At 73.2% G+C, this 112,342-nt stretch carries 106 protein-coding genes and 2 tRNA genes (1 of these 108 cut by a window edge); 47 read left to right on the forward strand and 61 right to left on the reverse strand.

Going from position 1 to position 112,342, the window contains the following annotated elements; translation table 11 throughout:
- Positions 1-198: 198 nt before the first annotated feature.
- Together AB0H37_RS11245 and AB0H37_RS11250 are read right to left on the reverse strand one after the other, a co-directional pair.
- Entirely contained in the window at positions 199-1,026 is an 828-nt protein-coding gene (locus AB0H37_RS11245) for an ABC transporter permease (protein ID WP_360612293.1), read from the reverse strand.
- Complete coding sequence (locus AB0H37_RS11250) at positions 1,023-2,030, reverse strand: ATP-binding cassette domain-containing protein (RefSeq protein ID WP_360612294.1); 1,008 nt, start codon at positions 2,028-2,030, stop codon at positions 1,023-1,025. The genes AB0H37_RS11245 and AB0H37_RS11250 overlap by 4 nt, the downstream gene beginning before the upstream one ends.
- Before the next feature lie 94 nt (positions 2,031-2,124).
- Between AB0H37_RS11250 and AB0H37_RS11255 the strand changes: the two genes are divergently transcribed.
- Positions 2,125-2,850, forward strand: coding sequence for a TetR/AcrR family transcriptional regulator (locus AB0H37_RS11255; RefSeq protein WP_329090412.1), 726 nt, complete (start codon positions 2,125-2,127; stop codon positions 2,848-2,850).
- A 181-nt stretch (positions 2,851-3,031) separates the two neighbouring features.
- Positions 3,032-3,490: a hypothetical protein gene (locus AB0H37_RS11260; RefSeq protein WP_329090410.1), complete on the forward strand. Its 459-nt coding sequence runs from the start codon at positions 3,032-3,034 to the stop codon at positions 3,488-3,490.
- Positions 3,491-3,539: 49 nt separating this feature from the next.
- On the opposite strand, the gene AB0H37_RS11265 is transcribed toward AB0H37_RS11260, so the two are convergent.
- Positions 3,540-3,612: transfer RNA gene (locus AB0H37_RS11265), tRNA-Arg, on the reverse strand.
- 41 nt (positions 3,613-3,653) lie between these two features.
- Positions 3,654-3,726: transfer RNA gene (locus AB0H37_RS11270), tRNA-Cys, on the reverse strand.
- A gap of 344 nt (positions 3,727-4,070) precedes the next feature.
- Here AB0H37_RS11270 and AB0H37_RS11275 point away from each other — a divergent pair.
- The 3 genes from AB0H37_RS11275 to AB0H37_RS11285 all read left to right on the forward strand — a co-directional run bounded on the left by AB0H37_RS11275 (position 4,071) and on the right by AB0H37_RS11285 (position 7,049).
- Complete coding sequence (locus AB0H37_RS11275; RefSeq protein WP_360612295.1) at positions 4,071-5,531, forward strand: benzaldehyde dehydrogenase; 1,461 nt, start codon at positions 4,071-4,073, stop codon at positions 5,529-5,531.
- An 18-nt stretch (positions 5,532-5,549) separates the two neighbouring features.
- Positions 5,550-6,464 (forward strand): alpha/beta hydrolase, encoded by a 915-nt coding sequence (locus AB0H37_RS11280; RefSeq protein WP_360612296.1) that lies wholly within the window; start codon positions 5,550-5,552, stop codon positions 6,462-6,464.
- 237 nt (positions 6,465-6,701) lie between these two features.
- Positions 6,702-7,049 carry a hypothetical protein gene (locus AB0H37_RS11285; RefSeq protein ID WP_360612297.1) on the forward strand — a complete coding sequence of 116 codons (348 nt, stop codon included), beginning with the start codon at positions 6,702-6,704 and terminating at the stop codon, positions 7,047-7,049.
- Between the two features lie 85 nt (positions 7,050-7,134).
- On the opposite strand, the gene AB0H37_RS11290 is transcribed toward AB0H37_RS11285, so the two are convergent.
- Positions 7,135-8,781 carry a DUF885 domain-containing protein gene (locus tag AB0H37_RS11290; protein ID WP_360612298.1) on the reverse strand — a complete coding sequence of 549 codons (1,647 nt, stop codon included), beginning with the start codon at positions 8,779-8,781 and terminating at the stop codon, positions 7,135-7,137.
- Between the two features lie 100 nt (positions 8,782-8,881).
- The gene (locus tag AB0H37_RS11295) at positions 8,882-9,532 is read right to left on the reverse strand and encodes a LysE family translocator (RefSeq protein WP_360612299.1); all 651 of its coding nucleotides are present in this window, start codon (positions 9,530-9,532) and stop codon (positions 8,882-8,884) included.
- Positions 9,533-10,586: 1,054 nt separating this feature from the next.
- Between AB0H37_RS11295 and AB0H37_RS11300 the strand changes: the two genes are divergently transcribed.
- The 6 genes from AB0H37_RS11300 (at position 10,587) to AB0H37_RS11325 (ending at position 16,983) form a co-directional block, all read left to right on the forward strand.
- Positions 10,587-11,603: an AAA family ATPase gene (locus AB0H37_RS11300; protein ID WP_329090397.1), complete on the forward strand. Its 1,017-nt coding sequence runs from the start codon at positions 10,587-10,589 to the stop codon at positions 11,601-11,603.
- Complete coding sequence (locus AB0H37_RS11305; RefSeq protein ID WP_360612300.1) at positions 11,600-12,613, forward strand: DUF58 domain-containing protein; 1,014 nt, start codon at positions 11,600-11,602, stop codon at positions 12,611-12,613. The genes AB0H37_RS11300 and AB0H37_RS11305 overlap by 4 nt, the downstream gene beginning before the upstream one ends.
- On the forward strand, positions 12,610-13,557 hold the full coding sequence (locus tag AB0H37_RS11310) for a VWA domain-containing protein (RefSeq protein ID WP_179835103.1): 948 nt from the start codon (positions 12,610-12,612) through the stop codon (positions 13,555-13,557). Before AB0H37_RS11305 ends, AB0H37_RS11310 begins: the two co-directional genes overlap by 4 nt.
- A gap of 49 nt (positions 13,558-13,606) precedes the next feature.
- Positions 13,607-14,221 carry a methyltransferase gene (locus tag AB0H37_RS11315; RefSeq protein WP_360612301.1) on the forward strand — a complete coding sequence of 205 codons (615 nt, stop codon included), beginning with the start codon at positions 13,607-13,609 and terminating at the stop codon, positions 14,219-14,221.
- Positions 14,218-14,769, forward strand: a complete 552-nt coding sequence (locus AB0H37_RS11320; RefSeq protein ID WP_179835105.1) for a TrmH family RNA methyltransferase — start codon at positions 14,218-14,220, stop codon at positions 14,767-14,769. Before AB0H37_RS11315 ends, AB0H37_RS11320 begins: the two co-directional genes overlap by 4 nt.
- 378 nt (positions 14,770-15,147) lie before the next feature.
- Positions 15,148-16,983: an MFS transporter gene (locus AB0H37_RS11325; protein ID WP_360612302.1), complete on the forward strand. Its 1,836-nt coding sequence runs from the start codon at positions 15,148-15,150 to the stop codon at positions 16,981-16,983.
- 18 nt (positions 16,984-17,001) lie between these two features.
- Here the strand turns inward: AB0H37_RS11325 and AB0H37_RS11330 are convergent, their stop codons facing one another.
- The gene (locus AB0H37_RS11330) at positions 17,002-17,220 is read right to left on the reverse strand and encodes an EF-hand domain-containing protein (RefSeq protein WP_179835106.1); all 219 of its coding nucleotides are present in this window, start codon (positions 17,218-17,220) and stop codon (positions 17,002-17,004) included.
- Between the two features lie 114 nt (positions 17,221-17,334).
- Here AB0H37_RS11330 and AB0H37_RS11335 point away from each other — a divergent pair, with 114 nt between their 5' ends.
- A complete protein-coding gene (locus tag AB0H37_RS11335; RefSeq protein ID WP_360612303.1) occupies positions 17,335-18,150 on the forward strand; it encodes a glycerophosphodiester phosphodiesterase in 816 nt (271 codons plus the stop codon).
- Positions 18,151-18,186: 36 nt separating this feature from the next.
- Here the strand turns inward: AB0H37_RS11335 and AB0H37_RS11340 are convergent, their stop codons facing one another.
- Positions 18,187-18,477 (reverse strand): type II toxin-antitoxin system Phd/YefM family antitoxin, encoded by a 291-nt coding sequence (locus tag AB0H37_RS11340; RefSeq protein WP_179835108.1) that lies wholly within the window; start codon positions 18,475-18,477, stop codon positions 18,187-18,189.
- A 186-nt stretch (positions 18,478-18,663) separates the two neighbouring features.
- On the opposite strand from AB0H37_RS11340, the gene AB0H37_RS11345 reads away from it, so the two are divergent.
- The 3 genes from AB0H37_RS11345 to AB0H37_RS11355 all read left to right on the forward strand — a co-directional run bounded on the left by AB0H37_RS11345 (position 18,664) and on the right by AB0H37_RS11355 (position 20,314).
- The gene (locus AB0H37_RS11345; RefSeq protein ID WP_179838732.1) at positions 18,664-19,227 is read left to right on the forward strand and encodes an ATP-dependent Clp protease proteolytic subunit; all 564 of its coding nucleotides are present in this window, start codon (positions 18,664-18,666) and stop codon (positions 19,225-19,227) included.
- On the forward strand, positions 19,224-19,829 hold the full coding sequence (locus AB0H37_RS11350; RefSeq protein ID WP_329090383.1) for an ATP-dependent Clp protease proteolytic subunit: 606 nt from the start codon (positions 19,224-19,226) through the stop codon (positions 19,827-19,829). Before AB0H37_RS11345 ends, AB0H37_RS11350 begins: the two co-directional genes overlap by 4 nt.
- A 140-nt stretch (positions 19,830-19,969) precedes the next feature.
- Positions 19,970-20,314 (forward strand): RNA polymerase-binding protein RbpA, encoded by a 345-nt coding sequence (locus tag AB0H37_RS11355; protein WP_179835110.1) that lies wholly within the window; start codon positions 19,970-19,972, stop codon positions 20,312-20,314.
- Between the two features lie 93 nt (positions 20,315-20,407).
- On the opposite strand, the gene AB0H37_RS11360 is transcribed toward AB0H37_RS11355, so the two are convergent.
- Positions 20,408-21,073, reverse strand: a complete 666-nt coding sequence (locus AB0H37_RS11360; protein ID WP_360612304.1) for a response regulator transcription factor — start codon at positions 21,071-21,073, stop codon at positions 20,408-20,410.
- On the reverse strand, positions 21,070-22,080 hold the full coding sequence (locus tag AB0H37_RS11365) for a sensor histidine kinase (RefSeq protein WP_360612305.1): 1,011 nt from the start codon (positions 22,078-22,080) through the stop codon (positions 21,070-21,072). Before AB0H37_RS11365 ends, AB0H37_RS11360 begins: the two co-directional genes overlap by 4 nt.
- A 136-nt stretch (positions 22,081-22,216) precedes the next feature.
- On the opposite strand from AB0H37_RS11365, the gene AB0H37_RS11370 reads away from it, so the two are divergent.
- The 3 genes from AB0H37_RS11370 to AB0H37_RS11380 are packed head-to-tail and all read left to right on the forward strand — an operon-like array spanning position 22,217 to position 25,403.
- Positions 22,217-23,146 (forward strand): ATP-binding cassette domain-containing protein, encoded by a 930-nt coding sequence (locus tag AB0H37_RS11370; RefSeq protein WP_179835112.1) that lies wholly within the window; start codon positions 22,217-22,219, stop codon positions 23,144-23,146.
- Complete coding sequence (locus AB0H37_RS11375) at positions 23,143-24,597, forward strand: ABC transporter permease subunit (RefSeq protein ID WP_360612306.1); 1,455 nt, start codon at positions 23,143-23,145, stop codon at positions 24,595-24,597. Before AB0H37_RS11370 ends, AB0H37_RS11375 begins: the two co-directional genes overlap by 4 nt.
- Positions 24,594-25,403 carry an ABC transporter permease subunit gene (locus tag AB0H37_RS11380; RefSeq protein WP_360612307.1) on the forward strand — a complete coding sequence of 270 codons (810 nt, stop codon included), beginning with the start codon at positions 24,594-24,596 and terminating at the stop codon, positions 25,401-25,403. Before AB0H37_RS11375 ends, AB0H37_RS11380 begins: the two co-directional genes overlap by 4 nt.
- 3 nt (positions 25,404-25,406) lie before the next feature.
- Here AB0H37_RS11380 and AB0H37_RS11385 read toward each other — a convergent pair whose 3' ends face one another.
- The 6 genes from AB0H37_RS11385 to AB0H37_RS11410 form a co-directional block, all read right to left on the reverse strand.
- The gene (locus AB0H37_RS11385; protein WP_229810325.1) at positions 25,407-25,949 is read right to left on the reverse strand and encodes an FxsA family protein; all 543 of its coding nucleotides are present in this window, start codon (positions 25,947-25,949) and stop codon (positions 25,407-25,409) included.
- Positions 25,950-26,039: 90 nt separating this feature from the next.
- A complete protein-coding gene (locus AB0H37_RS11390; protein ID WP_329090376.1) occupies positions 26,040-26,786 on the reverse strand; it encodes a polyprenol monophosphomannose synthase in 747 nt (248 codons plus the stop codon).
- A gap of 5 nt (positions 26,787-26,791) precedes the next feature.
- Positions 26,792-28,471: an apolipoprotein N-acyltransferase gene (lnt, locus tag AB0H37_RS11395; RefSeq protein ID WP_329090374.1), complete on the reverse strand. Its 1,680-nt coding sequence runs from the start codon at positions 28,469-28,471 to the stop codon at positions 26,792-26,794.
- 545 nt (positions 28,472-29,016) lie between these two features.
- Positions 29,017-29,412: a hotdog fold domain-containing protein gene (locus tag AB0H37_RS11400; protein ID WP_179835116.1), complete on the reverse strand. Its 396-nt coding sequence runs from the start codon at positions 29,410-29,412 to the stop codon at positions 29,017-29,019.
- Positions 29,409-30,248 carry an OAM dimerization domain-containing protein gene (locus AB0H37_RS11405; protein WP_179835117.1) on the reverse strand — a complete coding sequence of 280 codons (840 nt, stop codon included), beginning with the start codon at positions 30,246-30,248 and terminating at the stop codon, positions 29,409-29,411. The genes AB0H37_RS11400 and AB0H37_RS11405 overlap by 4 nt, the downstream gene beginning before the upstream one ends.
- Positions 30,245-31,867 (reverse strand): lysine 5,6-aminomutase subunit alpha, encoded by a 1,623-nt coding sequence (locus AB0H37_RS11410; RefSeq protein ID WP_329090373.1) that lies wholly within the window; start codon positions 31,865-31,867, stop codon positions 30,245-30,247. The genes AB0H37_RS11405 and AB0H37_RS11410 overlap by 4 nt, the downstream gene beginning before the upstream one ends.
- A 274-nt stretch (positions 31,868-32,141) precedes the next feature.
- Between AB0H37_RS11410 and AB0H37_RS11415 the strand changes: the two genes are divergently transcribed.
- The 3 genes from AB0H37_RS11415 (at position 32,142) to AB0H37_RS11425 (ending at position 34,009) form a co-directional block, all read left to right on the forward strand.
- Positions 32,142-32,909: a hypothetical protein gene (locus AB0H37_RS11415; protein WP_329090372.1), complete on the forward strand. Its 768-nt coding sequence runs from the start codon at positions 32,142-32,144 to the stop codon at positions 32,907-32,909.
- Positions 32,909-33,547, forward strand: a complete 639-nt coding sequence (locus AB0H37_RS11420; RefSeq protein WP_360612308.1) for a hypothetical protein — start codon at positions 32,909-32,911, stop codon at positions 33,545-33,547. The genes AB0H37_RS11415 and AB0H37_RS11420 overlap by 1 nt, the downstream gene beginning before the upstream one ends.
- A 93-nt stretch (positions 33,548-33,640) precedes the next feature.
- Positions 33,641-34,009 (forward strand): SpoIIE family protein phosphatase, encoded by a 369-nt coding sequence (locus tag AB0H37_RS11425; RefSeq protein WP_360612441.1) that lies wholly within the window; start codon positions 33,641-33,643, stop codon positions 34,007-34,009.
- Here the strand turns inward: AB0H37_RS11425 and AB0H37_RS11430 are convergent.
- Both AB0H37_RS11430 and AB0H37_RS11435 read right to left on the reverse strand, forming a co-directional pair.
- The gene (locus AB0H37_RS11430; RefSeq protein WP_360612309.1) at positions 33,964-35,295 is read right to left on the reverse strand and encodes a DUF2252 domain-containing protein; all 1,332 of its coding nucleotides are present in this window, start codon (positions 35,293-35,295) and stop codon (positions 33,964-33,966) included. The two genes, AB0H37_RS11425 and AB0H37_RS11430, sit on opposite strands and share 46 nt — an antisense overlap.
- 52 nt (positions 35,296-35,347) lie before the next feature.
- Positions 35,348-36,400: a zinc-binding dehydrogenase gene (locus tag AB0H37_RS11435; RefSeq protein ID WP_229810323.1), complete on the reverse strand. Its 1,053-nt coding sequence runs from the start codon at positions 36,398-36,400 to the stop codon at positions 35,348-35,350.
- A 136-nt stretch (positions 36,401-36,536) separates the two neighbouring features.
- On the opposite strand from AB0H37_RS11435, the gene AB0H37_RS11440 reads away from it, so the two are divergent.
- From AB0H37_RS11440 to AB0H37_RS11495, 12 genes are all read left to right on the forward strand, one after another.
- Positions 36,537-37,916 carry a lysine 2,3-aminomutase gene (locus tag AB0H37_RS11440; protein ID WP_360612310.1) on the forward strand — a complete coding sequence of 460 codons (1,380 nt, stop codon included), beginning with the start codon at positions 36,537-36,539 and terminating at the stop codon, positions 37,914-37,916.
- A gap of 60 nt (positions 37,917-37,976) precedes the next feature.
- A complete protein-coding gene (locus AB0H37_RS11445; protein WP_360612311.1) occupies positions 37,977-39,155 on the forward strand; it encodes a cytochrome P450 in 1,179 nt (392 codons plus the stop codon).
- Between the two features lie 61 nt (positions 39,156-39,216).
- On the forward strand, positions 39,217-40,284 hold the full coding sequence (locus AB0H37_RS11450) for a DUF3616 domain-containing protein (protein WP_360612312.1): 1,068 nt from the start codon (positions 39,217-39,219) through the stop codon (positions 40,282-40,284).
- Between the two features lie 82 nt (positions 40,285-40,366).
- The gene (locus AB0H37_RS11455) at positions 40,367-41,590 is read left to right on the forward strand and encodes an acyl-CoA dehydrogenase family protein (protein ID WP_360612313.1); all 1,224 of its coding nucleotides are present in this window, start codon (positions 40,367-40,369) and stop codon (positions 41,588-41,590) included.
- A gap of 152 nt (positions 41,591-41,742) precedes the next feature.
- Complete coding sequence (locus AB0H37_RS11460) at positions 41,743-42,282, forward strand: DUF1707 and FHA domain-containing protein (protein WP_179835126.1); 540 nt, start codon at positions 41,743-41,745, stop codon at positions 42,280-42,282.
- A gap of 90 nt (positions 42,283-42,372) precedes the next feature.
- A complete protein-coding gene (locus AB0H37_RS11465) occupies positions 42,373-43,584 on the forward strand; it encodes an ROK family transcriptional regulator (protein ID WP_179838737.1) in 1,212 nt (403 codons plus the stop codon).
- 57 nt (positions 43,585-43,641) lie between these two features.
- Entirely contained in the window at positions 43,642-44,967 is a 1,326-nt protein-coding gene (locus AB0H37_RS11470) for an ABC transporter substrate-binding protein (RefSeq protein WP_360612314.1), read from the forward strand.
- 2 nt (positions 44,968-44,969) lie between these two features.
- Positions 44,970-45,947, forward strand: coding sequence for a sugar ABC transporter permease (locus AB0H37_RS11475; RefSeq protein ID WP_360612315.1), 978 nt, complete (start codon positions 44,970-44,972; stop codon positions 45,945-45,947).
- Positions 45,944-46,774 (forward strand): carbohydrate ABC transporter permease, encoded by an 831-nt coding sequence (locus AB0H37_RS11480; protein ID WP_179835127.1) that lies wholly within the window; start codon positions 45,944-45,946, stop codon positions 46,772-46,774. Before AB0H37_RS11475 ends, AB0H37_RS11480 begins: the two co-directional genes overlap by 4 nt.
- Positions 46,771-48,027 (forward strand): 6-phospho-beta-glucosidase, encoded by a 1,257-nt coding sequence (locus AB0H37_RS11485; RefSeq protein ID WP_360612316.1) that lies wholly within the window; start codon positions 46,771-46,773, stop codon positions 48,025-48,027. The genes AB0H37_RS11480 and AB0H37_RS11485 overlap by 4 nt, the downstream gene beginning before the upstream one ends.
- Positions 48,027-49,004, forward strand: coding sequence for a BadF/BadG/BcrA/BcrD ATPase family protein (locus AB0H37_RS11490; RefSeq protein ID WP_360612317.1), 978 nt, complete (start codon positions 48,027-48,029; stop codon positions 49,002-49,004). Before AB0H37_RS11485 ends, AB0H37_RS11490 begins: the two co-directional genes overlap by 1 nt.
- Before the next feature lie 131 nt (positions 49,005-49,135).
- Positions 49,136-50,053: a TIGR03619 family F420-dependent LLM class oxidoreductase gene (locus AB0H37_RS11495; protein ID WP_329090360.1), complete on the forward strand. Its 918-nt coding sequence runs from the start codon at positions 49,136-49,138 to the stop codon at positions 50,051-50,053.
- Here the strand turns inward: AB0H37_RS11495 and AB0H37_RS11500 are convergent, their stop codons facing one another.
- Positions 50,054-50,494 (reverse strand): Lrp/AsnC family transcriptional regulator, encoded by a 441-nt coding sequence (locus AB0H37_RS11500; RefSeq protein ID WP_179835131.1) that lies wholly within the window; start codon positions 50,492-50,494, stop codon positions 50,054-50,056.
- A 101-nt stretch (positions 50,495-50,595) separates the two neighbouring features.
- Complete coding sequence (locus tag AB0H37_RS11505) at positions 50,596-51,618, reverse strand: LacI family DNA-binding transcriptional regulator (RefSeq protein ID WP_360612318.1); 1,023 nt, start codon at positions 51,616-51,618, stop codon at positions 50,596-50,598.
- A 147-nt stretch (positions 51,619-51,765) separates the two neighbouring features.
- Here AB0H37_RS11505 and ugpC (AB0H37_RS11510) point away from each other — a divergent pair, with 147 nt between their 5' ends.
- Complete coding sequence (gene ugpC / locus AB0H37_RS11510) at positions 51,766-53,013, forward strand: sn-glycerol-3-phosphate ABC transporter ATP-binding protein UgpC (protein WP_179835133.1); 1,248 nt, start codon at positions 51,766-51,768, stop codon at positions 53,011-53,013.
- Positions 53,014-53,131: 118 nt separating this feature from the next.
- Here the strand turns inward: ugpC (AB0H37_RS11510) and AB0H37_RS11515 are convergent, their stop codons facing one another.
- From AB0H37_RS11515 to AB0H37_RS11535, 5 genes are all read right to left on the reverse strand, one after another.
- Positions 53,132-54,064: a carbohydrate ABC transporter permease gene (locus tag AB0H37_RS11515; RefSeq protein WP_179835134.1), complete on the reverse strand. Its 933-nt coding sequence runs from the start codon at positions 54,062-54,064 to the stop codon at positions 53,132-53,134.
- Positions 54,061-55,446, reverse strand: coding sequence for an ABC transporter permease subunit (locus AB0H37_RS11520; RefSeq protein WP_360612319.1), 1,386 nt, complete (start codon positions 55,444-55,446; stop codon positions 54,061-54,063). Before AB0H37_RS11520 ends, AB0H37_RS11515 begins: the two co-directional genes overlap by 4 nt.
- Positions 55,447-55,468: 22 nt before the next feature.
- Positions 55,469-56,758, reverse strand: coding sequence for an ABC transporter substrate-binding protein (locus AB0H37_RS11525; protein WP_229810320.1), 1,290 nt, complete (start codon positions 56,756-56,758; stop codon positions 55,469-55,471).
- An 86-nt stretch (positions 56,759-56,844) separates the two neighbouring features.
- Entirely contained in the window at positions 56,845-58,074 is a 1,230-nt protein-coding gene (gene ugpC / locus AB0H37_RS11530; protein ID WP_329090356.1) for a sn-glycerol-3-phosphate ABC transporter ATP-binding protein UgpC, read from the reverse strand.
- Between the two features lie 253 nt (positions 58,075-58,327).
- On the reverse strand, positions 58,328-59,437 hold the full coding sequence (locus tag AB0H37_RS11535; RefSeq protein ID WP_229810319.1) for a Xaa-Pro peptidase family protein: 1,110 nt from the start codon (positions 59,435-59,437) through the stop codon (positions 58,328-58,330).
- Between the two features lie 97 nt (positions 59,438-59,534).
- On the opposite strand from AB0H37_RS11535, the gene AB0H37_RS11540 reads away from it, so the two are divergent.
- The 3 genes from AB0H37_RS11540 to AB0H37_RS11550 all read left to right on the forward strand — a co-directional run bounded on the left by AB0H37_RS11540 (position 59,535) and on the right by AB0H37_RS11550 (position 62,907).
- Entirely contained in the window at positions 59,535-60,455 is a 921-nt protein-coding gene (locus AB0H37_RS11540) for a 5'-3' exonuclease (RefSeq protein ID WP_179835139.1), read from the forward strand.
- Positions 60,456-60,660: 205 nt separating this feature from the next.
- A complete protein-coding gene (locus tag AB0H37_RS11545) occupies positions 60,661-61,386 on the forward strand; it encodes a Crp/Fnr family transcriptional regulator (RefSeq protein ID WP_179835140.1) in 726 nt (241 codons plus the stop codon).
- 102 nt (positions 61,387-61,488) lie between these two features.
- Positions 61,489-62,907: an RNB domain-containing ribonuclease gene (locus AB0H37_RS11550; protein WP_360612320.1), complete on the forward strand. Its 1,419-nt coding sequence runs from the start codon at positions 61,489-61,491 to the stop codon at positions 62,905-62,907.
- A 37-nt stretch (positions 62,908-62,944) separates the two neighbouring features.
- Here AB0H37_RS11550 and AB0H37_RS11555 read toward each other — a convergent pair whose 3' ends face one another.
- The 5 genes from AB0H37_RS11555 to nirB all read right to left on the reverse strand — a co-directional run bounded on the left by AB0H37_RS11555 (position 62,945) and on the right by nirB (position 69,150).
- Entirely contained in the window at positions 62,945-63,133 is a 189-nt protein-coding gene (locus tag AB0H37_RS11555) for a hypothetical protein (protein WP_089313228.1), read from the reverse strand.
- A 150-nt stretch (positions 63,134-63,283) separates the two neighbouring features.
- Positions 63,284-63,940, reverse strand: a complete 657-nt coding sequence (locus AB0H37_RS11560) for a biliverdin-producing heme oxygenase (protein WP_329090350.1) — start codon at positions 63,938-63,940, stop codon at positions 63,284-63,286.
- A gap of 14 nt (positions 63,941-63,954) precedes the next feature.
- Positions 63,955-65,154, reverse strand: coding sequence for an amidohydrolase family protein (locus tag AB0H37_RS11565; protein WP_360612321.1), 1,200 nt, complete (start codon positions 65,152-65,154; stop codon positions 63,955-63,957).
- Between the two features lie 25 nt (positions 65,155-65,179).
- Positions 65,180-66,652 carry an FAD-dependent oxidoreductase gene (locus tag AB0H37_RS11570; RefSeq protein WP_329090346.1) on the reverse strand — a complete coding sequence of 491 codons (1,473 nt, stop codon included), beginning with the start codon at positions 66,650-66,652 and terminating at the stop codon, positions 65,180-65,182.
- The gene (gene nirB, locus AB0H37_RS11575; RefSeq protein WP_360612322.1) at positions 66,649-69,150 is read right to left on the reverse strand and encodes a nitrite reductase large subunit NirB; all 2,502 of its coding nucleotides are present in this window, start codon (positions 69,148-69,150) and stop codon (positions 66,649-66,651) included. The genes AB0H37_RS11570 and nirB overlap by 4 nt, the downstream gene beginning before the upstream one ends.
- A 183-nt stretch (positions 69,151-69,333) precedes the next feature.
- Between nirB and AB0H37_RS11580 the strand changes: the two genes are divergently transcribed.
- On the forward strand, positions 69,334-70,140 hold the full coding sequence (locus tag AB0H37_RS11580) for an NAD-dependent protein deacetylase (protein ID WP_360612443.1): 807 nt from the start codon (positions 69,334-69,336) through the stop codon (positions 70,138-70,140).
- Between the two features lie 18 nt (positions 70,141-70,158).
- Here the strand turns inward: AB0H37_RS11580 and AB0H37_RS11585 are convergent, their stop codons facing one another.
- From AB0H37_RS11585 to AB0H37_RS11610, 6 genes are all read right to left on the reverse strand, one after another.
- Positions 70,159-70,866: a DUF4142 domain-containing protein gene (locus tag AB0H37_RS11585; RefSeq protein WP_360612323.1), complete on the reverse strand. Its 708-nt coding sequence runs from the start codon at positions 70,864-70,866 to the stop codon at positions 70,159-70,161.
- A gap of 98 nt (positions 70,867-70,964) precedes the next feature.
- Positions 70,965-71,444, reverse strand: coding sequence for a MarR family transcriptional regulator (locus AB0H37_RS11590; protein WP_179835145.1), 480 nt, complete (start codon positions 71,442-71,444; stop codon positions 70,965-70,967).
- A gap of 64 nt (positions 71,445-71,508) precedes the next feature.
- On the reverse strand, positions 71,509-71,661 hold the full coding sequence (locus tag AB0H37_RS11595) for a hypothetical protein (protein ID WP_360612324.1): 153 nt from the start codon (positions 71,659-71,661) through the stop codon (positions 71,509-71,511).
- Between the two features lie 132 nt (positions 71,662-71,793).
- Positions 71,794-72,627: an ABC transporter permease gene (locus AB0H37_RS11600; protein ID WP_329090337.1), complete on the reverse strand. Its 834-nt coding sequence runs from the start codon at positions 72,625-72,627 to the stop codon at positions 71,794-71,796.
- Positions 72,624-73,592, reverse strand: coding sequence for an ATP-binding cassette domain-containing protein (locus AB0H37_RS11605; RefSeq protein ID WP_179835148.1), 969 nt, complete (start codon positions 73,590-73,592; stop codon positions 72,624-72,626). The genes AB0H37_RS11600 and AB0H37_RS11605 overlap by 4 nt, the downstream gene beginning before the upstream one ends.
- A 178-nt stretch (positions 73,593-73,770) precedes the next feature.
- Positions 73,771-74,130, reverse strand: a complete 360-nt coding sequence (locus AB0H37_RS11610; RefSeq protein ID WP_179835149.1) for a hypothetical protein — start codon at positions 74,128-74,130, stop codon at positions 73,771-73,773.
- Between the two features lie 202 nt (positions 74,131-74,332).
- On the opposite strand from AB0H37_RS11610, the gene AB0H37_RS11615 reads away from it, so the two are divergent.
- The gene (locus AB0H37_RS11615; RefSeq protein WP_360612325.1) at positions 74,333-75,169 is read left to right on the forward strand and encodes an oxygenase MpaB family protein; all 837 of its coding nucleotides are present in this window, start codon (positions 74,333-74,335) and stop codon (positions 75,167-75,169) included.
- Here AB0H37_RS11615 and AB0H37_RS11620 read toward each other — a convergent pair.
- Genes AB0H37_RS11620 through AB0H37_RS11645 form a run of 6 tightly spaced genes read right to left on the reverse strand, consistent with a single transcriptional unit; the run spans position 75,166 to position 81,554 of the window.
- Positions 75,166-77,934, reverse strand: a complete 2,769-nt coding sequence (locus AB0H37_RS11620) for a DEAD/DEAH box helicase (protein ID WP_360612326.1) — start codon at positions 77,932-77,934, stop codon at positions 75,166-75,168. The two genes, AB0H37_RS11615 and AB0H37_RS11620, sit on opposite strands and share 4 nt — an antisense overlap.
- A 38-nt stretch (positions 77,935-77,972) precedes the next feature.
- On the reverse strand, positions 77,973-78,836 hold the full coding sequence (gene tatC, locus AB0H37_RS11625; protein ID WP_329090328.1) for a twin-arginine translocase subunit TatC: 864 nt from the start codon (positions 78,834-78,836) through the stop codon (positions 77,973-77,975).
- A gap of 54 nt (positions 78,837-78,890) precedes the next feature.
- Entirely contained in the window at positions 78,891-79,256 is a 366-nt protein-coding gene (gene tatA / locus AB0H37_RS11630; RefSeq protein WP_179835153.1) for a twin-arginine translocase TatA/TatE family subunit, read from the reverse strand.
- Positions 79,257-79,282: 26 nt separating this feature from the next.
- Positions 79,283-79,504, reverse strand: a complete 222-nt coding sequence (locus AB0H37_RS11635) for a hypothetical protein (RefSeq protein ID WP_229810316.1) — start codon at positions 79,502-79,504, stop codon at positions 79,283-79,285.
- Between the two features lie 23 nt (positions 79,505-79,527).
- Entirely contained in the window at positions 79,528-80,529 is a 1,002-nt protein-coding gene (locus AB0H37_RS11640; RefSeq protein ID WP_329090325.1) for a WYL domain-containing protein, read from the reverse strand.
- Entirely contained in the window at positions 80,526-81,554 is a 1,029-nt protein-coding gene (locus tag AB0H37_RS11645) for a WYL domain-containing protein (protein ID WP_360612327.1), read from the reverse strand. Before AB0H37_RS11645 ends, AB0H37_RS11640 begins: the two co-directional genes overlap by 4 nt.
- 96 nt (positions 81,555-81,650) lie before the next feature.
- Between AB0H37_RS11645 and AB0H37_RS11650 the strand changes: the two genes are divergently transcribed.
- Entirely contained in the window at positions 81,651-82,739 is a 1,089-nt protein-coding gene (locus AB0H37_RS11650) for a DUF3866 family protein (RefSeq protein ID WP_360612328.1), read from the forward strand.
- On the opposite strand, the gene AB0H37_RS11655 is transcribed toward AB0H37_RS11650, so the two are convergent.
- From AB0H37_RS11655 to AB0H37_RS11705, 11 genes are all read right to left on the reverse strand, one after another.
- Entirely contained in the window at positions 82,736-83,248 is a 513-nt protein-coding gene (locus AB0H37_RS11655) for a DUF3291 domain-containing protein (RefSeq protein ID WP_360612329.1), read from the reverse strand. The two genes, AB0H37_RS11650 and AB0H37_RS11655, sit on opposite strands and share 4 nt — an antisense overlap.
- Before the next feature lie 32 nt (positions 83,249-83,280).
- On the reverse strand, positions 83,281-83,937 hold the full coding sequence (locus tag AB0H37_RS11660; protein WP_360612330.1) for a helix-turn-helix domain-containing protein: 657 nt from the start codon (positions 83,935-83,937) through the stop codon (positions 83,281-83,283).
- 45 nt (positions 83,938-83,982) lie between these two features.
- Positions 83,983-84,915 carry an FKBP-type peptidyl-prolyl cis-trans isomerase gene (locus AB0H37_RS11665; protein ID WP_179835159.1) on the reverse strand — a complete coding sequence of 311 codons (933 nt, stop codon included), beginning with the start codon at positions 84,913-84,915 and terminating at the stop codon, positions 83,983-83,985.
- A gap of 134 nt (positions 84,916-85,049) precedes the next feature.
- The gene (pafA, locus tag AB0H37_RS11670; RefSeq protein WP_179835160.1) at positions 85,050-86,408 is read right to left on the reverse strand and encodes a Pup--protein ligase; all 1,359 of its coding nucleotides are present in this window, start codon (positions 86,406-86,408) and stop codon (positions 85,050-85,052) included.
- Positions 86,409-86,558: 150 nt separating this feature from the next.
- Positions 86,559-87,335: a proteasome subunit alpha gene (gene prcA / locus AB0H37_RS11675; protein WP_360612445.1), complete on the reverse strand. Its 777-nt coding sequence runs from the start codon at positions 87,333-87,335 to the stop codon at positions 86,559-86,561.
- A 21-nt stretch (positions 87,336-87,356) separates the two neighbouring features.
- Positions 87,357-88,202 carry a proteasome subunit beta gene (gene prcB, locus AB0H37_RS11680; protein WP_179835161.1) on the reverse strand — a complete coding sequence of 282 codons (846 nt, stop codon included), beginning with the start codon at positions 88,200-88,202 and terminating at the stop codon, positions 87,357-87,359.
- Between the two features lie 280 nt (positions 88,203-88,482).
- Positions 88,483-88,692 carry a ubiquitin-like protein Pup gene (locus tag AB0H37_RS11685; protein WP_021593619.1) on the reverse strand — a complete coding sequence of 70 codons (210 nt, stop codon included), beginning with the start codon at positions 88,690-88,692 and terminating at the stop codon, positions 88,483-88,485.
- 275 nt (positions 88,693-88,967) lie between these two features.
- Positions 88,968-90,485 carry a depupylase/deamidase Dop gene (gene dop / locus AB0H37_RS11690; RefSeq protein WP_218935179.1) on the reverse strand — a complete coding sequence of 506 codons (1,518 nt, stop codon included), beginning with the start codon at positions 90,483-90,485 and terminating at the stop codon, positions 88,968-88,970.
- Positions 90,486-90,615: 130 nt separating this feature from the next.
- The gene (arc, locus tag AB0H37_RS11695; protein ID WP_179835162.1) at positions 90,616-92,379 is read right to left on the reverse strand and encodes a proteasome ATPase; all 1,764 of its coding nucleotides are present in this window, start codon (positions 92,377-92,379) and stop codon (positions 90,616-90,618) included.
- 245 nt (positions 92,380-92,624) lie between these two features.
- Positions 92,625-93,563 carry a tRNA (adenine-N1)-methyltransferase gene (locus AB0H37_RS11700; protein ID WP_329090305.1) on the reverse strand — a complete coding sequence of 313 codons (939 nt, stop codon included), beginning with the start codon at positions 93,561-93,563 and terminating at the stop codon, positions 92,625-92,627.
- A gap of 63 nt (positions 93,564-93,626) precedes the next feature.
- Positions 93,627-94,808: a M50 family metallopeptidase gene (locus tag AB0H37_RS11705; RefSeq protein WP_329090303.1), complete on the reverse strand. Its 1,182-nt coding sequence runs from the start codon at positions 94,806-94,808 to the stop codon at positions 93,627-93,629.
- 101 nt (positions 94,809-94,909) lie between these two features.
- Here AB0H37_RS11705 and AB0H37_RS11710 point away from each other — a divergent pair, with 101 nt between their 5' ends.
- The 5 genes from AB0H37_RS11710 (at position 94,910) to AB0H37_RS11730 (ending at position 101,594) form a co-directional block, all read left to right on the forward strand.
- Positions 94,910-95,914 (forward strand): PD-(D/E)XK nuclease family protein, encoded by a 1,005-nt coding sequence (locus tag AB0H37_RS11710; RefSeq protein ID WP_360612331.1) that lies wholly within the window; start codon positions 94,910-94,912, stop codon positions 95,912-95,914.
- Between the two features lie 96 nt (positions 95,915-96,010).
- Positions 96,011-97,234, forward strand: a complete 1,224-nt coding sequence (locus AB0H37_RS11715; protein WP_329090299.1) for a sensor histidine kinase — start codon at positions 96,011-96,013, stop codon at positions 97,232-97,234.
- Between the two features lie 110 nt (positions 97,235-97,344).
- Positions 97,345-98,025 (forward strand): response regulator transcription factor, encoded by a 681-nt coding sequence (locus tag AB0H37_RS11720; RefSeq protein WP_179835166.1) that lies wholly within the window; start codon positions 97,345-97,347, stop codon positions 98,023-98,025.
- 240 nt (positions 98,026-98,265) lie between these two features.
- A complete protein-coding gene (locus AB0H37_RS11725) occupies positions 98,266-99,096 on the forward strand; it encodes an ABC transporter ATP-binding protein (protein ID WP_179835167.1) in 831 nt (276 codons plus the stop codon).
- A complete protein-coding gene (locus tag AB0H37_RS11730) occupies positions 99,093-101,594 on the forward strand; it encodes an ABC transporter permease (protein WP_360612332.1) in 2,502 nt (833 codons plus the stop codon). The genes AB0H37_RS11725 and AB0H37_RS11730 overlap by 4 nt, the downstream gene beginning before the upstream one ends.
- 85 nt (positions 101,595-101,679) lie before the next feature.
- Here the strand turns inward: AB0H37_RS11730 and AB0H37_RS11735 are convergent, their stop codons facing one another.
- The 7 genes from AB0H37_RS11735 to AB0H37_RS11765 all read right to left on the reverse strand — a co-directional run bounded on the left by AB0H37_RS11735 (position 101,680) and on the right by AB0H37_RS11765 (position 109,551).
- On the reverse strand, positions 101,680-102,735 hold the full coding sequence (locus AB0H37_RS11735) for an ABC transporter ATP-binding protein (protein ID WP_329098682.1): 1,056 nt from the start codon (positions 102,733-102,735) through the stop codon (positions 101,680-101,682).
- A gap of 98 nt (positions 102,736-102,833) precedes the next feature.
- The gene (locus tag AB0H37_RS11740; RefSeq protein WP_329090293.1) at positions 102,834-103,901 is read right to left on the reverse strand and encodes an ABC transporter ATP-binding protein; all 1,068 of its coding nucleotides are present in this window, start codon (positions 103,899-103,901) and stop codon (positions 102,834-102,836) included.
- Complete coding sequence (locus AB0H37_RS11745) at positions 103,901-104,914, reverse strand: ABC transporter permease (protein WP_179835170.1); 1,014 nt, start codon at positions 104,912-104,914, stop codon at positions 103,901-103,903. The genes AB0H37_RS11740 and AB0H37_RS11745 overlap by 1 nt, the downstream gene beginning before the upstream one ends.
- A 105-nt stretch (positions 104,915-105,019) precedes the next feature.
- Positions 105,020-106,783, reverse strand: coding sequence for an ABC transporter substrate-binding protein (locus AB0H37_RS11750; protein ID WP_360612333.1), 1,764 nt, complete (start codon positions 106,781-106,783; stop codon positions 105,020-105,022).
- Positions 106,784-106,827: 44 nt separating this feature from the next.
- Entirely contained in the window at positions 106,828-107,820 is a 993-nt protein-coding gene (locus AB0H37_RS11755) for an ABC transporter permease (RefSeq protein WP_179835172.1), read from the reverse strand.
- Positions 107,821-108,251: 431 nt separating this feature from the next.
- Positions 108,252-108,689 carry a hypothetical protein gene (locus tag AB0H37_RS11760; RefSeq protein WP_360612334.1) on the reverse strand — a complete coding sequence of 146 codons (438 nt, stop codon included), beginning with the start codon at positions 108,687-108,689 and terminating at the stop codon, positions 108,252-108,254.
- Positions 108,690-108,894: 205 nt separating this feature from the next.
- Positions 108,895-109,551, reverse strand: coding sequence for an HAD family phosphatase (locus AB0H37_RS11765; protein WP_329090286.1), 657 nt, complete (start codon positions 109,549-109,551; stop codon positions 108,895-108,897).
- Between the two features lie 180 nt (positions 109,552-109,731).
- Between AB0H37_RS11765 and AB0H37_RS11770 the strand changes: the two genes are divergently transcribed.
- Positions 109,732-110,193: a universal stress protein gene (locus AB0H37_RS11770; RefSeq protein ID WP_179835175.1), complete on the forward strand. Its 462-nt coding sequence runs from the start codon at positions 109,732-109,734 to the stop codon at positions 110,191-110,193.
- A 204-nt stretch (positions 110,194-110,397) separates the two neighbouring features.
- On the forward strand, positions 110,398-111,240 hold the full coding sequence (locus AB0H37_RS11775) for a PAC2 family protein (RefSeq protein WP_089313456.1): 843 nt from the start codon (positions 110,398-110,400) through the stop codon (positions 111,238-111,240).
- 211 nt (positions 111,241-111,451) lie between these two features.
- Here the strand turns inward: AB0H37_RS11775 and mshC are convergent, their stop codons facing one another.
- Positions 111,452-112,342, reverse strand: partial view of a cysteine--1-D-myo-inosityl 2-amino-2-deoxy-alpha-D-glucopyranoside ligase gene (gene mshC / locus AB0H37_RS11780; protein WP_360612335.1) — the 3' portion only. Its footprint extends 339 nt past the window's final position; 891 of the gene's 1,230 nt are visible here — the last part of the coding sequence; its start codon lies beyond the right edge, outside the window — the gene reads right to left on this strand; the stop codon is at positions 111,452-111,454.

A 112,342-nucleotide genomic window follows, 5' to 3' on the forward strand; every position in this document is an offset into this window, starting at 1 on the left:
GCGGCCTGAGTTCGAGGAAGCCGCCGCGCGCTGTTCCGGCGTCTTCTTCGGCGGTACCGGGTCGTGGCCGCCTGGGTGGAAAGGTTGGCACCGCGGCCGGCCGGGGGTTCGGTGTTCCGGTCCGCGGCGCCGTCGCCGGTCCGCGGCCCGGCGTCGGGGGTGGCCCGGCGTCGGGGGTGGCCTGGTGACCGTGGGGGGTCAGCGGCCGCGGACGCGGTAGGTCCGCACGGACAGGGGCGCGAACACCGCGAGCAGGAGCAGCGCCCAGCCGATCGTGGCGGGGACGGGGTGGGCGAGGGGCCAGGCGAGGTCTCGGGCGGGCGCGCCGGGGTTGCCGAACAGTTCGCGGCAGGCGGCGGTGAGGGCGCTGACGGGGTTCCATTCGGCGATGACCTGCAGGACCTTGGGCATGCCGCCGGTGGGGACGAAGGAGTTGGACAGCATGGTGATCGGGAAGACCAGGGGGATGAGCTGGTCGGCGGTCTGCTCGTTCTTGACCACCAGGCCGAGGTAGCAGCCGGCCCAGCTGAGCGCGTACCGCATCAGCGCCAGGAGCAGGAACGCCTCGGCGGTCTGCCAGACGCCGTTGTGGGCGCGCCAGCCGACGATCAGGCCGGCGACGGCCATGATGACCATGCCGAGGACGCCGTTGAGGATCTCGGCGCCGGTCTGCCCGAACGGGACGGCGGCGCGGGCCATGGGCATGGAGCGGAACCGGTCCATGACGCCGCGGGAGGCGTCGGTGGCGACGCGCATGGTGACGGCCATGGTGGAGGTGAAGGTGACCATGGCGAACAGGCCGGGCATCAGGTATTCGCGGTAGTTGCCGCCGCCGGGGACGGAGATGGCGCTGCCGAACACGTATCCGAACAGCACGACCATGACCGCGGGGAAGATCAGGGCGGCGATGAGCTCGCCGGGTTCCTGGCGGATGCGGCCGAGTTCGCGGCCGATGAGGGTGAGGCCGTCGGCGAGCGCCCAGCGCAGCCGTCCGGTGCGGGAGGCGGGGGCGGTGAAGGCGGTCATCGGACGGTCTCCTTGCGCGGCGCGGCGGTGTCGGCGGCGCGCCCGGCACCGGGGTCGGGGGTGCCGGGGTCGGGGGTGTTCCCGGTGAGGCGGAGGAACACCTCGTCGAGGGTGGGGCGGCGCAGCCCGACGTCGCCGACGGTGACGCCGGCGCGGTCGAGTTCGCGGACGACGTCGGCCAGCCGCACCGATCCGGCGGTGAGCGGCACCGAGAGGCGTTCGCCCTCCAGGGCCGGGTGGCTGCCGGTGAGGGTGTGCAGGAGCGCGGCGGCGCGGCCGGCCATGGCGGGGTCGTCCAGGACGACGTCGAGGCGGTCGCCGATGGAGGCCTTGAGCCGGTCGGGGGTGCCGGTGGCGATGACGCGGCCGTGGTCGATGACGGCGATGTCGTCGGCGAGCCGGTCGGCCTCGTCCAGGTACTGGGTGGTGAGCAGGACGGTGGTGCCGTCGGCGACCAGGCCGCGGACGGCGTCCCAGATCTCGCCGCGGCTGCGGGGGTCCAGGCCGGTGGTGGGCTCGTCCAGGAACAGCACCTGGGGCCGCAGGATCAGGCTGGTGATCAGGTCGAGGCGGCGGCGCATCCCGCCGGAGTAGCCGGCGACCTGCCGGTCGGCGGCGGCGGCGAGCCCGAACCGCTCCAGCAGCTCGTCGGCGCGGCGGTGGGCCTCGCGGCGGGTCAGGTGGTACAGGCGGCCGAACATGCGCAGGTTGCCGCGTCCGGTGAGCTTCTCGTCGACGGCGGCGTGCTGGCCGGCCAGGCCGATGCGGGCGCGGACCCGGTCGGGGTCGCGGGCGACGTCGTGGCCGGCGATGCGGGCGTGCCCGGCGTCGGCGTCGGCGAGCGTGGCCAGGATCCGCACGGCGGTGGTCTTGCCCGCGCCGTTGGGGCCGAGGACCCCGCAGACCGTGCCGGCGGGGACGGCCAGGTCGAGGCCGTCCAGGGCCTGGGTGTCCCCGAAGCGCTTGCGCAGCCCCTCGGCCACCACGATCGGTTCGTCGGTCACAACCCCTCCTCTGGGTACGTTGTACGCAGCTACGTTAGACAACTGGGTACGTCGTACGCAACTAGGATGCTCGGGAGAGTCACGAGGAGGTCCGTTGACAGGCGGCGAGCGGCACGTCAGCATCTGGTCGATTCCCGAGCGGCAGGGCCGGGGACCGCGCCCCGCATACAGCCGCACCCAGATCACCGAGGCGGCGATCCGCATCGCCGACGCCGAGGGGCTGGAGGCGGCCTCGATGCGCCGCATCGCGGCCGACCTGGGCACCGGCGCGATGTCGCTGTACCGCTACGTGCCCTCCCGCGAGGACCTGATCGAGCTGATGATCGACCACGTCCTGCTGGAGATGGACATCCCCGAGCGGCCGAGCGGCGACTGGCGCGCCGACCTGACGCTGATCGCCGAGAACACCCGCGCGGTGTGGCGCGGGCACGCCTGGCTGGCGGGCCTGGCCCGGCCGCGCGCCACGCTCGGCCCCAACCGGCTGCGGCTGCTGGAGTTCGCCTTCGGCGCGCTGGACGTCGGCATCCCGATCGACGACATGCTCACCCTGCTGGACATGCTGAACGGCTACGTCGAGCGCACGGTGCGCGGCGAGATCGAGTGGATGCGGGAGATGCGCCAGAGCGGGATGACGCCCGAGCGCTGGATGATGCAGAGCGCCCCCTACGTCCGCGAGCTGCTCGACTCCGGCAGGTACCCGATGTTCGAGCGCATCGTGAAGGACGCGCGCCTGCCCCACATGTCCAGTGAGGAGCAGTTCTGGTACGGGCTGGAGCGCGTCCTGGACTGCATCGCGAGCGCCATGCCCGACCCGTCCTGACCGGCTCCGCTCCCCCGGGGCGCGCGGGTCCGCGGGAACACGCCGGGGATCGGCGGTGCGGGGGGCGCTTGAGCGGGGGCGGGCCGGGCACGAATCCGGCGAGATGACGATTGCGTTCGGTCCGGCGCGGCCGGACCGGGGCCCGAAAGGGCCGCAGCTCGTTCGTGATCAGGAGAGGCCCATGACCGTCGTTCCCGCCCAGGATGTCCCGCGACCGACCCCCCACAGCGGCCGGTGGCCGCTGCCAGGCGGGCGGGCCGCGGTGAGCAGCGTCCGCGGGATCGTGCAGGGCGCCCTGCACGTGTGGGGGCTGGGGCCGGCGACGGCGAGCCTGACCGACCGGCTGGCGCCGCTGATCCAGGACGTGGTAGCGCGGGCCGACCCGCGCCGGCGCGGGTCACTGGTCCTGCGGCTGGAGCTGCACGAGCCCGTCCGGCTGCTGCTGGGCGAGGTCCTGCGGCCCGGCGGAGCGCCCGGCGGACTGCCCGGCGAGGAGGCCGGGCGGGGCTGCAACGTCGCCGCGATCGCCGCCACCTACGGCAGGCGGCCCCTGCGGGACGACGCGGGCGCCTGGTACGCCCACGTGTTCGTGTGGCCGCCCGCGCCGGAGGCGGTGCCGGGGACGCCCGGGGGCCGCTGACCTGCTCCCGGCCCGGCCGGTCCCCCGCCCGCGGCGGGATGTGCCGGTGCCTCCCCGGCAGGGATCGAACCTGCGGCTTCCGGCTTCGGAGGCCGGCGCTCTGTCCGCTGAGCTACGGGGAGGGGGCGTCCCGTCCCCAGGGTGACAGCGGGGACGGGACGGGAGACGCCGGTGGGATTCGAACCCACGTGTGACGGTTCTGCAGACCGCCGCCTGAACCGCTCGGCCACGGCGTCACGGGTCGGCCCTCGCGGGCCGGTGAGGAAACGGAGGCGCCCCTCGCGCGGGGCGGGCCGGCGACGCCGGTGGGTCAGCGGGGCGTCCGGCCGGTGGTTCGGGACCGGGGTGCGGTGCGTGCGCCGCGACAGCGGGTCATCCCGTCCCTCCCCTGCGGTGCCGTGGGCCCGCCTTCGCCGGGCCCGTGCGGGTGCTGCATGATCAGAGTGCCCTGCGCGGCGGGGGCGCCGCAACGGGTTTTCCGCCCGGCCGGTTTCCACTGAGCGGAACGATGATGTTCCGGCGTTCGCCGCGCGTGGTGAGGGTGGGAGTTCGGCGCGGCACCCCTTTGCGAGGAGGAACGATGACGTTGCTCGACCCTGGCGCGTGGACCGGGAAGATCTTCGACGGCGGCTGGGCGGCGGCCGGCGACGGCGGCGTGTTCGAGGTGAGCGAGCCCGCGACCGGCGGGACGCTCGGCACACTGGGCCGGGCGGGCGCCGCGGACGTGGCACGGGCGGCGCGGGCCGCGGCGGCGGCGCAGCGGGACTGGGCGGCCCGCACCTACGAGGAGCGCGCCGCGGTGCTGCGGGCGGCGGGCCGGCTGTTCGAGGAGCACGCCGCCGAGATCGGCGACTGGATCGTGCGGGAGGCGGGGTCGATCCCCCCGAAGGCGGAACTGGAGACGCATTTCGCGGCGAGCCTGTGCTACGAGTCGGCCGCGCTGTCCTCGCACCCCCAGGGGCTGGTGCTGCCGTCGGCGCAGCCGCGGTGGAGCCTGGCGCGGCGCCGCCCCGCCGGGGTGGTGAGCGTGATCTCGCCGTTCAACTTCCCGCTGATCCTGGCGATGCGGTCGGTGGCGCCGGCGCTGGCGCTCGGCAACGCCGTGCTGCTCAAGCCGGACCCGCGCACGGCGGTGTGCGGCGGGGTGAGCATCGCGCGGATCTTCCAGGAGGCGGGCCTGCCGGACGGGCTGCTGCACCTGCTGCCGGGCGGCCGCGAGGCCGGGGAGGCGGTCGTGGCGGCACCGGAGGTGCGGGTGGTGTCCTTCACCGGCTCCACCGCCGCCGGACGCAGGATCGGCGAGGTGTGCGGGCGGCTCCTCAAGCGCGCCCACCTGGAGCTCGGCGGCAACAACGCGCTGATCGTGCTGCCGGGCGCGCGGATCGCCGACGCGGTGTCGGCGGGCGCGTGGGGCGCCTTCCTGCACCAAGGGCAGATCTGCATGACCTCCGGGCGGCACCTGGTGCACGAGAGCCTGCACGCCGAGTACGTGGCGGCGCTGGCAGACAAGGCCGACAAGCTCCCGGTCGGCGACCCGGCCGCCGGGCCGGTCGCCCTCGGCCCCATCATCGACGCCGGACAGCTCGCGCACGTCGACGAGCTCGTCAAGGCGACCGTCGCGGCCGGCGCACGGCTGGCGGCGGGCGGCACCCACGAGGGCCTGTTCTACCGCCCGACCGTGCTGGACGAGGTGACGCCCGACATGCCCGCCTACGCGCAGGAGGTGTTCGGGCCGGTCGCGCCGGTGGTGCCGTTCTCCACGCCGCAGGAGGCGGTGGAGCTGGCTTCGGCGACCGAGTACGGGCTGTCGCTGGGAATCCTCGGCGACGTGGGCCAGGCGATGAAGATCGCCGACGCGGTCCCGACGGGACTGGTCCACATCAACGACCAGACGGTCAACGACGAGCCGGTCGTGCCGTTCGGCGGGGTGGCGGCGTCGGGCAACGGGTCGCGGTTCGGCGGCCCGGACGCCAACATCGAGGCGTTCACCGAGACACAGTGGGTCACGATCCGCGGCGAGATCGCCACCTACCCCTTCTGACCCCGGCGAGGAGGGGTGATGGGCCGCGATCCGGAGTACCTGGCGTTCCTGCGGGCCCGCCTCGCCGCGCCCGGCGGGACGGGCCGCACGGTCGGCGACGCCCGCCGCGAGCACGCCGCCGACCTCGCCCGCTCCCCGCGCCCGCCCGTCGACACCGTGACGGACCTGACGGTGGAGGGGCCCGCGGGCCCGATCCCCGCCCGGCTGTACCGGCCGGCCTGGGACGGCCCGGCGCCGGTGCTGGTGTACCTGCACGGCGGCGGGTGGGTGCTCGGCGACGTCGAGTCCTACGACCCGGTCGTGCGGGCGCTGGCGGTGGCCAGCGGTGTGGCGTGGATGTCGGCCGGATACCGGCGCCCGCCCGAGGACCCGTTCCCGGCCGCGCTGGACGACGCCGTCGCCGCCGTCCGCTGGGTCGCGGCCAACGCGGCCCGCCTCGGCCTGGACCCCGCCCGGGTCGGGGTCGCCGGAGACAGCGCGGGCGGCCAGCTCGCCGCGGCGGCCGCCGGGCTGCTGCGCGCCGCGGGGCCCGCCCGGCCCGTCCTGCAGGTCCTGCTGTACCCCGCGCTGGACCTGCGCGAGGTCCCGCCGCCGCTGCCCGACCCCGACGGGCTGCGGTTCCCGCCCTCGGGCGCCGGCCGCGCCCTGGACGCCTACCTGCGCGGCGCCGACCGCACCGGCCCGCGAGTGTCGCCGCTGCTGGACCCCGACCTGTCGGGCCTGCCCCCGGCGGTGATCGCGACCGCCGAGCACGACCGGCTGCGCCCGCAGGCCGAGGCGTACGCGGCGCGGCTGCGAGAGGCCGGCGTGCCCGTCGCGCTCGTGCCCGGGACGGGCCTGGACCACGGCTTCCTCGGATGGGGGGCGTTCGCGCGCCGCCCCGCCGAGGCCGTCGCGCGGATCGGCGCCGCCGTGCGCAGCGCCCTCACCTGATCCGGCCCCTTGCACCGGTCCCCTGATCCGGTCCCGGGGCCCGTGATCCGGTCCCGGGGCCCGGCCGGGTCCCCGCCGTCACCGTCACCGCCAGGCAGACCCGGGTTACGGACAGGCCGAACGCGCCGACTCCTCGACCATAAAGACGCTGGTCGCGTCGTTTAACCCGCTGGACGTGGGAAATCCTTAACGCACGAACCTTTGCCGAAACTCACCCGACGGTCGAGGAGAGGCACCTTGTACCGGACCCACGAGCTGCGCCGCCTCCGGACCGGCGACACCGGGCTGGAGGAATGGGCGTGTCCCACATGCGGACGCCGCCTGCTGCTGCGGTGGCCGCCCCGCTACCACAAGACCATCGTCGAAGCCGGCGACGAGCGAGCCGGCCACATTGGCAGATCCGACGAGATCACCGACTCCGTCGCCGGCGACGTGCACGACCCCGGGGGCGCCGACGCCCTCGGCACGGCCGAGACCCCCGAGGCCGACTGGCACCCCAACCAGCGGCGATGGCTCCGCGAAACCGGCATCGAGGCATGGGAAAGCCCCGGCCTCAACCGCCTCAACCCCACCGAACCCGTCTGACCCCGTACCCCCGGCGCCGACACCCGTCCAGCCCCTTGCACCGGACCCCTGCCTCGCCGTCAGGCCCGGCCGTCGGCACCACAGGTCACGACCGCGACAGTTCCTCGCGCAGCAGGTCCAGCCCCATCGGCCCCAGATCCAGCGCCCGCCGATGGAACTCCTTCAGATCGAAACCCGCACCCGCCCGGCGCCGCGCCGCCTCCCGCGCCTCCAGCCAGACCCGCTCCCCCAGCTTGTAGGCGATCGCCTGCCCCGGACGCCCCAGATACCGGTCGATCTCGAACGCCACCACCGAATCGGGATCTGGCCCCTTACGGGCCCGCAGGAACTCGAAACCCAGCTCGGGCGTCCACCGCTCCCCCTCGTGAAACCCCGACCCCGCCGGGATCGGCAGCTCCAGATGCAACCCGATGTCCAGCACCACCCGCGCCGCCCGGAACCGCTGCCCACCCGCCAGCATCCCCAGCCGGTGCGCCGGATCCCGGTAGTGGCCCAGCTCGTCCATCAGCCGCTCCGCGTACAGCCCCCACCCCTCGCAATGCCCCGGGTGCAGCTCGCTCGACAGGCGCTGGAACCGGTTCAGGCCCCGGTTCAGCGTCGTCACCCCCAACTGGAGGTGGTGGCCCGGCACCCCCTCATGGAACATCGTCGTCGGCACCGTCCAGGTCACGATGTCGGCGGACGGATCCTCCACCGTCCACCACACCGTCCCCGGACGGGACAGGTCCTCGGCCGGCGCCAGGTAGTAGATCCCCGCCTCCACCGGCGGGATCCGGCACTCGATCCGCCGCAACGGCCCCGGAATGTCGAAGTGCACCCCGTCCAGATCGGCGATCGCCCGATCCGCCAACTCCTGGATCCACCCCCGGAACGCCTCCGCGCCCCCGACCCGGTGCGCCGGGTCGGCGTCCAGCGCCGCCATCACCGCCGGCAGCGGCTCGCCCGGCAGAATCTCCTCCGCCGCGGCCTCCATCTCCGACTCGATCCGCGCCAGCTCCTCCCAGCCCCACGCGTACGTCTCGGCCAGGTCCAGATCCGTCCCGAGAAAGTCCCGCACCCCCAGCCGGTACCGGTCGGCGCCCAGCGCGTCCCGCTCCGGCGCGCGCGCCGCCAACTCGCCCGACAGGAACGACGCGAACTCCTCCAGCGCCGCCGACGCAGCCGACGCCGCCTCCCGCAGGGCGCCCCGCAACGGCCCGTCCCCGTACCGCGCCGCCAGACCCGCCAGATACGCCGGAGTGTCCGCGCACTCGCGGGCACTGCGCAGCACCTGCCGCCGCGCCGCCACCCGGCCCCGCCCGCACGCCCGCCGCAACGACGCCCGCAGCCCCGCCAGAGCCTCCGGCAGCGCCCCCACCCGCGCGCGGACGGCCTCCCAGTCGGTGTCCGGCCCCTGGTCCAGCAGCTCCACGGCCATCCGCAGCCGCTGCACGGGCCCGTCGGTGGTGTCCAGGAACTGCTCCCGCACCCCCGCCTCGTCCAGCGCCGCCTCGACCTCCAGACGCTCCCGCAGCACCGCCGCCGCGATCCGCCCCGCCTCGTCCCTCACCGGGACACGGCCCAGCTCCGCCAGCGTCCGCCGCGTCAGCTCCGCACGCGCCTCCAGCCCGTCCGGGCCGTAGTCGGTCAGCCGCGCGTCCTGCCCGGCGATCCCCATCAGCGCCGCCAGGCAGGGATCCAGCGCGGCGAACTCGTCCACATAGCGGTCGGCAAGGTCATCCAGAGCGGTCACCGCCCCAGGCTACGACCCCCGCCCCCAAAAGCGATCATGAGATTGTGCCAAACCGGCGGGCCCGGCCTGCGCCCCCCGACACCCGGCCCTCGACAAGGCCTCAGCGGGCCTCGGCCGCAAGCCGCACACCCAGCCCCACCAGCACCACGCCCGACACCTGGTCCAGCCGCCGCTGCACCCCCGGACGCCCCAGCACCTGCCGCGCCGCCCCCACCAGCCACACCACCGCGGTGTACCAGACCAGGTCGATCAGCGCCCACAGCACCGAGAACCCCACCAGCACCGCCGCGACCGGCCACCCCTCCGGCACGAACTGCGGCAGGAACGACACCGCGAACACCCCCGCCTTCGGATTGGCGAAATTCGTCACCAGCCCCAACCGGTAGGACCGCCACCCCGAACCCCCGGCCCCCGCATCCGACCCCGCGCCCAAATCCTCACCCGCACCCGCCGCGGCCGGACCGCCGCGACGCGCATGCCACAACGCCCGCACCCCGAACCACACCAGCACCACCGCACCGGCGACCCGCAAACCCTCGAACGCCAACCGCGACGCCGCCAGCAGAGCCGACAGCCCCACCGCCGCCGCCACCCCCCACAACAGCACGCCCGTCTCGTTGCCCAGCACCGTCGCCAGCCCGGCACGCCGCCCCGACCGCATCGACTGACGCATGATCACCACCGTGCTCGGGCCCGGCGCCATCGCGATCAGCACCGCCGCGCCCGCGAACGCGAGCAGACTCTCCAGCATCCCCCCATGCTGTCCGCCCACCGCACCACCACGCAACGCCTATTCCCCCACACAAAGCGTCCCTCTCCATGCGGGCGAACACACCACCACAAACCCCTACAAAGGAGCGCCGTCGCCCCCACCCGAACCCGACGACGGCGAAGGAGCAGGCGACGACGGACCCGGCGACCGCGGCGACACCGACGGCGACGGCGACGGAGCAGGCGTCGTGGGAACCGGCGACCGCTCCGGCACCCGAAACGACGGCGTCGGCTCCGGCGGAGGAGGCGGCGGCTCCTTCACCACCGGCTGACACGCGAACAACACCCCCATCAACAACGCCAACACCAGCAACGCCGCCGCCAACCCCACCACGGCCGCCACCAGATTCCGCTCCGGCGCACGCTCCCCCACCGGAACCGGACCCCCACCCGCCACCGGCCGCGGCCCCTCCAACGCCGGCTCACCCGACCCCAACCAATACGGCTGGAACTGCGGACCACGCCGCCCACCCCACCACCCACGCGCCGACCCCTGGAACGCCACCGGCTCCAAGAACCGCTCCGCCCCCGCACGATCCGCCTCATACGACGTCGCCACCCACGGCGCCGGCCCATCCGGCTGCGCCGCCACCACCGGCGCCCCCTCCGAACCCCCGACCCCCGCCGCACGCCCCGGCCCCGGCACCGCCGCATTGATCGCCGCACGGAACCGGTCCCGCGCCGCCGCATCACCCGCCGCACCCCGGTTCAACACCGCCACACTCGCGCGCCGCCCCTCACCGTCCACCCCCAAGAACACGATCCCGGCAGCGGACTCCGACAAACGCGCCGACAGACGGAACGGCCCCAACTGAGCGGGATCACCCGGCGGCAACGGCCTCGACATGGCCGCAACACTAACAACCACGCCCTACGATCAGCCCCGAGAACACCCCCTGACCCCACCCCGAACCGATCACTCTCCGCACGCACGTATCCCCGGCGAACGGGTACAAGTGATCGCGTAGGGTCGTAAGGCCCCCCATCCGACGCACGAGGACAGGGCACACGACGGACAAGTGAGGGACACCCACATGACCATCGCCGCCACCGACGTCGACGAGGCCGCAGTCCTCCTGCAGTACACCCTCGCCGAAGTCAAGAAGGTCATCGTCGGCCAGGAGCACATGGTCGAACGCATGATCGTCGCGCTCCTCGCCCGCGGCCACTGCCTCCTGGAAGGCGTCCCCGGCGTCGCCAAGACCCTCGCCGTCGGCACCCTCGCCCGCGTCGTCGGCGGCACCTTCGCCCGCCTCCAGTTCACCCCCGACCTCGTCCCCTCCGACATCGTCGGCACCCGCATCTACCACCCCTCCACCGAACAGTTCGACGTCGAACTCGGCCCCGTCTTCGTCAACTTCGTCCTCGCCGACGAGATCAACCGCGCCCCCGCCAAAGTCCAGTCGGCCCTCCTGGAGGTCATGGCCGAACGCCAGGTCTCCCTCGGCGGCAACACCTACCCCCTCCCCCGCCCCTTCCTCGTCCTCGCCACCCAGAACCCCATCGAGTCCGAAGGCGTCTACCCCCTCCCCGAAGCACAACGCGACCGCTTCCTCATGAGAGTCGACGTCCACCACCCCGCCGCCCACGAGGAACTCCAAATCCTCCAGCGCATGAGCGTCGACCCGCCCGAAGCCGCCCAGATCCTCGACACCGACCGCCTCGCCGGCCTCCAGCGCGCCGCCCAGGAGGTCTCCGTCCACGAACTCATCGCCGACTACATCGTCCGGCTCGTCATGGCCACCCGCGAACCCGACCAGTACCGCCTCCCCGACCTGCGCGGCGTCATCGACATCGGCGCCAGCCCCCGCGCCACCCTCGGCCTCGCCGCCGCGGCCCGCGCCCTCGCCCTGATCGCCGGACGCGACTACGTCCTGCCCGACGACGTCCGCGCCGTCGCCCGCGACGTCATGGCCCACCGCATCGTCCTCACCTTCGACGCCCTCGCCGACGGCATCGACACCGCCGAGGTCATCAACCAGATCCTCGCCGCCGTCCCCCCACCCCGCGTCGTCTGGAACCACGGCGCGGCGGCGGTGACCACCGCATGACCCCCCGGCGCCGGCGCAGCGGCAAACTCGCCCACCTCGCCCCCGAACGCACCCTGCGCCGCCTCGAACTCCAGGTCACCCGCCGCCTCGACGGCCTCCTCAACGGCGAGCACCTCGGCCTGCTCCCCGGCCCCGGCACCGAACTCGCCGAAGCCCGCCTCTACCAGCCCGGCGAGGACGACGTCCGCCACATGGACTGGGCCGTCACCGCCCGCACCACCATCCCGCACGTCCGCGACCTCATCGCCGACCACGAACTCGAAGCCTGGGCCCTGGTCGACCTCACCCCCAGCATGGACTTCGGCACCGGCACCATGATCAAACGCGACCTCGCCGTCGCCGCCCTCGCCGCCGTCGGCTTCCTCACCGTCCGCCTCGGCGACCGCGTCGGCGCCTACCTCCTCCACGACGACGGCATGCGCCGCTGGCCCGCCCGCACCGGCAAGGCCGCCATGTACGCCCTCCTCCAAGCCGTCCTCGACGCCCAGTCCGTCGACGACGGCGCCGGACCACGCGCCGGCACCACCGCCCCGCCCCGCGACCTCGCCGCCGCCGTCGCCTCCCTCGACCGCGGCCAGACCCGCCGCGGCCTGCGCGTCGTCATCTCCGACTTCCTCACCCCCGACGGCGCCGACACCGCCGACGACGGCCCCCACGGCCAACCCGCCTGGGAACGCCCCCTGCGCCGCCTCACCGCCCGCCACCAGGTCCTCGCCATCGAGATCATCGACCCCCGCGAACTCGACCTGCCCGACGTCGGCCTCGTCGAGATGACCGACCCCGAGACCGGCACCGTCCACGAGATCGTCCTCAGCCGCCGCGTCCGCGAACGCTACGCCGCCGCGGCCGCCGAACAGCGCGCCCGCACCCGCGCCGCCCTGCGCCGCAGCGGCGCCCACCACCTCGTCCTGCGCACCGACCGCGACTGGATCGCCGACGTCGCCCGCTTCTCCCTCCGCCAGCGCCGCGCCGCAGGCCGGCCCGTCACCAACGCGGGAGTGCGCCCATGACCTTCCTGTCACCCGAACGGCTCTGGCTCCTCGGCCTCCTGCCGCTCGTGGTCGCCGCCTACCTGCTCCTGCAACTGCGCCGCCGCCAGTACGCCGTCCGGTTCACCAACCTCGCACTGCTGTCCCAGATCGCCCCCCGCCGCCCCGGGTGGCGCCGGCACGTCTCGGCCGCCCTGTTCCTCATCATGATCGCCTTCATGATGTTCGGGTTCGCGCGCCCCGCCACCGCCGTCAAGGTCCCCCGCGACCGCGCCACCATCGTGGTCGCCGTCGACGTGTCGCTGTCCATGATGGCCAGGGACGTCTCCCCCAGCCGCCTCGACGCCGCCAAGGCCGCCGCCAAGCGGTTCATCGGCGACCTGCCCCGCCGCTTCAACGTCGGCGTCGTCGCCTTCGCCGGCAACGCCAACCTCATCGCCGCCCCGACCGCCGACCGCGACGCCGCCGTCGCCTCCCTCGACCAGCTCGTCCTGGCCAAGCGCACCGCCATCGGCGAGGCGGTGTTCACCTCCCTGCAGGCCGTCCGGTCCTTCGACGCCCAGGCCAGCCAGGACCCGCCGCCCGCCCACATCGTCCTGCTGTCCGACGGGGACAACACCACCGGACGCTCGGTGCAGGAGGCCGTCGACGCCAGCCGCCTCGCCCACGTCCCGGTCTCCACCATCGCCTTCGGCACCCCCTACGGCACCGTCGACATCGAAGGCGAGACCACCAGCGTCTCGGTCAACAAGGAGACCCTGAAGAGCCTCGCGGAGAGCACCGAGGGCAAGGCCTACGAGGCCGCCGACGCCGACCAGCTCCGCGAGGTCTACGCCAACATCGGCAGCTCCCTCGGCTTCAGGACCGAGCACCGCGACGTCGCCGCCCGCTACGTCGGCATCGCGCTGCTGTTCGCCTTCGCCGCCGGCGGCGTCTCACTCGCCTGGTTCTCCCGCCTCCCCTGACCGCGCGCACGGCACGGGCGGGCCCCGAACGCTGATACGGTCGGCGGACGTGGGGGAACACTACTTCGCGGAGCGGCCGGGCGCCGCCAGCCGCCGCCGCACCGTCGACCTCGTCCTGCCGGACCTGCACCTGCGGCTCGACACCGACAGCGGCATGTTCTCCCCCGACCGCATCGACCCCGGCACCCGCGTGCTGCTGGAGACCGTCCCCGCCCCACCGTCGACCGGTGACCTGCTCGATCTCGGCTGCGGATACGGCCCCATCGCCATCACCATGGGCAAGCGCTCGCCCCAGGCGAGGGTTCTGGGAGTTGATGTGAATCAGCGAGCCATAACCCTCGCTAAGAGCAACGCCAAGACCGCCGACCTTGACAATGTAAGGTTCAGTCTGGTGGACGAGGCCGACGCCGAGCTGCGGTTCGCGGCGATCTGGTCCAACCCCCCGATCCGCATCGGCAAGGCCGCCCTGCACGACCTCCTCCTCGCCTGGCTCCCCCGCCTGGCCCCGGGCGGCCTCGCCCACCTCGTCGTCCAGAAGCACCTCGGCTCCGACTCCCTCCAGAGGTGGCTCGCGGCCCAGGGCTTCCCCACCGAACGGATCGCCTCCCGATCCGCCTACCGCGTCCTGCGCGTCGCACCCCGCACGGAAGGCCACACCCGATGAGCACCCCCGACCCCGCGCAGGGACGCCGCCAGCTGCGCCCCACCGACGTCAAGCGCCTCAACCGCGACTGGCGCCGCCGCACCGGCGCCCGCCTCGACCTGCTCGTCGAATCGGTCACCCAGCCGTTCAACATGGGCTCGATCATCCGCAGCGCCGCCGTGTTCGGCGTCGAGCACCTCTGGCTCGCCGGCAACGCCACGCCCCCCACCCACCGCAACGTGGCCAAGACCGCCCTCGGCACCGACCGCCTCGTCTCCTGGGAGCACGCCGGCACCGCCGCCGAGGCCGCCGCCGCCGTCCGCAAGGAGGGCCTGCGCCTGGTCGCGGTGGAGCTGACCGCCGACGCCGTGCCCCTGCACGAGGCACCCCTCGACGGGGACGTCTGCCTCGCCATCGGCAGCGAGGACCACGGCTGCTCCCCCGCCCTCCTGACCGCCGCCGACGCCGTCACCTACATCCCCCAGATCGGACGCGTCGGCTCCCTCAACGTCGCCGTCGCCACCGCCATCGCCCTCGCCGAAGCCCGCCGCCGCGAGTGGAGCACATGACCCGGGCACGTTCGGAACACACGCCGCACCGCCCCTGATGCATCGCCGAAGCGTCCCGTCATCACGAACGAGCGATTGATCCGTCGGCGGAAGGGCCACGACGGGCGGACGGCGGCGCTGTTCCACTCGTCGGCCGATCGTGCGGCGGCCCGCGCGGGCCCAGGCACGGCTGGCGCACCTGCCCGCGAAGCGGCGACGGCGCGGTCCGCGGTGGCCGCGAGGTAGCGCACGGGGCAACCGGGCGGGGATTTCGCACCGGGCGAGGGTGCCCGTTACGATCAGGCCATGCAGTTCCTCCTCTACGGGTAGACGCCCCGCCGCCGCCGGTCCGGCGGCGGCCTCCGGCGTCCCTGCAACCCCCTTCCGAGGAACCGCTCAGTGTCATCCTCCTACGCAGCCGTGCTGCGCACGCCCCACGCCTCCCGCGCCTTCGCCTTCGCGTTCCTGGGACGCCTGTCCTACGGGACCGTCTTCCTGTCCCTGACACTGGCGCTCACGGCGTCCACGGGCTCCTACGCCCGCGCGGGCGGGCTGCTGGCCCTGCTCGGCCTCACCATCTCCGTCATGTCACCGGTCCGCGCCGCGCTCATCGACCGGCACGGGCCGCGCCGCGCCCTGGTCCCCATGGCCGCCGCCTACGCCCTCGTCCTCGCCGCCTTCGCCGTGCTGACCTCACGGCCGGGAGCGCCCGTCCCACTGCTCACCCTCCTGGCCGTCGCCGCCGGAGTCACCGCGCCCCCGGTCGGCGTGGTCATGCGGACGCTGTGGAGCGCCCTCCTGCCGGACGGCCCGCTCCTGAGGCGCGCCTACAGCCTCGACACCGTGTCGGAGGAGCTGGTCTTCGTCACCGGCCCGCTCCTGGCGGGACTGCTCGCCGCCGTCGCCGCGCCGTCCCTCGGGGTCGCCCTCGGGGCCGTCCTCATCGCCGCCGGAACCGCCGGGATGGCGGCCTCCCCCGTGGCGGCTCCGCGGCCGGAGCCGCACCCCCGCACGACCCGCGTGCGGTCGTTCCCGCTCGCACCGGCCATCGCGGCAGCGGCCACCGGTGCCGTCCTCGGGTCGACCGGCCTGCTGGCCGTCGCGTTCACCCAGCGGCACCACCAGCCCGCCGCCGTCGCCTGGGTGGAGGCCGCGCTCGCCGTCGGCAGTACCCTCGGCGGCCTCGCCTACGGCGCGCTGAGCCGCTCGGCACCCGGCCGGGCCCGGCTCGCCGTCCTCGCCTGCCCGCTCGGACTCGGCCTCGCCGCCGCGGGACTCGCCCCGTCCGTAGCGATCCTGGCCGCGGCGGTGTGCGCCGCCGGGCTGTTCGTCGGCCCGACGCTGACCACCGCCTACCTCCTCGCCGACGCCGACGCGCCGCCCGGCGCCCGGACCCGCGCCGTGGCCTGGGTCAACACCGCGCTGAACCTCGGCGCGTCCGGCGGCACCGCCGCCACGGGCGCGGCCCTGGACGCGCTGCCGCTCCCGGCGTGCTACGCCGTCGCCGCGGCCCCGGCCGTCCTGGTCCCGCTCGCCCTGCTCGTCTTGCCGAAACGGCAACGCAGTTCGCCTCCAGGCGGGGTCACCGCGCACGATCGAAGCATGGACGACACCACCGATCCCCTGCAGTACTGGGACTCCCGCTACTCCGAACACCACGCCATGTGGAGCGGCGAACCCAACGCCGTCCTCGTGCAGGAGGCCGCCGAACTCGAGCCCGGCACCGCCCTGGACCTCGGATGCGGCGAGGGCGCCGACGCCGTCTGGCTCGCGCGCCGCGGCTGGCGCGTCACCGCCGTCGACATCTCCGGCGTCGCGCTCGAGCGCGCCGCCGGCCACGCCGCTGAGGCCGGCGTCGCCGACCGCGTCGACTGGCAGCGCCGCGACCTGGCCGCCTCGTTCCCCGAGGGCTCCTACGACCTGGTCTCGGCGCAGTTCCTGCACTCCCCCGCCGACATGCCCCGCGAGGAGGTCCTGCGGGCCGCCGCCGGAGCCGTCGCGCCCGGCGGGGTCCTGCTCGTCGTCGGGCACGCCGGGCCCCCGCCCTGGGACCCCGACGCCCACCCGGGCGTGCACCTGCCCACGCCCGACGAGATCCTGGCGTCACTCGCCCTGCCAGACGGCGACTGGGAGGTCCTGCGCAGCGACGAGCACGAACGCGTCCAGAAGGCGCCCGACGGACGCACGACGACCCGCACCGACAACGCCCTCACGCTGCGCCGCCGGGCGCGGTGACCCGCGCGGCCGCCGCCGTCACCGGGAGGACTGCTCCATCAGCGCGGTGAACTCCTCCAGGGAGATCTTGCCGTCCCGGTTGGCGTCGGCGGCCACGACCACCTCCACGACGCGGGTCTCGGTGACGTCCTGCCCGAGCCGGGTCATCAGGTTCTTCAGCTCCGCCGTCGAGATGTAGCCGTCACCGTCCACGTCCACCAGCTCGAAGGTCGCCCTGTAGTCGTTCACGTCCGCCATGCTCGTGCTCCCTCGCTGATCGATTGCGGCGCCGACGTTAGCAGCGGCGCCCCGGCCCCCGCCCTTTACGCAGTAAGGTCAAAACGGGCGGTGCGGTCGGCCATAATCGGACGGGTGCGGCGCTCGTACGAATTCCTCGACCATCCCGGCCCGATCCCCTTCGCCCATCGCGGCGGCGCGGCCGGACGCCCGGAGAACTCGATGGCCGCTTTCCAGCGCGCCACCGACCTCGGCTACCGCTATCTGGAGACCGACGCCCACGCCACCGCCGACGGCGTCGTGGTCGCCTTCCACGACCGCACCCTCGACCGGGTCACCGACAGCGCCGGCGCCATCGCCCGGCTCCCCTACGCCGAGGTCGCCAAGGCCCGCATCGGCGGCACCGAGCCCATCCCCCGCCTGGAGGACGTCCTCGGCTCCTTCCCCGAGGCGCGCGTCAACATCGATCTGAAGGACGCGCCCGTCATCGGCCCGCTCGCCGAGACGCTGCGCCGCACCGGCGCGTGGAACCGCGTGTGCATCACGTCGTTCTCCACCCGCCGGCTGGCGCAGATGCGCGCCCGGCTCCCCGGGTTCACCGACCGCGAGGTGTGCATGGCGCTCGGCCCGCGCGGCCTGATGGCGCTGCGCGCCAAGTCCATCGGGGGCCCCACCGCCAAGCTCGTCCGCCTCGCCGCCACCGGCGTCGCCTGCGCCCAGGTGCCCTACGGCCTCGGCCCCGTCCCCTTCGTCACCGAGGCGTTCATCGACCACGCCCACCGGCTCGGACTGCAGGTCCACGCCTGGACGGTCAACGACGCCGCCACCATGAAGCGCCTCCTGGACCTCGGCATCGACGGCATCATGACCGACGAGCTGGTGACCCTCCGCGACGTGATGGACTCGCGCGGCCTGTGGCCGCGGGAGAACCCGCCCGCCGCCCCGGCCTGAGGCCGGCCCTGCGCGGGGCCGCCCGCGAACCGGGGATCAGGGCCGGAAGCCGGGCGGGCGGTACTCTGCCGCGATGCGCATCGGGGGCTGAGGCTGCTGCTGGGGCCGTTCCCCGGGACGGGACGGCTGCCCGGGCGGGACGGTCCCGCCGACCTGCAGGTCGGCGCGCTGGGAGCGGACCGTCTCCAGGAGCTCCAGGTCCTCCGGGGAGACCAGGGCGGCCATCACCCTGCCCCGCCGCGTGAGCTTGACCGGCTCGCCGGTGTAGGCGACCCGGTTCACCAGATCCGCGAACTGGGCGCGTGCTTCGGTTACCGGAACATCCACGTGATTCATCGTATAGCGAAACACCCCGTTCCCCTCTGGCCCTTCCCCGGGCACTGGAATAGTGTCCGTACGTAGTGTACGAACTGTACAGATGATCAAGGAGGGCACGTGGACGGCGAACCGTGGCGACAGGACGGACGGCAGGCGGAGACGTTCATTGGCAGGTCGCGGGCCCGCGTGGCCGAGATGCCGCAACTGGCGGACGCGCAGCTGTTCGAGCGGCTGCTGGCGCAGCGGATCGTCTTCCTCGGCAGCGAGATCGACGACGGGGTCGCCAACCGGACCAACGCGCAGCTGCTGCTGCTCGCGGCGCAGGACGCCCGGCGCGACATCACGATCTACATCAACTCCCCCGGCGGCGTCGTGGACGCCGGGATGGCGATCTACGACATGATGCAGTTCGTCCCGAACGACATATCCACGGTCGCGATGGGCATGGCGGCCTCCATGGGACAGACGCTGCTGTGCGCGGGGGCCCGGGGCAAGCGGTACGCCCTGCGGCACGCGCGCGTGATGATGCACCAGCCGCACGGCGGCATCGGCGGCACCGCGTCCGACATCAAGATCCAGGCGGAGCAGTCCCTGTACCTCAAGCGGACCCTGGCGGAGCGCACGGCGTTCCACACCGGGCAGCCGCTGGAGCGGATCGAGGCCGACGGCGATCGCGACGCGTGGTTCACAGCGGAGGAGGCCCGCGACTACGGTTTCGTCGACCACGTCATCGACAGCACCGACCGGGTGGGCACATGACACGCGCGGAACGGCGCTCCCTCGTCCCGCAGTTCGAGGAGCGCACCGGCCAGGGCCGCAAGGAGACCGACCCCTACAGCAAGCTGTTCGAGGAGCGCATCGTGTTCCTCGGCGCGCCGGTGGACGACATCAGCGCGGGCGACGTCACGGCGCAGATGCTGGCGCTGGAGGGCATGGACGCCGACCGGCCCATCGGCCTCTACATCAACTCGCCGGGCGGGTCGATCACCGCGATGCTGGCGATCTGCGACACGATGCGCTACGTGCGGCCCGAGATCGAGACCACCTGCGTCGGGCAGGCCGGGTCGGCCGCGGCGATCCTGCTGGCGGCCGGTTCGCCCGGGCGCCGGCAGGCGCTGCCGCGCGCCCGGATCCTGCTGCACGAGCCGGCGATCGAGGTGGCCCGCGGCCACGCCACCGACCTGGCGATCCAGGCGCAGGAGGTGCTGCGGCTGCGCGAGCAGACCGAGGCGATCCTCGCCGAGGCCACCGGGCGCGACCCCGCGACCGTCCGCCATGACCTGGACCGCGACCGCTTCTTCACCGCCGCCGAGGCCAAGGAGTACGGGCTGATCGACGAGGTGCTCACGTCCCGTCACTAGGGCGCCAGCCGCGTGTTCCCCGCCGGCGGCTGGGGACGGTCGCAAACAGCAGGGTTGGATCACCCCGGGTGGGGGAATCTTGTCACGGTGTTCAGCGTTGGTCAGGGCAAGACCGCAAGCCGTCTGGGAGGCACGTGACGATGGCCGAGCGCGCACTTCGCGGCACCCGACTCGGAGCGACGAGCTACGAGAACGATCGCAACACCGATCTGGCCCCTCGCCAAGAGGTGGACTATACCTGCACCAAGGGCCACCGGTTCACCGTGACGCTCGCAGCCGAGGCCGAGGTGCCGATCACCTGGGAATGCCGCAACTGCGGCGCCACGGCGCTGCGGGTCGACGGTGAGCTGCCCCAAACCAAGAAGGGAAAGCCGCCGCGGACCCACTGGGACATGCTCATGGAGCGCAGGACCCTGGAGGACCTGGAGGAGGTCCTGGCCGAACGCCTGGAGATCTTGCGAGCGGGGCGCAAGAAGTCCGCGTGAGCGGCTGACAGTGCTCGAGTCGAAGGCCCGTACCCAGCGGGGGTGCGGGCCTTCGCCATGCCCGCGGGCCGCTGCCGGGGCCCGGGCCGCCCCTCACCGGCCCGAGCGGGGCAGCACCAGGCCGCTCTCGTAGGCGGCGACGACCGCCTGGACGCGGTCGCGCAGCCCGAGCTTGCGCAGGATCCGGCTGACGTGGGTCTTGACCGTCTCCTCCCCGACGACCAGCCGGCCGGCGATCTCGGCGTTGGACAGGCCCGCGGCGACCAGGCGCAGCACGTCGGTCTCGCGCGGGGTCAGCGCGTCCAGGGCCGGTCCCGGCGACGGCGGGCGCGGCCGCAGCCGCGCGAACTCCGCGATGAGGCGGCGGGTGACGGCCGGGGCGATCAGCGCCTCCCCGGCGGCGACGACCCGGACGGCGTCGAACAGCCGCTCGGCCGTGACGTCCTTGAGCAGGAACCCGCTGGCGCCCGCGACCAGGGCGTCGTAGACGTGCTCGTCCAGGTCGAACGTGGTCAGCATCAGGACCCGCGGCGGGTCCGGCTCGGCGGTGACGCGGCGGGTGGCCTCGATGCCGTCCATGACCGGCATCCGCACGTCCATCAGCACGACGTCGGGACGGTGGTCGCGGCACACCCGGACCGCGGCGGCGCCGTCGGCCGCCGTCGCCACGACCTCCAGGTCCGGCTGGGTGCCCAGCAGGGCCCCGAACCCGGCGCGGACCACCTCCTGGTCGTCGGCCACCGCGACGCGGACGCTCACGGCTCCTCCCCCAGCGGCAACGTCGCCTCCACCAGGAACCCGCCGGCGGGCCCCGGGCCGGTGCGCAGGTCGCCGCCCACGGCGGCGGCCCGCTCGCGCATGCCGAGCAGCCCGTGCCCGGCCGGGCCGCCGCCCGTCCCGCCGCCGGGGCCGGGTCCGTTGTCGCGGACGCTCACGCGCAGCGCGTCCGGGGCGTAGTCGAGCTCCACGTCGACGGCGGCGCCGGGCGCGTGCCTGCGGGCGTTGGTCAGGGCCTCCTGGACGATCCGGTAGGCGGCCAGCTCCAGCCCGGGGTCCAGCACCGCGACGTGCCCGCCGACGATCAGGCGGACGCCCGCGGCACCCGTCTCGCGGGTCTCGTCGACCAGGTCGAGGAGCTGCTGCAGGCCCGGCTGGGGGCGGCGGGTCGGCTCGGCGCCGGCGTCCTCGCGCAGCACGCCGAGCAGCCTCCGCATCTCGGTGAGCGCGGTGCGGGCGGTGTCGCCGATGGCCAGCAGCCGCTTGGCCCCGTCCTCCGGCATGCCGGGGACCGCCAGCCGGGCCGTCTCGGCCTGCACGGAGATCATCGAGATGTGGTGCGCGACGACGTCGTGCAGCTCGCGGGCGATGCGGGCCCGCTCGCCGCGCGCGGTGTGCTCCAGCAGGGTGGTCTCGAACGCCCGCCGGGAGGCGTCGCGCGCGGCGGACTCGGCGCGGCGCCGCAGGACCCGGCGGCGCACCAGGACCGTCCAGACGGTGGCGAGGGCGGTGAGGGCGGCGACGGCGGCGCCGCCGTGCAGGACGCACGCCGCGGCGGCCGCGGCGGTGATCATGGCGGCGGCCGCCGGGCCCCGGTCGCGGACGACTGCCAGCGGGAGCGTCGCGCACACGTCCACCACCAGCGCCAGCGCCAGGACCACCCCCGAGCCGTGGGTGCGGTAGACGGCCTCCGCCGCGGCGGCCACGGCGAGACAGCCGCCGGCCGCCGGCCACCGCCCCCGCCCGGAGGTCCCGTCGCTGTCGCCCACGGACGCCATTGTGGCGCGGCCGGCGCCGCGGCGGCGTCCCTCCCGCGAGGGACGCCCGGTCCCCCGGCCCGGACCCGCCAAGACTCCTCCCCGGCGTGATGACCCGGGGCCGCGGCGCTCCGTAACCTCCCGGTCCATGGAGGCAACCATCGAAGTGCGGGGCCTGCGCAAGCGGTACGGGCCCACCCTCGCCGTGGACGACCTGTCGTTCACCGTCGGCCCCGGGCAGGTCACCGGGTTCGTCGGCCCGAACGGCGCCGGCAAGTCCACCACCATGCGGATGATCATCGGGCTGGACCGGCCGGACGGCGGGACGGCGCTGGTCGGCGGCCGGCCCTACCGGTCGCTGCGGGCGCCGCTGTGCCGGCTCGGGGCGATGCTGGACGCGTCCGCGCTCCACCCGGCCCGCCGCGCCCGCGACCATCTGCTGTGGCTCGCGCACGCCAACGGGCTGCCGGCCCGGCGGGTGGACGAGGTGATCGGGCTGACCGGGCTGGCGAGCGCGGCCCGCCGCCGGGCGGGCGGCTTCTCCCTCGGCATGCGGCAGCGCCTCGGGATCGCCGCGGCGCTGCTCGGGGACCCGCCGGTGCTCATGTTCGACGAACCGGTCAACGGCCTGGACCCCGAGGGCGTCACCTGGATCCGGGGGCTGCTGCGGTCGCTCGCCGCAGAGGGACGCGCCGTGCTGGTCTCCAGCCACCTGATGGGCGAACTGGAGGGCGGCGCCGACCACCTGGTGGTGATCGGGCGGGGCCGGCTGATCGCCGACACCAGGGTCAAGGACCTGCTGGAGGCCGCGTCCGGCGGCCGGGTCGAGGTGCGCACCGCCGAGCGCCGGGAGGCCATGACCGCCCTGGCCCGCGCGAGCGCCACGGTGACGGCGTCCGGCCCGGACGCCGTCATTGTCACGGGACTGGCCGCCGAGCGGGTCATCGCCGTCCTCACCGGGGCCGGGGTGGGGTTCAGCGGCGTCGGCGAGCACCGCGCGTCGCTGGAGGAGGCCTACATGGAGCTGACCCGGGACGCGGTGGAGTTCCAGGCCGCGCAGGGGCGGGAGTCCCGGTGAGCGCCCCGGGGCCCACCGCGGCGGCGCCGTACCGCAGCGCGGTCCACGACGGGGCCCGCGACGGATTCGGGCGGCTGCTGGTCGCCGAGTGGACCAAGCTGCGCACCGTCCGCCGCTGGATGCTGGCCCTGCTGGCGTCGGTGCTGCTGACCGTGCTGGTGGCGCTGCTGGCGGCGGCGGGCAGCCAGTCCACCGGCCACGGGGACGGGTCGTCCGACCCGGCGCGGCTGGAGGCCTTCGACCTGGGCCACTACACCTACCGGCCGCTGGCGGGGGACGGCTCGGTCGTCGCGCGGGTCACCTCCCAGCAGGGCGGCGGCGCGTGGGCCAAGGCCGGCCTCATGGTCAGGGGAAGCACGCGGAGCGGCACCCCGTACGCGGCGCTGGTGGTGACGCCGGGGCACGGGGTCCGCCTCCAGAGCGGCTACAAGGAGGGCGGCGCCGGCGGCGGGACGGGCACCGTGCCGCGCTGGCTCAGGCTGACCCGCGCCGGGACGTCCGTCACGGGCTACGCCTCGGCCGACGGCCGCGACTGGCGCCGCGTCGGGTCCCTCCGGCTGGAGGGGCTGCCGCGCACGGCCCTGGCGGGCGTGTTCGTGGCCGCCCCGGACAAGGTCGAGGTGCGGCGGATGTTCGGCGGTGAGAGCGTCTCCGGGCAGCCCTCCGCCACCCGGGCGACGTTCGACCAGGTGGCGGTGGCTCCGGCGCAGCCGGGCGCCGCGTGGCGGGACCGCGGCGCCCCGGGCGGTCCGGCGGCCGACCCCTCCCTGGACGGCCGCACCGGGTCCGGAGCGACGATGACGCTGAAGGGCACGGGCGATGTGGGACCCGACGCGTTCGCCCACGACGTCACCAAGACGACCCTCACCGGCGCGCTGATCGGGCAGGTGGCGATCGTGACGCTGGCGGTGCTGTTCGTGACGGCCGAGTACCGGCGCGGGATGCTGCGCACGACGTTCGCGGCCGCCCCCCGGCGCGGCCGGGTGCTGGCGGCCAAGGCCGTCGTGGCGGGCCTGGCGTCGCTGGCGGCGGGGCTGGCGGCGGCGTTCGGGGCGGTGCTGCTCGCCGGGCCGGTGATGCGCTCGCACGGGCTGGCGACGCCGTCCCTGACCAACGGTGCGGTGCTGCGCGCGGTCGCCGGCACGGGGGCGCTGTTCGCCGTGATCGCCGTGTTCTCGCTGGCGGTCGCGGTGATCGTGCGGCGCGGCGCGCCCGCGATCACGATCGTGCTGCTGCTCCTGCTCGTCCCGCAGATCGTGGCGACCGGGCTGCCGCTGTCGGCGGCGCGGTGGCTGGAGCGCCTCACCCCGGCGGCCGGATTCGCGATCCAGCAGACCGTCGACCGGTTCGACCGGGCGATCGACCCGTGGGCGGGGCTCGGGGTGCTGTGCGCGTACACGGCGGTCGCCCTGGCCGCGGCCGCCTGGCTGGTCGAGAGGCGGGACGCATGACCGGCCCGGCGTGGACGGGCCTGCACGCGCTGCACGCCGAGTGGACGAAGCTGCGCACGGTGCCGAGCACGGCGTGGCTCGCACCGGCGCTGGCGGTCCTGGTCGCCGCGGTGGGCGCGGCGGTGACCGGGACGGTGGACACCTCGCACTGCACGACGCCCGCCGGGTGCGTGGAGGACACGCCGAAGCTGGCGCTGTCGGGCGTGCAACTGGGGCAGGTGGCCGCGGTGGTCCTCGGCGTCCTGGCGGTCGGGGGCGAGTACACCGCGGGAACGATCGCCGCGACCCTGGCGGCGGTACCGGGACGGATCACCGTGCTGGCCGCCAAGGCCGCCGTGGTGGCGGGGCTCGTCGCCGCGGGCGGGACGGCCGGGGTGCTGGCGTCGCTGGCGGCGGGGCGGGGCGTCCTGCCCGGCAACGGCTTCACGGAGGCGAACGGCTACCCGCCGCTGTCCCTCGCCGACGGCCCCACCGCCCGCGCGGCCGCCGGGACCGTCCTCTACCTCGTGCTGGTGGCACTGCTGGCCCTGGGCGTGGGGACCTTGCTGCGCGAGCCCGCGGCGGCGATCAGCGCGGTCCTGGCGCTGCTGTGGATCGTGCCGGTCGTCACCCGGCTGGTCGGCGACGAGGCGTGGCGGGAGCGCCTGGAGAAGGCCGCGCCGATGACGGCGGGGCTCGCCGTCCAGGCGACGCGGGGCGTGGACAGGCTTCCGATCGGGCCGTGGGAGGGCCTCGGCGTGCTGGCCGCCTACACGGCCGCGGCGCTGCTGGCGGGCGGCGCCGCGCTCGCCGCGCGCGACGCCTGACGGTCAGGCGCGCGACGTCCTGTCGCCGTTCTCGTCGACGGCCTTGTCGTCGTGGATGACCTCGCCGCGGACCACCGGTCCCGGCGGGGTCTCGACGCGGTCGGGCCCGGGCCCCCGTCCGAACGGGTCGAACCCTGCGGCGCCGGGCGGGAACATGGTGGCGGCGCGTTCCTCGGCGGCCCGCATCCGGCGCGCCGCGAACGCCGACAGGACGCGGCGGACGAGCGGGCGGGTGAAGGGCAGCACGAACGCGAGCCCGACCACGTCGGTGACGAAGCCGGGGACCAGCAGCAGCACGCCGCCGGCCATGACCAGCGCCGCGTCCGCGACCTCCCGGTCGGGCAGCACCCCGCGCCGCGCCGTCTCCTGCAGGGCCCGCCACGCGCGGCGGCCCTCCCGGCGGACGATCCACGCGCCGAGGGCGGTCTCGGCGATCAGCAGGCCGACCGTGGGCCAGGCGCCGATCACCCCGCCGACCTGGATCAGCACGAAGATCTCCAGGACCGGCACCAGCAGGAACGCCAGGACGATCAGCAGCGGCAGCATGGCTCCATCTTCGGGGTCGTCGAAAGCCTCTCCCCTGGTTCAACGCCGGGACGGCCCCGTTCGTTTCCCCGCGCGTCCCCCGGGCGCGCCTCAGCCCGGATCGCGGAGCCTGCCGATGCGGTCGCTCATCCCCCACTGGGTGATGCGCAGCGCCGCCTCGGCCATCACGTCCCGGCTCATCTTGCTGGTCCCGTGGACGCGCTCGACGAACGTGATCGGCACCTCGACCACGCGCAGCCCCTGCCGCAGGGCCCGCAACGCCAGGTCGATCTGGAAGCAGTAGCCGCGCGAGTCGACCCCCTCCAGCCCGATCTTCTCCAGGGTCGCGGCGCGGAACGCGCGGTAGCCGCCGGTGGAGTCGTGCAGCGGGATGCCGAGCATCACCCGGGCGTAGGTGTTGGCGCCGCGCGACAGCGCCTCGCGCCGCTTCGGCCAGTTGCGGACCCGGCCGCCGGGCACCCAGCGGGCGCCGATGACCAGGTCGGCGTCCTCCAGCGCCGACAGCAGCCGCGGCAGCTCCTCGGGCTGGTGGGAGCCGTCTGCGTCCATCTCGACCATGACGTCGTAGCCGTGCTCGGCGGCCCACCGGAACCCGGCGATGTAGGCGGGGCCGAGGCCCTCCTTGCCCTGCCGGTGCAGCACCCTGATCTGCTCGTCCGCGGCCGCCATCGCGTCGGCGGCCTCGCCGGTGCCGTCGGGGCTCGCGTCGTCCACGACCAGGACGTCCACCGACGGGACGGCCTCGCGCACCCGCCCGGCGATGCGCTCGATGTTGTCCCGCTCGTTGTACGTCGGGATGATCACGAGCACCCGGCCGAGGCCGGCTGGGATCTCCATCGGCGTCAATTCCCCTCGTTCTTCCTGGCTGTCCATGCCGCCGCGCAGACCGCGCCGAGCCCGAGCAGCGCCAGTGCCCACTCCGGCGCCTCCCCCAGCCGGTCCGACGCCGTCCGCGCCGTGCGCGCCGGGACGGCCGCGACCTGGACGGCGGGGACGAACTCCCGGGACCGGTCGACCATCCGGCCGTCGGGGGCGACGATGGCGCTGATCCCGCTCGTCGCGGCTACCAAGATCGTACGGCCATGTTCGACCGCCCGCAGCCGCGACATGGCGATCTGCTGGGGCGGCAGGCTGGTCTTGCCGTAGGTGGCGTTGTTGGTCTGCACGACCAGCAGGTTCCCGCGCGCGACGTCGCGGACCTCCTTGTCGTAGGCCACCTCGAAGCAGATCACGTCGCCGATGTCCACCGGCCCGAGCCTCATCACGCCCGAGCGGTCGCCCTTGGCGAAGTCGCGGGGGATCCGCTCGAACCGGGTGATCAGCTTGGTGAGGACGTCGCGGAACGGAAGGTACTCCCCGAACGGGACGGGGTGCCGCTTGACGTAGTAGTCGCCCGGGCCGGTCCGGGGGTCCCAGACGATGCCGCGGTTCTCGACCTTCTCCCCGTCGGGCGTGTCGGTGAGGGCGCCGACGAGGACGGGGACGCCGATGTCCTTCACCGCGCCGTCGATGGCGTTGTAGGCGTCGGGTTCGGCGTAGGGGTCCAGGTCGCTGGCGTTCTCCGGCCACACCACCAGCTGCGGCCTGGCGAGCCGCCCCGCACGGACCCGCGCGGCCAGCTCGTGGGTGGCCTTGACGTGGTTGTCCAGCACGGCCTTGCGCTGGCCGAGGAAGTCCAGCCCGAGGCGCGGCACGTTGCCCTGGACGACCGCGACGGTGACCGGGCGGCCGTCGGCGGGAGTGGGGATCAGCAGCCCGCCGCCGACGACGGCGCCGACCGCGGCCAGGCAGACCGCGGCCGGCACCAGCGCCCGGCCGCGGGTCCGGGGCGGCTCGTCGGCGTCCGCTCCCTGGGACCGGGCACTCTGGGACCGGGCGCGGTGGACGGCCACGGCGGCGCAGGCGAGGAGCCCGCCGATCAGGGCCGTCAGGAACGTGACCAGGGGCGCGCCGCCGACGGACGCGTACGGGGTGAGGGGGGTGGCGGTCTGGCTGAAGGCCAGCCGCGCCCAGGGGAACCCCCCGAAGGGGACGCGGCCGCGGATCAGCTCCTCGCCGACCCACAGCGCGGCCGTCCACACCGGCCAGCCGGGCAGCCGGGTGACCATCGCGATCCCCGCGCCGAGCGGCAGGAAGTAGGCGGCCTGGACGAGGCTGAGGATGATCCAGCCGTCCGGGCCGATCCGGGAGATGCCCTCCAGGGCGGGAACGAAGAACGCGGCGCCGCCGACGAAGGCGAGCCAGGCGGCGGTGCGGGCGGACCGGCCGAGCAGCGCGAGGGTCAGCAGCGCGACGCCCACCGGTGCGAGGGGCGTGAGGTCGAACGGGGGGAAGGCCGGCCACATCACCAGCCCGGCGGCCGCGGCCAGCAGCGTGCGGGGCCAGCCCGCGCGGCCGCCGGAGCGCAGGCCGCGGCGCAGGCGGCCGAGCCGCCCGCGCGGTGCCCCGGTGCCGGGCTCGCCGCCCGGGCCGTCGCCCGGCCCCGTCGCCGGCGACCGGTCCGGGAGGGTCTCCTGGGCCACGTCCCACCTCGTTCATTCGGGTCTCTGCCGGAACGCTACCGGCCCGGGGCGCCTGCGGCGACCAGGGGCCCAGGTCGTGGCGGGAAGCGGCCGGTCCACCAGGTGCGGGACGCGGGCCGGGCACGGAGGCCGGACACGGAGGAGGGCCCGCGACATCCATCGGTCCGGAGTCGTCCCACAGGCGGTGGGAACGAGGCTCCGTTTTCTACTGGATGTCCGGGCCCTTCCCGGGTCCAACCCCCCGCGCGATCGGACGGCTCCGCCCGGACACGGCCCCGGATCACCGCGCTGGCTCGGGCGGGCACGATGCCGACCACTGGCGTGATCCCCGTCCCCGTCGCGGCGCGGCGCCCGGCGGCCCCTCGGGCGGCCGATCGGTGAGTCCCGTGCTGGACTGCAGCAAAACTACCGGCTTCCGCCACCTTGTCAACCGCCGCATGTTCTGCGGCTACTCCATGTTGTCCCAGCTCAACACCATGATCAGGGCGTTCGGCGATTTCGCCGGCGCCTGATCGATCATGGCTTCGATGGTGCGGAGCCGCCGGTCAGCCTCCCTGGGCCGAGACCACGACGGTCCCGGTCGCGGTGACCGCGACGATCGGCTCGGCCAGCGCCTCGGCCGCCGACTCGCCCTTGTCCGGCCGGCCCCGGCACACCACGCGGGCCTCGAAGTCCATCACGCGGCTGCGGGTGCCGGCGCGGGCCAGCACGGCGGTGGTCTCCAGGACGTCCCCGGCCCGGACCGGCGCGCGGAACTGCACGTCGGAGTAGGAGGCGAACAGGCCCTCGTCGCCGTCGGTGCGGACGCACAGCTCCGTGGCCACGTCCCCGAACAGGCCCAGCACGTAGGCGCCGTCGACCAGGTCGCCGGCGTAGTGGGCGTGCGAGTAGGGGATGTAGCGGCGGTGGGTGACGGTCAGTCCCTCGCGGGGGTCGCTCACTCTTCCTCCATCGTCGTGGGCCGGTGCTCGCCGGGGAGCAGGGCGTGCACGAGGTAGCTGGCGACCTCGGCGGGCGTGGTGCCCTTGCCGAAGATGCGGTCGACGCCGAGGTCGGCCTCGGTGACCGTGTCGAAGCGGGGGCCGCCGACGACCAGCAGGGGCCGCCCCATGCCCCCGGCCACTGCGGTCGGGTACTCGGCGTGGAACGCCGCGGCCATCTGCTTGGTGTTGTGCAGGTGGGCGTTGCGCTGGGTGACGACCTGGGACACCAGGACGGCGTCGGCGTCCTCGGCCTTCGCGCGCTCCACCAGTTCCTCGACCGTGACCTGGGCGCCCATGTTGACGACCTGGATCTCCCGGTAGTACTCCAGCCCCTTCTCCCCCGCGAACCCCTTGACGTTGAGGATCGCGTCGATCCCGACGGTGTGGGCGTCGGTGCCGATGCAGGCCCCGACCACCACCAGCCGCCGGTTCAGCGTCTCGCGGATCGCCAGGTTCACCTCCTGGGAGGACAGCAGCGGGTAGGCGCGCTCCTCCGGGACGGGGATGGAGGCGTAGTCGATGAGGTGCCGCACCTTGCCGTACACGATGAAGAAGGTGAAGTCGGGGCCCATCGGCTTGGCGTGGACGACGCTGGCCGGGTCCAGGCCCATCTTCCCGGCGAGCTGCAGCGCGGCCGCCTCGGCGCGCTTCCCGGCGGGGACGGGAAGGGTGAACGACATCTGCACCATGCCGTCGCCGGTGGTGTCGCCGTAGGGGCGGATCACCTGCCGGGTGTCGGCGGGCTCGGCGGGGGCCTGGGTCCCGGTACCGGTTCCGGGGCTCTCGACCGTCATGCGGGCACCTCCTGGTCGGCGGCGGTGGAGCGGGCGGCGTGGGGGTCCTCGGTGTCGAGGATCTCGATGGCGGGGTTGAAGTACCCGTCGGCGCGCGGGACGACGCCCTCCAGGCCCTTGCCCCCGTCGGGCGGGCGGCGGGTGATGCCGAACGTGCCCTCGGCGATGGCTTCGAGCAGCCCGTCGTCGGCGATGCGCTCCAGCAGCTCCACCGACTCCGACAGCACCTGCTTGGCGCGCTGGACGAGCATCCCGTCCGGGCGGGGCATGAAGTCCTCGGCGAGGTTCCCGCAGGCGTCGCGGACGTAGCGGACGTTCTCCAGCGCCAGGTCGCGGTCCGACAGCCAGGGGGTGTGGATGCCCTCGGTCATCATCCCGATCAGGATGATCGACTGCCCGGTCATCACGCCGGCGAGGTTGAAGAACGCGTCCAGCAGGTAGCCGGCGAAGATGTTGCCGGTCATGTGCTTGGTCGGCGGCATGTACTTCAGCGGCGCGCCGGGGAACAGCTCCCGGACGAGCTGGGCGTGCGCCAGCTCCATCCGGAACGACTCGGGGATCGCCGGGTTGATCTCGAAGGCGTGGCCGAGGCCGAGCTGGTCGTCGGCGAGGCCGGCCTCGTGCCCGAACCGCTCGTTCAGCAGCTGGCTGACGACCACGGTGTGCGCGGCGTCGACGGCGTCGGCGGTGGTGAGGTAGTTGTCCTCGCCGGTGTTGATGACGATGCCGGCGCGGGCGTGGATCTGCCGGGAGAACCGCTGGTCGATGAACGTGCGGCGCGGGTTGATGTCGCGGAAGATGATGCCGTACATGCAGTCGTTCAGCATCATGTCCAGGCGCTCGAGCCCGGCGAGCGTCGCGATCTCCGGCATGCACAGCCCGGAGGCGTAGTTCGTCAGCCGCACGTACCGGCCGAGCTCGCGGGAGACGTCGTCCAGGGCCGCGCGCATCAGCCGGAAGTTCTCCCGGGTGGCGTAGGTGCCGGCGTAGCCCTCCCGGGTGGCGCCCTCGGGCACGAAGTCCAGCAGCGACTGCCCGGTGGAGCGGATCACCGCGACGACGTCGGCGCCCTCGCGGGCGGCGGCCTGCGCCTGCGGGATGTCCTCGTAGATGTCGCCGGTCGCCACGATCAGGTAGACCAGCGGCCTGGCCGGGTCGGCCCGGTCGGGGGTGGGCAGCTCGGCCAGCAGCCGGTCGCGCTCGGCGCGGCGCCGGTCGATGCGCGCCATGCCGCCGCGGGCCGCCTCGCCCGCGGCCTTGCGGGCGTGCTCGGCGTCGGTGCCCGCCGGGAGCCGGAACGACACCCGCCCCCGGGCGGCGGCCCGGGCCAGGTCGTCCAGGGAGCCGTGCGGGCCGGCCAGCAGCGCGTCCCAGACCGGCAGGGCGAGCCCGTGCTCCAGGCCGACCTGGTCGCGGACGGCGTCGGCGAGATGGTTGGCCCAGGGGCGCCCCTCATCGTCGGCGCCGGTCAGGCCCGCCAGCCGCAGCAGCGCCCGCTCGACCGAGACGGTGGTGTGGGAGCGGGCCATGTCGATGATGGGTTCGGCGGCCCTGGCGGCCAGGCGCCGGGCGGTGCGCACCGCCTCCGGATCGAGGTCCAGCTTTCCCTGCGGCGCCATTGCCGTCTCCCCTCACGCAGCCGCCCCTCTCAGGCCGGTCCGAACAATCATCCTTCATACCGAGTTCACTACGGGAGATCTTCCGGTATGGACACCGTATTCCACAAGAACTGGCACCACATCTCCCGCGACCTTCCGTCGGCAGCCAGCCCCATCTTCCCCCTCCGAGCGGTCATCTCACCCCCAGGTGACGGTCCACGACAACCCACCCGTAACGACGCTGGGTAAAGCTATGCTCACCCTTGGTCAAGGACGGACCGATTCCGGGAGGGGCATGATCGTTTATTTCGTGGCCGCGGCCTGCGCCGTCGGCGTGGTCATCGTGGCGAGCCGGCTGGTACGACGAGCGAGCGGGAGCGCGGAGGACGCCGCCCCCGACGGCCCCACCTCCTCCCACACCGGCGCGATGCTCTCCGCACTGTTCCTGCTGGCGTTCGCGATCGCCATCGTCGTGCCGTGGACGACGTCGGACTCCGCCCGCTCCAACACCTACACCGAGAGCCAGGCGATCGCCGAGGCGTACTGGGCCGCCCAGCGCCTCCCCGCGGCCGACGCCCGGCGCGTCCAGGACGGGCTCATCGCCTACGTCGAACTCGTGCGCGGCCCCGAGTGGCGGCTGATGAAGAACGGCCGGCTCAGCGCCCGCGGCTGGGCCGACCTCGACGGGCTGCGCCGCGAGGTCATCGCCGTCCAGGCCGGCACCGACGAGGCCAAGGACGCCCGCAGCGCCGTCCTGGACCACCTCGGCGAGGTCTCCGCGGCGCGGCGGCAGCGCGCCATGGACGCCCGGACGACGCCGCCCGCCGGCCTGCTCGGCGTCACCCTCGTCACCGGCGTCGTGGTCCTGCTGCTGCCGTTCCTCGCGGGCGCCCGCCCGCGCGGCATGGCGCTGGTGCCGCTGTCGCTGATGGCGGCGCTGCTCGCCGCGGGGGCCTACCTCACCGTCGACATCTCCCACGTGTTCACCGGCGCCCTCGCCGTCGGGCCCGAGGCGTTCACCGGCCTGCACGCCGACCTGCAGCGCATCGCGGGAGGCGGCTGATGCGCGCCCGCCCCGCCCCGCCCGCCGCCGTCCCGGCCAGGGCGCGGCCGATCCGCGCACGGCCGCTCCGCAGGCCGCCGAGCCGGACGCTGCCGGGCCTCGCTCTGCCCGCCCTGACGCTGCCCGCCGTCATGCTCGGGTTCCCCGCCTCCGCGCAGGCCCACCCGACGCCGACGCCGGGGATCAGCGTGTGCGTCGACATCGAGATCGTCATCGGCATCGGCTCCACCAACGGCTGCGACCCCTCGGAGATCTCCCCGCCGCCCCCGCCCCCGCCGGAACCGCCCCCCGAGAGCTCGGAACCTCCCGAGCCCCCGTCGCCTCCACCGCCTTCGGAGTCTCCGCCGGAGCCGCCCGAGCCCCCTCCCCCCGCGCCCGAGCCGCCGGTGGCCGTGCCGAAACCCCGGCCGGCGGCCCCGCCTCCACGCGCGCCGGGCCCGCCCCCGCTCACGCGGCCCGAAGCGGCTGCGCCCGCACCGCCCAAGAAGGCCAAGAAGCCCGCAGCGGTGCGGGCGCACACCGCGCCCCGCCCGAAGAAGGCGCCGCCGCAGCGCCCCAACCCGCTGCGCTCCTCGCTCGTGCTGGTCGTCATCGCCGTCGTCATCAGCGCCGGCACCGCGATCGCCTTCGCGCACTGAGCCCGGCGCACAACCTGACCCGGCGCTCACCGCCACGCCCGCCGCGGGGGGCGGGCGCGGCGGCATGGTCGGGTTCGGCGGCGACTGCCACCGCTGCCGGCCCTCCCCGGCGGCACCGCACGGCACTTCGCCGTCTCCCACGGGCTGCCGCTCGGGGTGCCCGGCCACGAGCACCCGGCCGAGTACCCGCAGGTGTCGGCGGCGATCCCGCCGGGCGCGACGCTCGCCTTCTACACCGACGGCCTGGTGGAGAGCCGGATGCGCACCCTCGACGATGGCATCGCCCGGCTCGCCTCCGCGCTGGCCGCCTCCCAGGGCGGGACGCTGGAGGAGACCGCCGACGGCGTCGTGGCCCTGATGTCGGGCCACGACGACATCGCGCTGCTCCTGATCCGCCCCGACGGCCCTGACCCGTCTTACAGGCCGGGGATCTCGTGGTTGCGGAACGCGTCCACGAAGTAGGTGTGGTCCTCCCGGACGATCTCGGCGTACTCGGTGCCGAACGCCACCATCGCCTCCACGAACGCCGTCTCGTCCCGGCCGATCACCGCGTCGATGGCGTCCTCGACCTGGAACCCGACCAGGGTGTGGTCGGAGTCGGTGTCGGACACGCAGTGCACCTTGGCGGTGGCGCGGCCCAGGTCGTCGAGCACCGACAGCATGTCCTCGGGCTCGGTGAGGCCGCTCCAGTCCAGGTCCTCCTCGTAGGGGGACAGCTCCTGCACGACGTAGCCGACGCCGTCGATCCGGGTGTGGCCGAGCCACGGGTCGCTGTTGGCCTGCAGCGCGCGCCGCGACACGGCGGTGCGATGCCCGTGGTGCTGGAAGTACTCGCGGATGCGGGGATCGTCGACGACCCGGCTGGCCGCGGCGACGTTGCCCTGCTTCATCGACAGGATGACGTCGTTCTCCAGCGCCTGGGTGTTGCCCTCCACGAGGATGTTGTAGGCCGACAGCCCGGCCGAGCCGATGCCGAACCCGGACGCGCCGACGATGTCCTTGATCACGTAGGTGAGGCTGCCGAAGCGCTTCTCCTTCGGGATGGTCTTCAGGTACTCCGCGTAGGCGGCCTCGACCTCGGCGCGCTCGGCGTCGTCGAGGCGGCGGACGCCGGGGCGGTCGCGGAACCGTCGCTCGGCACCGGAGACGACGGTCATGCCCTTCAGCAGCCCGGTCCGGGTGCCGCCCATCGCGGCGACCAGCACGTCGCGGACGTAGCCGTCGGTGGTGTCGAGCGTCAGCGCGAACTTCTCGTCGCCCGCGTGCGCGGCGAACTTGCGGACCTGGTCGACGTAGGCGCGCACGTAGGTCTCGATGAGCCGGCGGATGTCGGCGTCGGAGATCGCCTTCTGCCACGCCAGCAGCGCCAGGCTGGCCACCAGCCGCTTGACGTCCCAGGTGAAGTGGCCGACGTAGGCCTCGTCGTAGTCGTTGACGTCGAAGACGAAGACGCCGTCGTCGTTCATGTAGGTGCCGAAGTTCTGCGCGTGCAGGTCGCCCTGGATCCACACGCGGGACGTGCGCTCGTCGGCCCACGGGTCGTCGTCGTGCTCGATGTCGGCGTAGAACAGGCAGGCGCTGCCCCGGTAGAACGCGAACGGGTCGGACGCCATCTTGCGGAAGCGGCGGCGGAACTCGGCGGGGCTGCGCTCCATCAGGTCCGAGAACGCGTCGACCAGGACGTCGACGATCTGCGCCTGGCGCTCCTTCGGGTCCCGCCCGCGCAGCTCCTCGGTGATGCTCGCCATGCTCTCTCCCTCGATGATCGGACGGTCCCCGCCGCGGCCGGGATGTTCCCGGTCATTCTGCCGAATCCGCGCCGGTCCGGGAGGTGAACAACGCACGCACCGCGGGTTCCGACCGCACGAGCTCCAGGGCGGTCTCGGCGTGCCCGGGGACGTAGCCGTTCCCGATGAGCATCGTGACGTCGGCGGCCAGCCCCTCGGCGCCGAGCGCCGCGGCCGGGAACGAGGTCGCCATCGAGAAGAACACGACGGTGCCGCCGGGCGCGGTCGCGAGGATCGCGCCGTGCTCGCAGCCCGGCACGTCCACGCAGACGACGGTGACGTCGGCCGGCTCGCCGACGGCCGCCGCGACCGCCACCGGGTCGCGGGCGTCGGCGAGCACGACGTCGTCGGCCAGGCCCGAGGCCGCCAGCCGCTCCCGCTCCTCGGCGGTGGGGACCAGCCCGATCACCCGGGACGCACCGGCGCGGCGCGCGGCGGCCAGCGACAGGCACCCGCTCTTGCCCGCGGCGCCCAGGACCACCACCACGGGGCCGTCCTCGCGCGCCGAGACGACGCGGTGGGTGAGGGCAGGGGCGCCACACACGTCCATCACGGCGAGGGCCAGCGGCACCGGCAGGTCGTCGGGCAGGACGGCGGCGATGGAGCGGGCGAACAGGATCGCGTGGCCGCGCGCCGGCACCTGCTCGGACCGCCCGTCCCACTCCGCGAGCCCGTCGGTGACGGCCAGCGGAGTGAGGGTGAGGGACACCAGGGTGGCGACGCGGTCGCCGGGCTTCAGGCCGAGCGGCGAGTCCGGCCCGGCCTCCTCGACCACGCCGACGAGCATGCCCCCCGACCCGGTCACCGGGTTGTGCATCTTGCCGCGCTCCCCGATGATCCGCAGCACCTCGGCGCGGATCGCGTCCGGGTCGCCGCCGTGCGCGGTGTGCAGCTGGCGGTAGGACGCGGCGTCCAGGTTGAGGCGCTCGACGCCGATCCGCACCTCGTCCGGCCGGATCCGCGGGTCGGCGTCCAGCCGGAGCGCGGCCTGCGGGAGGACGCCCGCGGGCTCCAGCACCCGGTGCAGCCCGACCGCCGTCCCCGTCCCGCCTCCGGTCATCGCCATGCCGCCTTTCTCCCAACATCAGGTGGAGTTACGTAAGATATGCAGGGCACCACTGGTTTCATCGAAAGTCTTCCCGTAACGTCGGCGGCACACAAGACTTTTATGCGATCAATGTGAGGCGAGGAGGCGGTCACCGATGACCACTGCCCTGCACCCGGACGCCCTCCAGTCCGAGGAGGCCGCGCGCCAGCCGTACGCCTACCGGCGCCGGCCGCTGACAGAGCCCGACTGGCGGCGCCTGCCGGGGTGGCGGGACGTCACGGAGGCCGAGTGGGAGTCGGCTCAGTGGCAGCGCGCCCACTGCGTCAAGAACGTGAGGCAGCTGCGCCGGGTCATGGGCGACCTGCTCGACGAGCGCTTCTACGCCGACCTGGAACGCGACCAGGCCGAGCGCGCCACCATGTCGATGCTGCTGCCCCCGCAGATGCTGAACACGATGGACGTCTCCTCCACCGAGGCGTTCTACGCCGATCCCGTGCGCCGCTACATGATCCCGGTGATCAGCGACCGGCGCACCGACTGGCCGTCCCACCCGCACGCCTCCCGCGACTCGCTGCACGAGGCCGAGATGTGGGCCGTCGAGGGCCTCACCCACCGCTACCCCACCAAGGTCCTGGCCGAGCTCCTGCCGACGTGCCCGCAGTACTGCGGGCACTGCACCCGCATGGACCTGGTCGGCAACTCCACGCCGAACGTCGACAAGCACAAGTTCACCATCAAGCCGCCGGACCGGCTCGGCGCCATGCTGGACTACCTGCGCCGCTCCCCCGGCGTCCGCGACGTGGTCGTCTCCGGCGGCGACGTCGCCAACATGCCGTGGGCGCGGCTGGAGTCGTTCGTCGACTCGCTGCTGGACATCGACAACATCCGCGACGTCCGCCTGGCCAGCAAGGCGCTCATGGGGCTGCCGCAGCACTGGCTCCAGGACGACGTCCGCGCCGGGATGGAGCGCCTGGCCACCAAGGCGAACGCGCGCGGCGTGCAGATCGCGATCCACACCCACGTCAACGCCGCCCAGTCGGTGACGCCGCTGGTCGCCAAGGCGGCCCGCGCGATGCTCGACACCGGCATCCGCGACGTGCGCAACCAGGGCGTCCTGCTGCGCGGCGTGAACGACACGCCCGAGGCGCTGCTCGACCTGTCGTTCGCGCTGCTCGACGAGGCCGGGATCCTGCCGTACTACCTGTACATGTGCGACATGATCCCGAGCAGCGAGCACTGGCGGCTCGCGGTCTGGGAGGCGCAGGGGCTGCAGCACGCGATCATGGGCTACCTGCCCGGCTTCGCCACCCCGCGGATCGTCTGCGACGTCCCCTACGTCGGCAAGCGGTGGGTGCACCAGCTCGCCGACTACGACCGCGAGCGCGGCATCTCCTACTGGACGAAGAACTACCGCACCGGCCTGGAGCTGTCCGACCCCGACGCGCTGACCCGGCGCTACGAGTACCACGACCCGATCTACACGCTGCCGGAGGAGGGTCAGAACTGGTGGCGGGAGCGGTCGCAGACGGCCTGAGCCACCGGCCCGGCGCCTTTACGTTGTAGATCCGAAACGTGGCGGAATAGACTGGCGCGGGTGACCCTCGACCTGACCTCCCGTTTCCCCCTCGGCGCGTCGGTGACGGCAGCCGCCCTGGAGGACGACCCGCACCCGCACCTGGCCCGCCTCCGCGAGCACGAGCCCGTCTCCTGGCTGCCCGCGCTGGGCGGCTGGCTGGTGACCGCCCGCGGCCCGGCGCTGGAGGTCATGCGCGACGCGGCCGCCTACACCGTGGACGACCCGCGCTTCTCCACCGCGCAGGTCGTCGGGCCGAGCATGCTGTCGCTGGACGGCCCCGTCCACACGCGGCACCGCGACGCGTTCGCCCGGCCGTTCCGACCGGCGCGGACGCGGGAGCGGTTCACCGCGTTCGTCCAGGCCGAGACCGACCGGCTCGTCGGCGCCCTGGCGCCGGCGGGCCACGCCGAGCTGCGCGGTGAGCTGGCCGGGCCGCTCGCCGTCGCGGTCGTCACCGAGGCCCTCGGGCTGCACGGGGTGGACGCCGCGACCGTCCGCTCCTGGTACGGCGCGTTCGTGGAGGCCGTGTCCGCCATCACCGCGGGCGGCGCGGCGCCCGCGCGCGCGGACGAGGCGTACCGGCTGCTGCGCGCGGCGGTCGAGGAGGCGATCGCCGCGGCCCGCCCCGGGTCGCTGCTGGCCGAGGCCGCCCGCGCCGACCTGGGCACCGCCGAGGTCGTCGCCAACGCCGCGATCCTGATGTTCGGCGGCATCGACACCACCGAAGGGATGATCGCCAACGCCGCGCTGCACCTGCTCGGGCACCCGGACCAGCTCCGGCTCGTCCTGGACGACCCGGAGCTGCTGCCCGCCGCCATCGAGGAGTCGCTGCGGCTGGAGCCCGCGGCCTCGGTCGTCGACCGGTACGCCGCCCGCGACGCCGAGCTCGGCGGGGCGGCGGTCCGGGCGGGCGACCTCGTGCGGGTGTCGATCGCCGGCGCCAACCGCGACCCCTCGGTGTTCCCCGCCCCCGACCGCTACGACGTGCGGCGCCGCAACGCCGCCGAGCACCTGGCGTTCGCGCACGGGCCCCACTTCTGCTTCGGCGCGCACCTGGCCCGGATGGAGGCCCGCACCGCGCTCACCGCGCTGCTGGACCGCCTGCCCGGGCTGCGGCTCGATCCCTCCCGGCCAGCCCGGCCGCACGGGCTGGTGTTCCGCAAGCCCGCGCGGCTGGACGTCCTCTGGGACGTCTGAGGGCCGGTTCTGGACCGTTCCGCGCACGCCCCGGTTCGCGCGGCTGTGGGAGCATGCCCTAATGATCGTGGAACGCCGGGTCGAGCTGCGCTTTCGCCAGGAGAGCCGTGAGGCCGAGACGCACGTCAACCTGTCCGCCGTGCGCCAGGACGGCCGCTGCCTGTGGGTGGCGGGCGACGAGACCGCCACCATCGAGCGGCTCACCGCCGTCACCGGCGAGGACGGGCTCGTCACCGGCTACGGCGGGCAGGTCACGGTCGCCCTCGCCGACCTCGTCCCGCTCCCGGCCGGGCCCGACGAGGAGGCCGACATCGAGGGCCTCGCCCGCGCCGACGGGTGGCTGTGGGCGATCGGCTCGCACAGCCTCAAGCGCAAGAAGATCAAGCCGGGGAACGGCGACGCCAAGGCGCGCAAGCGCCTCGCCACCGTCGTGCGGGAGGACAACCGCTTCATCCTGGCCCGCATCCCCCTGGTGACCGGCGACGACGGGCTGCCCCGCGCCGTCCCCGAGGACGGCGACCGCACCGCGGCCGTCCTCGGCCTGGACAAGGACTCCATCGCCGACCTGCTGGCCGACGACCCGCACCTAGCGCCGTTCCTGCCCATCCCGAGCAAGGACAACGGCCTGGACATCGAGGGCGTCGCCGTGCACGGCGACCGCCTCTACATCGGGCTGCGCGGGCCCGTGCTGCGCGGCTGGGCGGTACTGGTGGAGATCCGCCCCGCCCCGCACCCGAGGGACCCGCGGCGCCTGCGGGCGCTGCCCGTCGGCGACGACGGCGAGCCCTACCGCACCCACTTCCTGGACCTCGGCGGCCTCGGGATCCGCGACCTGTGCCCGCACGGCGACGATCTGCTGCTGCTCACCGGGCCGAGCATGGACCTGGACGGCCCGGTGCGCCTCGTGCGCTGGGCGGGCGCGGCCCGCGCCGACGCCGGTGAGATCGTCACGGCCGACGAACTGGTGGAACTGGGCGAACTGCCCCATGGCGACGGCGACGACCACGCCGAGGGCATCGCCGTGCTGGACGAGCCCGGCACCCGTCTTCTCGTCGTCTACGACAGCCCCGCGCCCGACCGGCTCACGGCGGACGGCGGCGTCCTCGCCGACGTCGTCCATCTCGGCTAGCGGCCCCCGAATAAGTGCTCGCTTTCAATCTCTGCTTGGATGGGCCCGGTACGCGGCGGGTGTCGAGAGGGCGGGACAGAGCATGATCGAGTGGTCCGAGGAAGACCTGATGATCCGGGACGCGGTGCGCGGCTGGATCGACGCGGAGGTCCGCCCGAACCTGGACGCGCTGGAGTCGGGCGAGCTGCCGCCCTACGACCTGCTCCGCAGCCTCTACAAGACGTTCGGGATGGACGAGATGGCCCGCTCGTCCTTCCACGCCCGGCTGGCCAGGGAACGCGGGGGCCCGGGTGAGGCCGCCGGCGCCGAGGAGTCCGGCGACGACCGGCCCGGCGGCGGCAACGCGGCGATGTCGATGCTGCCGGTCATCGAGCTGTGCAGGGTCGCGCCCGGCCTGGTCTCGGCGATGGGCGTCGGGCTCGGCCTCGCCGCCGGGACGATCATGAAGCGCGGCACGCCCGAGCAGAAGGAGCGCTGGGCGCTCCCGCTGCTCACCATGGAGAAGGTCGGCGCCTGGGCGATCACCGAGCCGAACTCCGGGTCCGACGCGTTCGGCGGGATGCAGGCCACCGCGCGCAAGGACGGCGACGAGTACGTCATCAACGGCGGCAAGACCTTCATCACCAACGGCCCCTACGCCGACACGATCGTCTTCTACTGCAAACTCGACAACGGGGCCGCCCCGCGGGACCGGGAGATCCTCACCTTCGTCCTCGACCGGGGCATGCCCGGCCTGGAGCAGAGCAAGCCCCTGCGCAAGATGGGGCTGCACTCCTCCCCCACCGGCGAAATGTTCCTCGACGACGTGCGCGCGGGCGCCGACCGGCTCCTGGCCTCCGGCTCGCAGGGCGGCAAGGAGTCGGCCCGCCAGAACTTCGTCACCGAGCGCGCCGGCGTCGCCGCGATGGCCCTCGGCGTCATCGAGGAGTGCCTGAAGCTGTCGGTCGAGTACGCCAAGACCCGGGAGCTGTGGGGGCAGCGCATCGGCGACTTCCAGCTCATCCAGCTCAAGCTGGCGAAGATGGAGGTCGCGCGCCTCAACGTGCAGAACCTGGTGTTCCGGCACATCGAGATGCAGCGCGCCGGGCGCACCCCGACCCTGGCCGAGGCGTCGGCGATGAAGCTGTACGCCGCGCAGGCCGCCAGCGAGGTCGCGCAGGAGGCCGTGCAGCTGTTCGGCGGCAACGGCTACATGAGCGAGTACCGCGTGGAGCAGCTCGCCCGCGACGCCAAGTCCTTCCAGATCTACGCCGGCACCGACGAGATCCAGGTCACCCACATCGCCCGCGACCTGCTGTCGCGCTGAGCGCCCCGCGGCGTCCGTTCGGCGCCGTTCCTCCCCGAACTTCCGGGGATGGGACGGCGTCGAAAGGTGGAGGGCGGGTGAGGGCGATCGCCCGCCCTCGGCCCGACGGGCCTTTCTGGACAGCCGACGACGGGGACTGGATACTCACAGCTATGGACGGTCAGCCCTCATTCCCGGTGAGAGCGTCCGACACGGAACGGGACCGGGTGCTGCGCGTCCTCAGCGACCGCGTGGCCGAGGGCCGGATGTCGAACGAGACGTTCGAGCGCCGTGTCGACCAGGTGCTGCAGGCGCGCAGCAAGGCCGAGCTGGCCGACATCGTGCACGACCTGCCGACCGGCAACCGCGTCGTGAACCGGCTGACCGGCCTCATCTCCTCGGTCTCGCAGGCGACCGCGCGGATCGAGGCGGCGTGGCGGGCGCCGCGGCTGCCCCGGTTCATGCTCCCGCCGCGCGAGCTCGGCCGCATCGTCGTCGGCCGCGCCCCCGCCTGCCAGTTCATCCTCACCGACCTCACCGTCTCCCGGTTCCACGCCGAGATCTACCGCGCGGACGAGGGCTGGATGATCTCCGATCTCGGGTCGATGAACGGCACCCGCGTGAACGGGTACCGGCTGACCGGCCCGGCCCGCGTCCGGCCCGGCGACGAGGTCGGCTTCGGCAACTCCGCCTTCATCGTCACCGCGCCCTGACCCGTCCCGGGTCTTGACGCCATCGGCGGGAGTCTTTACCTTCACCTCCAAGTTAGGAAACCTTCTTAACTCGGAGGAGCCGCCGTGTCCATGCCCGTCCCCGGAACGCCCAGCCTGCTGCGGGCGATCAACGACCGCGCCGCGCTGGAGGCGCTGCTGGCCCGGGGGCCGCTGACCCGGCCGCAGATCTCCGACCTCACCGGCCTCTCCAAGCCGACCGCCTCCCAGCTGCTCGCGCGGCTGGAGCAGGCCGGGCTCGTCGTCCGCGACGGCGTCCGCGAGGGCCTGCCCGGACGCACCGCCGAGCTGTACCGGATCAACGGCGCCGCCGCCCACGTCGCGGGCGCCGACGTCACCCCCGCGCGGATCCGCGCCAGCGTCGCCGACCTCGCCGGGACGGTCGTCGGCGAGCACACCCTGCCCACGCCCGGCCGCACCGGCGTGGACGTCGTGGCCCGGATGGCCGCCGCGCTCGACGGCGCCGCCGCTGCGGCCGGCCTCACCCGGGACCGCCTCGACCGGGCCGTCGTCGGCATCCAGGGCGCCGTCGACCCCGCCACCGGCCGCCTCGGCTACGCCTCGCACATCCCCGGCTGGCACATCCCCGACCTGGTGGACACCCTGAGCGGCGGGCTCGGCGTGCGCGTCGCGATCGAGAACGACGTCAACCTCGCCGCGCTCGCCGAGCGGGCCCGCGGGCGGGCCGAGGGCGCGGCGGACTTCGTCCTGCTGTGGGTCGCCGACGGCGTCGGCATGGCCGTCGTGCTGAACGGGGCGCTGCACCGGGGCGCGACCGGCGGCGCCGGGGAGATCGGCTACATGCCCGCGGTGGGCGCCCCGCTCATGCGGGACGTGCGCCGCACCCACACCGGCGGCGTGCACAGCCTCACCGGCGGCGCGGCCGTACTGAGGCTGATGCGCGAGCACGGCTTCCGCGGACGGGACGCCGCCACCGCGCTCAGCCGCGCCGCGGCCGACGTGGAGACCGCGGGCAGGCGCACGGCCACGGACGCGGGCGCCCGCGCGGAACGCGCCCTCACCGAGCTCGCCACCAGGCTCGGCGCCACGCTCGCCACGGTCGTGGCCGTCATCGACCCCGCGCTCGTCGTCCTCACCGGCGACGTCCTGCGCGCCGGCGGCGAACCGCTCCGCGCGCGCGTCGAACAGCACCTGCACAGCCTGACGATCCCGCGCCCCGAGGTGCGGCTGAGCACCGTCCAGGGCAACCCCGTCCTGGCCGGGGCCCTCCAGCAGGCGCTCCAGGAGACCCGCGACGAGGTCTTCACCACCACCGTCCCCTGACCCTCCCCGCATGCCGTCCTCCACCACGCCGTTCCCCACCCCCGAAGGAGAACCGGAGTGCCCACCACCACAACGCGCCGGCTCGCGGCGGTCATGGCCGCCGCCGGGCTCGCTCTCGCGGCCGCGTGCACGGCCGGCGGCGACCAGTCCGGCAAGGGCCCGGCGTCCGGCGAGAAGCAGACCATCGAGGTCTGGCACGGCTGGAGCGCCCCGCACGAGGTGAAGGCCTTCCAGGACGCCGTCGCCGGCTTCAACAAGGCCCACCCCACCATCACCGTCAAGCTCGTCAACGGCCAGACCGACGACCGCATCACCAACGCCATCCGCGGCGGGAACCCGCCGGACGTGGTGTCGTCCTTCACCACCGACAGCGTCGGGCAGTGGTGCCAGAGCGGCGCGTGGCAGAACCTCTCGCCCTACATCAACAAGTCCGGGCTGGACCTGAACCAGTTCCCGCGGGCGGTGCGGAGCTACACCGAGTACAAGGGCACCCGCTGCGCGATGCCGCTGCTGGCCGACGCCTACGGCCTCTACTACAACAAGAAGCTGATGAAGGGCGAGCAGCCGCCGAAGACGATGGGCGAGCTGACCGCGCTCGCCAAGAAGCTCACCGTCCGGTCCCCCGACGGGACCATCAAGGTCGCCGGCTTCATGCCGTCCGTCCAGTACTACGAGCACCAGGTCCAGCACCTGGCCCCGCAGTTCGGCGTCACGTGGCTGACCGGCGACGGCAAGGCCAACTTCGCCGGCGACCCCGCCTTCCAGGCCTACCTGAGGTGGAACAAGAGCCTCATCGACTGGTACGGCTACGACAACGTCAAGAAGTTCCTGCGCTCGATGGGCCAGGAGTTCGAGTCGTCCAACCCCTTCGAGAAGGGGAGGACGGCGATGGCCGTGGACGGCGAGTGGCGCACCAGGTTCATCCAGGAGGAGGCGCCCGGGCTCGACTACGGCACGGCGCCCGTCCCCGTCTCCGACGATCGCGCGAGCGCCTACGGCGGCGGGTTCATCACCGGCACCGTCGTCGGGATCCCGCGCGGCGCCGAGCACGCCCCGGCGGCCTGGGAGTTCGTCCGGTACCTCACCACGGACACCGGCGCGCTGGTCACCTTCGCCAACGCGCTCGCCAACGTTCCCTCCACGATCCCGGCGCTGTCGTCGCCGAAGCTGACACTGCCGCCGCAGTTCCGGACGTTCCTGGACGTCTTCAAGAACCCCAACAGCTCTACCACGCCGCCGACGCCGAACGGCAACGACTACATCGTCCGGTTCGAGAAGTTCACCCAGGAGGAGTGGGAGCCCGGCAGGGTGAGCGACCTCGGCCGGGCGCTGAGGAAGCTCGACGGCGAGGTCGACGACTCCCTCAAGCTCGCCGGAGGCTGACCGTGGCATCCGGCTCACTGCGCCTCCCGCTCCCCCGGGCGCGGGGCGGGACGTCGGCGGCGCGGGCGCGCCGCCGACAGCGGCTCCGGGTCCTGGCGTTCCTGTCCCCCTGGCTCGCCGGGTTCGGCCTGTTCTTCGTCTACCCCCTCGCCGCCACCGTCTACTTCTCCTTCACCCGCTACAACCTGTTCACGCTGGAGTACGTCGGCCTCGACAACTACACCTACCTGCTGCACGACCGCGACGCCTGGACGGCGATGCGCAACACGCTGTGGCTGGTCGCCGTGCTCGTCCCGCTGCGGGTGCTGTTCGGCCTCGGCGTCGCCCAGCTGCTCACCAGGATCAAGCGGGGCGCGGGCGTGCTGCGCTCGATCCTCTACCTGCCGTACCTGGTCCCGCCCGTCTCGGCCACGGTCGCGTTCGTGTTCCTGCTGAACCCCGGCACCGGCCCCTTCCCGGCCCTCTCCGCGCGCCTCGGGATCCCGCTGCCCGACTTCTTCAACGACGCCGCCTGGGCCAAGCCCGGCCTGACGCTGCTCGGTCTGTGGGCGGTCGGCGACGTCATGATCATCATGCTGGCGGCGCTGCTGAACGTGCCCGCGTCGCTGTACGAGGCGGCCGCGATCGACGGCGCCGGCGCCTGGGCCCGGTTCCGGCACATCACGCTGCCGACCGTGTCCCCCGTCCTGGCGTTCTCCGCCGTCACCGGCGTCATCGAGACGCTGCAGTACTTCACGCAGCCGATGGTGGCGGGCAAGGTCGCCTCCGGGCGCGCCGACCTGCCCGGCGTCCAGTACTCCCCCGGCTACCCCGACGGCTCGACGCTGACGTTCCCGCAGTGGCTCTACGACCAGGGGTTCCGCCAGTTCAACATGGGCTACGCGTGCGTGCTGGCGCTCGTCATGTTCGCCACCGCGATGGCGTTCACCGTGTTCCTGCTCCGCCGGTTCCGCGCGTTCGCCGGAGAGGAGGCGCAATGATCCCGGGAGGGCGCGCCCGCCGGGCGCTGCTGTGGCTCGCCGTGCACGCCACCGCCGTCGCGATCGGCGTGATGTTCCTGGCGCCCCTGGCGTTCATGCTGCTGACCGCCGTGATGACCGACCGGCAGGCACTGAGCGGCGACCTGTGGCCGCGCGGCCCGCACCTCGCCAACTTCGCCGAGGTGTTCAGCGGCGACATGATCCGCTGGACCGTCAACAGCACCGTGTACGCGGGCCTGTCCACGCTGTTCATGCTGGTCTCCAGCGTCCCGGTGGCGTACGCGCTGGCCCGGTTCCGGTTCCGCGGCCGCAACCTGGCGCTCGTCGTGGTGATCTCGGCGATGATGCTGCCGCCGCAGGTCACCATGGTGCCGCTGTACATCGTCTGGGCCCGGTTCGGGCTGACCGGCACGCTGTGGCCCCTGATCATCCCGCAGCTGTTCGGGGACGCGTTCTCGATCTTCCTGCTGCGCCAGTTCCTGGTGACGATCCCCCGCGAGTACGCCGACGCCGCCCGCGTGGACGGCTGCGGCGAGCTGCGCACGATGCTGCGGGTCGTCCTGCCGATGGCGAAGCCCGCCCTGGCCGCGGTGGCGCTGTTCCAGTTCTTCTACTGCTGGAACGACTACTTCAGGCCGCTGGTGTACGCAGACCCCGACCACTGGACGCTCGCCATCGGCGTCGCCACGTTCCGCGCCGCCCACCACGTCGAGTGGAACCTCACCATGGCCGCGACGCTGCTGACGATCCTGCCGGTGCTGGTGGTGTTCTTCCTCGCCCAGCGCGTGTTCATCCAGGGCGTGACCTTGACGGGAGTGAAGGGTTGAAGCTGACGGTCATCGGGGGCGGGTCCACCTACACCCCCGAACTGGTCGACGGGCTCGCGCGGGCGCACGCGGCCCTGCCGGTGTCGGAGCTGGTGCTCGCCGACCCCGACGCCCGGCGGCTGGAGCTCGTCGGCGGGCTCGCCGCGCGGATGCTCGCCCGCGCCGGCCATCCCGCCCGCGTCGTCACCACCGGCGACCTGGACGCGGCGGTCACGGACGCGACGATCGTCCTGCTCCAGCTGCGCGTCGGCGGGCAGGCGGCCCGGCACGTCGACGAGACGCTGCCGCTCGCCTGCGGCTGCGTCGGGCAGGAGACGACCGGCGCCGGCGGCCTCGCCAAGGCGCTGCGCACCGTCCCGGTCGTGCTGGACATCGCCGGGCGCGTCGCCGCCCGCGCCCCGCACGCCTGGATCATCGACTTCACCAACCCGGTCGGCATCGTCACCCGCGCCCTGCTGGACGCCGGGCACCGCGCGGTCGGCCTGTGCAACGTCGCGATCGGCTTCCAGCGGCGCGCGGCGGCGCTGCTGGACGTCCCCCCCGCCCGGGTCGGCCTCGGCCACGCCGGGCTCAACCACCTCACCTGGGTGCGGTCGGTCCAGCTGGACGGGCACGACGTCCTGCCGGACCTGCTCGACCGGCACCCCGGCGACCTCGCCGCGATCTCCGGCCTTCCCGCCCCGTTCCTCCAGGCGCTCGGCGCCGTCCCGTCCTACTACCTGCGCTACTTCTACGAGCACGACCGCGTCGTCGGGGAGCAGCGCGGCGCGCCGTCGCGGGCCGAGGAGGTCGCCGCGCTCGAACGCGACCTGCTGGAGGCCTACGCCGACCCCGCCCTGGACACCAGGCCCGCCCGGCTCGGCGAGCGCGGCGGCGCGTTCTACTCCGAGGCGGCCGTGCAGCTGGCCGCGTCCCTGATCGGCGGTCGCGGCGACGTGCAGGTCGTCAACGTGCGCAACCACCGCACCCTGCCGTTCCTGGACGACCGCGCGGTCATCGAGGTGCCGGCGCGGATCACCGGGTCCGGGCCGGTGCCGCTGCCCGTCCCGCCCCTGGAGCCACTGCTCGCCGGGCTGGTCGCCCATGTGTCGGCGTACGAGGAGCTGGCCCTGGAGGCGGCGCTGCGCGGCGGCGTGGACCGGGTCGCCGCGGCGCTGCTCGCGCATCCGCTCGTGGGCCAGCTGGACACGGCCGAGCGCCTGGCCCGCGACCTGGTCGCCGCCAACCGCGCCCACCTCCCGTGGGCCGCCTGATGGCCGCAGGCGTGCTGCTCGCCATCGACGGCGGGAACAGCAAGACCGACGCGGCCGTCGCCACCACCGCCGGCGAGCTGCTCGCCACCGTGCGCGGCGACGGGTTCCGCCCGCAGGCCGCCGGGCTCGACGCCGCGCTCGACGCGCTGACGGCCGACATCGGCAGGGCGCTGCGGGCCGCCGGCGTCCGGACCGGCGACGTCGTCCACCTGGCCGCCTACCTGGCCAACGTCGACCTGCCGGGCGAGGAGGAGCGGCTGGAGAAGCTCCTGCTCGCCCGGGGCGCCGCGCCGAGCGTGACGGTCGGCAACGACACGTTCGCGCTGCTGCGCAGCGCCGGCACCGAGGGCTGGGGCGTCGCGGTGGTCTGCGGCGCCGGCATCAACTGCGCGGGCGTCGCCCCCGACGGGCGCACCGCGCGGTTCCCGTCCCTCGGCCCCCACACCGGCGACTGGGGCGGCGGCGGGGAGCTGGGCCGCTCGGCCCTGTGGCACGCCATCCGCGGCGAGGACGGCCGGGGACCGGAGACGGCGCTGACCGCCGCGGTCGCCGCCCACTTCGGCGTGGCCCGCGCCATCGACGTGGGCCTCGCCCTCCACCTCGGCGAGATCGGCCAGGACCGTCTCACCGCCCTGGCGCCCGTCCTGCTCGACATCGCCGAGGCCGCCGACGAGGTGGCCCGCGGCGTGGTGCTCCGGCTCGCCGAGGAGGTGGCGATCCTCGGCTCGGTCGCGCTGCGCCGCCTGGACCTGCTCGACGCCCCCGCCGACGTCGTCCTCGGCGGCGGCGTCCTCGCGGCCCGCCGGCCGCTGCTGATGGACGCGGTCGCGGACCGCTACGCCGCCCTCGCGCCGCGTGCCCGCCTGCTCGTCCCCGATGACCCCCCGCTCCTCGGCGCCGCGCTCCTCGCCCTCGACCACGTCGCCGCCCCGCCGTCCGCCCACGCGGCCCTGCGCACCGCGTTCCGCCGCCGCTGACCCGCGGTCGGGCCGCCGCCGCCCGGGTACCTACCATGGCGATGGACGGGCGGTCTGCAGGGCTCTCGGCCCGCTGAACCGGCGCCGCCCTTGACGTTGTAAGGTTCCGCCGGTGCGGGGAGGGGGCCGCCATGGAGATCGGGTTCGCGGTACCGGGGTCGGGAGCGTGGGCGACCCCGCGCCACCAGGTGACGGTGGCGCGGCGGGCAGAGGAGCTCGGCTACCGCTCGCTGTGGACGCTGCAGCGGGTCCTCAACCCCGCCGGGTCTCCGGACCGCACCTACCGCAACGTCCCCGACCCGCTGATCACCCTGGCCTACCTCGCCGCCCACACCACCCGGGCGCGGCTCGGCGTCGCGGTCGTGAACCTGCCGTTCTACGCGCCGCCGATCCTCGCCAAGCAGGCCGCCACCCTCGACCACGTCAGCGGCGGGCGCCTGGACCTCGGGCTCGGGATCGGCTGGATGCGGGAGGAGTTCGCCGCGGTCGGCGCCCCGATGGCGCGGCGCGGGGCCCGCGCCGAGGAGTTCATCGCCGCCCTGCGCGCCCTGTGGGCCGGCGGGCCCGGGGACGCCGCGCGGTTCCAGGGCGAGTTCTACGACATCCCGCCCGTGACCATGGACCCGCGCCCGCTCCAGCCGTCCGGGCCCCCGATCCTGCTGGGCGGCGGGGCCGAGCCCGCACTGCGGCGCGCCGGGCGGCTGGCCGAGGGCTGGGTCAGCTCCAGCCGCGCCGACCCCGCCGCGATCGGCCGCTCCGTCGAGGTGGTGCGGGCGGCGGCCGAGGAGGCCGGGCGGGACGCGTCCGCGCTGCGGTTCGTGTGCCGGGGCGCGGTCCGGGTCCGCCCCGCGGGACGGGAGGAGCGGCGCCCGCTCACCGGCGCCTTCGAGGAGATCCGCGGCGACTTCGGGGCGCTGGCGCGGCAGGGCGTCACCGAGCTGTTCGTCGACCTGAACTTCGACCCCGAGATCACCGGGCCGGACGCCGATCCGGAGGCGTCGCTGGACCGCGCCCTGGAGGCGCTGGAGGCGTTCGCGCCCGGGGCCTGACTACAGGGGCGGCCGCCGCGCCTCCCAGGGCGTGCTGAGCACGACCGTGGTGCGGGTCGCGACGTTCGCGGCGGCGCGGATCTTCTGCAGCAGGTCCTCCAGCTCGTTCGGGGAGGCGACCCGGACCTTGAGGATGTAGCTCTCCTCCCCCGCCACCGAGTGGCACGCCTCGATCGCCTGCAGGTGGGCCAGCCGGTCGGGGGCGTCGTCGGGGGCGGCCGGGTCGATCGGCTTGATCGACACGAAGGCGGTCAGCGGCAGGCCGATCTGCCCGTTGTCCAGCTGGGCGGCGAAGCCCTTGATGACGCCGCGCTTCTGCAGCCGCCGGACGCGCTGGTGCACCGCCGACACCGACAGCCCCGTCTCCTTGGCCAGGTCGGTGAAACTCATCCGCCCGTCGTCGGCGAGCAGGGCCATGATCTGACGATCGATCTCCTCCACGCGGGAAATCTAGCGCGCCGAGGCCGGTGCATGGGCCCCCCTTCGATCACGGATCGGCCTTCCCGCGGAGGCCGGGCGCCGCTCCGGACCCGGCGGCGGCGCTATCGGCGCGCGGAGCGCAGCGGACCGCAGCTGCCGCGCACCACCAGCTCCGTCGGCAGCAGGACGGGCCCTCCCCTGCCGCGCCGGGCGGGCTCGCGCAGCAGCAGCTCGCAGGCGCGGTAGCCGATGTCGTGGCCGGGCCTGGCCACCGCGGTGAGCGGCGGGTCGCACAGCTCCGCCCAGGCGACGTCGTCCACCATCGCGATGGACACGTCCGCCGGCACGCGCAGGTCCAGCTCGCGGGCGACCAGGACGGCGGCCTCGCCGAGCAGGTGGCCCGCGGCCAGGACGGCGGTGACGTCCGCGCGCCGCTGCAGCAGCCCGGCGGCGGCCGCGTAGGCGGCGTCGCGGGCGGGGCGGGCGGCCACGACCAGGTCCTCCTCCACGGGCACGCCCAGCTGCGCCAGGGTGTCGCGGAACGCGCGCTCGCGCACGCCCGCGGGGCGGCCCGGCACGCCGCCGAGGAACCCGATGCGGCGGTGACCGAGCCCCGCGAGGTACTCGGCGAGGGACCGCACGCCGCCCGCGTCGTCGGCCAGGACGGACGGGATGTCGGGCAGCCCGGGCAGGACGCGGTCGGCGAACACGACGCTGGAGCAGATCCGGGCCGCGGCGCGCCAGTCGGCCTCGTCCCCGGCGGGCAGCGCGATGATCCCGTCGACCCGCTGCTCGACGAGCCGGTCGACGATCTCGGCCTCGCGGGAGGGATCGCCGTGCGCGGCGTCCACGATGACGTGCTCGCCGAGGGTCCGGGCGCAGGCCAGCACACCCGCGACCACCTCGGCGCAGAACGGGTCGGTGACGTCGGGGACGACCAGGCCGATGCCGCCGCTGCGGCGCAGCTTCAGGCCCCGCCCGAGGGCGCTCGGCCGGTAGTCCAGCTCGCGGGCCGCGGCCAGCACCCGCTCGCGGGCCGCGGCGCTGGCCGAGCCCGTCCCGGAGAACACCCGCGACACCGTGGCGATGCCGACGCCCGCCGCCGCGGCCACGTCCTTGATCGTCGCCGACCGCCGTTCCGCCATCCGCGCGCCGCCCCTTTCCGCCCGTTTCGATCATCTTCTCACGATGACGTCTCCCCTGGAAACGATTCCATGATGTTTACTCCAGCCAATACGACATATCCCCTGCTCGGCGGGGGAACGGCGGAAACGTTTCCATAAGGGGTACGGATGGCCAAGATCGTGCTGGACCGGGTCGACAAGGTGTACGGCGGTGGAGTCAAGGCCGTCGACGGGCTCGACCTGGAGATCCGCGACGGTGAGTTCATGGTGCTGGTCGGGCCGTCCGGCTGCGGCAAGTCCACCGCGCTGCGGATGATCGCGGGGCTGGAGGAGATCTCCGGCGGGAAGATCTCCATCGGCGACCAGGTCGTCAACGACCTCGCGCCGAAGGACCGCGACATCGCGATGGTGTTCCAGAACTACGCCCTCTACCCGCACATGACGGTCGAGCAGAACCTCGCGTTCGGCCTCAAGCTGCGCGGCACGCCGAAGGCGGAGATCAAGCAGAAGGTCCGCGACGCCGCCAAGATGCTCGGGCTGGAGCAGTACCTGTCCCGCAAGCCGGCCGCGCTGTCGGGCGGCCAGCGGCAGCGCGTCGCGATGGGCCGCGCGATCGTGCGCCAGCCGCAGGCGTTCCTGATGGACGAGCCGCTGTCCAACCTCGACGCCAAGCTCCGCGTGTCCATGCGCGCCTCCCTCAGCCAGCTGCACGAGCGGCTCGGCGTCACCACCGTGTACGTCACCCACGACCAGGTCGAGGCGATGACCCTGGGGTCGCGGGTGTGCGTGCTGCGCGAGGGCAAGCTGCAGCAGGTCGACACCCCGCAGCGGCTGTTCGACAACCCCGTCAACCTGTTCGTGGCCGGGTTCATCGGCTCGCCGGCGATGAACTTCGTGCTCGCCGACCTCGACACCGGCGACGGCGGGGCACAGGTCTCCTTCGCCGGCTACACGCTCCCGGTCCCGGCCTCGGTCGTGGACGGCAAGCCGGGTCTGAGCGACTACCTCGGCCAGAAGATCATCCTCGGCATCCGCCCGTCGGACTTCGAGGACTCCGCGCACGCCCAGCCCGGCTGGGCGCCGATGGCGGTGCGCAGCAGCGTCACCGAGGAGCTCGGCAGCGAGATCAACGTGATCTTCACGATCGACGCGCCGCCGGTCGAGCACAAGGACACCGCGGACCTGGCCGAGGACGCCGCGGAGGGCGAGGCCGACATGACGATCCCGCTGATCGACAACAAGGCGCTGTGGACGGCCCGCGTCAACTCCCGGTCGCACGTGCGCCCGGGGCAGGACGTGGACCTCGCCGTCGACACGCGCCGCCTGCACTTCTTCGACCCGTCCAGCGGCCTGGCCATCGGGCACTCCGACGCCGCCGAACGGCACGGCGCCGCGGACCTGCGCAAGTCCGGCTGAGCTGAGCGCGGCGGACCAGGGGGCGTGAGGAATCGTCCCCCGCAAGGACCGGTCCGCTGGAACGGAGCGGTGCCCACGGCCTGAGCAAGGCCGTGGGCACCGCCCCGTTCGAGCACCGTCACTTCACCGAGCCGGCGAGGACCCCCTGGACGAAGTAGCGCTGGAAGGCGAAGAACACCACCAGCGGGACGACCAGCGACAGGAACGCGCCGGGCGCGAGGATGTCGATGTTGCCGGTGAACTGCCGCATCTGCGACTGCAGCCACTTGGTCATCGGCTGCGACCCGGTGTCGGCGAACACCAGCGCGACCAGCAGGTCGTTCCACACCCACAGGAACTGGAAGATGCCGAGCGAGGCGATCGCCGGGCCGCCCAGCGGGAAGATCACCCGGCGGAAGATCGTCCACTCCGAGCCGCCGTCCATCCGCGCCGCCTCCAGCAGGTCCCGGGGGATCGCCGCGAAGAAGTTGCGGAGCAGGAAGACGGCGAACGGCAGCCCGAAGGCGACGTGGAACAGCACCACGCCGGTGACCGAGCCGAACATGTGGAAGCCGCCGAACTCGATGTGGCCGTACAGCTTGGCGACCGGGATCAGCGCGACCTGGACCGGGACCACCAGCAGCGCCACGACGCCGAGGAAGAGCCAGTCCCGGCCGGGGAACTCCATCCAGGCGAACGCGTAGGCGGCCAGCGAGGCGATCGCGACCACCAGCAACGTCGCCGGGACGGTGATCAGCACCGTGTTCCAGAACGAGTCGACGAAGTCGCCCTTGTCCAGCAGCGCGCTGTAGGACTCGGTGGTCAGCTGCGCCGGCTTGGCGAACACGTTCCACCAGCCGTCGGCGTTGTTGTCCTCGTTCGAGCGCAGCGAGGCGACCAGCAGGCCGAGGGTCGGCACCAGCCAGAACAGCGCGATCAGGACCAGCAGCGCCTGCGCGGCGCCGCCGCCGGCCCGGCCGACGGCCCGCGCGGCCAGGCCGCGGCGCGGCGCCCCCGCCGCACCGCCCTCCGCCCCGGAGGGCGCCTGCGCGGCCTTCTCCGCGGTGCTCATTTGCGCTCCTGCCGCAGTCGCCGGATGTTGAACAGCATGGCGGGCAGCACGAGCACGAACAGCAGCACGGCGATGGCGCTGCCGGAGCCCTGGTCGTTGCCGCCGCCGAACGACTCGGTCCACATCTGCAGCGCCAGCACGCTGGCGTTCGGATCGCCGCCGCCGATGATGTAGACGAGGTCGAAGACCTTCAGGACGTTGATGACCAGCGTCACCAGGACCACCATCAGGACGGGCGCGAGCAGCGGGATCGTCACCCGCCGGAACACCTGCCACTCGGTGGCGCCGTCCACCCGCGCCGCCTCCAGGGCGTCGCGCGGGATGGCGGCGAGCCCCGCGGCGATGAGCACCATCGCGAAGCCCGACCACACCCACAGGTACGACCCGATGATCGCCGGGGTGATCAGCGTGTCGCCGAGCCATTCGGCGCCCTGGTAGGCCGTGGTGAAGTTGTCCTTGGGCAGCCGGATCGTGTACGTCCCGGCGGGCACCTTCCTCATGGTGAAGGTTCCGTCGGCCTCCGTGGTGGCCTTTGCGACGACCTTGCCGCCCTGGACCGCCTCCACCCTGATGCCCGGCAGGCCGGATTCACCCGAGTTCGGGGCGTTCTGCTGCCCGCCGCCGCCCCGGGTGAAGTCGAACCAGACCGTGCCGGTCAGCTGGCCCGGCGCGGCGGCCGGGGGCGGCGCGGCGGGCTCGGCGCCCTTCGGCAGGTACTCCGGCTTGATCTTCAGCAGCGGGACGAGCGCGCTCTGCCCCGCCGAGTACGGCCGCACCGAGACCACGGCGCCGGCGTCCTGGCGGACCGGCGCGTTCCCGCCGTTGCGGGGCCCGGCGCCCGGATAGCTGGTGTCCCGCCGGAACATGTCGTGGACCGCGACCATGGCCGCGTTCGCCACGCCCTTGTCCGGGTCCTGCTGGTACACCAGCCGGAAGATCACGCCGGAGGCGAGGAACGAGATCGCCATGGGCATGAACACCACGAGCTTGAACACCGTCGCCCACCGGATCCGCTCGGTGAGCACGGCGAACACCAGGCCGATGACGGTCACCACCGTCGGCGCCACGACGACCCAGATGGCGGTGTTGCGCACCGCCACGAGGTTGTCGTGCCCCTTGAAGACGCCGGTGTAGTTGTCGACGCCGACGAAGGAGCCGCCCGAGGCGTCGAAGAAGCTGCGGATCACCGAGTAGACGATCGGGTACACGACGAGGAAGCCGAGCAGCAGCAGCGCCGGCAGCAGGAACATCAGTGCCAGCCACGACGGCGGGGTCAGCCGCTCGCGCGCGCCGCGGGCGCCCGGACGGCCGGGCGTGGCGTCGATGGCGGCGGCGCCGCCGGCCGTCGCGGCCGGCGGCACCTCCTCATTCGGAGCCTTCATCGAGGGATTCCCTACCTAGGCCCTACTTGTACGCCTTGGCCGCCTCGGCCTCCAGCTTGGCCTGCGTGCCCTTGACGTCGGTCGGGTTCTGCACGAACTGGCGCAGCGCCTCCCACTCCCCCTTGCCGGGCGTGGCGCCGAACGCGGCGGGCGCCAGGTCGGACATGTCGTAGCGGGCGGCGTCGCCGGCCTGCTGGAGCTGGGTGATCAGCTGCTTGGCGATCGGGTCGGAGTAGGCGTCGGGCTTGACGTTCTTGTTCGGCGTCAGGTAGCCGCCGAGCCCGGCCCACACCGTGCCCGCCTCGGGCGAGGCGAGGTACTTCATCAGCTCCTGCGCGCCCTTGCCGTCCTTGAGCGCGACCGCGACGTCGCCGCCGAGGATCGCCGGGGCGGTGTCGCCGGCCTTCGGGAACGCGAACACCTTGGCGTCCGTGCCGACCTTGGCCTTGGTGGTGCCGATGTTGGCGGCGGCGAAGTCTCCGCCGTAGACCATGGCGGCCTTCTGCTGGCCGAACACCTGGGTGACCGACTCGTCGAACTTGGTCTTGGTCGCGGTCGCGACGCCGCCGTTCAGGTAGTCGGGCTTGCCCCAGATCTCGGCGAGCGTCTGCAGCGCCTTGCCCACGCTCGGGTCGGTCCACTTGATCTCGTGCTTGGCGAGCTTGTCGTAGTTGTCCGGCCCCGCCTGCGACAGGTAGACGTTCTCGAACCAGTCGGTCAGCGTCCAGGAGTCCTGCGGCCCCGCGGCGAGGGTGAACGGGGTGGTGCCCGCGTCCTGCAGCGTGCCCGCCGCCTTGGTCAGGTCGGCCCACGCCGCCGGCGGCTGGACGCCGGCCTCGTCGAGCGCCTGCGGCCGGTACCACAGGATCGACTTGTAGGCGGCCTTGACGATCACGCCGTAGGTCTTGCCGTCGGAGGAGCCGAGCTCCTTCCAGTACGGCGCGAAGTTCTGGCCGACCTGCGAGACCACGTCGTCGCCCAGGGGCTTGAGCGCCCCCTTGCCGGCGTACTGCTGCATCAGGCCCGGCTGCGGCAGGATCGCCACGTCCGGCGGGTTCTTGGCCTCGATGCGCGGGCCGAGGTAGGCGTCGGTGTTCTCACCGGTGGAGGCGTAGTTGACCTTCGCCCCGGTCTTCTTCTCGAACGCCTGCAGGACCTTGCGGAAGTTCGTCTCCTCCGGGCCGGTCCACTTGGCCGCGACCTCGATGGTGGTGCCCTTCAGCTCACCCCCGCCGGAGGGCGACGACCCGTCCCCGTCCTTGTCGTCGCCGCCGCACGCGGCCGCCGCGGACAGGAGCAGTCCCGCCGCCACGGCGGCTCCCGTCGCGCGCCTGCCGAAGCCGGCGGAGCGGTGTCGGGGGGTGCGGGGGGAGGTCCCCCCACCGGCAAAGCTGACCCTCATTCTTCATCCTCCCTGGCCGGAGCGGCGTCGCCTGTTCCCCAGATCGACGCGCCGGACTCGATATCGAAGAAGTGCAGGCGGCCGGTGTCGACGCGGATCGTCACCGGGTCGCCCACCTTCACGCGGGTGCGCGGGCTGAACCGCGCGACCAGGTCCGTGCGGGGGCTCTCCAGGTTCCCCAGCACGTCGGTCCCCGCGTCGCGCGCGAGCTCCTTGGTGTCCTCGGTGACGACCTGGGACGCCTCGATCGCGAAGTGCACCAGCACGTCCGAGCCCATCGCCTCCACGAGGTCGGCGGTGGAGGCCAGCCCGGACCCCTCGGGCGCCTCCACGAGCTCGGAGTCCTCCATGTCCTCGGGGCGGATGCCGACGACGACGTCGCCCCCGAGGTGGGACGCCAGGGCCGGGCGCGCGGTCAGCACCTCGGCCGGGAGCGTCAGGGTCTGGCCGCCGATCTCCAGGCGCGGGTTCTCCGCGTCGCCGGACAGCGTGCCCTGGATCAGGTTCATGGCCGGTGAGCCGATGAATCCGGCGACGAACAGGTTCGCCGGCCGGTCGTAGAGCTCCTGCGGCGCCGCGACCTGCTGCAGCCGCCCCTTCTTCATCACCGCGACCCGGTCGCCGAGCGTCATCGCCTCGGTCTGGTCGTGGGTGACATAGACGGTGGTGACGCCGAGGTCCCGCTGGAGGCGGGCGATCTCGGCGCGCATCTGCACGCGCAGCTTGGCGTCGAGGTTGGACAGCGGCTCGTCCATCAGGAACGCCTGCGGCTCCCGGACGATCGCGCGGCCCATGGCGACGCGCTGCCGCTGCCCGCCCGACAGGTTGCGGGGCTTCTTGTCCAGGTAGTCGGTCAGGCCCAGGGTCCGCGCGGCCTTGTCGACCTTCTCGCGGATCTCGGCCTTCGGCAGCTTGCGCAGCGACAGCCCGAAGCCGATGTTGTCGCGCACCGACAGGTGCGGGTAGAGGGCGTAGCTCTGGAACACCATCGCGACGTCGCGGTCCCGGGACGGCACCCGGTTGACGACCCGCCCGCCGATCGTGACCTCGCCCTCGGAGATGTCCTCCAGCCCGGCGACCATCCGCAGCGCGGTGGTCTTGCCGCAGCCCGACGGGCCCACCAGGACGAGGAACTCCCCGTCGGCGATGTGGAGGTTCAGGTCGGTCACGGCCCGCGTGCCGTCGGGATAGACCTTCCCGACGCTGGTCAGGTCGACCTCTGCCACGGCGTCTCCTCTTCGTCACGGCACGTCGATGCGGAAGAACATGACTTACTCCCGCGTAACAGTGCAACAAGGAGGTACAGGCCCGGACACCCCGATCGCAACCGGCGGGGGCACGGTCTGACCCATTTGATACAGAGATCGTTACCGAGCCGTTTCCGTCTCAATTTGCGCTGCCCGAAAACAGCACGTGGGCATGGACGCGAACCGTCCATGCCCACGTGCGACCGGGCGGCCCCGGCGCTGCGGACCTGCGTCAGTCCACGATCACCAGCCCGCGCTCGGTGACGTTCATCGGCGTGTGGCCGTCCTCGGTGCACACGACGATGTCCTCGATGCGGGCGCCGTGCGGACCGGGGTAGATGCCGGGCTCGATCGAGAACGCCATCCCGGGCTCCAGCGGCTCGCGGTTGCCGGCGACGATGTAGGGGTCCTCGTGCGACTCCAGCCCGATGCCGTGGCCGGTGCGGTGGAAGAAGTGCTCGCCGTGCCCGGCGGCGGCGATGATGTCGCGGCCCGCCGCGTCCACCGCCTCCGGCGTCACGCCCGGCCGCACGGCCGCGCAGGACGCCCGCTGCGCCTCCTCCAGAACCGCGAAGTACGCGCGGTAGTCGGCGGGCGGCTCGCCCACGCAGTAGTTGCGGGTCGAGTCCGAGCAGTAGCCGCTCGGCATCGTCCCGCCGATGTCGACCACCACGGGCTCACCGGGACGGATGACCCGGTCCGACAGCTCGGCGTGCGGGTTGGCGCCGTTCGGGCCGGAGCCGACGATGACGAAGTCGACCTGCGCGTGCCCCTCGGCGATGATCGCGTCGGCGATGTCGCGGCCGACCTCGCGCTCGGTGCGCCCGGCCTTCAGCAGGCCCGGGACCCGGCGGTGCACCCGGTCGATCGCCTCCCCCGCCTCGCGCAGCGCCGCCACCTCCGCGGCGCTCTTGCGGATCCGCAGCTCCCGCAGCACGCCCCCGGCCGCGACCTGCTCGGCGCCGGGCATCGCGCCGCGGAACCGCAGCGCCATCACCGCCCACATCCGGTCGGCGACGCCGACGCTCCCCACGTCCCGCGGGAGGCGGCGAGCCACCAGCGCGTACGGGTCGTCGGTCTCGTCCCACGGCACCAGCTCGACGCCGAGCGACCCCGCCGGCGACTCCTGCGCGGCGGGCAGCTCCAGCCTGGGGACGACCAGGAACGGCTCGCCGCCGGCCGGGACCACCAGGCAGGTGAGCCGCTCCAGCTGCTTGGCGTCGTACCCGGTGACATACCGCAGGTCGGGGCCGGGCGTCAGCAGCACCGCCCCGAGGCCCGCCTTCGCCGTCGCCTCGCGCACCAGTCCGACACGCTCACGCGGATACAACTCCGTTGTCACATCCGTCTCCATATCCTCGATCCTCTCAGTGGCCGGTACCAGGATCCCAGGAGCGTCCGGGCGCCGCCGACCCGGCCCGCGTGGCAGCATGTGCCCCATGAGCGGGCTGATGCTGCTGGACACGCCGTCGTTGTACTTCCGCGCCTTCTTCGGGGTGCCCGAATCGGTGACGGCCCCCGACGGGACGCCGGTGAACGCGGTGCGCGGGCTCGTCGACATGATCGCCCGGCTCGTCCAGGACCGGCGGCCGGAGCGGATCGTGTGCTGCATGGACGCCGACTGGCGGCCGGCGTTCCGGGTGGAGGCGCTGCCCTCCTACAAGGCGCACCGGGTGGCCGAGGACGGCGGCGACCAGACGCCCGACGCGCTGGAGGCCCAGCTCCCGGTCATCGAGCAGGTGCTGGACGCCTTCGGGCTGGCGCGCGCGGGCGTCCCCGGCTACGAGGCCGACGACGTCATCGGGACGCTCGCCGTTCGCGGCGCGGCCGACGGGCCGGTCGACATCGTGACCGGGGACCGCGACCTGTTCCAGCTCGTCGACGACGGCGGCCCCGTCTGCGTCCTGTACACCGCGCGGGGGATCCGGAACCTGCAGGTGATGGGCGAGAAGGAGGTCGCGGCCAAGTACGGCATCCCTGGCCGGGGCTACGGCGACTACGCCACGCTGCGCGGCGACCCGAGCGACGGGCTGCCCGGCGTGCCCGGGGTCGGCGACAAGACCGCCGCCGCACTCGTCACCCGGTTCGGATCGGTCGAGGGAATCCTCGCGGCGCTGGACGCCGGCACCGACGAGGGGTTCCCGGCGGGCGCGCGCCGCCGGATGGAGGCGGCCCGCGAGTACCTGGCCGCCGCCGAGACGGTCGTGCGGGTCGTCACCGACATCGACGCCCCCGAGCTGTCGGGCCTGGAGGACCGGCTGCCCGCCGAGCCGCGGGACGCCGAGGCCCTCGTCCGGCTCGCCGACACGTGGAACCTGTCCGGCCCGGTCAACCGCCTCCTGAACGCGCTCCCCCGCTGACCGCCGATTTCACTGCAATTTGCGCCGAGAGTGTCAGATGACACAGACAGCGCGGTCCCCGGCGTGCAGCATGCGGAGCGGTGAGGGGTTCTCATAGGCACATGCAGGCGACCGGTACCCGCGGCACTCGGGCCTCAACGCCCCACTCCCCCCGATTGCCGTGGGTACCGGTTCATCCGAGCCCCGGACCGGAGACGGACGTGCCGTGAGCGAGCGGACCAGACCCCGCGGCGGCCTCGCCGCGGGCCCCGGCGGCGGATTCTGGGCCGCGCTGGACGGATCGGAGCGCGCGGCGCTCCGGGCCGCCGGGCGGGCCCGGAGCTACCAGCCGAGGACGCCCCTGTGCTACCAGGGCGACGATTCCGACCACATCATCGTCATCGAGTCGGGCTGGGCGAAGGTCACCTGCGCCGGCGAGGACGGCCGGGCGGTCGTGCTCGCCGTGCGCGGGCCCGGCGACCTGGTCTGCGAGAGCGCGGTGCTCGGCGGCCGCGAGCGGTCGGCGACCGTGCAGGCGCTCGACCACGTCCGGGCGCTGATCGTCCCGGCGGCCCGGTTCACCGCCTTCCTGGACGCCCACCCGCGCGTGTGGCGGCTGGTCAGCGGCACGTTCGTGCGGCGGCTGGACGACGCCGACCGCAGGCTGCGGGCGCACGTGTCGGCGCAGGGCGCCCGGCGGCTGGCGATCCTGCTGGCGGGCCTGGCCGACCTGTCGGCCCGGCACGCCCCGCCCGCCGCCGGCGGGGCGATCGCGATCGGGCCGCCGCTGTCCCAGGAGGAGCTCGGCAGCTGGATGGACGCCTCACGGGAGACCGTCGCGCGGGCGCTGTCCACGCTGCGGCGCGAGGGGCTGGTCAGCACCGGCTGGCGCAAGATCACCGTGGAGGACCCGCCGGGGCTGCGCGCGTTCGCGGACTTCCTGGACGAATGAGGCCGGCCCGGCCGGCGGGACCCGTCCCGGGTGCCGGGCCCGGCACCTTTACATTGTAGATTCACAGCAGGATCGCCGGTTTCGTCCCGTACGCTCGGTGGTGTGCCGCGCCGACCGCTGCGACTGCATACCGCCGAGGCCGACGCCAAGGTCCGCGCGGGGCTCGACCGGATCCGCGCCGAGTTCTCGGTGCCCGGCGCGTTCCCGCCCGCCGCCCTCGCCGAGGCCGCCGCGTCCGCGCCGCCCTCCAACGGCCGTGTGGACCTGCGCGACGTCCCGTTCTTCACCCTGGACCCGCCCGGCTCGCTCGACCTCGACCAGGCGATGCACCTGGAGCGGCGCGGGTCCGGGCACCGGGTGCGGTACGCGATCGCCGACGTGGCCGGGTTCGTCCGGCCGGGCGGCGCGCTCGACGCCGAGGCTCGCTCCCGCGGCGTGACGCTCTACCTGCCGGACGCGAACGCGCCGCTGCATCCGCGCCCCCTGTCGGAGGGGAGCGCGAGCCTGCTGCCCGGCCGGGAGCGCCCCGCCGTGGCGTGGACGATCGACATCGACGACGCCGGGCGGATCACCGGCGTGGACGTGCGGCGCGCCCTCGTGCGCAGCCGCGACCGGCTCGACTACGCCACCGCCCGCCGCGGCGACGGCGACCCGCGGATCGCGCTGCTCGGCGAGATCGGCGAGCGGCTGATCGCGGCGGAGGCCGCGCGGGGCGGTGTGAGCCTGCCGCTGCCCGAGCAGGAGGTCGTGCACGCGGGCGGCGGCTGGGCGCTGAAACTGCGCGGCGACCTGGTGACCGAGGCGTGGAACGCGCAGATCTCGCTGCTGACCGGGCGGGCCGCGGCCCGGCTGATGCTGGACGGCGGCGTCGGGCTGCTGCGCACCATGGCGCCCGCGCCCGCCGAGGCGGTCGAGCGGCTGCGGCTGGCGGCCCGGGCGCTCAAGGTCTCCTGGCCCGGTGACGCCCCCTACGGGGACATCGTCCGCGCCCTGGACCCGGCGCTCCCCCGGCACGCGGCGTTCCTGCACGACGCGGCGGGGCTGATGCGCGGCGCCGGCTACACCGCCTTCGACGGGGCGCCGCCGGAGCAGGCCGCGCACGCCGCCGTCGCCGCCCCGTACGCGCACGTCACCGCGCCGATCCGGCGGCTGGCCGACCGGTACGCCACGGAGGTGTGCCTGGCGCTGGCGGCGGACCGCCCCGTCCCGGGATGGGCGCGGGAGGCGCTGCCCCGCCTGCCCGAGGCGATGCAGCGGGCGCTGCGCCGCGGCGCGGACATCGACCACGCGTGCGTCGACCTGGTCGAGGCGCTGCTCCTGCGCGACCACGTCGGGGACGTGTTCGACGCGGTGGTGGTGGACGTGAACGGCGACCGCACCGGCGGGCGCGTCCAACTGGTGGCGCCGCCGGTGTTCGGTCGCTGCGAGGGGGAGGATCTGCCGCTGGGCGAGCAGGTCAGAGTTCGGCTGGAGGAGGCGGACCCGGCGCGGCGCCGGGTCCGCTTCTCCCGTGCGTCGTGAGCCCCGCCCACCGCGGCCCGGCGGGCGGGGCGGGCGGTCACCGGCGGCCGCGGCGGCGCGGCCGCCAGTTCGTGGAGGCGCCGGTGCCGACGCCGCCGAGGTGCAGGGCGATCAGCAGCAGGCCGAGGACGGTCAGGGTGCTGTTGTTGATGGCGTCCGAGGAGATGTCGGCCAGGTCGAACAGCAGGGCAAGTGCGAAGACGATCGCGGCGACGATCGCGAGCATGTCGGCCTCCGTGGGGGTCGGGGGCCCACAGCGGGCCCCTCGGCTGCCTACCGGATCTCCTCCAGCCCGCCCCCGAAACCGCGCACCCTTTTCGGCCGACCGATATTCGAATTGCGACCTTTTTGGGCGTTCGCGCCGGTCAGCGGCCGGTCACGCGGCGTCGCGGCGCAGGTGCTCGTCCAGTTCCGCGGTGAGGGCGGCGTTGAGCCGGTAGGCGGCCTTGACCTCGCCGATGACGCGGGCCTGCTCCGCGGCGTCCCACGGGGCGGCGTCCAGCATCCGGCGGTAGCGGTCCTTGTAGGCCTTGGGCTTGCCGGGGAAGCGGTAGAAGCGGACGCCGTCGTCCCCGGCGGACAGCTCCAGCGTCTTGCGGACCTGGAGCCCGATGTACTGGCCGCCGGACAGATCACCCAGGTAGCGCGTGTAGTGGTGGGCCACGAACCCGCCCGGCCAGTCGAAGCACACCTCGCGCAGCCGGTCGCAGTAGCGCGCCGTCGAGGCGTTCGGCTCGACGCGCGAACGCCAGCCGGGCCCGTAGAAGTAGGCCAGGTCGGCCTCCAGCGCCTCGCGGCGGCGCAGGCCGGGAAGGTCGAAGGCGCCGGCGACGGGGTCGGAGGCCATCCGGTCGGCCGCCCGCTCCAGCAGGTCGTAGACCGGATGGAGCTGCGCCACCAGCACGGCGTACTCGTCCCGCGCGAGCCGGCCCTCGACGAGCGCGCTCATGTAGTCCGAGGTCTCGTTGTCGCCGTGGTCGCTCCAGGTCGCGGCGCGCAACCGCGCGGAGAACGGCTCTTTTTCCGACGCCATGTCGGCTACCTTACCTACGGCCCGTCGGGAACGTCCAGCCCGCCGGCGAGCGCGGCGCGGGCGCGCTCGGTCATGCGGACGACCTCGCGGCGCACCTGCGGGCGCTCGGTGAGCCGCTCGCCGAACGGGATCCGGACCGGGTGCTCGACGCCGCCGTCGGCGACGGCGAACTCGATGCCCTCGGCGTCCAGGCCCGTCATCCGGGCCGCGGTCGCGCCGGGGCGCCCGCCGAGCGCGCGGCAGATCGTCAGGCAGTCGGCGGCGTGGTCCTCGTTCATGTGCCGCGTGATCTGCCGCACGACGTCGTCGGTGAAGGGGCCCGCGTCGGGCATGCGATGGTCCTCTCGGGTGGACGGCGGGACGGTCAGGCCCTTGTAGACCTGGAGGGCGTTGCCGGCCAGGACGAGCGCGAGGGTCTCCTCGTCCAGGCCGAGGGCGGCGATGGCACGGGCGTTGCGGGCGATGCCGGGCACGCCGGGCCAGTCGGTGCCGAAGACGAACTTGCGTGCCAGGCGCCGCAGGTCGTGCCGGGCGTAGTACTCGGGGAGCCGGCGGGGCGGCAGCCCGGACAGCTCGATCCACACCCTTTCGCGGGAGAGCGCCAGGAACGCGGCGGCGTCGTACCACCATCCGCGCCCGCCGTGGGCGAGGACGAACGTCAGACCCGGGAACAGCCGCAGCACGTCGTCGACCGCGGTGGGGTCGGCGTACCGGTTGGCCGAGCCGGGGAACGAGCTCGTCCCGCAGTGCACGACGACCGGGACGCCGGCGTCGCGGCACACCTCGTAGGCGGGGTAGAGCTCGGGATCGGCGAGGCCGAACCCGCCGTGCACCGGGTGCAGCTTGAGCGCGACGGCGCCGAACCCGAGCTGCCGCTCGACCTCGGCGCCGATCGGATAGTGCAGGTGCGGGTTGACGTTGGCGATCGGCCTGAAGCGCCGCGGGTTGTACTCCAGGAGGGGCCGCAGGTCCTCGATGGGCTGCGTGCCGGTGGTCCGCGGGCTGTACTCGCACAGCAGCAGGGCGACGTCGACGCCCTCGTCCTCGAAGTAGGCGTCGACCCGCTCGGGCACGAGCGCGCCGCCCTCGTCGTAGAGGTCCTGCCAGGGATGGGACGAACCGAACTCCTCGGCCCAGCTCCGCCAGGCCGGGCGGAGCGTGGGCAGCCGGGCGGCGTGCACATGCGCGTCGATCAGCGGGCGTCCGTCGAGCATGCGGCGGAGCCTACCCGCCGCACCCTCAAGCGACGTCCACGGTGTCCTGCTCCTCCAGCCAGGCGACGATGCCCTCGACGGCGGACCGGCAGCTGCCGCAGCCGGTGCTCGCCCGGGTGCCCCGCGCGACGGCGTCGGCCGTGCGGGCGCCGCTCTGCCAGCAGGCGCGGATCTGGCCCTTGCTGACGTTGTTGCACTGGCAGACGGTCGCCGCGTCCGGCATCCGCACCGGCGACTCGGCCTCGGGCGCCGCGCCGACGCCGGGGAACAGCAGGCCGAGGCGCTCGGCGGGCAGCGGCGAGGCCCGGTCGTAGAGCTGGGTGAGCGTCCCGGCGGTGGAGGTCTCGCCGAGCAGGATCGCGCCGATCAGCCGCCCGTCCCGGATCACGGCCTTCTTGTAGGTGCCGCGCGCCGCGTCGGTGAACCGGACGACCTCCACGTCCTCGTCGTCGTCGCCGAAGTGGGTCTCCCCCATGGACGCCAGCTCGATCCCGGCGGCCTTGAGCCGGGTGATCTGGCGGGCGCCGGTGAACCGCGCCGCGGGGTCGGTGCCGGCGAGCAGGCCGGCGAGCACGCCCGCCTGCTCCCACGCGGGCGCCACCAGCCCGTACACCTCGTCGCGGTGCTCGGAGCACTCGCCGATGGCGCGGACGGCCGGATCGGTGACCGACCGCAGCTCGTCGTCGACGATCACGGCCCGGCCGACGGCCAGGCCCGCGTCCCGGGCCAGGCCCACCTCCGGCCGGACGCCGCAGGACAGGACGACCAGGTCGGCGTCGACGACCTCCGTCCCGCCGCCGGGCAGGGCCAGCTCGACGCCGGTCACCGCGCCGCCGGCGGTGCGCAGCCCCGTGACGGCGGCCTGCAGCCGGGTGCCGATGCCGAGGGCCGCCAGCGTGCGGGCCAGGACCCGCCCCGCGGCCGGGTCGAGCTGGCGCTCCATGAGGTGCCCGGCCAGGTGCAGGACGGTCACCTCCAGGCCGCGGCCCGTGAGCCCGCGCGCGGCCTCGATGCCGAGCAGGCCGCCGCCGACGACCACCGCGCGGCGCGCCGACTCGGCCAGGGCGGAGATGCGGCGGCAGTCCTCCAGGGTGCGGAACACCTCCGCGCCGCGCGGCAGGCCGTCCTCCAGGCCCGGCATCGGCGGGACGAACGCGGTGCTGCCGGTCGCGAGGACGAGCGTGCCGTAGGGGGTGACCGTCCCGTCCGAGGCGTGCACCGTCCGCGCCGCGCGGTCGATGCGGGTGACCTCGACGCCGAGACGGGCGTCCACGCCGTGGGAGGCGTACCAGGCGGCGTCGACCAGGCTGATGTGGTCGGGCCGCGTCTTCCCTGCGAGGACGTTCGAGAGCAGGATCCGGTTGTAGGGGCGCTGCGCCTCCGCGCCGAACACCGTCACGGGCGTCGCGGCGTCCCGGGACCGCAGTTCGTCCACGAGCCGGGAACCGGCCATGCCGTTGCCGATGACGACCACGCGCGCCGCGTCCACGGGGTTCACCGCTTCACCTCCAGCGGGAGGGGCTTGATCTGGTCGCGCTCGACCTCGAAGGCGATGCTCGGGTCGGGGGTCTGCGGGGCGTTGACGAACGAGACGAACCGGCGGAGCCGCTCGGGATCGTCCAGGGTGTCGCGCCACTCGTCGGAGTAGGACGCGACGTGGCGGTCCATGGCCGCGTCGAGGTCGGCGCAGATGCCGAGCCGGTCGTCCACGATGACCTCGCGCAGATAGTCCAGGCCGCCGTCCAGGGACTCCAGCCACCCGGCGGTGCGCTGCAGCCGGTCGGCGGTGCGGATGTAGAACATCAGGAACCGGTCGATGCAGGTGAGCAACTCCTCGTCGGTGAGGTCGGTGGCGAACAGGTCCGCGTGCCGGGGCCGCATGCCGCCGTTCCCGCCGAGGTAGAGGTTCCAGCCGTTCTCGGTGGCGATGACGCCGAAGTCCTTGCTCTGCGCCTCGGCGCACTCGCGGGCGCAGCCGGACACGGCCGACTTCAGCTTGTGGGGTGCGCGCAGCCCCCGGTAGCGCATCTCCAGCCGGATCGCCATCGCGGCCGAGTCCTGGACGCCGTAGCGGCACCAGGTGGAGCCCACGCACGACTTCACCGTGCGCAGTGCCTTGCCATAGGCGTGGCCGGACTCGAACCCGGCCTCGACGAGCCGCCGCCAGATCTCGGGCAGCTGCTCGACGCGGGCGCCGAACAGGTCGATCCGCTGGCCTCCGGTGATCTTGGTGTAGAGGCCGAAGTCGCGCGCCACCTCCCCGATCACGATGAGCCTCTCGGGGGTGATCTCCCCGCCGGGGACCCGCGGGACGACCGAGTAGGTGCCGTTCTTCTGCAGGTTGGCCAGGAAGTGGTCGTTGGTGTCCTGCAGCGCCGCCTGCTCGCCCTCCAGGATGTGGCCGTTGCCGAGGCTGGCGAGGATGGAGGCGACGGCGGGCTTGCAGATGTCGCAGCCGCGGCCCGTCCCGTGCTCCTGGACGAGCTGGGTGAAGCTCGCGACGCGCCCGGCCCGGACGATGTCGAACAGCTCGGCGCGGCTGTAGTCGAAGTGCTCGCAGATCGCCTTGCTGACCTCGATGCCCGCGGCGGTCAGCTCGGCGTCCAGGATCCGCTTCACCAGCGGGACGCAGCTGCCGCAGCTCGTCCCGGCCCGGGTGCGGTCCTTCACGCCGGCCACGTCGGTCAGGGAGCACTCGGCGACCGCGCAGCGGATCCCCTCGGCGGTGACGTTGTTGCAGGAGCAGATGACCGTCGCGCCGGGAAGGTCGCCGCCCGCCGCCTCGGTACCGCCGAAGAGCATCTGCTCGGGCGCGCCGGGCAGGCTGCCGCCGACGTGGGCGCGGAGCGTGCCGTAGGACTCGGCGTCGCCGACGAGGACGCCGCCGAGCAGCGTCCGCGCGTCGTCGCTGACGAGGAGCCGCTTGTAGACCCCGGCGACGGGGTCGGTGTAGGTGACGCCGAGCGCGCCCTGCTCGGGGCCGGCGAACGGGTCGCCGAAGCTGGCGACGTCGACGCCCATCAGCTTGAGCTTCGTCGACATGTCCGCGCCCTCGAACACCGCCGTGCTCGCGGGGGACAGCAGCCGGTCGGCGACCACCTCGGCCATCGAGAAGCAGGGCCCGACCAGCCCGTACACCATGCCGCCGACCAGGGCGCACTCGCCGATCGCGAAGACGGCGGGGTCCTCGGTGCGGCAGGAGGCGTCCACCACGATCCCGCCGCGCTCCCCCACCGGCAGGCCGCAGCCGCGGGCCAGTTCGTCGCGCGGGCGGATCCCGGCGGAGAACACCACGACCTCGGCGTCGAGCACCGTGCCGTCCTCCAGGACGACGCGCCGGACCGAGCCGTTCTCCCCCGCCTCCAGGGCGCGCATGGGGGTGCCCGCGTGCACGGCCATGCCGAGCGCCTCGATGTGGCGGCGCAGCATCGCGCCGCCGCCCTCGTCCAGCTGGCGCGGCATCAGCCACGGCGCCACCTCCACGACGCCGCTGCGCAGGCCGAGGCCCTGGATCGCGCGGGCCGCCTCCAGGCCGAGCAGGCCGCCGCCGACGACGGCGCCGGTGGTCCTGCCCCGCGCGTACGCGCGGATCGCGTCCAGGTCGTCGATCGTGCGGTAGACGAAGACACCCGGCAGGTCCCCGCCCTCGACCGGCGGGACGAACGGGGAGGACCCCGTGGCCAGGACGAGCGCGTCGTAGGGGACGGCGCGCCCCGCCGAGGTGGCGACCGTCCGGGCGGCGCGGTCGATCCCGGTGACCCGCTCCCCGGTCCGCACGGCGACTGCGCCGTCGTGCGCCGGGTAGGCCAGGTCGGCGCCCTCCAGATGCGTCGTCAGCGCCACCCGGTCGTAGGCGGCGCGGGGCTCCTCGCCGATCACGGTGATCGTCCACGTGCCGGCGGCGTCGCGCTCGCGCACCGCCTCCACCAGTCGGTGCGCGGCCGGCCCGTGGCCGGCGACGACCAGGCGCTTGTCCGGTCTGCTGTCGGCTCCCATGGGCCCGATCCTCGGCGGCCCGTATTACTTGGAGGGATCTTCGCTGTCACCCCCGCGTTAAGTGGCCCTCACAGCCGGCCCGCCCGCGAGGCCGGACGGGCCGGGCGCACCGGACCCGCCACGGTCGTGCACCATGGAAGGGTGACGGAGGTTGTGGGGAACGGGACGCGTGCCGGCCTGCCGATGCTGGCCGACCTCGTCTCGGACGGCGACGTGGTGGTGCTGAGCGGCGCGGGGCTGTCGACCGAGTCGGGCATCCCCGACTACCGCGGCGAGACGGGCCGCCGGCGGCGCGCGGCGCCGATGACCTACCAGGCGTTCATCGGGAGCGAGGCGGCGCGGCGCCGCTACTGGGCGCGCAGCCACCTCGGCTGGCGGCACATCGCGCGGGCCCGTCCGAACGCCGGGCACGGCGCGGTCGCCGAGCTCCAGCGGCGCGGCCTGCTGGCGGGGATCATCACCCAGAACGTCGACGGGCTCCAGCAGGCCGCGGGCGCGCGCGAGGTGATCGAGCTGCACGGCGCGCTGGACCGCGTCGTCTGCCTGTCCTGCGGCGAGCGGTCGGCGCGCGAGCGGCTGGACGAGCGGCTGCGCGAGGCCAACCCCGGCTGGACGGCCCGCGCCGAGACGATCAACCCCGACGGCGACGCCGTCCTGCGCGACGAGGCCGTCGAGACGTTCCGGACCGTGGGCTGCGAGCGGTGCGGCGGCGCGCTCAAGCCCGACGTGATCTTCTTCGGGGAGAACGTGCCGCCCGCCCGCGTCGGGGACTGCTACGTGCTGACGGAGCGGGCGGGGGCGCTGCTGGTGCTGGGGTCGTCGCTGACGGTGCTGTCGGGCTACCGGTTCGTCCGGCACGCGGCGCGGCACGGCGTCCCGGTGGCGATCGTCAACCGCGGCGCCACCCGGGGCGATCCGCACGCGCTCGTCACGCTGGACGCCCCGCTCGGCGCGGCCCTGGGCGAACTGATCGCCGAGCTGCCCGCCTGACCGCGGATCGCCCCCGGCCTACTGCCCGCCCAGCAGTGAGGTCGCCGCCGGCGCCGGGCTGTGGGAGTGGCCGGGGTCCCCGGGCGGGGGCGCGCCGGTGGCCTGGGGCGGGTCGGGCAGCATGTCGCCGGTGACGAATCCGGTGCCCTCCAGAAGCCTCATATGGGTGCGGACGAACGTCTCGCACTGCTCGGAGAAGCTCCGCACGAGCGTGTTGCGGGTGCTGCCGCGGACGGCGGCGATCGCCGGGTAGATCTGCCCGTGCGCCATCCGCAGCCGGGCGACGGCCGTCCGGTCGTAGTCGTTGCCCGACTTTCCAGTGATCTCCGACATCCAGCTCTGCTGGTCCGGGGTGGGCTGGTTCGGCAGCGGGACGTTCAGCTTCGCGGCGATGGCGCGGTCCAGCTCGTCCAGCCGGGCGTGCTGGCGGGCGATCTCGCCGAGGTTGCGGCGGGTCGCGGCCCGCGCGGCGCGGCGCTCGGCCTCCCGGCCGACGGGGATCTCCCAGAGCCCCGCCTGCCGGACCCGTACGACGAGGTCCCGGTCGGCGGGGCCGAGCGGCCCCCACGGGGTGTCGACGGTGGACTGGCCCGCGTTCTGGGCGTTCGCCTGCGGCGCCACGGCGCCGCCGTCGGCGGCCTGGCGGCCGATCGGCGTGCAGGCGCCGAGGAGCAGCGCCGCGGCGAGGCCGCACGCCGCCGCGACGACCGGTCGGGGTTCTCGCATCCGCCGCCGCCTTTCGGTCGAGGGGAGGGGCGTCGATGCGCAGTACGCACGTCCGGGCGGGCGGGTTCGACCGGGAGCGGACCGGTTCGGGCCGGGCCTCAGGTCCAGCCGAGCAGGGCCAGGGAGGTGACCGGCGGTTCGCCGCCGGCCTCGGTGAAGGCGCGCAGGGCGTCCACGAGGGCGCGCCGCTGCCCGGCCGGCATCCGGGACACCACCGCGGCGATGTCGGCGCGGCGGCGGGCGGTCACGTCGTCGACGATGCCGCGCCCGGCCGGAGTGAGCTGGATGCGGACCTCACGGCCGCTGTCCGGGCTGGCCTGCCGGTCCACCAGACCGGCGGCGGCCAGCCGGTCCACCATCCGCATCGCGGTCGAGGGGTTGACCTCCAGGAGCCCGGCGAGCGTCACGAGTTTGGCCGGCCCCTGCGAGGACAGCACCACCAGGAGCCGGAACTGCGGCAGCGTGACGGCGCCCTCCGCCGCGGCCAGGGAGCGCACCGAGACCGCCACCAGCAGGCGGGACGCGGTCAGCAGCGCCGAGGTCACCGCATCGACGCCGTCGTCGTGCCGCTCGTTCATGACGACTTTCTACAGGGACCGGTCCCGCGTCCGCCAACGCGGTCCGGGACCGGTCCGCAGCCGGTCACCGGCCCTCCTCGTCCGGGAGGAGGTCGGCGAGATGGCGCAGGCGGCCGGCGGTGCCCGCCTCGATCCGCGTCCCGCAGGAGAACCCGTCGGCGAGCGGTCCTGTGAAGGGCCTTCGGGCGGGAGTCCTGGGCACGGGGGCGACCTGCATGCCCTCCCACTACCCGGGGACCCGCCGTTACTCGGAGCCCGCTGGGGGAATCGTTACGGTCTTGACCTCTTTACGCCTGACCCGTCCGGGCCGCCCCGCAGGCGGCCCGGACGGGCCGGACGGCTCCGGCGGCTAGGCGTCGCGGCGCTTGAGCAGGACCGCGCCGATGGCGAGCAGCAGGCCCGTCCAGAGCGCGAAGACCCCGAACCCCTGCCAGGGGGTCAGCAGGTCGTCGGTGCCCTGGCGGGACTTGGCGATCAGCTGGCCGGCCTCGGACGGCAGGTAGGCGTGGATGTGGTCGCCGATGCTGCCGGGCAGGAGCGTGGCGAGGGGCGCCAGCACCAGCACGAACCCGATGACGCCGGTGATGCCTCCGGCGGGGTGCCGCACGATGGCGCCGATCGCGAGAGCGAACAGCCCGAGCATCGCCAGGTACAGGCCGCCGCCGATGACGGCGCGCAGCACGCCCTCGTCGGCCAGCGACACCTGCACCTTGTCCCCGATCAGCGCCGAGCCGATGAAGAACGAGACGAACGACACCGCGACGCCGAGGACGAACACGACCGCCCCGAACACCAGGGCCTTGGCCCACAGCACAGGCAGCCGCCGCGGCACCGCGAGCAGGCTCGCGCGGATCATGCCGGTGGAGTACTCCGAGGCGATCACCAGCACGCCGAGCACGCAGATGGTCAGCTGGCCGAGGAAGAACCCGCTGCCGAGGATGAAGCCGGTCGGGTCCGCGACGACCGAGGCACGGTCGGCGGGGTTGGTGTTGTCCCACTGGGCGACGGTGAGGCCCACCAGCAGCGCGGTGAAGCCGAGGTCCACGACGACGAGCAGGATGAGCGTCCACAGCGTGGACCGCACGGTGCGGATCTTCGTCCACTCCGAGAGGAGCAGCCGCCCGAAGCCGGGGCGCGGGTGGGCCGCGGGGTCCGCGGCGGGCGTGGTGGTGGCCGTGGTCATCGGGTCTCCCCCTCCTCGACGGGGACCGCGCTCGGGGGAGGGACCGTGTCCGGGACGGGCGCGCCGCCTCCGCCGTACTCGACGCTCTCGCGGGTCAGTTCCATGAACGCCGTCTCCAGCGAGCCGCGGGTCGGGGTGAGCTCGTGCAGGACGATGCCCCCGGCCGCGGCGAGCTCCCCGACGCGGGGCGCCTCCATGTGGGTCACGTTGAGCAGCCCCTCGCCGTCCGGGAAGGCCTTGCCCCCCTCGGCGGTGACGAGGTCGGCGAGGCGGGCCGCGTCCGGGCTGCGGACGATCACCGCCTTCTCGGTGCTGCGCTCGATGAACTCCTCGGTGGAGCAGTCCGCGATCAGCCGGCCGCGGCCGATGACGATGAGGTGCTCGGCGGTGACGGCCATCTCGTTCATCAGGTGGCTGGAGACGAACACCGTGCGCCCTTCGGCGGCGAGCCGCTGCATGAGCGTGCGGATCCAGACGATGCCCTCGGGGTCGAGGCCGTTGACGGGTTCGTCGAGCACGAGCACGGACGGGTCGCCGAGCAGCGCCGCGGCGATGCCGAGCCGCTGCCCCATGCCGAGCGAGAAGCCGCCGGCGCGCTTGCGGGCCACGCCGGCGAGGCCGACGAGCTCGACCACCTCGTCGACGCGCTTCTTGCCGATGCCCTGCGTCTGGGCGAGGCACAGCAGGTGGTTGTAGGCGCTGCGCCCGGTGTGCACGGCCCGCGCCTCCAGCAGCGCCCCGACGACGCGCAGCGGCGCGTTCAGGTCGCGGTAGTGGCGGCCGTGGATCCGGGCGTCCCCGCGGTCGGGCCGGTCCAGGCCGAGCAGCAGCCGCATGGTGGTCGACTTCCCGGCGCCGTTGGGGCCGAGGAACCCGGTGACCCGCCCGGGGACCACCGTGAATGACAGGTCGTCCACGGCCGTCCTGTCGCCGTAGCGCTTGGTGAGGTTCTCCGCCTCGATCATGCCTCTCCCGGCGTCTCTCGGTGAGTGATCCGTGACCGGAATCACACTAGCGCCCCGCCGCTCCGGACGGATCCTCCTTGGAGCCGATCCGTCACCCACCGGCTGGGCGCGCCGCGCCGGGGGCGCAGACGGCGAGGCGCCCTCCCCGAGCCGGGAGGGCGCCTCGCCAGGGGGAACGTCAGGCGGCGACCCCGTCGGCGGCGTTGATGTCCTTGTGGAACCGCTTGTGCACGTACAGCTTCTCGCCGAGAGTCTCGCAGCGCCACCACAGCCCGCTCGGCGGGCCGATCCGGGTGCCCCGGGGCAGCTCCCGCAGGACCTCGTTGACCGGCGTCATGCGCAGCCGCCCGGACCGGCAGACGAGGATGCGCCGGTCCGTCACCACGACGACCCGGTAGGCGTTGCTGAAGATGATGATCCAGTACGAGAGCAGGGCGAAGTACTGGCTCGTGGTCTGAGCGCCGAACACCGCCTGGATGTTCTCACCCGGCTGCAGGGCGTGGGCCGCGTTGGCGCCCATCTTGTCGCGGATGGCCACGGTCGGGGCCTTTCTCGTGATCCGATGAAACGCCTGATTGTGCCATCGACAGCCGTCACATACGACATTTCTCTCAGGTTTGGTAACCGATGCTCTCTTCATCCTCCGCGCCGGGCCACCGGACCGGAATCCGGCACGTTATTGACCATCTGCCAATAGGTGCGCGAGGATGACCGGGCACGATCCGACCCCGGGAGGCGCCGTGACCGCCCCGTCCCAGATCACGCCCGACCGCCTCGCCGACCGCGACGTGCTGCGGGCCCTGGCCGCCGAGCCCCTGGTCGGCCTCGCGGCCGGCCGGGCCCTGCTCATGCAGCTCGCCCACCCGGCCGTGGCGCGCGGCGTCGCCGAGCACAGCGACTTCGCCGAGCGCCCCCTGGCGCGGCTGTTCGGCACCCTCGACTTCCTGCTGATCGTCACCTTCGGCACGCCGGAGCAGGTGGCGCGCATCGCGGCGAAGGTGCGCGGCATCCACACGACCGTCCGCGGCGAGGACTACTCCGGCAACGACCCGGACCTGCAGCTCTGGGTCAACGCGACCCTCATCGACTCGGCCCTGCACGTCTACGAGCACGTCATGCGGGGCGGCGAACCCGGCCTGGCCGAGGCCTACTACCGGCAGGCGCGGGTCGTCGCCGAGGTCCTCGGCTGCTCCCTGGAGACGCAGCCGCCCGACCTGGCCGCGTTCCGCGCCTACATGGCCGACACGCTCGCCGCCCTGGAGGTCACCGGCACCGCCCGAGAGGTCGCCGACGCGGTCCTGTGGCCCCGCCGCCTGCGCGTCCTGGCCCCCGCGCTCGCGGTCTTCCGCCTCCTGACGGCCGCGCTCCTGCCCGACGAGCTGCGGGGCCAGTTCGGCCTGCCGTGGACCCCCGCCCGCCGCCGGACGGCCGGCGCGCTCCTGCGGACGGCCCGCCTCGGCCACCGCCTGACCCCCGCCTGGCTGAGGCGCCCGCCGGAGCCCCTGCTGGTGCGGCTGGCCACCTTCCGCGTGGACCGGACGCTCTCGGCCCGGCGGGCGCGGCGCCGCGCCGCCTAGGCGACGGAGGAGTAGGCGACGACGCCGCGGCGCATGGCGTCCATGGCGCGGCGGGCGGTCTTGCGGATGTGGCTGTTGGGCGGCGCGGCGTCGGCGACCTGGCCGAGAAGGTCGAGCAGCTGCTTGACGGCCCGCACGAAGTCGCCCGCGGTGAGGTCGCTCTCCATCAGCACCTCGTCGAGGTCGTCGCCCTTGGCCCACCGGTAGGCGGTCCACGCGAAGCCGAGGTCGGGCTCGCGCAGGAAGGAGACGCGGTTGTCGCGCTCGACGCCCTCCAGCACGCCCCAGAGCCGCACCATGGCGGCCAGCGCGTCCTGCGCCGGGCCGGGGGGCGTGCGGGGCGGAGTGGCGTCGTCGGGCTGCCGCGACTCGTAGACGAGGGCCGACACGCACGCGGCCAGCTCGGCCGGGCCGAGCTTCTCCCACACGCCCTCGCGCAGGCTCTCGGCGGTGAGCAGGTCCAGCTCGTTGTAGATGCGGCCGAGGCGGCGGCCCTCGGCGGTGACGGAGTCGCCGTCGAGGTAGCCGAGCTGCTGCAGGACGGCGCAGACGCGGTCGAACGTGCGGGCGATCACCTGGGAGCGGCCCTCGACGCGGCGCCGGAGCTGCTCGGTCTCGCGTTCCAGGCGGTGGTAGCGCTCGGCCCAGCGGGCGTGGTCCTCGCGCTTGTCGCAGCCGTGCACCGGGTGCCGCCGCAGCTCGGCGCGCAGCCGGGTGATCTCGGCGTCGTCGACGGCGGGCGAGTCGGCGCGCGAGCGCTTGCGCTCGCGCACGTCGTCGGGGACCTTGTTGCGCAGCGTGGACGCCAGGTCGCGGCGGTCCTGCGGGTTGCGGGGGCTGAAGGACTTCGGGATGCGGATCCGCTCGACGGGCTCGACGGCGCGCGGGAAGTCCTGGATCGACAGCCGCTGCACCGACCGGTTCACGGTCAGCACGAGCGGCGCGGGGCCGTCGGAGCGGCGGCCGACGCCCGGGTCGAGGACGACGGCCAGGCCCGAGCGCCGCCCGGACGGGACGAGGATGACGTCGCCCGGACGCAGCCGCTCCAGGGAGCGGGCGGCCTCGGCCCGGCGGGCCCCGGCGCGCTCGCGCGAGAGCTCGGACTCGCGGTCCGACAGCCGCCGCCGCATCGCGGCGTACTCCATGAAGTCGCCGAGATGGCACTCGGCGGCCTTGGCGTAGCCCTGCAGGGCCTCCTCGTTCTTGTGCACCTGCCGGGCCAGGCCGACGACGGCGCGGTCGGCCTGGAACTGCGCGAACGACTCCTCCAGGAGCGTGCGGGCCCTTTCGTTGCCGACGGCGCCGACCAGGTTGACGGCCATGTTGTAGGACGGCCGGAAGCTGGAGTTCAGCGGGTAGGTGCGGGTGCCGGCCAGCCCGGCCACGGACGCGGGCTCGACGTTCGGGCCCCACACCACGACGGCGTGGCCCTCGACGTCGATGCCGCGCCGTCCGGCGCGCCCGGTGAGCTGGGTGTACTCGCCCGGGGTGAGGTCGACGTGGGCCTCGCCGTTCCACTTGTCCAGCTTCTCGATCACCACGGTGCGGGCGGGCATGTTGATGCCGAGCGCGAGCGTCTCGGTGGCGAACACGGCCTTGATCAGCCCGCGGGTGAACAGCTCCTCGACGATCTCCTTGAACGTGGGGAGCATCCCGGCGTGGTGGGCGGCGACGCCGCGCTCCAGGGCCTCCCGGAAGTCGCCGTAGCCGAGGATCCGCAGGTCCTCCGTCGCGATGTCGGCGGTGCGCAGCTCGGCGTGCGCGCGGATCTCCTCGGCCTCCTCCTTGGAGGTCAGCCGGATCCCGGCGTGCAGGCACTGCAGGACGGCGGCGTCGCAGCCGGCGCGGCTGAAGATGAACGTGATCGCCGGGAGCAGCCCGGCGCGCTCCAGCCGCTCGATCACATCAGGCCGGGCGGGCGGCCGGAACCGCTGCGGGCGCGGGGCCCGGCGGCGGCCGGTGCGGCGCCCCTGGTTGACCTTGGCGCGCCGGACCTCCTCCACCGCCATCCGGGTCAGCTGCGGGTTCAGCCTGGCCTGCCGGTCGCCGCCCTTGCCGGTGTCGACGAACAGGTCGTACAGCCGCGTCCCCACCAGCATGTGCTGGAACAGCGGGACGGGGCGGTGCTCGTCCACGATCACCGCGGTGTCGCCGCGGACCTCGTGCAGCCACTCGCCGAACTCCTCGGCGTTGCTGACGGTCGCCGACAGCGCCACGATCCGCACCGAGTCCGGAACGTGGATGATCACCTCTTCCCAGACGGCGCCGCGGAACCGGTCGGCGAGGTAGTGCACCTCGTCCATCACGACGAACGCCAGCCCGGCGAGGGTCTGGGAGCCCGCGTACAGCATGTTCCGCAGGACCTCGGTCGTCATGACGACGATCGGGGCCTCCCCGTTGACGCTGTTGTCGCCGGTGAGCAGGCCCACCTTCTCCGGGCCGTACCGGCGGACGAGGTCGGCGTACTTCTGGTTCGACAGCGCCTTGATCGGCGTGGTGTAGAAGCACTTGGTGCCGCCGGTCAGGGCGAGGTGGACCGCGAACTCCCCCACCACCGTCTTCCCGGAACCGGTCGGGGCGGCGACCAGCACGCCGCTGCCGTCCTCCAGTGCCTGGCACGCCTCCAGCTGGAACGCGTCGAGCTCGAAGTCGTACAGCGTCCGGAAGTCCAGCAGGGCCGGGCCGTTCCCGCCGGTGCGCCTGCGGTAGGCGGCGTAGCGCTGGGCCGGGCTCTGTCCGGCCGACGTGGTGTCGGGGGTGGTCATACCATCGAGCCTACGGTTTCGACCGGCCCGATACCCAATCAGCGGGCCCGGTCGCCCTTCTCCAGCTCCGCGTCGATCGATTCGAGGTCGAGGGGCGAGACCTCGTCGTCGGCCAGGCCCGCGTACGGGTCGGGGCGGCGGGCCCGCCTGCGGTCGTTGAAGAAGGCCAGCAGCGCGGCGATCTCGAACAGCAGGACGGTCGGCAGCGCGAGCGCGAGCATCGTGAACGGGTCGGCGCTCGGCGTGGCGACCGCCGCGAAGACGAAGATCCCGAACAGGATCAGCCGCTGGGACCGGCGGATCCGCGACGAGCTCAGCACGCCCGCCATGTTCAGGACGACCACGAACAGCGGGAGCTCGAACGTCAGCCCGAACACCAGCAGCATCGTCAGCACGTAGCTGAGATAGCTGTCGACCGTGATCAGGGGCTTGACGTCGTCGGCGACGAACCCCAGGAAGATCGCCAGGCCCTTGTCGACGGTCAGGTACGCCAGACCGGTGCCGACGAAGAACAGCGGGACGGCTGCGCCGATGAAGACGTACGTCCAGCGGCGCTCCCGCTGGTACAGGCCCGGCGCCACGAACGCCCAGAGCTGGTACAGCCAGACCGGCGCGGAGATGACCCCGCCGATGATGCAGGAGATCTTCAGCTTCAGGAAGAACGAGGAGAAGATCCCGTTCACGAACAGGGAGCACTGGTCCTTGTCGACCACGTGCGACTGGGGCAGCGAGCAGTACGGCTGCTTGAGGAAGTCCCAGACCGGGTCGAACAGCAGCCAGCCGAGGACCGCGCCCACCACGAAGGCCAGCACGGCCTTGATCAGCCTGTTCCGCAGCTCACGGAGGTGCTCCATGAGGGGCATGCGGCCGTCGGGGGCGGCGTCGCGCCTGTTCAGCTTCATCGTCGGCATTCGGCTCGGGGGTCGCGGGGCGGGGTGGTCGTGGCCTGGGCCGGGTCAGCCCTTGCGCGCCTGACCGGGGTCCGACACCGGCACACCCTGGATCGGCTCACCCGAGGCCAGCGCGCCGCGGGAACGCTGCCCGCCCTCGGAGGCCGCCGCCTCGCGCTCCAGCCGGGCCGCCTCCTCGCGCAGCCGGGCCGCCCTGTCACGTGCCTCGTCGCCCTGCGAGGTCGGCATGGTCTTGGCGGGCCGATCGGCGGGCGCGTCGTCATCGTCCTCGCGCAGGCCCTTGGTCTCGGCCTTCAGGATGCGCGCCGACTTGCCCAGCGAACGGGCGAGCTGGGGCAGCTTCGCCGACCCGAAGATCAGGACGACGACCAGCAGGATGATGAGCAGTTCGGGGGTCCCGATGTTCGGCATGTGCAGTCCTCTTCAACAGGTGACACTCAGGACGATCGTACGCCGTCCCCGGGCGGTTGTGGCGAGCGATCGTCCTCGAGCCGGGAGAGTTCATCGCGCAGCGCCGACCGTTCCGGTTCCAGCCGGCGCCTGGTGCGTTCCAGTTCACGTCCGAAACGCCGTACGCCGAGCCACACCTTGAAGGCGCACCAGGCGAGCACGGCCAGCCCGGCGAAACCGAGCGACACCGACACCGAGACCCACGCCACGCCCGCCACGCTATCCGATCGGCTCACGCCAGGCCGTACCGGGCCAGCGCGCGCGCCGCGTCGTCCCGCACCCCGGCCGCGATCGCCTCCGGGGCCACGACGCGGCCCTGGTCGCCGAGGCGCAGCGCCAGGCCCCGCACCCAGCGGGCGTCCGGGGTGCGCAGGACGACCCGGAGCCGCCCCTCCCCCAGTTCCTCCACGCTCTCGCACGGGTAGTAGTCGGCGACCCACCGGCCGCGCGCGGACAGCTCCAGGGTGACCGCCTCGTCCTGCGGCGAGGGGCGGAACAGGCCGGCGTCCACGTCGATCGGCTCCGCGTCGTCCGGCACCTCGGCGGGCACGTCCAGCACCGACAGGTCGGCGATCCGGTCCAGCTTGAACAGCCGCACCCCCTCGGCCCGGCGGCACCAGCCCTCCAGGTAGGTGGTGCCCTCCACGACCAGCAGCCGCATCGGGTCGACGTCGCGCTCGGTGTTCTCGTCCCGCGCCGGGACGTAGTAGGTCAGGTGCACGCGGCGGCCCGCCGCGATCGCCTCCCGCAGGACGCCGACCGCGGTGCGGGCCGAGTCGGCCGAGCCGCCCCGGGCGTCCACCTCCACGGAGACCTTGCTTGACACCGCCGCGGCCGCGCCCGCCGCGGTCTCCAGCTTGGCGATCACGCGGCTGAGCGCGTCCCGGTCGTGCAGCTCGGGGATCTCGGCCAGCATCCGCAGCGCCACCAGCAGCGCGCTCGCCTCGTCCACCTTCAGCCGCAGCGGCCGGGCGATCGACTCCGCCTCCGCCACGGTGATCTCCCCGCCCTCGTAGGACAGGTCGATCGGGCAGTAGGGGTCGGGCGCGCGCAGCTCCACGCACCACAGCAGGTTCAGGTCGTCGATCAGCTGCTTCTCGGTCACCCCGAACGCGGCGGCGGCCTCGCCGAGCGCCACCGAGTCGCGGTTCACCACGTACGGAACGAGTGCCAGCAGGCGCGCGAGCCGGTCCGTGGACGTCGTCGCCGCCTTCGCCGCGGTCTTCGCCGTCATCGGCCGTTCATCTCCCCATGCTCGCCGTGCGCCGCCGCCGGGTGCGCGCCGGACGCGGCCAGCACCGACTTCAGGTGCTGGACCACCGCCTCGCGCAGGTCCGGCGGGTCGAGGACCACCACGTCGTCGGCGAACCGCGCCAGGTAGGGCGCGAACCGGTCGACGTCTCCGAAGGTCAGGACCGCCTCGTCCCACTCCCCGTCCCAGGCCGGCTCCTCGACCGGGCGGACGTCGCGGGCCCACCGCCGCGGGCCCTGCGCCGCGCCGCGCCGCAGCCGGACGGTCGCCGGGCGGGGCTCGCCGAGCGGCTCGCTCCAGTCGAACGCGATGCGCCGCACGTCCACCCCGTCCGGGACCGTCACCGACCCGGGCGGGCCGTCCGGCGCGACGTCCCCGACGATGCGGCTCAGCCGGAAAACCCGCTGCTCGTCGCGGTCGCGGTCGAACCCGACCACGTACCAGCGGCCCCGCCGGCTCACCACGCCCCACGGGTCCAGGTGCCGGCGCGCCACCGACGTGCGCCCGATGCCCTGGTAGTCGAACGCGACCGGGCGGCCGTCGCGCACCGCCTCCCACAGGGCGGGGAAGGACGGGTCGTGCGTGTTCACCCGCGGCTCGATGCCCGTCGCGGCGGCCACGTCGGTCTCCACCCCGGCCGCGCGCAGCTTCAGCAGCGCCCCCGACGCCGCCTCGGCCATGCTGGCGCGCTGCCACACCCGCGCCGCCAGGCCCAGCACCGCCGCCTCGTCCGGGGACAGGTGGATGTCGGGCAGTTCGTAGGCCTGCGGGGGGATCCGGTAGCCGATCTCCTCGCCGCCGCCGCCCTGCTGGTCGCTGCCGACCTCCAGGGGGACGCCGAGCTCGCGCAGCTCCTCCTTGTCCCGCTCGAACATGCGCTTGAACGCCTCGTCGGAGTCGGGGTAGCCGGGCACCGCCCGGCGGATCTGCTCGGCCGTCAGATAGCGCCGGGTGGCGAGCAGGCAGACCACCAGGTTCAGCAGCCGCTCGGTCTTGCGCCGCGACACTTCGCCACCACCTCGTTCCCTCCGTGAGCCCCGAACCCCGGCCGGCGTGCCGATCGTCCCCACGTGCCGTCCCGCAGGACGCTACCGTTTCCCGGTGTGATCCGATGGCGCAAAGGCACAGTCGAGGACATCCGCCGCGAATGGCCGGGGGCGGTCGAGCTGGACGTCTCGATCGGGGGCGAAGGGACGCACCGGGCCCTGGCCTATCCCGCCCTGGTGGGCAGGCCCGAACCGGGCGACACCGTCCTGCTCAACACTACGGCCTTGGCGATGGGTCTCGGCACCGGCGGGTACGCCATGGTCGTCGCGGTCCCGGACCGGCTCCCGCCCGACCCGGAGGGGCCCGGCCACCTGGTCAAGGCCCGCTACACCCCGTTGCAGGCCACCGTCCTCGGCGCCGACGAGCAGGACTCCCCCCACCACGCGGTCCTGCGCGACGCCGACTCGCTGGACCGGATGCCCGTCATCGTCGCCGACCTGCACTCCGCGCTGCCCCCGATCCTTGCCGCCCTGCTGGCCGGGCGCCCGGACGCGCGGGTCGTCTACGTGATGCCGGACGGCGGGGCGCTGCCGTCGTGGTTCTCGATGTCGATCGCCCGGCTGAAGGACGCCGGGGCCCTCGCCGCGACCGTCACCGTGGGGCAGGCGTTCGGCGGCGACCTCGAGGCCGTCACCGTCCACACCGGCCTGCTGGCCGCGCGGCTCGTCCTGGAGGCCGACGCGGTGGTCCTCGCCCAGGGCCCGGGCAACCTGGGGACGGGCACCAAGTGGGGCTTCTCGGGCGTCACGGCGGGCGAGGCCGTCAACGCCGCGTCCGTGCTGGGCGGGCGGCCGGTGGGGTCGCTGCGGGTCAGCGAGGGCGACAGGCGCGAGCGCCACATCGGCGTCTCGCACCACTCCCTGACCGCCTACGGGCGCGTGGCGCTGGCCCGCGCCGACATCCCCGTCCCCGAACTCGGCGGCCCCTTCGGCGCCCGCGTCGCCGCCGGGGCCGCGCCGCTGGGCGAACGGCACCGGCTCGTCCCGGTCCCCGTCGACGGCCTCCACGAGACCCTCAGGACCGCCGAGAAGGACTGGGGCGTCCGGCTGTCGACCATGGGGCGCCGGCTGGAGGAGGACCTCCCCTACTTCCTCACGGCGGCCGCGGCGGGCCGCCACACGGCCGCCCTGCTCGGCCGACCCTAGAGCGCCGCGGGCCCGGTGCCGGCCGAAACGGCGCCGGCGTCGGCGTCCGCGGCCTCCTCGGCGGTGTAGGACGAGGTGAACGTGAACGCCCGCGGCGAGGGGCCGTCCGCGCGGAGCAGCGCGAGGCGCTCCATGGCCTCGCCGACGCTCGGGATGTGGCCCGCCGGCACCCACCACAGCACGAGATGCGCGTCCACGTGCCGCTGGAACCACTCGCGGCGGCGCCGCATCGTCTCCAGGTGGCCGCTGCGGTAGACGAAGTCCCACAGCGCCTCCGCCGACTCCCACACCGAGAAGTTGACGATGACGTCCTCGCCGGCGGGGCGCATCCCGGTGGCGTCGGCCTCCCCCTCCTCCACCAGCCGCCAGACGAAGCCGGGCGTGCCGTCGGCGAGCGCGTTGACCGGCTCCACCAGCGCGAGGAAGTCCGCCATGCGCGGGTCGCCGAGGGGAAAGCGGAGCGTGCCGAGGTTGAACTGGGCGAGGTGGTACCGGGTCCGTGTGCTCATGGGCTCACCCCACCACGCTCCCCACTTCTATGTCAATGTTCATTGTTTTTAGAAGGAGCGGCCGCGACGCAGCACCAGCCGGGCCGCGGATCCATCCGGACCCGGACCCGCGAGCCCTCCACCAGCCCTTCGAGCAGCGCCAGGTTCATCCCGCAGACGAGCGGCGGGAACTGCTCGGCGACCGTGTGGAAGGGGCAGTTGCGCATGCGCAGGACGGCGCCGTCGTCGTCCAAGACGGGTTCGTAGCCGCGGCCGGCCAGCACGTCCGCCAGCTGGTCCAGGTCGTCGAAGGGGGCGCCCTGGCCGCGCAGCGCCCGTCCCCTGCGGCGGGCCGCGTCCTGGAGCTCCATGTCGAGACCCGCCGTCTCGGCCGCCTCGGCCAGCAGCCCCGCCGCCGTCCGGTAGTCGCGGGCGGGCAGCGACACGTCCCGCTCCGCCGCCGAGCGCCGGTACACCTTCGCCGGGCGTCCCGCCCCGGGGCCCGACCGCCCCGTCAGCCGCCTGCTGCCGGCCTCCAGCAGCCCGGCGTCGACCAGCTTGTCCAGGTGGAACGCCGCCAGGGTCCGCGCGACGCCGGCCGCCTCGGCGGCCTCGCCCCGCCCCACCTCGCGGCCCTGCGCCGCGACGAACTCGTACAGCCGCCGCCGCACCGGGTCCTGCAGCAGCGCGATCGCGTCGATGTCCTCCATCCCGCCATTCTAAGAACGACGGGAACTCGACTTAGAGCGCGCGGCTCAGTGCGCGCCCAGCAGGTCCACGACGAACACCAGCGTGTCGTTGCCCTTGATGCCGAACTGCGCCAGCCCCTTCGCCCCGTACCCGAGGGCCGGTGGCACCACCAGCAGCACGCGGCCGCCCACCCGCTGGCCCACCAGGCCCTGGTCCCAGCCCTTCATGACCTGGCCGGTCCCGATCATCGCCCCGAACGGGTGGCCCTCCGACCAGGAGGAGTTGAACATCTTCCCGTCGCGCCAGAAGTACCCGCCGTACTGCAGCGCCACCAGCTGGCCCTTGCGCACGGCCGGGCCGTTCCCCTTGACCAGTGTCCGGACCTGGAGGCCCTTCGGCGGGGCCGAGCGCGGCATCGTCACCGCCGGCGCCTGCCCCGCCGCCGCGTCCGCCACCTTCGGCAGCCCCGGCTCGTCCAGCGGAGCCTGCCGCGCGCCGTGCGGGCCCGCCGTCCGGGGGTACACCGCCCGGACGTCCAGGACGTACACCAGCGTGTCGTCGCCGCCCACCTGGTGCTTCGGGTCGCCCTCGTCGCCGAAGCCGTCCTTGGGCGGGATCCGGGTCACCACCCGCGATCCCGGCCGCACTCCCTCGAACGCCTTGGTGAGGCCGGGCACCAGCCGGCCGGTGGGGAACGCGCCCGGCTCGCCCTTGGAGTAGCTGCTGGCCAGCAGCTTGCGCCCGCCCTTGTTCCACCGGTAGCCGACGTAGTCGGCCACGACGAGGTCGCCCTTGCGCGCCGCCGTTCCCCCGCCCTTCCTGACGGTCTTCACCGCGAAGGAGTCGCCGGGCGCCCCCTTGGGGAACTTCACCTGCGGCAGCTTCCCGAAGTCCCCGCTCACCTCGACGTCCACGCCGCCGCCCGAGCAGGCGGCGGACAGCACGAGCGGCAGGGCGAGCACGACGGCCGCGGGGAGGAACCGAACACGACGGCGCATACGGGGGTCCTTCGGGGGTGGTGAGCGCTACTGCGCGCTCACCCTACCGCCCAGGTGACCTGCCGGTAACCTGCCGTGCGCGTGTCGTCCCGCGCGGTCCGGGACGCGCCCCCGGGACCGCCGTGCCCCGCGCCCTACATGCCGGCGATGAGCTTGTCGACGCGCTCGTCCACGGAGCGGAACGGGTCCTTGCACAGCACCGTGCGCTGCGCCTGGTCGTTCAGCTTCAGATGGACCCAGTCCACCGTGAAGTCGCGCCGCTTCTCCTGCGCCTTGCGGATGAACTCGCCCCGCAGCCGCGCCCGCGTCGTCTGCGGCGGCACCGACTTCGCCTCGAAGATGTCGAGGTCGCGCGACACCCGGTCGACGGACGCCCGCTTCTCCAGCAGGTAGTACAGGCCGCGGTCGCGGTGCACGTCGTGGTAGGTGAGGTCGAGCTGGGCCACGCGCGGCGACGACAGCGGCAGGTCGTACTTGCGCCGGTACCGCTCGATCAGCTTGTACTTGATCACCCAGTCGATCTCGCGCGAGACCAGGTCCAGGTCGCCGGTCTCCACCGCGCGCAGCGTCCGCTCCCACAGCTCCAGCACCCGCTTGGCCGTCGCGTCGCCGCCTCGCGCGTCCACGAAGTCGCGCGCCTTGCCGTAGTACTCCTTCTGGATCTCCAGCGAGCTGGCCTCGCGGCCGTTGGCCAGCCGCACCTTCCGGCGGCCCGTCATGTCGTGGCTGACCTCGCGGATCGCCCGGATCGGGTTCTCCAGGGTGAGGTCGCGCATCACCACCCCGGCCTCGATCATCCGCAGCACCAGGTCGGTCGCGCCGACCTTGAGCAGCATCGTCGTCTCGCTCATGTTCGAGTCGCCGACGATCACGTGCAGGCGGCGGAACCGCTCGGCGTCCGCGTGCGGCTCGTCACGGGTGTTGATGATCGGACGGGACCGCGTCGTCGCCGACGACACGCCCTCCCAGATGTGCTCCGCCCGCTGCGACACGCAGTACACCGCGCCGCGGGGCGTCTGCAGGACCTTGCCGGCGCCGCAGATGATCTGCCGCGTCACCAGGTACGGGATCAGCACGTCCGCGAGCCGTCCGAACTCGCCGTGCCGCCCCACCAGGTAGTTCTCGTGGCAGCCGTAGGAGTTGCCGGCCGAGTCGGTGTTGTTCTTGAACAGGTAGATGTCGCCGGCGATGCCCTCCTCGCGGAGCCGCCGCTCGGCGTCGACCAGAAGGCCCTCCAGGATCCGCTCGCCCGCCTTGTCATGCGTCACCAGGTCGACGACGCTGTCGCACTCCGGCGTCGCGTATTCCGGATGGCTCCCCACGTCCAGGTAGAGCCGAGCCCCGTTGCGAAGGAACACGTTGCTGCTACGGCCCCACGACACGACCCTGCGGAACAGATAGCGCGCCACCTCGTCCGGTGACAACCGCCGCTGCCCGCGGAAGGTGCAGGTGACGCCGTACTCGTTCTCAAGCCCGAAGATGCGCCTGTCCACACCAAGACCCTATGCGGCGCGGCCGTCACTTGGCAGTCTCTCGACCCACCGTTTCCGGCGAACGCGGCCGCCGCGCCGCAAGGCGCCCGGAACGCCGCGGGCCCGTTTCGGCAGGCAGGGGCGCCGTCAGGCGGCCCGCCCGCCCGCGCGTCAGTCCTCGTCCGCGCCGGACGAGGAGGCCGTTCCGCCGGTGGTACCGCCGGACCCGGAGTCCTCGTCGCCGGAGGTGGTGCCGGACGCGGAGTCCTCCGCGGCGAGCAGGTCCCCGATCCGCGCCGCCGAGAGCCGCTTGAACAGCCGGTGCTCGCGATTGCGGTCCAGCACCGCGACCTCCAGCGAGGTCGCCTCCAGGTGCCGGTCGGAGTCCTGGGCCTCCAGCGCCCGCACGGCCGTGCGCAGCGCGTCCGCCAGCGAGGAGCCCTCCTGGTAGCCGTCCTTCAGCGACTGCGCCACCGCCTCGGCCTGCCCGCCCATGGCGACGTAGCCGTGCTCGTCGGCGACCGAGCCGTCGAACGTCAGCCGGTAGATCTGGTCGGTGTCGGCGTCGTCGCCCACCTCCGCGACGACCAACTCAACCTCGTACGGCTTGTTGGTCTCGGTGAAGATCGTCCCGAGCGACTGCGCGTACACGTTCGCCAGGCCCCGCGCCGTCACGTCGCGGCGGTCGTACTGGTAGCCGTTGATGTCGGCGTAGCGGACGCCCCCGAGCCGCAGGTTCTCGAACTCGTTGTACTTCCCCACCGCGGCGAACGCGATCCGGTCGTAGATCTCACTGATCTTGTGCAGCGCTCGCGACGGGTTGTCCGCCACGAACAGGATGCCGTCGTCGTACTGCAGGACCACGACGCTGCGGCCGCGCGCGATGCCCTTGCGCGCGTAGTCCGCCTTGTCCTTCATCTGCTGTTCGGGCGACACGTAGAACGGCATGGACACCGGTCTGGATCCCTTCTATCGCAGCGGGGCGGTCGGGCCGCCCGGCGAGTCGTAACGTGCGTCGACGACGGCCTGCGCCAGCGCGCCCACCTCGTCCTCGCCGAACCGGTGGTACCCGTCCGCCGTCACCGACGCCACCACGGGGAAGATCCGGCGCGTCAGGTCGGGCCCGCCCGTCGCCGAGTCGTCGTCGGCCGCGTCGTACAGCGCCTGGACGCACACCAGCGCGGCGTCCTGCGCCGACAGTTCGGGCCGGTAGAGCTTCTTCAGGGCGCCGCGCGCGAAGACCGACCCCGAGCCGATCGAGTGGAAGTCGCGCTCCTCGTAGCGGCCGCCCGCCGGGTCGTAGGAGAAGATCCGCCCCTCGTTCCGCTCCTCGTCGTAGCCCGCGAAGAGCGGCACCACCGCCAGTCCCTGCATCGCCATCGCCAGGTTCTGCCGCACCATCGTCGCCAGGCGGTTCGCCTTGCCCTCGACCGACAGCGTCCGGCCCTCGCGCTTCTCGTAGTGCTCGAGCTCCACCTGGAACAGCCGGACCATCTCGATCCCGATCCCGGCCGTGCCGGCGATCGCGATCGCGGAGAACTCGTCGGCCCGGAAGACCTTCTCGATGTCGCGCTGCGCGATGACGTTGCCCGCCGTCGCCCGCCGGTCGCCCGCCATCACCACCCCGCCGGGGAATCCGACCGCGACGATCGTCGTCCCGTGCGGGATGTCCTCGCCCGCCCGCGAGGACGGCGGCGTCCGCCTGCCGGGCAGCAGCTCCGGCGAGTACGCCCCGAGGAACTCCGTGAACGACGACGTATCCGGGCTCGCGAACAACCCCGGCAGACGTCCGGTGTGCGAATCGTGGGACGCCACGCGACTCCCTTCCCCTCCACCATGGCGCCGGCTTCGACAATCCCACCGGCGCGGACTCTACGACCCTACTGTTCAAGGTCGCCCGCGCGCATGCCGCCCGATCACCGGTCCGATCAGCCCACGGCGAACCCGGCGCGCCCGCGCCCGGCGCGCACGAGCACGGACACACGAACATGGGCGGGCCGCCGGGCCCACCCATGTCCTCACTACCGTGTCAAGTTGGAGTTCCGCTCCGGAGAAACGGCGATTCGCTATGTGGCCGATCCGCCCGATTCGGGGTTCACTGTCCGCCCTTTTGGATATAGGCGCGGACGAAGTCCTCGGCGTTCTCTTCCAGCACCTCGTCTATTTCGTCCAGGATCGAGTCCACGTCGTCGGTGAGCTTCTCCTGGCGCTCCTGCACGTCCTCGGTGGTCGTGGCCTCGGTCTCCTCGACCTCTTCCGTGCGCCGGGTGGTCTGCTTCTGACCGCCGGTGTCCTTCGTGGCCATTCCGTACCTCCGCTCTGCCGGTGCCTCCGACCCTATCTCCGATCTTCGACGGTGCGCGGAACTCTCGGGTCCGTTTCGCCGTCTCCGCCCGAGGACCGGGGGCATGCTCGGGTTATCGCCGGTCCACCGCCCACCGAAACGGGCAAAGCGGCCACGAAACCGGCCCGTTACCCGGCACGGCCGTTCGGTGGCGCCGGCCGTGCTCGGACCGTCCAGCCGTCCGGCGGACGCGCGAGCGGGGCCCTCAGGCGCGTGTGCGGCGCCCTCGGCCCCGTTCAGCCCTGGCCGGTCAGGGTGGCCACGAGGTCCGCGGCGGTGCGGCAGCGGTCCAGGAGGGCGCCCACGTGCTGCTTGGTGCCGCGCAGGGGCTCCAGGGTGGGCACGCGCTGCAGCGACTCCCGGCCGGGGACGTCGAAGATCACCGAATCCCAGGAGGCCGCGGCGACGGACTCGGCGTACTGGCGCAGGCAGCGGCCCCGGAAGTAGGCCCGGGTGTCCTCCGGCGGGTCCTCGACGGCGGCCTGGACCTGCGCCTCGGTGACGACCCGGTCGATGCGGCCGCGGTCCACCAGGCGGTTGTAGAGGCCCTTGTCGGGCCGGATGTCGGTGTACTGCAGGTCGACGAGCTGCAGGCGCGGGTGGGACCAGTCGAGGCCGTCGCGGCTGCGGTAGCCCTCCAGCAGGGACAGCTTGGCGACCCAGTCGAGCTCGCGGGACAGCTGCATCGGGTCGTCGCCGAGGCGGTGCAGGACGGACTCCCAGCGGTCGAGGACGTCCTTGGTCATCTCGTCCACGTCCACGCCGAACCGGTCCTCGACGTACTTGCGCGACTGCTCCAGGTACTCCATCTGGAGCTGGACCGCGGTCATCTTCCGGCCGTCGCGCAGCGTGAGCAGGTGCTTGCAGGACGGGTCGTGGGAGACCGCCCGGAGCGCGGCGACGGGCATGTCGACCGAGAGGTCGACGGTGAGGAAGCCGTCCTCGATCATGGCGAGGACGAGCGAGGTGGTGCCGAGCTTGAGGTAGGTGGACAGCTCGGCCATGTTGGCGTCGCCGATGATGACGTGCAGCCGCCGGTACTTCTCGGGGTCGGCGTGGGGCTCGTCGCGGGTGTTGATGATCGGCCGCTTGAGGGTGGTCTCCAGCCCCACCTCGACCTCGAAGAAGTCGGCGCGCTGGCTGATCTGGAAGCCGTCGCCGCGGCCGTCCACGCCGATGCCGACGCGGCCGGCGCCGCAGACGACCTGGCGGGAGACGAAGAACGGGGTGAGGTGCCGGACGATGTCGGCGAAGGGCGTCTCGCGGCGCATGAGGTAGTTCTCATGGCAGCCGTAGGAGGCGCCCTTGTTGTCGGTGTTGTTCTTGTAGAGCTGGATGGGGTGGGTGCCGGGGACGAGCGCGGCGCGCCGCGCTGCGTCGGCCATCACGCGCTCGCCCGCCTTGTCCCAGATGACGGCGTCGAGCGGGTTGGTGCACTCGGGCGCCGAGTACTCGGGGTGGGCGTGGTCGACGTAGAGCCGGGCGCCGTTGGTGAGGATGACGTTGGCGAGGCCGAGGTCCTCGTCGGTGAGCTGCGTGGGATCGGCGACCTCGCGGGCGAGGTCGAAGCCGCGGGCGTCTCGGAGCGGGTTCTCCTCCTCGAAGTCCCAGCGGGCCCTGCGGGCCCGTGCCGCCGACGCCGCCAGGTAGGCGTTGACGACCTGGGAGGAGGTCACCATCGCGTTGGCCCCTGGCTGCCCGGGTACGGAGATGCCGTACTCGGTCTCGATGCCCATCACCCGCCGCACACTCATATCGTCGAGCCTATCGGGGCCGGGAGGGTGGAGTCATGGGGCCCGCTGTTCGCGGCGCTCGTGGCGTGGCACACCCGCACGGCGGCCCCTGTGTGCAGGGACCGCCGCGCGTGTGCGTCAAGGCCGGGGGTTACAGGTACTGGCCGGTGTTGGCGACGGTGTCGATGGAGCGTCCGGCCTCGGAGCCCTTGGTCCCGGAGACGAGCGTGCGGATGTAGACGATCCGCTCGCCCTTCTTGCCGGAGATGCGGGCCCAGTCGTCGGGGTTGGTGGTGTTGGGCAGGTCCTCGTTCTCACTGAACTCGTCGACGCAGGCGGCCAGCAGGTGAGTGACCCGCAGGCCCTTCTGGCCGGTGTCGAGGAACTGCTTGATGGCCATCTTCTTGGCGCGGTCGACGATGTTCTGGATCATCGCGCCGGAGTTGAAGTCCTTGAAGAACAGGACTTCCTTGTCCCCGTTGGCGTAGGTGACCTCCAGGAAGCGGTTCTCCTCGCTCTCGGTGTACATGCGCTCGACGGTGCGCTGGATCATCGCCTCGACGGTGGCCTCGGTGGAACCGCCGTGCTCCTTGAGGTCGTCGGGGTGCAGCGGCAGTCCGTGGAGGATGTACTTGGAGAAGATGTCCTTGGCGGCCTCGGCGTCCGGCCGCTCGATCTTGATCTTGACGTCCAGCCGGCCCGGCCGCAGGATCGCGGGGTCGATCATGTCCTCGCGATTGGACGCGCCGATCACGATGACGTTCTCCAGGCCCTCGACGCCGTCGATCTCGCTGAGCAGCTGAGGGACGATGGTGTTCTCGACGTCGGAGGAGACCCCCGAGCCGCGGGTGCGGAAGATGGAGTCCATCTCGTCGAAGAACACGATGACCGGGGTCCCGGCGGACGCCTTCTCGCGGGCCCGCTGGAAGACCAGGCGGATGTGCCGCTCGGTCTCGCCGACGTACTTGTTCAGCAGCTCGGGGCCCTTGATGTTGAGGAAGAAGCTCTTGCCCTCCTGGCCGGTCTTCTCCGCGACCTGCTTGGCGAGCGAGTTCGCGACGGCCTTGGCGATGAGCGTCTTGCCGCAGCCGGGCGGACCGTAGAGCAGCACGCCCTTGGGCGGCCGCAGCTGGTGCTCGCGGAACAGGTCGGCGTGCAGGTAGGGCAGCTCCACCGCGTCGCGGATCATCTCGATCTGCGATCCGAGGCCGCCGATCTCGTTGTAGGAGATGTCGGGGACCTCTTCGAGGACGAGCTCCTCGACCTCCGCCTTGTGGATCTTCTCGTAGGCGTAACCGGACCTCGGTTCGAGCATCAGGGAGTCGCCCGCCCGCAGCGGGACGCCGCGCAGCGGCTCGGCGAGCTTGACGACGCGCTCCTCGTCGGCGTGCGCGATGACCAGGGCGCGCTCGCCGTCGTCGAAGAGCTCCTTGAGCATGACGACCTCGCCCTGCTCCTCGAACTTCAGCGCCTCGACGATGTTGAGGGCCTCGTTGAGCATGACCTCCTGGCCGCGCTGAAGTTCGTCGACGTCGACGGCCGGGCTGACGTTGACACGCAGCTTGCGCCCGCCGGTGAAGATGTCGACCGTTCCATCGTCGCGCGCGTCCAGGAAGACACCGAACCCGGAAGGTGGTTGTGCGAGCCTGTCGACCTCCTCCTTGAGCGCCACGATCTGTTCGCGAGCCTCTTTGAGGGTCGCTACGAGACGCTCGTTCTGACCGGTTACCGCGGCCAGGTTGGCCTGTGCCTCATGGAGGCGTTCTTCCAGCACACGTACTTGGCGCGGGGATTCCGCGAGCTTCCGGCGCAGCACGGAGATCTCCTCCTCCAGGAAGGAAATCTGCGTCTGGAGGTCCCTGACCTCCTTTTCGTGCTGCGCCCTGCGCGCCCCAGCATCGTCACGAGCGGCCACGCCCCGCCACCTCCTCACGAAGAGAGCCGACGACCTACTGAGACCCTACCTATCTGGAGGGCTTCCGTAACCTGCCCATTCGGTGTTCGTGTCGTGCGGGGGTCTTCCGGGAGGGTTGGCAGGGGTTCTGTGGGGGTGGCGGGGGTCGGGGGCTTACGACGTCTGGACCTGCGGGTTCGGCATGCCGGGCGTGTCGTGGCACGGCGTTTGCCGAGTCCGGTGGAGGGGCGCCGACGGAATGTGATCTAGGACTCGGCGGGATCCCCGGGCGCGGCGCCGGGCGTGGGCGCGGCGTCGCCGGTCACGGGGTGGGCGCCCTTCGCGGGACGGCGGCGCCGGGCGGGCGGGGCCACTCCGTCGGCGAGGCGCCGCGCGGTGACGAGGAAACCGGTGTGGCCGACCATGCGGTGGTCGGGCCGGACGGCGAGCCCGTCGACGTGCCAGGAGCGCAGCATCGTCTCGAAGGCGTAGGGCTCGGCGAACCGGCCGTGGGAGCGCAGGTCCTCGACGACCCGCGACATCTGGGTGGTGGTGGCGATGTAGGCGCAGACCATGCCCCCGGGGACGAGGGCCTTGGCGACGGCGTCGAGGGTCTCCCAGGGCGCGAGCATGTCCAGCACGACGCGGTCGACGTCGGCCTCGGCGAGGGCGTCCTCCAGGGAGCCGACGGTGAGGCGCCAGGCGGGGTGGGGCCCGCCGAAGAACTTCTCGACGTTGGCGCGGGCGATGTCGGCGAAGTCGGGCCGGCGCTCGTAGGAGGAGACGAGGCCGCGCTCGCCGACGGCGCGCAGCAGGAAGCAGCTGAGGGCCCCGGACCCGGCGCCGGCCTCGACCACGCGGGCGCCGGGGAAGATGTCGGCCATCGCGATGATCTGGGCGGCGTCCTTGGGGTAGACGACGGCGGCGCCGCGCGGCATGCGGAGGGTGAAGTCGGCGAGCAGCGGGCGGAAGGCCAGGTACTCGATGCCGCCGGTGGAGCGGAAGACGCTCCCCTCGGGGCTGCCGATCATGTCGTCGTGGGGGACCGAGCCCTTGTGCGAGTGGTAGACCTTGCCGGGCTGGAGCGTGATGGTGTTGATCCGGCCCTTGGGGTCGGTGAGCTGAACCTGGTCGCCGGGGCGGAACGGGCCGTGGGGGATGCGGCCGGGCGAGGGGGCGGGGCCGTCGGGTCGGGGTTCGCTCATGGAGGTCAAGGCTAGCGGCGGGCGCGGGCAGGTCGGGCCGCGGCGGCGCCCCGCGGGAGCGGGTCAGATGCCGGCGAAGGCACGGTCGACGTCGGCGACCGCGAGGACGCCGTAGACGCCACCGTCGGGCTCCACGAGAAGGTACTCCGAGGCGGGCGCGCGGCGCAGTGCCTCGACCAGCTCCTCGCCGGACAGGTCGGCGGGCAGGGTGAGGCCGTCGTCGACGCCCCGCGACACGTCGCCCGCGCTGACCCAGGGGCGGCGGTGCTCGGGGGTGGCGGTGACGGCCTTCTCGCTGACGAGGCCGAGGGGCCTTCCGTCGTGGTCGGCGATGACGATGGCGCCGGCCTGGTCCTCGCGGGCGCGGCGGACGGCCTCGGCGAGCGGGACGTCGGCGGTGACGAGGGTGGCGCGGCGGGCGAGGCGGCGCGCGGACAGCAGCGGGATGCGGTCGCGGACGCGCTCGGCGCGGATGGCCTGCGTGGCGCCGACCCAGATGAAGGAGGCGACCAGGGCCGACCACAGCAGGGCGAGCCAGCCGATGCCGCCGCCCTCGCCGGTGTTGTAGGTGGCGAGGTAGGCACCGGCGACGAGGCAGGCGATGGCGACGCCGCGGCCGACCCAGCCGGCGAAGACGCCGCCACTGCGGCTGCGTCCGGTGACCTTCCAGACGACGGCGCGCACGAGGCGGCCGCCGTCCAGCGGGAGGCCGGGCAGCAGGTTGAACAGCCCGACCAGGAGGTTGGCGAAGGTGAGGGCCTCGACGAGCAGCAGCGCGACCTCGGGCAGGGGGACGACGGCGTGGACGAGCAGCCCGAGCCCGGCGAGGACGAGGTTCACCAGCGGCCCGGCGAAGGCGATGAGGAACTCGCGGGCGGGGGTGGGGGCCTCGCGCTCGATGGAGGTCTCCCCGCCGAGGATGTGGAGGGTGACGGATCGGACGGGAAGGCCGAAGGCGCGCGCGGTGACGGCGTGGCTCAGTTCGTGGACGAACACCGAGCCGTAGAGCAGGACGGCGTAGGTGAAGGCGACGAGGTAGCTGAGCGGGGGGCTGACGACGTCGTGGACCTGGCCCTCGAACATGACGGTGACGAGAACCGCGACCAGGAACCAGCTGGGCGAGACGTAGACGGGCACGCCGAACAGGCGGCCCATGAGCAGGCCGGGGCGTGCGGGGCGGTCGTCGTCGGGCCCGGGGCCGCCGGCCGGGGTCCTGTCCTCGGTCGGGGGCGCGCTGTGTGTCACGCCCCCGATGCTACGGCCCCGGCGGCGGTACCGGGCCTCCGCCGGGCGCGCGGCGGCGGGTGCGGGATTTCCGTCGGGGGTGTCACCTACGCTGCTGTGCCATGACGACGACCGAGGCGGGCAGCACCGAGGCGGATGGCATCGGAGCGGGAAGCAGGGCGTCCGTACCGTCCGCGCGCACGGCGGAGGCGGGCGGAGGCGCGGGGGACGCGGCGGTGGTGGTCGGGTCGTTGTCGCCGTCGCGGGCGGGCGATTTCATGACGTGCCCGCTGCTGTACCGGTTCCGGGTGATCGACCGGATCCCGGAGCGGCCGAGCGCCGCGGCCGTGCGGGGGACGCTGGTGCACGCGGTGCTGGAGCGGCTGTTCGACCTGCCGACCGGGGCGCGGACGCCGGCGGCGGCACTGGAGATGCTGGCGCCGGAATGGGACCGGCTGCTGGAGGCCGAGCCGGAGCTGGCCGAGCTGTTCGAGGACGGCGCCGACGGCGAGGCCGAGCACGCCGAGTGGCTGGCGCAGGCACGGCGGATGGTCGAGCGGTACTTCACCCTGGAGGACCCGCGCCGCCTCGAGCCGGCCGAGCGCGAGCTGTTCGTGGAGACGGTGCTCGACTCGGGGCTGAAGCTGCGCGGGTACATCGACCGCGTCGACGTGGCACCCAGCGGCGACGTGCGGATCGTGGACTACAAGACCGGGACGGCTCCGCGGGCCGACTTCGAGGCGCGGGCCCTGTTCCAGATGAAGTTCTACGCGCTGGTGCTGTGGCGGCTTCGCGGCCGGGTGCCGCGGCTGCTGCAGCTGATGTACCTGGGCAACGGCGAGATCCTGCGCTACGAGCCGGACGAGGCCGACCTGCGCGCCACGCAGCGCAAGGTGGAGGCGCTGTGGCAGGCGATCCGGCGGGCGATGGAGACCGGCGAGTGGCGGGCGCGCTCGGGGCGGCTGTGCGACTGGTGCGACCACAAGGAGCGCTGCCCTGAGTTCGGCGGCACTCCCCCGCCGCTGCCCGCGGCGCCCGTGAACCGCCCCTCCCCCGCCGACCTGGAGGAGGCCAGACGGGCCGACCCGCGCGCCGGGGCCGGGGCGCGGGAGCACGACGATCTCTAGTAGCGCCCCCGGCGCGGCCGGGTCATCCTTGGGGAGGACCGCGGATCCGCGTTCAGGAGGGCTCGGGACCTGCCGCGGCCTCCTAGGGTGAGTGTCGTGTCACCCCGCATCCGTGGTCTCCAAGCCGTCCGCGCCTGGCTGCACGCGCGCCCGATGGCGGCCGACGCGTTGCTCGCGCTGGGCGTGCTGGCGGTGGGGCTGCCACAGCTGTTCCTGGAGAGGCTGCCCGCCGGCGACGGCTTCGAGCACTTCCGGTCGCCGGACGTCTGGGACGGGCTGCTGGTCACCGCGGTGACGATGGCGCTGACGTGGCGCCGCCGCCATCCGGTGCCGGTGCTGCTGTTCATCATCGGCGGTGAACTGGTGATGACGCTGGCGCACTACCCGCCGTCGGTGCCGGACGTCGTGGCGTTCCTGATCGCCGTCTACAGCGTGGCGGCGCACCGGGGGCTGGCGCAGAGCGCGCTCGGCGGCGCGACGGCGTTCGCCTACTTCCTCACCTCCCTGCTGGTGCTGCCGATATCGGTGGCGCCGGAGGTGCTGTTCACCGACTGCGCGCTGGTGATCGGCGTGTGGGTGCTGGGCCGCAACCTGCGGCTGCGCCGGGCGTACTTCGCCGAGCTGGAGGACCGGGCGGCCCGGCTGGAGCGGGCGCGCGGCACCGACGCGCGGGCCGCCCGCGTGGAGGAGCGGTCCCGGATCGCGCGGGAGCTGCACGACGTCGTGGCGCACCACGTGAGCGTGATGACGGTGCAGGCGGGCGCCGCGCGGCGGATCATCGACCGGGACCCCGGCAGCGCGCGCGAGGCGATGTCGACGATCGAGGAGGTCGGGCGGACCGCGCTGAGCGAGATGCGGCGGATCGTCGGCGTGCTGCGCACGGACCGCGATCCCGAGCGGGCGGGCCGGGAGCTGGCGCCGCAGCCGGGCCTCGGCGACCTCGGCGAGCTGCTGGAGCACGTGCGGGAGACGGGTCTGTCGGTCCAGCTGTGGATGGAGGGCGAGGCGCGGTCGCCGTCCCCCGGCGTGGACGTGGCGGCGTTCCGGCTGATCCAGGAGGCGCTGACGAACACGCTGAAGCACGCGGGGCCGCAGGCGCGGTCCTGGGTGCGGCTGTACTACGGCGACAGCGACCTGACGGTGGAGATCGAGGACGACGGGCACGGAACGGCGACGTTCATGGCCGACAACGGGGACAATCCGGGGCACGGCCTGGTCGGCATGTACGAGCGGGTCGCGCTGTACGGTGGCGAGTTGAAGATCGGGCCGCGGGTCGGCGGCGGATTCGGCGTGCGGGCCCGGTTCCCGCTGGAGCCGTGAGCCGTGCGAGGCCGTAGGTTGGGGCAGGAGCGCCGCGTCCGCGGCGGTCCGGTGAGGGCGAGGAGCGCAACGATGAACGGTCCGGGACGGCGACCGGCGGGGGCTGCCCGATGACCGCGGTACGGGTGCTGCTCGTCGACGACCAGCCGCTGCTGCGGACGGGTTTCCGGCTCATCCTGGAGGCGGAGGCGGACATCGCCGTCGTCGGGGAGGCCGGCGACGGCGCGGTGGCGGTGGAGCTGACCCGGTCGCTGCTGCCGGACGTGGTGCTGATGGACATCCGGATGCCGGGGGTGGACGGCATCGAGGCGACCCGCCGGATCATCCGTGAGGGCGCGGCCTCGCACGACCCCAGGGTGCTGATCCTGACGACGTTCGACCTGGACGAGTACGTCATCGAGGCGGTCCGGGCGGGCGCCAGCGGGTTCCTGCTCAAGGACTCCCCGCCGGAGGACCTGGTGCAGGCGATCCGCATCGTGGCGGCGGGCGACGCGATCGTGGCGCCGTCGGTGACGCGACGCCTGCTGGACAAGTTCGCCAGCCGGCTGCCTGCCGTCCGGGACGCCTCGCCCCCGCCCGGGCTGGACACCCTGACCGAGCGCGAGCGCGAGGTGCTGTCGCACGTGGCCCGCGGCCAGTCCAACGCCGAGATCGCGGCGGAGCTCGTGGTGAGCGAGACCACGGTGAAGACGCACGTCGGCAACGTCCTGGCCAAGCTCGGCCTGCGCGACCGCGTGCAGGCCGTGGTGTACGCGTACGAGACGGGGCTGAGCAGGCCCGGCCAGAGCTGACGCGCGGGCCGGGGCGCCGGTTTCAGGGTCGTTCCCTGAGGCGCCCCTGGCTTTCGGCGGCGGAGGCCTACTCCGGTAGGACGACGGAGGGCGGGCTTCTCCTGCCGTGGGTGGACGGGCAAGTCCATTCCTGGGGTCCAGGAAACCGCTTTGTTCGACTTCTAGGGTTTTGGGAGTCGGATCGCCGGGGGCACGGCGCGGTCCGGACGCATTCCTGCTCACTCACCCACGGGAGTACACGTGACGAACACCGCCCCATCGACCGCCGGCGCGGAGCACGCGCCCGGGGCGGGCGACTTCGCCGCTCGAACCCAGCAGATCGCGAAGGTGTACGGGCGCGGCGACGCCCAGGTGGTCGCGCTCGACGCGGTCACCGTCGGCATTCCCCGCGGCCGGTTCACCGCGATCATGGGCCCCTCCGGATCCGGCAAGTCCACCCTGATGCACTGCATGGCGGGGCTGGACTCGGTGGACTCCGGACAGGTCCTCATCGGCGACACCGAGCTGACCCGGCTCAAGGACAAGCAGCTCACCCGGCTGCGCCGCGACAAGATCGGCTTCATCTTCCAGGCGTTCAACCTGGTGCCGACCCTGACCGCGCTGGAGAACATCACGCTGCCGATGGACATCGCGGGCCGCAAGGCCGACAAGGAGTGGCTGGACGCGGTGATCGACACGGTGGGGCTGCGGCCGCGGCTCAAGCACCGTCCCACCGAGCTGTCGGGCGGCCAGCAGCAGCGGGTGGCGTGCGCCCGGGCCCTGGCGTCCCGCCCCGAGATCATCTTCGCGGACGAGCCGACCGGGAACCTGGACTCGCGCTCGGGCGCCGAGGTCCTCGGCTTCCTGCGCGACTCGGTGCGGCGGATGGGGCAGACCATCGTGATGGTCACCCACGACCCGTCCGCGGCCGCCTACGCCGACCAGGTGCTGTTCCTGTCCGACGGTCAGATCGTCGACACCATGACCGAGCCGACCGCCGAGCGGGTGCTGGAGCGCATGAAGGGCTTCGACGCCGGCGGCCACAACACCCGTCCCGCGAGCACGCCCGAATCCGGGGTGTCGGCGCGATGATGGGCAAGGTCACGCTCCGCAACCTCGCGGCGCACAAGATCAGGCTGGTGCTGACGGCCGTCGCGGTGATCCTCGGCGTCGCGTTCGTGGCCGGCACACTGATCTTCACCGACAGCATGAACAAGCAGTTCGACGACCTGTTCAGCCGGATCGGCACGAACGTGGCGGTCGACGTGCGGGCCAAGAAGGTCATCGAGGGCGACGACGACGAGATGGCGGCGCAGCCGGTCCCGGCGACCGTGCTGAAGACCCTGCAGGGCATCGACGGCGTCAAGGACCCCAAGGGCAACGTCAACGGGTACGCCGCCGTCGTCGGCAAGGACGGGAAGATCGTCGGGACGGCGCAGGACGGGCCGCCCCAGATCGGAACGAACTGGGCGACGGGCGGGACCTACGACCTGGCGTCGGGCCGCGCCCCGCAGGGGCCGGACGAGGTCGTCATCGACGCCAAGACCGCGGAGAAGGGCAAGCTCGCGGTCGGCGACACCACCCGGGTCATCACCGCCGGGCCGCCCGCCCGCATGCGGATCGTCGGGCTGGTCGACGCCGGGAACCTCATGGGCGCGACCCTCACCGGTTTCGACACCCCGACGGCGCAGCGGCTGATGCTGAAGCCCGGCTACTTCAGCGACATCGAGATGGGCTCCACCGGCCCGTCCCAGAGCGAGCTGCGCGACCGGGTCGCCAAGGCGCTGCCGCAGAACCTGGAGGCCGTCACCGGAGAGAAGCTCCGCGAGGAGTCCAAGAGCGACATCGCCGCGATGATGAGCTTCTTCCGCACGTTCCTGCTCGTGTTCGCGCTCATCTCGATCTTCGTCGGGTCGTTCATCATCTTCAACACGTTCTCGATGCTGGTCGCGCAGCGGACCCGCGAGCTGGCGCTGCTGCGCGCGATCGGCGCGGCCCGCGGCCAGGTGACGCGCGCGGTGATCGGCGAGGCCGTGGCGGTGGGCGTGGTGGGCTCCACCCTCGGCCTCGCGGCCGGCGCCGGCCTGGCCTCCCTGCTGCAGACGCAGATGGGCGACGCCGGGGCCGGCGGGCTGACCTTCACCGCGACCCCGGTGATCTGGGCGTACGCGGTGGGCATCGTGGTGACGGTCGTGTCGGCCTACTTCCCGGCCCGCCGCGCCGCGAAGATCCCGCCGGTGGCGGCGATGCGCGACGACGTCGCGCTCCCCCAGCGGTCGCTGCGGATCCGGATCGCGCTCGGCTCCCTGCTCACCCTCGTGGGCGCGGGCCTCATCGGCGCCGGCCTCGCCGGGAACGGCGGGAACCCGGCGGTGCCGGTGGGCGCGGGCGCGTTCGCGGTCTTCATCGGCGTCGCCATGCTCGCCCCGGTGATCAGCGTGCCGGTCATGAAGGTGCTCGGCGCGCCGTTCGCGCGGCTGATGGGCCCGCCCGGGCGCCTCGCGCGGCAGAACGCCCTGCGCAACCCGCGCCGCACCGCCGCCACCGCCGCCGCGCTGATGATCGGGCTGGCGCTGATCACCACGGTCAACGTGCTGGGCGCGACGATGCGGGCCTCGATCGACGAGCAGGTCGACGCGCAGTTCGGCGCCGACTACCTCGTCGAGGTCCAGGGCGCGGGCGGCATCAGCGCCGAGGCCGCGCAGCAGGTCCGGGCGACGCCCGGGGTGACCGCCGCGTCCCCCACCTACGAGGGCGATGCCAAGATCGAGAACAAGAAGGCGTGGTACATGTCCGGCGACGCGGCGGTGATCGCCAAGGCGGCCAAGCTGAAGATCACCTCCGGTGGCACCGACATCGGCGACGCCGGGATCATGGTGGACGAGGCCACCGCGAAGGACCGCGGCTGGAAGGTCGGGGCGGCGGTCCCGGTGCAGTTCACCGACGGGCGGACCGAGCGGCTGACGCTGACGGGCGTGTACGCCAAGAGCGATCTGATCGGTCCCCGCCTCATCTCCCAGCAGGCGCACCTGCGGCACACGGTGCGGCCGGCCGTGACCGCGGTCGTGGTGGACGCCTCGGCGCCGTCGGCGGCGACGAAGAGCGCGCTGGAGTCGGCACTGAAGGACTACCCGAACCTGAAGGTGTCCGACCAGGCGTCGCTGAAGGCCGACGCCCGCAAGCAGGTCGACGGGTTCGTGACGTTCCTGACGATCCTGCTGGTGATGTCCGTCATCATCGCCGCCGTCGGAGTGATCAACACCCTGGCGCTGTCGGTGATCGAGCGGACCCGGGAGATCGGGCTGCTGCGCGCGATCGGGATCTCCCGGCGGCAGCTGCGCCGCATGATCCGGCTGGAGTCCATCATGATCGCGATCTTCGGCGCGGTGCTCGGCATGGGCATCGGGGTGGCGTTCGGCGCCGCGCTGCAGAATGCCCTCGCGGACAAGGGCCTCGGGGTCCTCGCCGTGCCGTACGGGACCCTGGGGATCTACCTGGTGGTCGCCGCGGTCATCGGTGTGCTGGCCGCCCTCTGGCCGGCGTGGCGCGCGGGCCGCATGGACGTCCTCAAGGCCATCTCCACCGAGTAGCCCCGGGCGTGCGGCCATGAGGAAAGGCCCGGTCCCCCTCGCGGGGGCCGGGCCTTTCCTCATGCGCGGGGCATGCCTGTCGGCGCTACTCCGCGGACTCCGGGTCGTCGGCCGGGGCCGGGGCCACGGCCGGCGTCACCGCGGCCTTGGCGACCGCGTCCGTCGCACTGACCGTGGTGTTCTCCGGGAAGTGGCAGGCGGCCTGGTGTCCGGGGCTGAGCTCCACCAGCGGCGGCTCGACCTGCTTGCAGATGTCCTGCGCCTTCCAGCAGCGGGTGTGGAAGCGGCAGGCGGGCGGCGGGTCGAGCGGGCTCGGCACGTCGCCCTGCAGCCGGATCCGCTTGCGGTCCCCGCGCTCGCTCGGGTCGGGGATCGGCACCGCCGACAGCAGCGCGTTGGTGTAGGGGTGCATGGGCCGCTCGTACAGGTCCGCCCGGTCCGCCAGCTCGACGAGCTTGCCGAGGTACATGACGGCGACGCGGTCGGAGATGTGCCGGACGACCGACAGGTCGTGCGCGATCACCACGTAGGTGAGGTCGAGCTCGTTCTGCAGGTCCTCCAGCAGGTTGACGACCTGCGCCTGCACCGACACGTCCAGCGCCGACACCGGCTCGTCCGCGACGATCAGCTTCGGCTTGAGGGCCAGGGTGCGGGCGATGCCGATGCGCTGCCGCTGACCGCCGGAGAACTCGTGCGGGTAGCGGTTGTAGTGCTCGGGGTTGAGCCCGACCAGCTCCAGGATCTCCTGGACGGCCTTCTTGACGCCCTGCTTGGCCTCGAGGTTCTGCAGCCGGAAGGGAGCCCCGACGATCGCGCCGACCGTCTTGCGCGGGTTCAGCGACGAGTACGGGTCCTGGAAGATCATCTGGATGTCCCGGCGGAGCGGCCGGAGCCGCCCCTGCGACATCGAGGTGATGTCCTGGCCCTCGAAAGTGATCTTGCCGAAGCTGGGGTCCAGCAGCCGCATGATCATCCGGCCGGTGGTGGACTTGCCGCAGCCCGACTCGCCCACCAGCCCGAGCGTCTCGCCCTTGCGCACCGAGAACGACACGCCGTCGACGGCCTTCACCGCCGCGACCTGCCGGCGCAGCAGCCCCGCGGTGACGGGGAAGTGCTTGCCGAGGTTCTCCACCTCCAGCAGCGGCTCGCCGTCCCGCGCGGGGCGGGTCTCCGCGGCCGTACGGGTCTCGTCGGCCGGGGTCTTCGTTGTGTTCACAGTCTCGTTCCCACCCGTGCTCGTCACAGCTTCGCCCGGATCTCGTCGTTCCAGATCTGCCGCTTCTTCTCCAGCGGGAGATGGCACGCCGCCTTGTGGCCGGGTTCGGCCTCGACCAGCGCGGGCCGCTCGGTCGTGCTCTTGTCCCCGTTGAGGTCACTGTAGGGGCAGCGCGGATGGAACGCGCACCCCGACGGCACGTTGATCAGGCTCGGCGGCGATCCCTCGATCGGCATCAGCCGCTCCGAGCGCTCCCGGTCCAGCCTCGGCATCGAACCGAGCAGCCCCCAGGTGTAGGGGTGCAGCGGGTTGTGGAAGGCGTCGTCGACGGAGGCGTACTCCACCGCGCGGCCCGCGTACATCACCAGGATGTCGTCGGACAGCTCGGCGACCACCCCGAGGTCGTGGGTGATCATGATGACGGCGGAGTTGAACTCCTGCTGCAGGTCCCGGATCAGGTCCAGGATCTGCGCCTGGACGGTCACGTCCAGCGCCGTGGTCGGCTCGTCGGCGATCAGCAGCTCGGGGTCGCAGGACAGCGCCATCGCGATCATCGCGCGCTGCCGCATACCGCCGGAGAACTGGTGCGGGTAGTCGTCCACCCGCTTGTCCGGCCTGGGGATGCCGACCTTGCCGAGCATGTCGATGGCGTGCTTGCGGGCCACCGACTTGGACACGTCGTTGTGCACCCGGTAGGCCTCGATGATCTGGTTGCCGACCGTGTAGAAGGGGTGCATCGACGACAGCGGGTCCTGGAAGATCATCGCCATGTCGCGGCCGCGGAGCCGGCGCACCTCGGACTGCGGGGCGCCGACGATCTCCTTGCCGTCCAGCCAGATCTCCCCGGACACGTCGGCGTTGCGCCGGTTGTGCAGGCCGAGGATGCCGAGGCTGGTCACGCTCTTGCCGGAGCCCGACTCGCCCACGATGCCGAGCGTACGGCCGCGCTCCAGCTGGAATGACAGCCCGTCGACGGACTTGACCAGGCCGTCGTCCGTCGGGAAGTGGATCTTGAGGTCGCGGACCTCGAGGAACGCGCTCGGAGCGTCGCCGGTGCCCGCGGTGTCCGCGGCGGGCGCGGTGCCGGTCATCAGCCCAGCCTCACTCTCGGGTCGACGATCGCGTACAGCATGTCGACGATCAGGTTGATCACGATGATGGAGGCCGCCGTGAGCAGCGTCACGCCGAGCACCATGGGCAGGTCGCCGCCCCTGATCGAACTGATCGCCAGCTGGCCCAGTCCCGGGATTCCGAAGGTGTTCTCGGTCAGGACGGCCCCGCCGAGCAGCAGGCCGAGGTCGAGGCCGAAGATGGTGAGGATCGGCGTCAGCGAGGCGCGCAGCGCGTGCTTGGTGACGACCGTCCTCTCCAGCAGGCCCTTCGCGCGGGCTGTGCGGATGTAGTCCTCGTTCATCGTTTCCAGCATGCCCGCTCTGGTGAGCCGCGCGTACATCGCGGCGTAGAGGAACGCGAGCGTGATCCAGGGCAGCACCAACGCCTCGAACCACTTCACCGGATTCGAGGTGATCGGAATGTAGCTGCCGCCGCCCGGGAAGATCTTCAGGCTGTAGGAGAACACGGCGAGGGAGACCAGGCCGGTGAAGTAGATGGGCAGCGACACGCCGGCCAAGGCGACGATCATCGCCCCCCGGTCCCAGACCGAGCCTCTGCGCAGCGCCGACACCACACCGGTGGCGATGCCGGCGACGAGCCAGACGAGGGCGGCGCCCAGTGCCAGCGACAGGGTGGCCGGGGCGCGGTCCACCAGCGTGTCCAGCACCGGCTGGCTGCTCCGGAACGAGTAACCGAGGCACGGCGCCGGGCAGTGGTCGGTCACGGGGCCGGCCTTGTAGTCCTTGCCGACCACGATGGCCTTGACGTAGTTGCCGTACTGCACCACGACCGGCTTGTCGAGGCCGAGCCGCTCCTTGGTGTCCTGGATCGCCTCGACGGTCGGCGCCTTACCGACGTAGGCCGCCGCGATCTGGTCGGTCGTCTGCCCCGCGATCTTGGGCAGCCAGAAGAAGATGCCGAAGGTCACCATGCTGACCAGCAGCAACATGACGACGGCACCGATGAGGCGCCGGATTATGTATGCGAACACATTGCTCGGCCCACCCGCCGGCCGGGCGGGACCTGTGGGTCCCGGACCGGCCGGCGGGCGTCGCCTTCACCTGCCTTCAGCTGGACGCACGGACGAAGCGGAGTGTCACTCCACGCCCATGTTGAGGTAGTCGTACATTCCGCCGTAGTAGTAAGTGATGCCCGCGTTGGTCACACGCTTCGGCCGGTACATCAGGGCCTTGGCGTAGATCAGCGGGACCTCGGCGGCGGTCCCCATGACCGCCTTGTCGACCTCACCGTAGGCCTTCAGACGGGCCGCCTTGTCCGGGTTGGCGATCGCGTCGTTGAGCCCCTGGTTGACCTTCGGGTCGTCGAGCTCGGCGAGGTTGTTGCCGCCGGACGGCTTGATCGCCTGACCGTGCACGATCTGCGAGAGGAAGCCGTAGCCGGTGTTCCAGTCGGCCGCCCACGCCATGATCATCATGCCGATGCCGTGGTCGTGGACGTACTTCGGCGCGCCGACGTACTTGTTGAAGTAGTCACCGGCCGGGAACTGGACGATGCTGACCTTGATGCCGACCTTGGCGAGGCTCTGCTGGATCGCCTCGGCCATCGCGACTTCCTTCGGCCGGTCCGACCGCGCCGAGATCTTGCTGGTGAAGCCGTCCGGCTTGCCGCACGCCTGCAGTTCCGACTTGGCCTTGGCGAGCGTGGCCTGGTCGAGGCCACCGCTCTCGGCCTGCTTCTGCGGGTACAGGTCGAACTTGGAGTAGCCGTCCACCGACGGGGGCAGGACGGTGGTGGCGATGTCGCCACCGGCCAGCGGGCCTCCGTAGGCGGTCTGCGCGGCGACCTTGTCGGTCGCGTACTGCACGGCGAGCCGGCAGTGGATGTTGTCGAGCGGCTTGACGTGCACGTTCAGCGACATGAACCGCAGGAAGCCCTGGACCGGGTTGTCCACGTACGGCTTCTGCTCGGGCGTCAGCACCTTCGGCTGCGTCCCCGACTGGACGCCGACGCCGGTGATGTCCATGTCCAGCGAGCCGGCCAGCAGCCGCTGGTCGATGTCGTCCGCGTTCTGCTTGATCTGGACTTCGATCTTGTCCGGCAGCGCCTTGCGGAGCGGGTCGGTGCTCTGGTTCCAGTTCGGGTTGCGCGACAGCGACATCGACTTGCCGCGCGTGTAGTTGTCGATCTTGTACGGCCCGCTGGAGACGATCGCGGACTCGTACTTCGTGCCGGTGTCCTTGGCCTTCGGCACGGGGATGGACTGCGACATCGCGACCAGGTAGTCGAACTCCTGGAACGGCTCGTTCAGGTGGAACACGATCGTCTGGTCGTCGGGGGTCTCGATGGACTTCAGACCCTCGTCGCTCTTGTCGTCGTACGGGCCCTTGTAGGCGGGCTTGTTGTCGACGAGGTACTGCTTGAAGTACTTCGGCCCGAGCTGCAGCTCCTTGGTGTAGTTGCTGCGCTCGATCGCGTACTTGACGTCCTTGGACGTGACCGTGGTGCCGTCGTCGTACTTGACGCCGGTCCGCAGCTTGTACGTCCAGGTCTTGCCGCCGTCGCTGGACTGGCCCATGTCGGTGGCCAGGTCAGGGACGATCTCAAGGCTCTCCTTGCCCGCCGCCGCCTTGGCCGTGGTCAGGCCGCGGCCGTAGAGACGGGCGAAGTTCTGGGAGAACGCGTAGTAGGTGTTGCCGGGGTCCGGCGAGTCCCAGTCGTCGGAGTCGGCCAGCTTGAGCGTGCCGCCCTTCTTGTCCGACTTGTTGACGACCTCGTTCACACCGGCGTTGTACCCGGGTCCGCTCCCCGAGCCCCCGGATTCACCGCCGCCGCAGGCGGCGAGCCCAGCGGCCACGACCACACCGGCCGCGAAGACCGCTATCGGTCTCATCTTGTTCATGTGCAGGCGCACCCCTTCAATTAGACGGGTCGGTTGAACCCGAGTCACTTGGCCCGAGGGTCGAGAGCGTCCCGCAGCCCGTCACCGAAGAGGTTGAAGGCGAGGACGGTGATGAAGATGGCCATACCAGGGATGATCATGTACGCGGGGTCCGAGGAGTAGATCGGTACCGCGAGCGTCAGCATGGCGCCCCAGGAGGGCGTCGGCGGGATCACTCCGACGCCGAGGAACGACAGCGCCGCCTCGAACAGGATGTTGGTCGGGATCAGCAGGGTCGAGTAGACCAGGATCGGGGCGACCAGGTTCGGCAGGATCTCCTTGAAGAGCACGTAGGAGTTGCGGGCTCCCAGGCTGCGCGCGGCGTCGACGAACTCGCGCTCGCGCAGCGACAGCGTCTGGCCGCGGATGATGCGGCCGATGTAGGGCCAGTTGAAGAAGCCGATGACCACGACCAGCACCGAGATCCGCAGCCCGTTGCCGTTCAGCCCGAACGCGCCGTCGGAGACGACGCCGACCAGCGCGATCGCGAACAGCAGCAGGGGGAAGGCCAGGAAGGCGTCCATGGCCCGGCTGATCAGGTAGTCGACCCAGCCGCCGAAGTAGCCGGCGACGATGCCGGCGACCGTCCCGATGACCACCGACAGCAGGGTGGCAAGGAACGACACCAGGAGCGAGATCCGGGCGCCGTGCACGATGCGGGCCAGCAGGTCGCGGCCGGTGCCGGGCTCCACGCCCAGCCAGTGGTCGCCGCTGATGCCCGTGTGCCAGATCCCGGACTTCGGCCGGTTGTAGGTCGGGTCGATCAGGTTCTGGTGGTACGTCAGCGGGTCCTGCACGAAGTACGGGCCGAAGATCGCGATCAGGATGAGCACGAAGACGATGACGGCGCCGCTGAGAGCGATCTTGTCCCGCTTCAGCCGCATCCAAGCGATCTGCCCGAGTGAGCGTCCCTGGATCTTCTTCCTGTCGACGCCGGCGAGAACCGCCTCCGGTTGTGCCTCGCTGTCGGACCCGGTCACCTCTAGGGGTGCGGCCACGCTCGATACCTCCTACCGTCCGGCCACTGGTTCGGCCATGCCGCCGGCGAGTGACCGGCGGTCGCGGAGATCATCCGCTGCCCCCGTGCCCGTTACGCCGCGTTTGCTGAAGGGAAACGTAGTCCTTCGGGCACGACTGTCCATCCGTGAAGCGTCCTTAGGAAGTACCCGTATCTGACTTGTGATCTCGTCGTCATCTGGGGAACACGCGTCCGCGTACCACTTCGGACAAATCGCCCGAATAGTACGTTCGGTGAGGACCGGACAGGCAACTCGGGAGGGGTCTGGAACGGCAAGCTTTACCGTACTGAGTCCGATCTGAGACTGATCGTCCGCAGGTCAGGGCCGGGACGCGCAGAAACGGCGGGCCGGGACGCCCCCTCCGGGACGTCCCGGCCCGCCGTCACGACGCGTGCGGGAGCCGCGCGGCGTCAGGAGATGCCGCGGTTGCGAAGGATCTTCTCGATCTCCGCCATCTCCGGGTCGCCACCGCCGGGCGCGGGCCCCTCGACCCCCCGCTTGGGCTTGGCGGCGCGGCCCGCGGAGCGGCGCCCCTCGCCGCCCCCGGCGGCCCCGGCGGTCCCGGCGCCGTCGCCGGTGCCCGCGCGGCGGCTCAGCATCGCTCCGGACGCCAGATAGAGGACCACGGCAAGGCCCGCCACCGCGACGCCCGCCCACTTCACCGGGCTGAACGCCAGGTCGACGAAGAACTCGGTCACGCCCGTCATCGCCGCCGCGAGCGGCACCAGCGACAGGGCCGCGCCGCGCAGCCCCGTCCCCGCGCCCCGGCGGCGGTAGGCGCCCCAGCTGATCACCAACCCGACCAGGGTCACCCCGAGACTGATCGCGAATATGGCTGCGTCGCTCATGCCGGCCCCTCATTCCGTGCGGCGGTGCTCTCTCCATCGTCACACGCGAACCGGCGGACCTGCTCCTTCTCGCGGACGGTTTGCGTCCGCGGCGTCATCCTCCTGCGGCGGGACCCGTCCCCTAGGGACCGCCCCCGCGGGTACCGGCTCCCGGGTATCAGGTCACGGCCGGGCGGCGGGTGCGCAACGGGACGGGACGCCCCGGTCAGGCGACCAGCGAACGCAGCCGCTCCAGGTTCACCTCGCGCAGCGAGGCGACCACCGTCCGCCCCGGCGCGGGCGGGATCGGCAGGAGGCCCGGGACGGCGACGGTGACGCATCCCGCCGCCTCCGCCGCGGCGACGCCGTTCGGGGAGTCCTCCAGGACCACGCACCGGGCGGGGTCGGCGCCGAGCCGGGCCGCGGCGGTCAGGTACGGCTCGGGGTGCGGCTTGGTCTGGGCGACCTCGTCCCCGGCGACGCTGAGCGCGAAGTGCTCGCGGCCGACGGCGTCCAGCACCGGCTCGATCAGCCGCCGGTGGCTGGAGGAGACCAGGGCCGCCGTCACCCCGGCGGCGCGGACCTCGGCGAGCAGGTCCTTGGCGCCGGGCATCATCGGGACGCAGGCGCTGAGCCGCTCGACCATGCCGTCCAGCATCCGCCGGCCGACCTCCTCGCGGGGGGCGTCCGCCCCGGTCAGCTCCAGCATGTAGTCGACGGCGAGGTACAGGGAGCCGCCGACCAGGCGCTCCTGGTGGGCGGGGCTCCATTCACCGCCGAGCCACGCCATGACCTCCGACTCCACCTCCAGCCAGACGTGCTCGGAGTCGATGAGCAGACCGTCCATGTCGAACAGCACGGCGTGCGGGCCGCCACCAGTCACAACTCTCCTCACAGGTCGTACAAGCCGGGAAACCACCCTATCCATGCGATCAAGGGGCACCTCGGGCGTCCCCTCCGGGGGGGCCGGCGCCTCTTGGACGGGGTGTGCAAAGAGACGGTGACGGATGGGACGGCGGACCGGTAGCGTGCCCGCAGTGACTACTAACGGGTAAGGAACGGCATGAGCGCGTACCGCATCATCCTCGTCGGCACCGACGGCTCCGACTCCTCGTTCCGCGCGGTCGACAAGGCCGCGCAGCTGGCCGCCGCCACGGGCGCCACCCTCCTGCTCGCCTCCGCCTACAGCCCCATGCCCGAGCGCGAGCGCGCGAACGCCGCCGACCGGCTCGGCGACCTGGCCTACAAGGTGCAGGGGTCCACGCCCGCCGACGACGCGCTGCGGGCCGCGCGGGAGCGGGCCGTCGCCGCCGGCGCCACCGACATCGAGCAGGAGGCCGTCGAGGGCGACGCCGTGGACGTGCTGTCGAAGCTGGCGAAGGAGCGCCCCGTGGACCTCATGGTGATCGGCAACCGGGGGCTCAACAGCCTCGCGGGCCGCATCCTCGGCTCCGTCCCGGCGAACCTGTCGCACCGCGCCTCCTGCGACGTGCTCATCGTGCACACCACTCCGCGCGGCAAGTGACACCGCTCCCCCGCTGCCGGTGACCCGATCGTGACCCGGGTTCCGCCGCGGGCGTACAGGGCGGGGTCTGGCTTCCGGAGGGGTGGGGTACGTCACCGTCAGGACGTAGGCTGACAGCCACCGATCATGAGCGGGGCCCCCGACCCCCGGGAATGACGGCCCCCGTCGGTGACGCTGTACCTGGGCGTCGAAAGGAGGCAGCGCGTGGTCGAGCTCGAAAGCGTGCCGGAACTCGTCGATCCGGTGCTCGTGGCCGCCTTTGAGGGGTGGAACGACGCCGGGGAGGCCGCCAGCGGGGTCATCGCGCATCTGGAGTCGACCTGGGAGGCGGTGCCCATCGCCGAGCTCGACCCGGACGACTACTACGACTTCCAGGTCACCCGCCCCATCGTCGAGATGACCGACGGCGAGACCCGCGGCATCACCTGGCCGACGACGCGCGTGTCATGGGCGCGGCTGCCGAACGGCAAGGACGTCGTGCTGCTGCACGGGATCGAGCCCAACATGCGGTGGCGGTCGTTCTGCCGCGAGCTGGTCGGGCTGATGCTGGAGCTGGAGATCCGCAACGTCGTGCTGCTCGGCGCGCTGCTCGCCGACGCCCCCCACACCCGGCCGGTGCCGGTCACCGGCGCCGCATCCGAGGCCGGCCTGGTCAACACCCTGAACCTGGAGCCGGCCCGCTACGAGGGGCCGACCGGCATCCTCGGGGTGCTCCAGGACGCCTGCGCCAAGGCCGACCTCGACACCGTGTCGCTGTGGGCGGCCGTCCCGCACTACGTCGCGCAGCCCCCCTCCCCCAAGGCCACCCTCGCGCTGCTGCGCCGCGTCGAGGACCTCCTCGACGTCACCGTCCCGCTCGGTGAGCTGCCCGAGGAGGCCCGCGCCTGGGAGCACGGCGTCAACGAGCTCGCCGAGGAGGACTCGGAGGTCGCCGAGTACGTCCGCACGCTGGAGGAGCAGAAGGACGCCACGGAGCTGCCCGAGGCGAGCGGCGACGCCATCGCCCGCGAGTTCGAGCGCTACCTGCGCCGCCGCGACCCGGGCTGAGCGCCGCGTCCGGGGTGCGCCCGGGGTCGCCCCGAATGCCCTGCGGCGGCCCGCACGCGTCGCGCAGTGCACTGATCATGACGTCTTCCTCCCCGGAGGCCGGTGGCGCCGGGGGCCGGTGAGCCCGCCGTGACCGGTTCGCCGGTCTGATACGCGCCGGCAGACCTGCTGTGGCAGGCCCGCCGGCGCGGGGCGAGGCGGAGGGCGCCGGTCAGAGTGCGATGCCGAGGAGGGCGTCGACGATGGCGGCGGCCTGGGCCGGCGCGGCCTCGTCGTCGCCGTCGGCGGAGGCCCAGGCGTCCACGGCCGCCAGCGCGGCCGGGGTGTCCAGGTCGTCGGCCAGGCCCGCGCGGACCGCGGCGGCCAGCGGGGCGGCGGGCGGGCCGGACGGGCGGGCCGCGGCGGCGCGCCAGCGGCCGAGGCGGGCGACCGCCTCGTCGAGGGCGTCCGGGGTCCACTCCCAGTCGGAGCGGTAGTGGTGGGCCAGCAGCGCCGTCCGGATCGCCATCGGGTCGGCGCCGGACTCCCGCAGCCTCGACACGAACACGAGGTTGCCGCGCGACTTGGACATCTTCTCGCCGTCCAGGCCGACCATGCCGGCGTGCACGTAGGCGCGGGCGTGCGGCCGCTCCCCCGTGGCGACCTGCGCATGCGAGGCGCCCATCTCGTGGTGCGGGAACGCCAGATCCGAGCCGCCGCCCTCGACGTCGAACGCCATGCCGAGGTACTCGATGGAGATCGCCGAGCACTCCACGTGCCAGCCGGGGCGGCCCTCCCCGAACGGTGAGTCCCAGCCGGGCTCGCCGGGGCGCCGCGCCATCCACAGCAGCGCGTCGAGGGGGTCGCGCTTGCCGGTTCGGTCCGGGTCGCCCCCGCGCTCGGCGAACAGCGGCGCCATCTCCTCCCGCGTCAGCCGGCTGACCTGGCCGAACGCCGGGTCGGAGGAGATGGGGAAGTAGACGTCGTCGTCCAACTCGTAGGCGGCGTCCCGGCCGCGCAGCTTCTCGATCATCTCGATGATCAGCGGGATCGCCTCGACCGCGCCGACGTAGCGGTCGGGCGGCAGGACGCGCAGCGCGGTCATGTCGTCGCGGAAGAGCTG

Source organism: Actinomadura sp. NPDC023710 (genome assembly GCF_040639875.1).
In the GTDB taxonomy this organism is placed as follows: domain Bacteria; phylum Actinomycetota; class Actinomycetes; order Streptosporangiales; family Streptosporangiaceae; genus Spirillospora; species Spirillospora citrea.

What these genes read in the sequence shown, in the direction of transcription:
- AB0H37_RS11245 (WP_360612293.1), bottom strand. Translation starts at nt 1,026, where the DNA reads ATGACCGCCTTCACCGCCCCCGCCTCCCGCACCGGACGGCTGCGCTGG.
- AB0H37_RS11260 (WP_329090410.1), top strand. Translation starts at nt 3,032, where the DNA reads ATGACCGTCGTTCCCGCCCAGGATGTCCCGCGACCGACCCCCCACAGC.
- AB0H37_RS11275 (WP_360612295.1), top strand. Translation starts at nt 4,071, where the DNA reads ATGACGTTGCTCGACCCTGGCGCGTGGACCGGGAAGATCTTCGACGGC.
- AB0H37_RS11280 (WP_360612296.1), top strand. Translation starts at nt 5,550, where the DNA reads ATGGGCCGCGATCCGGAGTACCTGGCGTTCCTGCGGGCCCGCCTCGCC.
- AB0H37_RS11295 (WP_360612299.1), bottom strand. Translation starts at nt 9,532, where the DNA reads ATGCTGGAGAGTCTGCTCGCGTTCGCGGGCGCGGCGGTGCTGATCGCG.
- AB0H37_RS11300 (WP_329090397.1), top strand. Translation starts at nt 10,587, where the DNA reads ATGACCATCGCCGCCACCGACGTCGACGAGGCCGCAGTCCTCCTGCAG.
- AB0H37_RS11305 (WP_360612300.1), top strand. Translation starts at nt 11,600, where the DNA reads ATGACCCCCCGGCGCCGGCGCAGCGGCAAACTCGCCCACCTCGCCCCC.
- AB0H37_RS11310 (WP_179835103.1), top strand. Translation starts at nt 12,610, where the DNA reads ATGACCTTCCTGTCACCCGAACGGCTCTGGCTCCTCGGCCTCCTGCCG.
- AB0H37_RS11320 (WP_179835105.1), top strand. Translation starts at nt 14,218, where the DNA reads ATGAGCACCCCCGACCCCGCGCAGGGACGCCGCCAGCTGCGCCCCACC.
- AB0H37_RS11330 (WP_179835106.1), bottom strand. Translation starts at nt 17,220, where the DNA reads ATGGCGGACGTGAACGACTACAGGGCGACCTTCGAGCTGGTGGACGTG.
- AB0H37_RS11345 (WP_179838732.1), top strand. Translation starts at nt 18,664, where the DNA reads ATGCCGCAACTGGCGGACGCGCAGCTGTTCGAGCGGCTGCTGGCGCAG.
- AB0H37_RS11350 (WP_329090383.1), top strand. Translation starts at nt 19,224, where the DNA reads ATGACACGCGCGGAACGGCGCTCCCTCGTCCCGCAGTTCGAGGAGCGC.
- AB0H37_RS11355 (WP_179835110.1), top strand. Translation starts at nt 19,970, where the DNA reads ATGGCCGAGCGCGCACTTCGCGGCACCCGACTCGGAGCGACGAGCTAC.
- AB0H37_RS11370 (WP_179835112.1), top strand. Translation starts at nt 22,217, where the DNA reads ATGGAGGCAACCATCGAAGTGCGGGGCCTGCGCAAGCGGTACGGGCCC.
- AB0H37_RS11380 (WP_360612307.1), top strand. Translation starts at nt 24,594, where the DNA reads ATGACCGGCCCGGCGTGGACGGGCCTGCACGCGCTGCACGCCGAGTGG.
- AB0H37_RS11385 (WP_229810325.1), bottom strand. Translation starts at nt 25,949, where the DNA reads ATGCTGCCGCTGCTGATCGTCCTGGCGTTCCTGCTGGTGCCGGTCCTG.
- AB0H37_RS11390 (WP_329090376.1), bottom strand. Translation starts at nt 26,786, where the DNA reads ATGGAGATCCCAGCCGGCCTCGGCCGGGTGCTCGTGATCATCCCGACG.
- AB0H37_RS11405 (WP_179835117.1), bottom strand. Translation starts at nt 30,248, where the DNA reads ATGACGGTCGAGAGCCCCGGAACCGGTACCGGGACCCAGGCCCCCGCC.
- AB0H37_RS11410 (WP_329090373.1), bottom strand. Translation starts at nt 31,867, where the DNA reads ATGGCGCCGCAGGGAAAGCTGGACCTCGATCCGGAGGCGGTGCGCACC.
- AB0H37_RS11415 (WP_329090372.1), top strand. Translation starts at nt 32,142, where the DNA reads ATGATCGTTTATTTCGTGGCCGCGGCCTGCGCCGTCGGCGTGGTCATC.
- AB0H37_RS11420 (WP_360612308.1), top strand. Translation starts at nt 32,909, where the DNA reads ATGCGCGCCCGCCCCGCCCCGCCCGCCGCCGTCCCGGCCAGGGCGCGG.
- AB0H37_RS11430 (WP_360612309.1), bottom strand. Translation starts at nt 35,295, where the DNA reads ATGGCGAGCATCACCGAGGAGCTGCGCGGGCGGGACCCGAAGGAGCGC.
- AB0H37_RS11435 (WP_229810323.1), bottom strand. Translation starts at nt 36,400, where the DNA reads ATGGCGATGACCGGAGGCGGGACGGGGACGGCGGTCGGGCTGCACCGG.
- AB0H37_RS11440 (WP_360612310.1), top strand. Translation starts at nt 36,537, where the DNA reads ATGACCACTGCCCTGCACCCGGACGCCCTCCAGTCCGAGGAGGCCGCG.
- AB0H37_RS11450 (WP_360612312.1), top strand. Translation starts at nt 39,217, where the DNA reads ATGATCGTGGAACGCCGGGTCGAGCTGCGCTTTCGCCAGGAGAGCCGT.
- AB0H37_RS11455 (WP_360612313.1), top strand. Translation starts at nt 40,367, where the DNA reads ATGATCGAGTGGTCCGAGGAAGACCTGATGATCCGGGACGCGGTGCGC.
- AB0H37_RS11460 (WP_179835126.1), top strand. Translation starts at nt 41,743, where the DNA reads ATGGACGGTCAGCCCTCATTCCCGGTGAGAGCGTCCGACACGGAACGG.
- AB0H37_RS11465 (WP_179838737.1), top strand. Translation starts at nt 42,373, where the DNA reads ATGCCCGTCCCCGGAACGCCCAGCCTGCTGCGGGCGATCAACGACCGC.
- AB0H37_RS11480 (WP_179835127.1), top strand. Translation starts at nt 45,944, where the DNA reads ATGATCCCGGGAGGGCGCGCCCGCCGGGCGCTGCTGTGGCTCGCCGTG.
- AB0H37_RS11490 (WP_360612317.1), top strand. Translation starts at nt 48,027, where the DNA reads ATGGCCGCAGGCGTGCTGCTCGCCATCGACGGCGGGAACAGCAAGACC.
- AB0H37_RS11495 (WP_329090360.1), top strand. Translation starts at nt 49,136, where the DNA reads ATGGAGATCGGGTTCGCGGTACCGGGGTCGGGAGCGTGGGCGACCCCG.
- AB0H37_RS11505 (WP_360612318.1), bottom strand. Translation starts at nt 51,618, where the DNA reads ATGGCGGAACGGCGGTCGGCGACGATCAAGGACGTGGCCGCGGCGGCG.
- ugpC (WP_179835133.1), top strand. Translation starts at nt 51,766, where the DNA reads ATGGCCAAGATCGTGCTGGACCGGGTCGACAAGGTGTACGGCGGTGGA.
- AB0H37_RS11515 (WP_179835134.1), bottom strand. Translation starts at nt 54,064, where the DNA reads ATGAGCACCGCGGAGAAGGCCGCGCAGGCGCCCTCCGGGGCGGAGGGC.
- AB0H37_RS11520 (WP_360612319.1), bottom strand. Translation starts at nt 55,446, where the DNA reads ATGAAGGCTCCGAATGAGGAGGTGCCGCCGGCCGCGACGGCCGGCGGC.
- AB0H37_RS11540 (WP_179835139.1), top strand. Translation starts at nt 59,535, where the DNA reads ATGAGCGGGCTGATGCTGCTGGACACGCCGTCGTTGTACTTCCGCGCC.
- AB0H37_RS11555 (WP_089313228.1), bottom strand. Translation starts at nt 63,133, where the DNA reads ATGCTCGCGATCGTCGCCGCGATCGTCTTCGCACTTGCCCTGCTGTTC.
- AB0H37_RS11560 (WP_329090350.1), bottom strand. Translation starts at nt 63,940, where the DNA reads ATGGCGTCGGAAAAAGAGCCGTTCTCCGCGCGGTTGCGCGCCGCGACC.
- AB0H37_RS11565 (WP_360612321.1), bottom strand. Translation starts at nt 65,154, where the DNA reads ATGCTCGACGGACGCCCGCTGATCGACGCGCATGTGCACGCCGCCCGG.
- nirB (WP_360612322.1), bottom strand. Translation starts at nt 69,150, where the DNA reads ATGGGAGCCGACAGCAGACCGGACAAGCGCCTGGTCGTCGCCGGCCAC.
- AB0H37_RS11580 (WP_360612443.1), top strand. Translation starts at nt 69,334, where the DNA reads ATGCTGGCCGACCTCGTCTCGGACGGCGACGTGGTGGTGCTGAGCGGC.
- AB0H37_RS11585 (WP_360612323.1), bottom strand. Translation starts at nt 70,866, where the DNA reads ATGCGAGAACCCCGACCGGTCGTCGCGGCGGCGTGCGGCCTCGCCGCG.
- AB0H37_RS11590 (WP_179835145.1), bottom strand. Translation starts at nt 71,444, where the DNA reads ATGAACGAGCGGCACGACGACGGCGTCGATGCGGTGACCTCGGCGCTG.
- AB0H37_RS11595 (WP_360612324.1), bottom strand. Translation starts at nt 71,661, where the DNA reads ATGCAGGTCGCCCCCGTGCCCAGGACTCCCGCCCGAAGGCCCTTCACA.
- AB0H37_RS11600 (WP_329090337.1), bottom strand. Translation starts at nt 72,627, where the DNA reads ATGACCACGGCCACCACCACGCCCGCCGCGGACCCCGCGGCCCACCCG.
- AB0H37_RS11605 (WP_179835148.1), bottom strand. Translation starts at nt 73,592, where the DNA reads ATGATCGAGGCGGAGAACCTCACCAAGCGCTACGGCGACAGGACGGCC.
- AB0H37_RS11620 (WP_360612326.1), bottom strand. Translation starts at nt 77,934, where the DNA reads ATGACCACCCCCGACACCACGTCGGCCGGACAGAGCCCGGCCCAGCGC.
- tatC (WP_329090328.1), bottom strand. Translation starts at nt 78,836, where the DNA reads ATGAAGCTGAACAGGCGCGACGCCGCCCCCGACGGCCGCATGCCCCTC.
- tatA (WP_179835153.1), bottom strand. Translation starts at nt 79,256, where the DNA reads ATGCCGAACATCGGGACCCCCGAACTGCTCATCATCCTGCTGGTCGTC.
- AB0H37_RS11640 (WP_329090325.1), bottom strand. Translation starts at nt 80,529, where the DNA reads ATGACGGCGAAGACCGCGGCGAAGGCGGCGACGACGTCCACGGACCGG.
- AB0H37_RS11655 (WP_360612329.1), bottom strand. Translation starts at nt 83,248, where the DNA reads ATGAGCACACGGACCCGGTACCACCTCGCCCAGTTCAACCTCGGCACG.
- AB0H37_RS11660 (WP_360612330.1), bottom strand. Translation starts at nt 83,937, where the DNA reads ATGGAGGACATCGACGCGATCGCGCTGCTGCAGGACCCGGTGCGGCGG.
- AB0H37_RS11665 (WP_179835159.1), bottom strand. Translation starts at nt 84,915, where the DNA reads ATGCGCCGTCGTGTTCGGTTCCTCCCCGCGGCCGTCGTGCTCGCCCTG.
- prcA (WP_360612445.1), bottom strand. Translation starts at nt 87,335, where the DNA reads ATGCCGTTCTACGTGTCGCCCGAACAGCAGATGAAGGACAAGGCGGAC.
- AB0H37_RS11685 (WP_021593619.1), bottom strand. Translation starts at nt 88,692, where the DNA reads ATGGCCACGAAGGACACCGGCGGTCAGAAGCAGACCACCCGGCGCACG.
- dop (WP_218935179.1), bottom strand. Translation starts at nt 90,485, where the DNA reads ATGAGTGTGCGGCGGGTGATGGGCATCGAGACCGAGTACGGCATCTCC.
- AB0H37_RS11700 (WP_329090305.1), bottom strand. Translation starts at nt 93,563, where the DNA reads ATGAGCGAACCCCGACCCGACGGCCCCGCCCCCTCGCCCGGCCGCATC.
- AB0H37_RS11710 (WP_360612331.1), top strand. Translation starts at nt 94,910, where the DNA reads ATGACGACGACCGAGGCGGGCAGCACCGAGGCGGATGGCATCGGAGCG.
- AB0H37_RS11720 (WP_179835166.1), top strand. Translation starts at nt 97,345, where the DNA reads ATGACCGCGGTACGGGTGCTGCTCGTCGACGACCAGCCGCTGCTGCGG.
- AB0H37_RS11730 (WP_360612332.1), top strand. Translation starts at nt 99,093, where the DNA reads ATGATGGGCAAGGTCACGCTCCGCAACCTCGCGGCGCACAAGATCAGG.
- AB0H37_RS11740 (WP_329090293.1), bottom strand. Translation starts at nt 103,901, where the DNA reads ATGACCGGCACCGCGCCCGCCGCGGACACCGCGGGCACCGGCGACGCT.
- AB0H37_RS11750 (WP_360612333.1), bottom strand. Translation starts at nt 106,783, where the DNA reads ATGAACAAGATGAGACCGATAGCGGTCTTCGCGGCCGGTGTGGTCGTG.
- AB0H37_RS11760 (WP_360612334.1), bottom strand. Translation starts at nt 108,689, where the DNA reads ATGAGCGACGCAGCCATATTCGCGATCAGTCTCGGGGTGACCCTGGTC.
- AB0H37_RS11770 (WP_179835175.1), top strand. Translation starts at nt 109,732, where the DNA reads ATGAGCGCGTACCGCATCATCCTCGTCGGCACCGACGGCTCCGACTCC.